The organism is Hymenobacter segetis, assembly GCF_038448715.1.
Taxonomy (GTDB): Bacteria; Bacteroidota; Bacteroidia; order Cytophagales; family Hymenobacteraceae; genus Hymenobacter; species Hymenobacter segetis.
This window is the reverse complement of the sequence record NZ_JBCEVZ010000003.1, coordinates 57672-162359: the sequence shown is the minus strand read 5'-3', so window position 1 is coordinate 162359 and position 104688 is coordinate 57672. Positions and strand designations below refer to the sequence as shown.

Sequence of the window (104688 nt, the reverse complement as noted above, 5' to 3'; positions counted from 1 at the left end):
CCACCAGCCCCCTCGCCCCTGCCGAACGCACGGCGTTTATTCAGCAGTTGGCCGAGCTGCCGGCTCAGCTCACGGCCATGGCCCGCCAGGTGGGCGGCGAGGGCCTGCAACGCCCCTACCGTCCTGGCGGCTGGACCGGCCGCCAGGTAATCCACCACGTCGCCGATTCGCACATCAACAGCTACGTCCGCTTCCGCCTGGCCCTGACGGAGGACAACCCCACCATCTGCCCCTACGACGAGCAGGCCTGGGCCGAACTGCCCGATGTGGCTGCCACGCCCATAACGGTGTCGCTGACGCTGCTGGAGGCGCTGCATTCGCGCTGGGTGACGCTGCTGCACCACCTCACCGAGGAGCAGTGGCAGCGCACGTTCTACCACCCCGGCAACCAGCGCAAGTCGACCCTCGACCAAGCCCTGGCGCTGTATGCCTGGCACGGACTGCACCATTTGGGCCACTTGAAACTACTGCTGCCAACAGAATAACCCGTGCTTTACGCTATGCAAAAAGCCCCGTCTCTTAGCAGAGACGGGGCTTTTTTTGTGAAATATGACGGGATTAGATACCGCCGCCAGATTCGCTTTCCTCAGCGAAAGCGGCCATGCCGCCTTCGGTTTCTTCATCGACGCGCTTGGCGGCGCGCACGAGGCTGCTGCTGAAGATGAAGTCGCGCAGCTCGGGGACTTTGGCGTTCAGAATTTCGTCCTTGGTGCCGTCCCAGAGTTTTTTGCCTTGGTGCAGGAAGATGATGTGCTCGCCAATCTCAATCACCGAGTTCATATCATGGGTCACGATGACGGTGGTGATGTTGTATTCGTGAGTGATTTCGTGAATCAGGTTGTCGATTTTGATGCTGGTAGCGGGGTCGAGGCCGGAGTTGGGCTCGTCGCAAAATAGGTAGGTACACTGCGGCGCAATGGCGCGGGCAATGCCCACGCGCTTCTTCATGCCGCCCGAAATTTCGGCAGGCATCTTGTTGCCGGCATTTTCCAGGCCCACGCGCTTGAGGCAGAATTCGACCCGGTCGCGCCGCTCTTCGGGCGACATTTCGGGCGTCAGCATCTGCAGCGGAAACTCCACGTTCTGGGCCACCGTCATGGAGTCGAACAAGGCCGAGCCCTGAAACAGCATCCCGATTTTGCGGCGGATTTCCTGGCGGATATCGATTTTGCTATTGGTGTACACCGTGCCATCAAAGGTGATGGAGCCGATGTCGGGCTTCATCAGACCCACAATACATTGCAGGAGCACACTTTTGCCGGTGCCTGAGCCGCCGAGCAGCAGGTTGCATTTGCCAGTTTCGAACACACACGAAATGCCTTTCAGAACGGGCGTGCCGTCGAAGGATTTTTCGATATTAGATACTTCAATCATGGTAGTTATCAGTTGTTCGTTGTCAGTTTGATGGTGTCCGCCTGTCGTTTATCAATAACAAGCAGCTGACAACAAAATCACAGCAGCAGGGCCGCCAGGGCGAAGTCGGCAATGAGAATGGCGATGATGGAATTGGTCACGGCACCGGTGCTGGCTGCCCCTACTTCGAGGGCACCGCCGGTGGTGTAGTAGCCTTTAAAGGCCGAAATACCCGATACTAGGAAGGCAAATACCACGGCCTTGATGAGGGCGAAGACGATGTTGTAAGGAATGAAATCGGTGCGGATGCCTTCGATGTAGTCCTGGGCCGTCATGACGCCGGTGAGGGTGCCGGCCAGGTAGCCGCCCAGAATGGACAACAGCATTGCTAGAATTACCAGCAGCGGGAACATGAGCAGCGCCGCCAGAATTCGCGGCAGCACCAAGTAAGACGTGGAATTGATGCCCATTACTTCCAGTGCCGACACCTGCTCAGTGATGCGCATGGTGCCCAGGCCGCCGGCAATGCTGGACCCCACTTTGCCCGCCAGCACGATGCTGGTGATGGTGGGGGCCAGCTCCAGAATGGTCATTTCGCGCACCATGTAGCCGATGGTGGACTGCGGAATGAGCGGATTGGTCAGGTTATAGGCAATCTGGACGCAGGTAACGGCCCCGATGAAGGCCGACACGATGGACACGATGACAATGGAATCGACCCCGATGAGGATGGCTTCGTCGATGGTGCGGTTCCAGAGGACGCTGAACCGCTCCGTGCGCGTGACCATGCCCCGCAGGAAAAGGACAAACGAGCCGAAAGTTTTAAGCATGAGAGTTTGTTGAAGAATAAAAACCGAAGTTTGGGCGCGGCGGTTGCTGCAAGCAGAACTTTGGGGGCTTCGCCACCTTACGTAAAACAGATGAACAGAGCCCAAACGAGCGAAAAATTAATTGTCGTCACCGGCGGCAGCAAAGGTATTGGTCGCGCCGTGGTGGCGCGCTTTCTGCAGGCCGGCTATCCGGTGGCCACCTGCGCCCGCTCAGCTGCCGACCTGGCCGCGCTTACAACCGAGTTGCGGGCCGAAGTTCCCGGGGCCGTGCTGCACACCCTGCCCGCCGACCTTAGCCAGCAGGGCGACTGCGCCCGTTTCACGGCTTTTGTGCTGGGCCTGGGGCTACCCGTTGAGGTATTAGTGAACAACGCCGGGGCCTTCATCCCCGGCCGCTTGCAGGATGAGCCCGCCGACGGCTCCCAGCTGCGCCAGATGCTGGCCGTTAATTTATTGAGTGCTTATGACGTGACGCTGCCGCTGCTGCCAGGCCTGATTGCGCAGGGCCACGGGCACATTTTCACGGTTTGCTCTACGGCCAGCATCACGGCTTACCCGAATGGCGGCTCCTACGGCATTTCCAAGCACGCACTGCTGGGCTTCACCAAAAACCTACGCGAGGAGCTGAAAGCCAGCGGCGTGCGCGTTACGGCCGTGTTACCTGGCCCTACCCTCACGGCTAGCTGGGCCGGTGTGGAGCTGCCCAAGGAGCGGTTTGTGCAGGCCGAAGACGTTGCGGAGGCCTTGTTTTCAGCTTTTTCCCTATCCCCCTACGCCGTGGTGGAGGAGCTGCTGATTCGGCCGCAGCTGGGCGATTTATAAGTTGAGCCGTTAGACTACTCGGCTTTCTTGCTGCCGTTGCCGGTTATTTTAATGTCCGTGACCGTTGGGGAACCGCCATAGTACAGCGTGCCGTTGCCGGCTATGGTACCGCCCAGGTTCTCAGAGGCTCGGACATGGGCGTCGCCATCGCTGTCGCGCGTCAGGGTAAAATAGCAACGCTTGGGCGTAATGCCCTGAGCAAAAAGCCGGCCCGAGCCACCCAAGTCGAAACGCAAGCCCTCAGTGGAGCCCCGCACCGTGATATCGCCCAGCTCGTACTGGTCGAGGAACAGCTGGCGGGCCTTTACGTTGAGGTCCATGTCGCCGGCCCCGATGAGGTGAAAAAAGATGGTATCCTGCTCAAACTGGCCCACGGTGCTGGTGTTGCCCTGGCCGCGCAAAAACACGTTGAGGATGCGCGGCACGTGCAGCGTCACTTCGCGGGGCGTGTCGTAGCTGCGGGCCCAGTTGCAGGTGCTGGTGTTGGTAATTTCGAGCGCGTTGCCTTTGCGGGTGAGCACAATGTCGCTGATGAGGTTTTCGCCGGCCCGCACTTCGGCGTAGGTCTGCGAGTCCTGCACGAGGCGCAGGTCCACGTTGTCGAAGGCCGTGACGGTGACCAGGTCGGCATCTACCTCACGGCGCTGGGTGACGATGGTGCCGGTGCTTTTCAGGCAATCGGTGCCGTGGCCGGGGCCGCAGGTAGTCAATCCTGCCATTAAGACCAGGCCTAATCCAAACCGGCCCAGCCCGCGCGGTACCCCAAACCCTCCCAGGCCGCTAACTTGCGGCCGCAAACTCGTATTGCGCATATTCAGCCTTACTTTTCCCAAAGATAAATGGACCTCACCGGTAAAGTTGCCATCGTCACGGGCGCAAGCAAAGGAATTGGCCGCGCCACCGTGGAAGCCCTGCTGGCGCGCGGCGCGGCCGTGGCCGGCTGGGCGCGCTCAGCTCCCGAAGGCCTGGCGCACGACCGGTTCCAGTTTTTTGAGTGCGATGTGCAGGATGAGCATTCCATCACCGAAGCCTTCACCAACACCCAGCGCGAGTTGGGCCCCGAAATCCATGTGCTGGTGAACAACGCCGGCCTAGGCATCATGGGCGAGGTCGATGGCTTCAAGACCGAGGATTGGAAAACGATGTTCGACACCAACGTGCTGGGCACTTTTCTCTGCACCCGCGCCGTGCTACCGCAAATGAAGCGTCAGCACACGGGCCACATCGTGAACGTGGCTTCGCTGGCCGGTACGGCGGGCACGGCCGGCATGTCGGGCTACTGCGCCACCAAATTTGCGGTGCGCGGCTTCTCGGATGCGTTGTTTAAGGAGGTGCGGCCGGATGGCATTCGCGTTACCTGCGTCATGCCCGGCTCAGTCGAAACCAACTTCAACGGCAAAGCGCCCGGTGCCACTCCCGACCCATACAAGATGCAGCCCGAAGACATTGCGGCCGCCATTGTACATGCCATCGAAGCGCCAGACACCACGATGATTTCCGAGATTCAACTGCGCCCGGCGCAGGTCAAATAACATGGTAGAAATCGAGCACCTGACCAAAACCTACGGCACCCAGAATGCCGTGGACAACATCAGCTTCACGGCGGGCAAGGGCGAAATTGTGGGCTTCCTCGGGCCGAATGGCGCGGGCAAAAGCACGACCATGAAAATTGCCACCGGCTACCTCCCCCCCACCGCCGGCACCGTACGCGTGGCTGGCTACGACGTGCTCACCGACAGCCTGGAAGTGCGCCGCCACGTGGGCTACCTGCCCGAGCACAACCCGCTCTACCTGGACATGTACGTCCACGAGTACCTCGAATTCATCGGCTCGGTGCACGGACTGCGCGGCTCTAACTTGCGCAACCGAGTGAGCGAGCTGGTGCGCCGCGTGGGACTGAGCCGCGAGCAGAACAAGCAAATCGGAGCGCTCAGCAAAGGCTACCGGCAGCGCGTGGGCCTGGCCCAAGCCCTCATCCACGACCCCGACGTGCTCATCCTCGACGAGCCCACCACCGGGCTCGACCCCAACCAGATTCTGGAAATTCGCCAACTCATCCGTGAGGTGGGCGAGGATAAAACCGTCATTTTCAGCACCCACATTCTGCCCGAAGTCACGGCGCTGTGCTCGCGCGTGCTTATCATCAGCCGGGGCAAGCTGGTGGCCGACAGCCCGGTGGCCGAGCTGGCTGCCCGCGCCGCCGGCGAAACCGTAGTCCGCGCCGAATTCGAGGGCGCAGTTGATTCCGCCAAGCTAGCCAAGCTGCCCAATGTACGCCATGTCGAGTTAGCGCCCGATGGCGCGGTACTGCTGCGCACCGCGCCGGGCACCGACGTGCGCGCCGCCGTGTCGCGCCTGGCTGGGCAGGAAGGCTGGATTCTGCTGGGGCTGCGGCAGGAGCAGCAGAGTCTGGAGGAAGTGTTTGGGGAACTGACGAAGTAACTATTTTAGTCGCCTGTCATCCTGAGCGTAGTGAAGGACCTAATGATGAGCGAACAGCAAGCAGTAAATCATTTGATTTATTTGACATCAAACTGACAAAGCGGACGCGATAAGGTCCTTCGCTGTGCTCAGGATGACAAACGGCAAAAAATGCTAACAATCCTCCAAAAAGAATTCAACGCCTTCCTGAACTCCCCCGTGGCCTACGTGGTGCTGGGGGTTTTCCTGATTGCGACCGGCCTGTTCGTCTGGGTTTTCCCCGATAGTAGCGTGCTCGACTACGGCTACGCCGACCTGCAAACGCTGTTCAATCTGGCCCCATGGATTTTCCTGTTCCTGATTCCGGCCCTCACCATGCGCACGTTTGCCGAGGAGAAGAAGGCCGGCACCATCGAACTGCTGCTGACGCGGCCATTAACCGACGGGCAGATTATTGGCGGTAAGTACCTGGCCTGCCTGCTGCTGGCGCTGCTGGCGCTGGTGCCCACGCTGCTCTACTACTACTCGGTATACAAACTGGGTAGCCCCGAGGGCAACATCGACTCGGCCGCCACGGTGGGTTCCTACTTGGGGCTGGCGTTGCTGGCAGCCGTGTTCGCCGCCATTGGCATTCTGGCTTCGGCCCTCACGCGCGACCAGATTATTGCGTTTCTGGTGGCCGTGGTGGGCTGCTTTCTGGTGTATTCGGGCTTCGATTCGCTGGCCTCAGTGCTGCAAGGCAGCTCGGCTTATTATGTTAGCCAACTGGGCATTGCAGCCCACTACCGCGACCTGAGCAAGGGCTTGATTGACTCGCGGGACTTGGTTTATTTCTTCAGCGTGGTGGCGGTGGCGTTGCAGGCCACGCGCCTGGCTTTACGGAGTCGTAACTGGTAATGGAAAATACGTTGACAAATTCGCCGATGGCCGCTCCGGTGCCGGCTTCCCGCAAGCAGCGCGACCTGCTACAGTTTGCTGCGGTAGTGGGTTTGCTGCTGCTGTTCAATTTCACGGCCCAGCGCTTCTTTTTCCGGCTCGATTTGACCGAGGAAAAGCGCTACACCATGTCGGACGCGACCAAGAAGCTGCTGCGCGACCTCAAGCAGCCGGTCACCATCACGGTGTACCTCACCGGCGATTTCCCGCCCGCCTTCCGCCGCCTGGAGCAGGGCGTGCGCGAAACCCTGACCGAGTTCCAGGTCTACGGCGGGGCCAATCTGAACTACATTTTCATCGACCCCAGCGCCGGCAGCACCGAAGCCGCCCGCAACGCCTTCTACCAAACCCTCTTCAAAAAAGGCCTGAAACCCACCAACCTCGGGGCCACCGAAAACGGCAAGCGCGTCGAAAAAATCATTTTCCCTTACGCCGTGGTGAGCGTGGGCGGACACGATAAATCAGTGCTCCTGCTACGCGGCAACCAAGCCGCACCAGCCGAGGTGCGCCTCAACCAAAGCATCGAAGGGCTGGAATATGAACTGGCCAGCACCATCCGCACGCTGGTTCCGGCCCTGCGCAAGCGCATAGGTGTAGTGGAAGGCCACGGCGAGCTCGACAACGTGCAGGCCGGCGACATGCTCGGCAGTTGGCAGCAGCAGTACGACGTGCTTCGCGTGACGCTGAGCAAGGTGAAGGACAATGACCTGAGTACGCTCGATGCCATCGTGGTGGCCCAGCCAAAAACGCCCTACTCGGAAGACGACAAGTTCAAGCTCGACCAGTTCATCACCCAGGGCGGCCGGGCCATGTTCTTCGTCGATGCCCTGCGCGTGGACCTCGACAGCGTGGCCCGCAACGGCGTGGCGCTGGCCACGCCCTACAACCTCAACCTCGACGACCTGTTCTTCAAATACGGCCTGCGCCTGAACCAGAACCTGCTCCTCGACCTCAACAGCGGCCAAATTCCGCTCGTGACCGGCATGGACGGCAACAAGCCCAAAATAGAGCCCATGCCCTGGCAGCTCTACCCGCTCATCAACAAGTTCAGCCCCCACCCCATCACCCGCAACCTCGACGCGGTGTACCTGAAATTCACGGGCAGCCTCGATACAGTGAAGGCCACCGGCATCCGCAAAACTCCGTTGATGACCACCTCGCGCTACACCCGCGTGCTGCCCGCCCCGGTGCCCATCAACTTCAACGACGCCCGCCTCGAACCCAACCCCAAGCTCTACCAGAAGGGTTTCCAGCCGGTGGCCTACCTGCTCGAAGGCCAGTTCACCTCGCTCTTCGCCAACCGCGCCCGGCCCGGCACCCTGCAGTTTCAGCCCGAAAAGCCGGCCAATGCCAAGCCCAGCAAAATCCTCGTCCTCTCCGATGGCGACTTCATCCGCTCCGAAGTTGACCCCAAAACCGGCAATCCCTACCGCCTGGGCTTTGACCGCCTCGCCAACACCGAATTCGCCAACCGCGAGCTAGTCCTGAACGCCACCGACTACCTGCTCGACGAAACCGGCCTCATCGCCGTGCGCGGCAAGCAAATCACCCTCCGCCCCCTCGACAAAGTGAAGCTGGCCGAACAGCGCCGCCGCTGGCAGTTGCTGAACCTCGGTGCGCCGCTAGTGCTGCTGGGGGTCTTCGGGGCCGTGCGGGCCTGGCGGCGCAAGCGACGCTATGCGGGGTTTGCCGGGTAGCAACAAATCTTTAGATGCTCACTGTGTCAAATTGAATCGAAAAAGAATCAGAGCTTTTTGATGCCTGATACACCTTTGTCAAAGGATATTTTCTTCTGACAATGTCTTTTATCTTTTCACTTGTTACTTCTTCACACTTGACACCAAGGTAAACGGCCTTCATTGTTGAAGCATCAAAATGCTTTTTCCTATCATTCTGGCTGACAAGGCCGTCAGCAATACACCTCATTTCTTGTTCGTATTTCCAGTCCAATGATTTTGTGAAAATCATATTAGCAATGGCATCATCTGCCTGATTGTGAAAGTTCAGCTTGACTAGCATTTCTGAATAGCATACATCTAATGGATGGATGCCATAAGGATTCTCGCTATCAGAACTGAATTCCAAACAGAAACCACGGTGGCTATTCGCATAATGTGCCCACATCAATATAGAGTCATTGATTCTGGAGAAACAGCATACTCCAATGTCCTTGACTCGCTGTTTAAATCGTTCGACAGCTCTTTTATTGAAGTCCGTATTAGTACGGCTGGAAAAATCTACTAAGTCAAGTGAGCAATCGAATGGGTCATTGAAATAGGAAGGTGGAGACAGGTAAATGTACCCATCTTCTAAGCTAGAAAAATGATGGTCTTGTGTCCCGAAATACTTGAAAAAGGTTTTGGGGTGGCCAATTTTCCTCCTAATGTATTCGAGCTTTTGAAACGTTGTTGCATCTCGGCTACTTACTTCAAGAGTTGATGAAGAAGCTCTTTTACCACCGTTCAGAATTCCGTCTACAATATCTAGTTGCTCTACGGAGAGTTTAGTTGTCGGCTTGTTTTCGACGTAATGTCCCCTACCAGCTAATGCGTCTGTGATTTCCTGCATCGACACATTCAAATCCTTCGCGGCCTGTTGGAGTCTTTTCGGGTATTGCATTGGTAGAAAATGTTACTTCGTCTTGAAAAGTTAAGTCGAAGTTCAGAATGAGCTACCGATTATTCTGACATCAGTTTGTCTGTCCTGCTCATTCCATTCTCCCTGACCGCGCCCCTTCCAAACCCCAACCGCACCCCCTATCTTTGCCCTCCCTAATTCCTAGCCCTAGCCTCGCACCATGAAATTCATCGTATCATCCTCCGCGCTGCTCAAGCAGCTGCAAAGCATCAACGGCGTGGTTACGAACAACCCCGTGGTGCCCATTTTGGAGAACTTTCTCTTTGAAATTGAGGCCGGTAAGCTCACCATCACCGCCTCCGACCTGGAGACGAGCATGATTACCGAGCTGCCCGTGGAGGCCCGCGACACCGGCCGCATCGCCGCGCCCGCCCGCATCCTGCTCGATACCCTCAAGAACCTGCCCGACCAGCCCGTCACCTTCACGCTGGACGAGGAAACCTATACCATCGAAATCAGCTCCTCGAACGGCCGCTACAAGCTGGCCGGCGAGAATGCCGCCGACTTCCCCCGCGTGCCGGTGGTGAAGGGCTCGGCCCCGATTGAGATGCCCTCCTCGTCGCTGGCCCGCGCCATCAACAAAACCATCTTCGCGGTAAGCACCGACGAGCTGCGCCCGGCCATGACCGGCATCCTCGTGCAGCTGGCCGACTCGCAGGTGACCTTCGTGGCCACCGACGGCCACCGCCTGCTGCGCTACCGCCGCCAGGACGTGGGCGCGGGCCAAACCGCCAACCTCATCATCCCGCGCAAAGCCTTCAACCTGCTGAAAGGCACGCTGCCCTCGGAGGCCACGCCGGTGAAAATCGAGTTCAACCAGAGCAACGCCTTCTTCTCCTTCAACCAGATGCGCCTCGTGTGCCGCCTGATTGACGAGCGGTACCCGGACTACGAAAACGTGATTCCGGTGAGCAACCCCAACAAGCTCATCATCAACCGGTCGGAGCTGTTGAATTCGGTGCGCCGCATCAGCATCTACTCCAACAAAACCACTCATCAGGTGCGCCTGCGCCTAGCCGGCTCCGAGCTGGTGGTTTCGGCCGAAGACCTCGATTTTAGCAACGAAGCCAAGGAAACCCTCACCTGCCAGTACGACGGCGAGGACATGGAAATTGGCTTCAACGCCCGCTTCCTGCTCGAAATGCTCTCGAACATCGACTCCGAGGAAATCACCCTGGAGCTGAGCACACCCAACCGCGCCGGCCTGCTCATGCCCACCACGCCGGATGACAACGAAAGCATCCTGATGCTGGTGATGCCGGTGATGCTGAACAACTACGTCTAACTTTTTGCCTCCAAAACTGTCATCCTGAGCGTAGCGAAGGACCTTATCACCACCGAACGACAGCCGTTCTGATTTGGTAAGGTCCTTCGCTACGCTCAGGATGACACATTTTTACCCTCTATGAAAAAATCAGAAATACGCTTCAGCATCGCCCTCGACGACAACAAAGTACCTGAGGCCATCAGCTGGTCGGCCACCGATGCGGGGCCGGATATTCACTTCGCCAAAGCCATCAACATCGCGCTGTGGGACCGGGAGCAAGCTGGTACCATGAAAATTGACCTCTGGACCAAGGACATGCCCGTGGACGAGATGAAGCGCTTCGTGGTCGACAACATTGGCTCGATGGCCGAGAACATCGTGACGGCTACCGACGACAAGGAAATGGCCAACAAGATGCGCGCGCTTTGCAAAGAGCTGTCGGAATACCTGGATAAGCAGGAACAAACGCAGGAGCGCCTGTAACACAGGCTCTAGCTTGTGCATGCTAGAACAGAAGTCCCATAAAAAAGCCCTGCCGGATATATCCGGCAGGGCTTTTCATATTTAGGCGCAAGCCAAAGCGTGCGCTACAATTTATCGGGCATTGCGGCCAAGGTTGCCAGCGGGGCGGTTGGTAGGCCGGGTACTAGTTGGGGCAATAGAAGCGTCGTTAGCACGGGCCGGCGACGGGTTCTGTATCGAATTGGTAAGCAAAATGCTGGCCGACTGGCTGGCGAAATCCCGGTCAGTCTTATTGTAGACACCACGGGAGCCGAAGTAGCTGCTGTATTGGTCATTGCTAAGGAAGGCCTGGAATTCCTGGTCCCGCTCTTTGCAGACACCGTTGCACTGCTCATCAATCAGCCGTTGGTTACCAGCGTTTTTGCGCTCGATGGCCGCCATTTTGGCAATTTTATCGGCATTCACGGCGCGGAGCTTGGTGGCCTGGTAGTTATTGAGGTGCAGGTCGCGCACCATCTGCTCGCTGAGGCGGTCGGCACGGGCTTGCACGGGGTTGAGGCGGGGGCTGGACTGGGTTTTGTCCTGCACGGCCACGGTGCTATTGGGCCCCTGCTGGGCGGCAGCAGAACCGGCCAGAAGCGCCAGCAAAAGAGAAGCAAAAGCAGTTTTCGTCGTCATCGTCGTAGGGGTTTCAGTTGCACACTTACGCAAGGACCGGGCCAGCCCTGAGCGGCGCAGTCACCGATTTCAACGCAAAAAAGCGCGGCACGGTTCGGAATTATCGTCCCTGAATTACCTCAACGCTATATTCTACCACTTATTTTTCCACATCATCGACTCTACCGGCTTATCGGTTTTGTCGTTGTATTTGGCGTTTTCCTTGCGATTGTAGAAGGTGTTTACATCGCCCTGCACCGTGAAGTAAATCAGTTGGCCGATGGGCATATTTCGGTACACCCGCACGGGCATCGACACGCTGATTTCCAGCGTCCAATGGTTGCAAAAGCCCACGTCGCCCTTTCCGGCCGTGGCGTGAATATCGATGCCAAGGCGGCCCACGCTGCTCTTGCCTTCGAGGAAGGGCACAGTGGCGTGGGTTTCGGTGTATTCCTGCGTCACGCCGAGGTAAAGGCGGCCGGGCTGGAGCACGTACCCTTCATCCTCAGGGATTTCAAAAGTATCAATCTCGTTGTGCTTGCGGGCGTCCAGCACCTCATCGCGGTAGGTGGCGAGGTACTTGCCGAGGTGCACATCGTAAGAGTTGGTGCCCAGGCAGCTGCGGTCGTAGGGCTCGATAACGATGGTGCCTTTTTCGATTTCCGCGAGGATTTGCTGGTCGGTAAGAATCATTGGGGATTGTTAATTCCGGTTAAAAAGAACGTCATGCTGAGCGCAGTCGAAGCATCTCTATTGCGCAAGTAATTCGTTTACTGCTGCGGTAGAGATACTTCGACTGCGCTCAGCATGACCGAATTATTGGCGCATGTGATAAAAGTCGCCACACGATTTTAGTCGTCGTCGTGGCGGTACGGGCCGGCGGGCTCGCCTTCGGTTTCCTCGTCTTCGTCGTCCTCGTACCGGTCTTCGCGCAGGCCGCCAGGGTTGCGGTTGGGCCGCAGGCGACTGGCGAAGCTGCGGGGCTCTGGTTCAGGCTCCGGCTCGGCGCTGAGGTTATTGATGCGGCGATTCAGCCCGGGCAGCACGTTGGTAATGAGGTGGAAGAGCATCCCAGCACTGGCTAGGCTCAGCAGCAGGGTGAGGTAGTCGAGCCAGTCGTGGTGCGGGGCGGGGCCGGACGGCATCACGGGGGCGCTGGTGAGCGGGGCCTCGTCGTCGGCTGTAGCGGCGGGCGTGGTTTCCGGCTGGGGGCCGTCGGTGTCGTTGGTGGTGAGCGGGGCGGTGACGGGGGCTTCGGGCTGAGCGCCGTTATCGGCAACGGGCACGGTGGGGCCAGCGGCCGCGCCGGAGTCGTTGAACTGGGCGCTGGCCTGCTGAATGAGGCGCTGCTCGGCCCGGATGAGCGACACCCGCTCATCGCGCGGCAGGTTGTGAATGAAGAACTCGAAGTTCTTATCCAGCAGTACCGATTTCAGCTGTTTATCAAACTCCGCCAGCGTGAGGGGGCCGTTGCCGAAACGGTTTTTATACCGCTCGGCAATGCCGTTATAGTTCAGAAACAGCTGCTTGAGCGCCTTGTTGTCGCCGAAGCCATCGAAGGCGCGGCGGGCGGCGGCGGTGCGTAGCGTGAGCGGAAACTTGCCCCGGGTGAACGACTTATCGTACACCGTTTCCATGGTGCGGAAATTCAACTCATCGACGGTTTTATCGAAGAGGCGCTTGTTGGCCTGAGCGGGCGTTTCGGCGTGGGCAAACGCCGCAAATAACAAAAGCAGGCTTAGCAGACGGAATTTTAGCATTGGGCAAAGGTCGCAGATTTAACGTGCGTTACAAGCTGTGAGCTTCTTTCAACGATTCGCGGCAGGCGGTCAGGTATTTTTCCACCATCTCATCGGTGATGGCCGTGGACACAAACAGCGCTTCGAACTGCGAGGGCGCGAGGTAGATGCCCCGGTTCAGCATAGCGTGGAAATAGCGGCCGAACGCGGCGGTATCGCAGTGTTTGGCATCGTCCAGATTATTCACCGGCTTATCAGTGAAGAATAAGCTGAACATGGAGCCCACGCGATTCACGGTGTAGTTCAGGCCAAGCTCGGCGGCAATCTGGCGGGTACCGTCAGCGAGGCGGGCGCTGCTGGCTTCAAGGGCAGTGTAGAGCTCGGGGTGCTCGTGCAGATAGCGGAGCTGGGCCATACCGGCGGCAGTAGCCATGGGGTTGCCGGAGAGGGTGCCGGCCTGGTACACTTTGCCGGCCGGGGCTACGCAGTTCATGATGTCTTCGCGGCCGCCGTAAGCGCCTACGGGCAGGCCGCCGCCGATGATTTTGCCCAGCGTCGTCATGTCAGCTTTGATGCCGTAGAGCTGCTGCGCGCCGCCCGGCGCGAGACGGAAGCCGGTCATCACCTCATCGAAAATGAGCACGATGCCGTGCTGGGTGCACAGGTCGCGCAGGCCTTGCAGGAAACCTTCGGCGGGAATTACCAGGCCCATATTGCCCACCACGGGCTCCAGGATGAGGGCCGCCACCTGGCCGGGATTGGCGGCGATGAGGGCTTCGACGGCGGGCAGGTCGTTGTAGGGCGCGGTGAGGGTATCCTGGGCCACGCCCTGGGTTACGCCGGCCGAGTCGGGCTCGCCGGCGGTGAGGGCACCGCTGCCGGCGGCAATCAGGAAGGCGTCGCCGTGGCCGTGGTAGCAGCCTTCAAACTTGATGATTTTGGCGCGGCCGGTATAGCCCCGCGCGGCGCGGATGGCCGACATGCAGGCCTCCGTACCGGAGTTCACGAGGCGCACTTTTTCAATGCTGGGCACCATTTCGCGAATCAGCTCGGCCATTTCGACCTCGCGGTGCGTGGGCGCGCCGAAGCTGAGCGAGTTGGGCAGGGCGGCGCGAACGGCATCAAGCACCACCTCCGGCGCGTGGCCGAGAATCATCGGCCCCCAGGAGTTGATGAAGTCAACGTATTGGTTGCCGTCCACGTCGGTGAGCCAGGCCCCGTGGGCGCTCTGCATGAAAACGGGCGAGCCGCCTACCGAGCGAAAGGCACGCACCGGCGAGTTTACGCCGCCAGGAATGAGGGTTTTGGCACGTTCGAAAAGGGCAGCGGAAGTGGTGAGGTTGAGCATGAAAGTGATTTTGTTGAGTCGGTTCAGAACGTCATGCTGAGCGCAGCCGAAGCATCTCGCTCGCTTCGTTGCACTCGTAAATTGATTACTGCTGCACGCGAGATACTTCGGCTGCGCTCAGCATGACGTTTTATCAATTGTAAAATGGTCTAGCGCATCACCTGATACTCCAGGCCGCTGAGCTTGACGATGGGCACCACCTGGTTGTCGTGCGCGCCGCCGGGATAGCTTTCGCCTTCAAAGATGGCCCCCGTGGCCTGCGGCGCGGTGGACAAACCAGTTTGAAACGCCGGGCCATACTGAAACAGCACGTTGCCGAAATACAGCAGCATTTCAAAGCCCTGACTGGCGAAAAGCGACGGCGGCAGGTGCTGGCGCTGCAAATACAGCTGCCGGAATCGGCGGAAGCCCAGCCCCTGCTCGTCGTAGTATTTGGGCTGGATGAAGTAGGTGGCGGGGCCGTTGAGCTGGCTCACGTCGAGGCGCGGGTTATCGAGCCAGGAGCCGGGGGCCAGCACGCCAGGGCGCGTGGCAGCGGGCTGCTGTTGCACCAGCCGCAGCGCGTAGGGGCCAATGCGGCGGTTATCGGACACGACCACAACGTGGCTGGCGGCGGCCAATTCCGGCCCGGCGAAGGCGGCGGCGAGGCTCTCGTCCACATCGGGGTTGAAGCGGCGCAGGGCGCTGATTTTGCCACCCTGCTCCTCAAACGTGGCTTTGTAGGCGGTGGCGAAGTCGGCGTCGTCCTTGCTGTCTTCGTACAGCACGAGGCCCGGTCGGCCGGCTCCGAAGGCATTGAGCGCGAACTGCGCCGCCACCCGCCCCTGCGTGGCCGAGCTGGGCGCAAACAGGTAGTGCCAGGGGTTATCGAGCACCAAATCGCCATCCTGCGAGAGCGGATTGACGCAGATAATCTGGTGCTCGCGGGCGTAGCGGCCCAGCAGCTTGGCCCCCGATTTATAGACCGGACCGATGAGCATGTCCATACCGGCCAGCTCGGGAAGGGCCAGGGTTTGCTTCAGGGTGAGGGTGTCGGCCCCGGTGTCGTAGGCGAAAAGCTGGATGGGTCGGCCGGCCCGCTGAAGGCTGTCCTGGGCCAGGCGCAGGCCGGCGTACAGGTCGGTTACGAACTGGTTTTTGCGCTGGGTCTGCCAGCTGGGGTCGTTCAGTTCGAAGGGCAGCAGCACGGCCACGTTGTAGCTGGTTTTCTTCACCGAGACAGGCCGGGGGCGCGGCGTGTAATAGGCGCGGTCGAAGCTGAACTTGGCAATCAGCTCGTCGAGCTGGGGGCGGTCGGCATCGGTGAAGGCCCCGCCGGCGATGAGGTGGTCGGCGTAGGCGCGGGCCAAGGTGATGTCGTCAGGGTAGCGGCGCAGGTTGCGCTGCCAAGTGTTGCGCTCCTTTATGCGCGGCAGATAGGCAGCCTTCATGGCCTCGCGCTCGGCCACCAGCTTATCGGGTGGCAGCTGGGTTAGGGTTTTGAGCGCCGTATCGAAATCCTCCTGCTCAAAGGAAACCTGCGCTTGCAGAAACAGCGCATCGGGCATATTCGGGTAAGCCGGGTACTCGGTGCGGAGCAGGTTGAGGAGCTGCTCAGCCTCGGGCCACTGCTTGAGGCGGGCGTTGGCCACGGCGGCCAGGTAGGCGGCATCGGCGGCGCGGGCGAAGCGGGCGGTGGGCTGCGCGAGGGGCTCCAACTGCGCGAGGGCGGCGGCGTAGTTGCCCTGATCGAGCTGGGTTTTGCCGCTGCGGTAGCGCACGCCGGCTTCGGCGGGCGGCACGGCGGTGGGCTTGGGTTTAGTGGGTTGGGGCTTAGCAGGCTGCGGCTTGGCCGGCTGAGTGGTAGCCGGCGCTGGCTTGGCTTGCGGAGCGGTGGCCGGCTTAGCAACTGGCGGCCTGGCAGCTGGCGCAGGGCTGGCCGGCTGGGGCTTACCCGGCGTTTGGGCCAGCGCGGGGCTGGTGAGCAGCAGGCCGGCTGCCAGCCACCGAAGCGACCGCCGCAGCGAAGGAATAAACGTCATTGAACCAGAAAACACGCTTGCCCCTGTGGTAAGCAGTGCAAAATTAGCCATAAATGCCGGGGGCGGGCACGCAGCCCGCCGGGCGGCGCGTTGTCGTTTGGCCGGAATTGAAATAACCATTGCCCGGCGCTTCGGCATTAACTTTAACCTTATGCAAGCAACCACCCTTTCCAGCCAGCCCTTCACCCGCGCCCGGCTCACGCTGGTGTTCGTCCTGGCCGCGTCCGTGGCCCTGAGTGTCCTGCTGGTGGCGGGCCGGGTGCTGATGACGGGCCGCCTCACGTTCCTCTTTCTGCTCTGGAACCTGTTTCTGGCCGTGGTGCCGTTTGCGCTCAGCACCATGCTGGGCACGGCTAAGGGGCCGTTGCGGGCGCGGATGCTGGTGCCGGTGGGCGCGGCGTGGCTGCTGTTTTTCCCCAACGCGCCCTACATCCTCACCGATTTATTCCACCTCGATACCCGCCCCGGCGTGCCGCTCTGGTACGATTTGGCCCTGATACTGAGCTGCGCCTGGAACGGCCTGATGCTGGCCTACGCCTCCCTCTCCGACATGCAGCGGCTGGTGCAGCAGCGCCTGGGCTTCGGGGCCGGGTGGGGCTTTGCCACGGTGGCGCTGCTGCTCAGCAGCTTCGGCATCTACCTGGGCCGCTACCTGCGCTTCAACTCGTGGGACGTCCTCACCAACCCGCTCACGCTGTTTTTTGATATTGTGAACCGGATTCTGCACCCCTTTTCCTTCCCCGGCACGTGGGGCGTGACGCTGGTTTTCGGGTTGTTTTTGATGGTGGGCTACGGCACGGTGCGGCTCATGGGACGCACGCACGAGCAATAGTCGTCGTCGGTGGCTTAATGTAGAGACGCATAGTTGTGTCTCGTCGGCCGCGCCATTTCCACGTCATCGTTCAGCGACGAGACGCAATAATTCGTCTCCACATTACTTGTGTGCGCTGGCTACGGTAATCCAATAGCACAGGCCCGGCAGCCCCACCAGCAACCCCAGCGTGACAGGCAGCGTCCACGCCCCCAGGGAATCGGCCCGGCCGGTGGCAGTTTGGGCGGTTTGAAACACGAGCAGCAGAAACATCAGCACCATTCCGATTCTCAAGCCCCGGGCCATCCGGATGGCGGCGCGGTACTGACCCAGCGCATTGGCGGGCGTGATGGTGACAGGGTAATTCAGGGCGTGGGGGAATTTGCTGAAGGCCGTTACAATGGCCGTCATCGCCGCAAAAAGCCCCGTGGCCACCAGCGGCAGCATCAGGATGCTGTCTTTTTTGCCGTAGTGGTCGGGCACGCCGGCCGCGTCGAAATGAATGGGAATCGTATTGGGCAGGTGGAAAAAACTCCAGACGGTGAAGCCCCAAAGCAGGGCCAGCGCCCCCCAAGCGAGCAACTCTGCAGCCTTATCTGCCGGAGTTGGGGGCACGTCAATTTTCGGTCTTGCTTCCATTCTTTGGCTATAAACTGACCTGCCTTTTCTTCCTGAAGCATTTATCGCGGCAGTCAGCTTTTCATTACCAAAGGTGTTCAGGAATTGGCCGATGCGGCCAGGATACGCAGCGTTTTTTCATCCTGAACCCCGCCATAAAACTTATCCAGCACCTGCTGAAAAACCGGGCTGGCACCCAACGACGCAAACAGCGTCATCGAAGACTTCAGCTTCAGGTCATCCGGGCTGCCGAAAATAGCGTGGGCATCACTGGATGCCAGCCCAAGTAGCACCTGGCATATTTCCAGCAGCCGGGCACCCAAAACGGGATGCGACAAGTAATCCCTCGCTTCCTGAGCATCGACTAGAGCGTAGAACTGCGCCCATTCGCTGTTACCCAGCCCTTGGATTTGGGGAAAAACGTACCACATCCAGTGAGTCCGTTTGTGGCCGTTGCGTATTTCGGCCAGTGCATCACGGTAGTTGCGGTCCTGCGCGTCGGTGAATCGGTCCAAGTTGTCTTTCATAGGAAGCTAATTGGCTGTGCCCAGGATAAATATGGTTTGAGCAGCGGGGTGGCCACTTCGCTTGGCCGCGCCATAGGTTACTTCTACGATACATGCGCTCGCATCAGCCAAGCAGCGACTTGCAAACCGGCTGGCGCGGTCAGTCAGCAGCCGCGCCGTAGCTTCGTCCCAAGGGCACAACGCTACTCCCAAGCCCTCATTGAAGCATGACCAAACGCATACTCGTCGGCCTGCTGGCCCTGCTGCCCGGCCTGGCCCTGGCCCAGCGCCACACACCCAAGCCCACGCCGTCCAAAGTGGCCGGCCCTTATTTCCAGCAGGAAGTCAATTATTCCATCGATGTAACGCTCGATGACAAGACCAACTTCCTCACCGGGCGCGAGGAACTGACTTATATCAACCACTCGCCACAGGCCCTCACCTTCATCTGGTTTCACCTGTGGCCGAATGCTTACAAGGACAACTCCACGGCTTTTGCGAAGCAGCAATTGCGCGACGGCAAGCGCACGTATCAATTTGCGCCAGCTGAGGGGCGGGGCTTTATCGACGGGCTCGATTTCAAGGTGAATGGCCAAGCGGCCAAGCTCGAATTCGACCCCAAAAACGCCGACATTGCCAAGCTGGTGCTGCCGCAGCCGCTGGCGGTGGGGGCCAGCGCAACCATTAGCACGCCGTTTCGGGTGAAGATTCCGGCGTCGTTTTCGCGGTTTGGGCACGTGGGGCAGAGCTACCAGATTACGCAGTGGTACCCCAAGCCGGCGGTGCTGGACCGGCGCGGTTGGCACCCCATCCCCTACCTCGACCAGGGCGAATTCTACTCCGAATTCGGCTCGTTCGACGTCACCATTACCCTGCCCACCAACTACACCGTGGGGGCCACCGGCGAGCTGCAAAACCCCGACGAGCGCGCCCGCATGGACGCCCTGGCCGCCACCGCCGCCGCCAAGAAAACCGCCCAGGATTTCGGCACCGACCTGAAATTCCCGGCTTCCGACGCCACCACCAAAACCCTGCGCTACAAGCAGGACCGCATCCACGACTTTGCCTGGTTTGCCGATAAGCGCTTCAACGTGCTGAAAAGCGGCGTGATGCTACCCTCGGGTCGCACCGTCACCTCGTGGGTTCTCTTCACCAACAAAGAGGCCACGAAGTGGATAAAGGGCCTCCAGGACGTGAACGACGCCCTCACCTATTACTCGAAATGGGTGGGAGAGTACCCCTACTCGGCCGCCACGGCCGTGGATGGTGCTCTGAGTGCCGGCAGCGGCATGGAGTACCCGATGGTGACCGTAACCATGCCCAGCGCCATTGTGCACGAGGTGGGCCACAACTGGTTTTATGGCATTTTGGGCTCGAATGAGCGGGATTTCCCGTGGATGGACGAGGGCGTGAACACCTACGTGGAAGGCCGCGTGAGCGAGCTCGACACGGTGAAGCCCGGCGGCTTCATGGGCTTTGCCCAGAGCCCGCGCATCGCCCGCACCTTCGGCCTTGAGAAGCTGCCCCGGTCGGCTTTCGACCAAGTGCCCTACCAAGCCCTGGCCAGCCGGGGGCTCGACCAGCCGGTGCAGGGCCCCTCCTCGGCCGATTATACCACGCTGAACTACGGCATTGTGGTGTACCAGAAAACGGGCTCGCTCCTGAAGTACCTGGCGGGCTACCTGGGCCAGGAGAAGTTCGATGCCGCCATGCACCTCTACTACGAGCGGTGGCAGTTCAAGCACCCCTACCCCGAGGATATGCAGATGGTGTTTGAGGAAAGCACGGGCCAGAAGCTGGGCTGGTTTTTCCAGGGAATGATGACCAATACCCAGCACTACGATGCGGATTTGCAGACCCTGGCCAGCTTCAACGACTTGGTGAAGGTGCTGGTTCGCACCGATTCGCCCACGCCTTGGGCCGTGCCGGTATCGTCCGTCGATGCCAATGGCAAGGTGCTCGAAACGCTCTGGACCACGCCCTTCGGCAACACCGACCCCAACGCCGAGGAGGAAGCCACCAGCCAGCTCAACTTCAAGCGCGCCAACGTGGCCGCCCTCGTGGTGGATGCCAACTACGTCACGCCCGAACTCAACCGCCGCAACGACCGCCTCACTGTGGCCGACCATCCTTCGCGCTTCACCCCCATTCGCCTGCGGCCGCTGGCCAGCGTGGAGCGCTGGGACAAGGCCACCATCAGCTGGCTGCCAGTGTTAGGGGCCAATACCTCCGATAAATTCATGCTTGGCGCGGCGTTCTATAATAGCCCGCTGGCCCCCAAGCGCCTGCAATACCTGGCCATGCCCATGTACAGCTTCAGCCGGAATGAGCTGAATGGCATCGGTCAAATCCAGCTCAACGTGCTGCCGCAGCACTTCTCGCGGCAGGCAACTATTGCCATGAGCGTGCAGCGTTTCGAGCGCTACGTTAAATATGAGCCGAGTGTGAGCTTTGCGTGGCCCCACGCGCCGGGCGCGGCCCCGCAGCAGCGCCTCACCGTGGCCAACACCATTGTGGCCGATGAAGACCGCAACCGGACCGGTGTGTTTCAGGCCGTGGACTACCGCGTGAGCCACGCCAACGGCCTGCAAGGCTGGAGCGCCGCCGTGGATTTGAACCGCATGATTGCCAGCAGCGCCGACGATGCCAACAACCGCCAGGCCTTGCTGCTACGGGCCAGCACCAGCTATTTCCGTTTCTACTCACCCAGCCGCAAAGTGCAGGTGCGCCTGTTCGGCGGCCGGTTTCTACAGCAGCCCAGCAGCCCCGAGTTCGTGCTCGGCCTGAGCGGCAGCCCCGACTACCGCCGTCAAACCGCCTTCCTCGACCGCCAGCAGATATCGCACGGCGTCACGGCCCAGCTCCACCAGACCGACGACCGCGACGGCGCCTTCAAAGGCTTCCTGCCCGTGGCCGATACCAAGTGGCTCAGCACCCTCAACCTGCAAGCCGATTTGCCGGTCACGCGCCTCGCCGTCTTCGCCGATTTCGGGGCCACCCACGACTATTTCCGCACCAGCGAATCGACCACCCGCACCGCCCAGCGCCTCTATTATGATGCCGGCCTGGTGGTGCCCGTGGTGCGCGATATCTTCAGCTTCTACCTGCCCGTGGCCGGCTCGCAGTACGCCAACGGCTTCCCCGCCAGCCGCCAGGATTTCACCGACCGCATCCGGTTTGTCCTGAATCTGAACACGCTCAACCCCTTCCGGCAGCTCGATGAGCAGCTGGCGCGGTAATTATTATTGTCATCCTGAGCGCAGCGAAGGACCTTGTCACGTTTGAGCGGCTTGTTCTGGCGTGATAAGGTCCTTCGCTGCGCTCAGGATGACAGAATAACATTCTTTTCCCTACGCACTCCATGCCCGCTTCTATGCTTTGGCCCCGCCTGCTCTCGCAGCGCCGCTTCCCCGACCAGCAGCTGCCGCCCGCCAGCGCCGCCCCCGTACGCGGGGCCTTCGTGCAGGACTACGACCGCGTGGTGTTCAGTTCCGCGTTCCGGCGCTTGCAGCGCAAAACCCAGGTGATGCCCCTGCCCGAAACCGATTTCGTGCACACCCGCCTCACCCACTCGCTCGAAACCGCCGTGGTGGGCCGCTCGCTGGGCCGCCTCGCCGCCCGCCACTTAATGGAAGCTGATGCCGAACTAGCGGCCCAATTGCCCAACCTCGACCAGGACTGCGGCGACATCGTGGCCGCCGCCTGCCTGGCCCACGACATCGGCAACCCGCCCTTCGGCCACTCCGGCGAGGACGCCATCAGCAGCTACTTCCTCAGCTCCGCCGCCGCGCCGTATCTGGCGCAGCTCAGCGCCGCCGAAATCGCCGACTTGCAGCATTTTGAGGGCAACGCGGCCGGTTTTCGCATCCTCACGCACACCTACGCGGCGCACAGCACCGGCACCGCCGGCCTGGGCCTCACCTACGCCACGCTGGGCGCGTTCACCAAATATCCCAAGCCCAGCCTGGTGTCCGAGGCCGCCAAAGTGGGCGGGGCTTCCGAAAAGAAATACGGCCATTTCCAGACCGAAGGCGCCCGCTTTCAGCACGTCGCCGCCGAACTGGGCCTGCTGCCCAAAGATGCCGCCGCTGGTTTCTACCACCGCCACCCGCTGGCCTTCCTCGTCGAAGCTGCCGACGACCTCTGCTACCGCATCATCGACTTCGAGGACGGCCTCAAGCTCGGCCTCATCGCGCCCGAAACCGGCCTGCCGCTGCTCAAACGCATGCTCAACGACCCCGCCGGCCGCGTCGGCAGCGTGCAGTGGCACGACTGGCGCGAGGAGCTGGGCTACGTCCGTGCCCGCCTCATCGGCAAGCTGGTGAACGAGCTGGCCGCCCTCTTCGCCCACCACGCCCCCGCCATCCTGCGCGGCGAGTACGACCAGTCCCTCATCAAAGAACTCAGCTGCTGGGCCGATTTGCAGGAAGTGCAGCGCCTGAGCATCAACCAGCTCTACCGCAGTCGCCCGGTCCTCGAAATTGAAGCCGCTGGCTTCGAAGTCCTCGGCGGCCTGCTCGATGCCTTCCTCTGCGCCGTATTTGATAAAAGCCAAGGCCACCGCAGCCGTAAGCTGCTCCTGCTACTCCCCGAGCAATTCCGCGCCGAAGGCCACCAGGCCCACGTCTCACCCTACGAGAAAATACTCCTGCTCACCGATTTCGTGGCCGGCATGACCGACCAGAACGCGCTGAGTTTATACAAGACGATTAAGGGGATTGAGCTGCCGAAGGGGTTTTAGTAGGTGGCGTCGTAAGGATATTGAATCAAGTGCATCACAAAGAGGAGCATCAATAAAATGATGCATATCAGCGTGAGCATAAACCAACCCCATTTTAAGGCAAATTTCCAGCGCATCTGCCCGGGAGCAGGTTTGTGCCCCGGCCAAGTCAACCAAGCACAGAAGGCCAGAAAGAGAATAAGCCCGCCCAAAAGCAAGAAATGAGAGTTCATTTTTACCGGCTTTCTGGGTTATGAATTTATTTCCCCCTCATGCAGCGCCACCAGATTCTCCAGCAGCGACTCCAGCAGCTTGCGCCCTTTCCACACTGATTTCAGTTTGGCCCGAATCTGCTCCGCCGTTTGCACAAATTCCTGCTCCTCGGCCTGCTCGTGGTCTTCATCAGCCATAAGCTGCTCCACCATCGGCACCGTCATCTCAGGGTGAAACTGCAGGCCAATCACCCCATCGCCCCACACAAAGCCCTGCGTAGCCGTAGCCGCCGACATCCCCACCCGCAAGGCCCCCGGCGGCACCGTAAACGTATCCACATGCCAGTGCAGCATGGCTGCCTTTTCGGGCCACCCGCGCAGCAGCGGGTGCTCCAGTGACTTCGCCGAAAACCGCACCGTCCAGAATCCGATTTCCGGCGCGTGGTTGGGCCGCACCTCGCCGCCCAGCGCCTCGGCCACCAGTTGCGCCCCCAGGCAAATAGCCAGCGTAATCTTCCCCGCCCGCAGCGCTTCACGGATAAACGCCTTCTCCGCGCGCAACCACGGCAGCTTGTCCTCATCGTGCACGCTCATGGCCCCGCCCAGAATTAGCAGCCCATCGAAATCAGCCAGCGCCGGGAATGCCGGGTTGGGCTCGAATAGCTTGGTGAACGTGAGTGAGTGGCCGTGCGCCGCCAGCCAGTCGGCCGCGTGGCCGGGGCCCTCGGCAGGCATGTGTTGGAGGCAGTGGAAGCGCATAATTTCTGTCGATTTTGGGTAATAAATCAGAACGTCATGCTGAGCGCAGCTGAAGCATCTCTACCGCGCAAGCAATCCAATCGAAAGGATTTGCTATTGCGGGAGAGATGCTTCGACTGCGCTCAGCATGACGTTCTTTTAAATTCAGGAAGAGCGTTTACTCCCACTCAATCGTCGCCGGCGGCTTGCTCGAAATGTCATACACCACGCGGTTAATCCCCCGCACTTGGTTGATGATTTTATTGCTCACCTCGGCCAGAAACTCATAAGGCAAGTGCGCCCAGTCGGCCGTCATGCCGTCCACGCTGGTCACGGCGCGCAGGGCCACCACTTGCTCGTAGGTACGCTCGTCGCCCATCACGCCCACGCTCTGGATTGGCAGCAGCATGGCACCTGCCTGCCACACATGGCTGTAGAGGTCGTGCTTTTTGAGCAGGCTGATGAATACGTCATCGGCGCGCTGGAGCAGCTGCACCCGCTCGGGCGTGATGTCGCCGAGGATGCGGATGCCCAGGCCGGGACCGGGGAAGGGGTGGCGGTTGAGAATGTCGGCGGGTAGGCCCAGAGCGGCACCTACCTCCCGCACCTCATCCTTGAAGAGCATGCGCAGCGGCTCCACAATTTTCAGGTTCATGTCATCGGGCAGGCCGCCCACGTTGTGGTGGCTTTTGATGGTCACCGACGAGCCGTGTACCGACACCGACTCAATTACATCGGGATAAATCGTGCCCTGGGCCAGCCACGCGGCTCCCTGCACCTTGTGCGCCTCGCGGTCAAACACCTCAATAAACGTGCGGCCAATGGCTTTTCGCTTGCCCTCCGGGTCGCTGATGCCCGCCAGCGCGGCGTAGAATTCCGGCGCGGCGTTCACGCCGGTCACGTTCAGCCCGAGGCCTTCGTAGGCTTTGAGCACGTTGGCAAACTCATCCTTCCGCAGCAGGCCGTTGTCCACGAAAATGCCGTGCAAACGCGGGCCGATAGCACGGTGCAGCAGCAGCGCCGCCACGCTGCTATCCACCCCGCCCGAAAGGCCGAGAATCACTTGGTCATCCGGACCGATGGTGTTTTGCAGGGCCGTCACGGCCGAATCCACGAAGTGGTCGGGCGTCCAGGTCTGGGCGCACTGGCAGATGTCGACTACGAAGTTGCGCAGCAGCAGCTTGCCCTCCGTCGAGTGCGTCACCTCGGGGTGAAACTGGATGCCATACGTGTCCTGGCCTTCAATTTTGAAGGCGGCCACCGCCACTTCCGGCGTGCTGGCGATGATGTTGTAACCGGCCGGCAGGCGCTCAATGGTGTCGCCGTGCGACATCCAGACCTGCGATTCCAGGTGCATTTCGGCCAATAGCGGCGATGCGACATCCAGCGACGACAGCCGCGCCCGGCCATACTCGCGGATGGTGGCGGGCGTCACCTCGCCCCCGCCCTGCTGGGCCAGCAGCTGCGCGCCGTAGCACACGCCCAGCACCGGCACCCGGCCCAGGATGTGGCTCAGGTCGGGGTTGGGCGAATCCGCATCGCGTACCGAGCACGGCGAGCCGGAAAGAATAACGCCCCGAATATCATCACTGAGGACGAGGTTCGGGGCGTGGGTGTAGGGGTGAATTTCGCAGAACACATGCAATTCGCGAATGCGTCGGGCTATCAATTGCGTGTACTGCGAGCCGAAATCAAGGATGATAAGTCGTTCCATGGTGCAAAGGTAGGGAGCAGATAGAACGATAAAACTCCCCTCCTTAAAAAAGGAGGGGACGCTGCCGCATTGCGGCAGCTGGGGTGGTTGTGTCCGTTGAACGATGGTTGAACGATGGCAGAAAGCCAGCCGCAGTAGTTTTTTCAATAATTTTTCACGGCTCATACATCAGTCGTTCAACGAGTACAACCACCCCAGCTGCCGCAGGGCGGCAGCGTCCCCTCCTTTTTTAAGGAGGGGAGTTGTCGTTCGGGCGCTTTCCTGCCTATCTTTGCATCGGCAAGTCAGAACGACCAGCTCCCGCTGAACTCCCCCAGGACCGGAAGGTAGCAAGGGTAGGTGGTTGTAGCGGTGCGATTTTGGCTTGCTTTTTTTTGCCCTTTCTGGTCGGCCCCGGCGCTGCTCTGTTCCGCAATTTTGGCGGGCGAATGAGTAGCTTTGGGGCCGACTTTTTTACTCCCCAACCGCATGAAATTCTTCATCGACACCGCCAATCTGGCCGAAATCCGCGAAGCCGTGGAGCTGGGCGTCCTCGACGGCGTGACTACCAACCCTTCGCTCATGGCCAAGGAAGGCATCCGCGGCATCGACAACGTGATGGCCCACTACCGCCAAATCTGCGAGTTGGTGGACGGCGACGTGTCGGCCGAAGTCATTGCCACCGATTTCGACGGCATCATCCGCGAAGGCGAGGAGTTAGCCGAGTTGCACCCCAACATCGTGGTGAAAGTGCCCATGATTAAGGACGGAGTAAAAGCCATCAAGTACTTCTCCGACAAAGGCATCAAGACCAACTGCACGCTGATTTTCACCGCCGGCCAGGCCCTGCTGGCCGCCAAAGCCGGCGCAACTTACGTCTCCCCTTTTGTGGGTCGTTTGGACGATATTGGCCACGATGGCCTGCAGCTGGTGGAGCAGATTGTGCAGATTTTCAGCAACTACGGCTACCCCACGGAGGTGCTGGCCGCGTCAGTGCGTCACGTGCCGCACCTCATTCAGTGCGCCGAAATCGGGGCCGATGTGGTGACCTGCCCGCTCAACGTTATTATGGCGCTGCTGAACCACCCGCTCACGGACAAGGGTTTGGCAACGTTCCTGGCCGACCACAAGAAGGTAAATTCGTAGTGTTGTAGCGCATGCTTTAGCTTGCGCCCGGTTGAAGATTATCGGCCATCCAAACGCGCAAGCTAAAGCATGCGCTACACACCATGTACATCATCAAAGTAAAAGGCAAGGCCAAAATTCCCGACTACATTCAATTGCGGGACGAAGCCTTTGTGCTCATTGCCTATTTCCGGGCCGACCGGCCGCTGAAGGACCTGCACCGCTACGGCCTCGAAGGCAAGGAAACGGAGTTGGCCGCCGTGATTTCGGGGCTGGAGTTTGGCAAATTGCGTCCGTTGAGTTTGTAACTGTATGACCGAGAACGTTATTGAGCTGCACGACGCCACGATAATGCAGGAGCAACAGGCCGTATTACAGGGCGTGAGTTTTGCTCTCGAAAAAGGCGAATTCTGCTACCTCGTGGGCCGCACCGGCTCGGGCAAATCATCCCTGCTGAAAACGCTGTATGCCGACCTGCCGCTGCAAAGCGGCATGGGCACGGTGGCGGGCTTTTCGCTGCCGAAACTACCCGCCAGCAAAGTGCCGTATCTGCGCCGCAAGCTGGGCATCGTGTTTCAGGATTTCCAGCTATTGAGCGACCGTACGGTGGCCGAAAACCTCATGTTCGTGCTCAACGCCACGGGCTGGAAGGGCAAGTCGCAGAAGCAGCAGCGCATCTCGGACGTGCTGGTGCGCGTGGGCCTGAGCGGCGCGGCCAACCGGATGCCGCACCGCCTCTCGGGCGGCGAGCAGCAGCGCGTAGTAATAGCCCGCGCAATGCTGAACGAGCCCGTGCTGCTCCTGGCCGATGAGCCCACCGGCAACCTCGACCCAGACGTTTCGGCTAGCATCATGCAGCTGTTCGGCGAGATTAATAATGCGGGCACGGCTATTCTGATGGCTACGCACAACTTCCAGTTAATTGAGCAATACCCGCACCGTGTGCTGACGTGCAAAGACGGCGAATTGCTGGATTCGGCCCGCCGTTTTAGCGCTTAGTTTTTAGCCACCAAGCTGAATTATTTTACCGATGGCAGCAGCCGGCTTATCCGTTTTAATTCCGGTTTTTAATCGCGCCGTCAGGGAATTAATTCATTCGCTGCTCACCCAGATTTCCGACTGGCCCGGCCCGGTAGAAATTCTGCTGCTGGATGATTTTTCCAGTGAGGAATTCCGCCGGCTTAACCGGCCATTGGGCAACCTGCCCGGCGTGAACTACCGCGAACTGCCGCAGAATGTGGGCCGCGCCGCCATCCGCAACCAGCTGGCCGCCGTCGCGCAGCACGAGTGGCTACTGCTGCTGGACAACGACAGCCTGCTGCCCGACAATCAGTTCCTGGCCCGCTACACCATTGCGCTGGGGCGCGCCGCCGTGCTTATCGGCGGCACCGGCTACGAAAGCGCGCCACCCGCCGACCCCACCTTATACCTGCGCTGGCACTACGGCCAGGCCCGCGAAGCCCGGCCCGCTGCCGTGCGCCAGGCCGCGCCCTACGGCCAGCTTACCATTAATAATGCGTTGATTCGGGCCGATATTTTCCGGCGGTTTCCGCTCGATGAGCGCCTGACCGGCTACGGCCACGAGGATACCAAATTCGGCGTGGAGTTGGCGGCGGCTCGGGTCGCCATTCTACATCTCGATAACCCCGTGCTGCACGATGGGCTGGAGCCGGCCGCCGTGTTCCTAAAAAAAAGTGAGCAGGCCGTGCGCAACTTGGCCCAGGTGTACCGCCAGGATGGTTTGGGCACCGATTCGCGCCTGCTGCAAATGGCCCTGCGCCTGCGCCGGCTGGGGCTGGCCCCGGCGGCCCGGGCCACGCTGGGCGCGGCGGTGCCGGGGTTGCGCCGCCAGCTGCTCTCGGCCGCGCCGCGCCTGCCACTTCTCGATTTGCTGAAACTCTACTGGCTGCTGCGGGAGTTGGCCTGAGTTTGGTCGGTATCTTTGGCGACCCTCTTTTTCTGGCTCTGTTTTGATTCTTCCCGCCCCGCCCTCTCCTATTCAGTTACTCGATTTGGCGACCGAACACGCGGCCCTGCAACCGGCTTTGAACGAGGCCATGCGGGAGGTGCTGGATACGGCGGCTTTCATCCAGGGGCCGGCCGTGGGCCAGTTCGCGGCCGAGCTGGGCGAGTACCTGGGTGGTGCGCACATCATCCCCTGCGCCAACGGCACCGATGCCCTCACCCTGGCCCTAATGAGCCTGGAACTGCCGGCCGGGGCCGAAATCATCATCCCCGCCTTCACCTACGTGGCCACGCTGGAAGCCGCCGCTTTACTGGGCTTGAAACCAGTGCTGGTTGATTCGCTGCCTGATACGTTCAACATTGACCCGACTGCGGTGGAAGCGGCCATTACGCCACGCACCGGCGCTATCGTGGCCGTTCATCTATTCGGCCAATGTGCTGACTTGGAGGCCTTGCGCACGATATCCACCCGCCACGGCGTGGCCCTGATTGAAGATAATGCCCAAGCCATTGGCGCAACGTTTCAGTTCCAAAACGACGAAACGGCTTTTGCCGGCGCGGTGGGTGAAATCGGTACCACGTCCTTTTTCCCCTCCAAAAACCTGGGCGGCCTGGGCGACGGCGGCGCGCTCCTCACCCGCGATGCGGCCCGCGCGGCCCTGCTCCACCAGCTCGCCAACCACGGCCAGAGCCGCAAATACCACCACCAGCACATCGGCCTCAACTCCCGCCTCGACACCCTGCAAGCTGCCCTGCTGCGGGTGAAGCTGCGGCAACTGCCCGCCAACACGGCCGCCCGCCAGGCCGTAGCCGCCCGCTACGATGCGGCGCTGGCCGCTGTGCCCGGCATCATCATCCCGACCCGCGACCAGCGCAGCAGTCACGTTTTCCATCAGTACACCATTCAGGTGGAGGAAGCTGGCCGGCGCGATGAGCTGCAATTGTTTCTCCAGAAGTGCGGGGTGCCGACCATGATTTACTACCCGCTGCCGGTGCATGCGCAGGCGGCGTATGCCTACCTAGGCTACCGGGCGGGGCAGTTTCCGGTGGCGGAGCGGCTGTGCGAGGCGGTGCTATCGCTGCCCATTCATCCGCTGCTGACGGTGGAGCAGCAGGAATACGTCATCGGGCGCGTTGGGGCTTTCTTTGGGAATTAATTCGGTTTCGTGAGCAACTCTACCCCTGAAGTTCGTTTTGCCATTTGCGGCGTGGGCCACATCGGCCGCCGCCACGCGGCGCTGGTTTCACGCCACGAGGGTGCTGCGCTGGCGGCCCTGATTGATGTGCGCGCCGCCCTCCAGCCCGACCTTGCAGCCGAGTTTCCGGACGTGCCGTTCTTCGCTTCGCTGGACGAATACCTGCAAACCGGCCCCGCCGCCGACGTGCTTACCGTGGCCACGCCCAACGGCCTGCACGCCCCGCAGGCGGTGGCCGGCCTGCGCCACGGCCTGCACGTCGTCATCGAAAAGCCCATTGCCCTGCACAAGGCCGATGCCGAAACCATCGTGCACACGGCCTTGCAAACGGGCAAGCTGGTATTTGGCGTGATGCAAAACCGGTACTCGCCCCCGGCGGCCTGGCTGAAACAGGTGTACGACGAAGGCCGCCTGGGCCAGGTGTTTCTGGTGCAGCTGAACTGCTTCTGGAACCGTGATGCGCGCTACTACAAGCCCGGTGGCTGGAAGGGCACGCAGGCGCTGGACGGCGGCACGCTGTTCACCCAATTCAGTCATTTCGTTGATTTACTGTACTGGGTGTTTGGCGATATCACCAACATTTCGGCCCGGTTCCGCGACTTCACCCACGAAGGACTGACGGATTTTGAGGACAGCGGCCTCGTCACCTTTGACCTGCTGCGCGGCGGCAGCGGCACCCTCAGCTACAGCACCGCCGTGTGGGACCGCAATCTCGAAAGCTCCCTTACCGTTGTGGCCGAGCGCGGCAGCCTGCGCATCGCGGGCCAGTACATGGACAAGGTGGAGTATTGCCACCTCGAAAACTACCAGCTGCCCACGCTGCCCCCCACCAGCCCCGCCAACGACTACGGCCCTTTCCAGGGCTCGGCCGCCAACCACGTCCAGGTCATCGAAAACGTGGTGGATACCGTGCAGCGCCGCAGCTTCGCCACCACCAATGCGCTGGAAGGCCTGAAAGTGGTGGAGATAATTGAGCGGATTTACGCGCTGCGGCCAGCCGGCCCCGGTAGTATTTCCCGCGCTCACTAAGCACTTATGCCTTCCGCCCGCTACTCCGATTATACCATCAGCCCAAGGATGCGAGCGGGCCTGCGCTGGCTACTGGCCCACAAGCCGGCAGTGGTGTTTCTGACCTTGGCGGTACTCCTGCTGCCGTATCTGGCGCTGTGCGGGTACAACCAGCCGTTTTGGGACGACTATGGCAATGCGGCCTTGGCCCGCGACCGGGGCGCGCTGCCCGCCCTGCGCCACCTCTACACCACCTGGACCGGCCGCTACACCGCCGGGCTGTGGCTCACCGCCCTCAATCCGCTCACCTATGGCTGGGAAGCGGGCGTGCGCTGGTTTGCGCTGGCGTTGTTTGGGGCCACAGCGGGGGTGCAGGCGCTGGCCTTGCGCACTCTCACGGCCGCGCGCCTGGGCTGGGGCGCGGCGCTGGCGTGGTCGGGCGCGTGGCTGCAGGGGCAGCTGTACACCATGCCCAGCGTGAATTCCGGGTTTTATTGGTTTGCCAGTACCGTCACGTATCAGGTGGCTACGCTGCTGTTTGTATTGGTGCCGGTGGCGGTGCTGCGGGCAGGGCGGGCCCCCACTGCCCTGGGACGGGCGGCGTGGTATGGTGTGGCAGGCATGGCGGCGGTGGGCGTGGCGGGCTCTAATGAGCTGGCGCTGCTGCTGCTGCTGTGGCTGCTGGCCGTGCTCACGGCCGCAACCTGGCGGCGCGGCACGACCGGCAGCCGGCGGGCCTGGCTGGCCCTCCTGCTCCTCACGGCCGGGGCCGGCGCGGTAGCCGTGCTGGCCCCCGGCAACTTCGCCCGCATGGCCTACGAGACCAAGTCCGCGTCGCCGGGCATCGTGCACGTCATCGGGCGGGCCGTGGCGGTCACGGTCATGTTCCTGACCGAGCCCCGGCAACTCACGGCGCTGGTGGTGGCCCCTCTGCTGCTGGCGCGGCTGGGCTACCGCACCCGGCACTGGCGGCCCGCCGCGCTACGCCTGCCGCTGGCCTGGAGTTTGGGGATAGTGCTGGCCGGCTTGTTTGCCGCCTTGCTGCTGCTGAGCCGGACCTGGCAGGGCTACCCGGCCGTGCGCTCGCTCAATTTCCTGTGGTTTTGGCTGCTGAGCGGCTGGCTGGTGGCCTTGTGGGCCGCGCTGCCCGACCAGCTGAGCCCGGCGCAGGCCCGGCGGCGGCACTGGCTGGCTTCGCTCCGGTTACCCGCGCTGCTGTACGTGGTGCTGCTGGCCAGCGGCGGCACCGAGCGCAACGCGTGGCGGGAGTGGCTGGAAAACGCGGCCTCCTGGAAAGCCCAAAACGAGGCCCGCGCCGCCACCATCCGGGCGGCGCGGGCCCGGGGGCAGCGCACGGTGGTGGTCGAAGGTTTCCAGAACCTGCTGCCACACCACATCCTGGTGCTGGGCGAGCCGCTGGGAACCAATCCCGCTTCCCACCTCAACCGCGCCGTGGCCGACTGGTACCAGGTGGATTCGCTGCGCGTGAGCACGCCCTACCTGGATGGCTTTGATGTGAACGTTCATTAACCCACAACAGGAGTTATAGTGCCGCAACGCAGCTTCCCTGTGAGTCCTGAAAGTGGTGAGGATAATTGAGCAGATTTACGACCTGCGGTAACTCTCTAAAATAAATATCTTATGAAATGGAAATTCGCATTTCTGTTCTCGCTTATTTCATTTATAACTTTTGACAAATGGTGGTATGCGTTGGTAGTTGATGGAACTGACGAATTTTTATACGGATTTCCATTGCCTTATACTTGCAGAGGATTCCACACTTCAATGTCTGAGCAATTTTTCTTGATTGAATTTCTAATTGACTTTGCATTATGCTTTTTATTCTGGGTGACAGTAGTTCTTGCAATCACCCGATTAAATCTGAACTGCACTGAAAGGATTCAGAAAATCGCGCTTACGGTCATTTCAATACCAACAATTATTGTGGCAGGAATATCTATGCTTTATTTACTAAACCCTGACAATTTATTTTATTTTAAAAGACCGTTTAATATAGAAATTATGGAAACGGGATATAAGTTTGTTTGGAATACGATGGCTCGTCCAGATTATTTCAAATACCATCCTGAACAGAAGCCTCGGAAGTAATTATGCTGATGGGGTTTTTCAATGCGCACTAGACTAGGCCCCCACCAAAAAGCGCCGGAACCTCCCGGTCCCGGCGCTTCTTAAGTAGCGAAAGTTTCACCATAGCTACTTCTTCGCGTCCACGAAGTTCTGGAAGGCGTAGGCCACCCCGATGGTGAGGCCCTGCGAGTACTGAATGCTGTGGTCCTGGTCGTAGTCGTAGAGGGCGATGCCGTTGAGGGCCACGTTCACGTATTTGCCCACTTTGGCCGTGAAGGCCACGTCGAGGCGGTGGTCGATTTCCTTAAAATTGAGGTGCTCGTAGTTGGCGAACAGCACGTAGCGGGCCTTGAAGTTGACGTTGGGGCTGATGTTGCGGTCGTATTCGGCCAGCACCTGCGCGGCCAATACTTCGAAGCGGGTGCTGTGGCCGGGGTTCACGCCGTAGGGCCTGTCGCCGAGGGCGGCCACGAAACGGTCGACGCGGTTGACCACCGTGAGGCGCGGGGCAAAGGGCGAAAGGCGCACGTGGAAGTAGGTGGTGGGGTGGTATTCAAAGCCATAGGCCGCCGTGATGAAGGCCGGCGCGAAGGAATCGGAGGTGAGCTGGGCGCGGGCATTGCCGGCGGCATCGGTGTCGTACTTGTAGCCGGGGGCGAACTGCGAGAGCAGGTTCAGCGACAGAAACATGTCCCAGCGCTCATTGATGGCGCGGCCGTATTTGGTGTCGAGGTAGAGGCGGTCCTGGCCCTTGCGGTAACCCAGGCCCGTGGTTTGGGAGAAGGCAAAGAGCATATCGGCCTCGTTGTCGAAGCTGTGGATGCCGCTTTTGCGGTTGGCCTTGGCGTTGAACAGGGCGTTGAATCCGACGGTGTTGGCCCCGCCGCCGCGCCAGTTGCTGCTGAGGACGGCTTCGTTGAGGCCGAGGCCGGTTTTGATGGACTTATGCCAGAGCGGGTCGGGCGTGGCCGGCGGCGCGGGGGCCGGAATGACGGCGGGCGTGGTCTGGGCCACGGCGGCGGGGGTGGCCAGGGCCAGCGCCAGGGCGGCCAGGGGCAGGAGGACAAGCTGTTTCATGGCAGGAGAAGGTTGGTTGAGTAAGTAAATAACGGCGTTTTGGCGGGTTAATAATTACTCCATTAGCAAGCTCATCATTACATAAACTCTTCTATTTACCTATATTTCTGACCTAAGAGCAGATTGCCGTTGTTCCATGACATTGGAGAGTCATTTTTTCACCCTTCAGTCGAAGCGCATGAGCCTGTACCAACTCATTTATCAAAGCCAGTCGCTGGTGCCCTTCGACACGCCGGAGCTCGTCGCCCTGCTCACGCAATGCCGCACCAACAACCTGCGCGACGGCATCACCGGCCTGCTGCTCTACACCCCCGACGGCCGGTTTCTGCAAGTGCTGGAAGGCTCGTCCGAGGCCGTGCGGCGGCTCTATTACCAACACATTGCCGTCGACCCACGCCATTTCAGCTGCCGGGTGCTCAGCGAAGGCCCCTGCCAGCACCGCGCCTTTGCCGAGTGGAGCATGGGGTTCCGCGTGGCCCAGCCGCAGCACCTGCGCACCCTGCTGGGCTACGTGGCCCCCGATTCGCCGGGCCTGCTGGTACCGCGCCCCCACACCCGCCCCGAGCTGCTGGCCCTGCTGCGCGATTTCGTGTCCCAGTGCCAGGAGGAGTCCTGGGTGGAGCACCCGCGCCTCTAGCCCGGCGGCGGGCCGGGGCCGGCATTCGCGCTCCGGCTGGGGCTGGTATCTTTACCCCGATGCCTGTTCCGCCCGCCCCCTACCCCCTTGCTGCCCCGGCCATACCGGGCACGGCCCCCATTTCCTTTCTGGCCGCCACCGCCCGCGAGCTGCTGGACCGCTACGGCTCCGGCCCCACCGATGAACTGTCCGACATCGTGGTGATAGTGCCCACGCGCCGCGCCGTGGTATATTTGAAGAATGAATTGGCGCTGGCCCTGCCCGGCGGCGAGCCGCTATGGGCACCCCGCGTGGCCGCCATGGAAGACTACATGGTGGAGCTGGCCGGCGTGCAGGTGGAGGAGCCCATTGCCCTGCAATTGCTGCTGTATGACATCCTGAAAGGCATCGACACCGGGCTTGATTTCGACAAATTCGTGGGCTGGGCCAGCATGCTGCTCAGCGACTTCTCCAACCTCGACCAGAACCTGGCCGACACCCACAAGGTCTTCGAATACCTGAGCGAAGCCAAGGCCCTGGAGCGCTGGGACCTGGCCGAGCTGCCGCCCAAAAGCCAGGCCGCCGCGCACTCCTTCAGCTTCTGGAACCAGCTGGAGCGGGTGTACCACGAGCTGCTGCGCCGCATGAAGGCCAACCACCTCGCCTACCCCGGCCTGGCCTACCGCCTGGCCGTGCAGAAGCTCGAAAAGTCCCTGAAAGACCCGGCCAAACCTGCGCCGGCCATGCACGTTTTTGTGGGTTTGGGCAATTTGTCGAAGTCGGAAGAGAAGCTGATACGCCTGCTGATGAATGCCGGCCGGGCCGAAATCCGCTTCGATGCCGACCCGTTTTATTTGGAAGCCCGCTCGCCCAACCGGGCCGGCCAGCACCTGCGCCGCTACTTCGAGCAGTGGAAACTGCCGCTGGATAATTTCGGCGGGGGTGTGGAATGGCTGCGCGGTATGCCCCACCACATCCGCTACCTCGGCGTGGCCAACCCCAGCATGCAGGGCAAGCTGGCCGGCCAGCTCCTGGCCGAAGCCCGCCAACGCTACCCCGACGCCACCGTGGCCGTGGTGCTGCCCGACGAAACCCTGCTCCTGCCCGTGCTCCACGGCCTGCCGCCCGACGAGGTGCCCGACTACAACGTGACCATGGGCCTGAGCTTCCAAGCCACGCCGCTGTTCAACCTGGTCGATTTGCTGTTTGAAGTCCACCTCACCGGCATCCGCGAAGGCAGCCAGGAAACCGGTTACGGCGTGCCGCGCTACCACCATCTGGCCGTGACCAAGCTGCTGAGCCACCCCTTCCTGCGCCGCTACCAACACTGGCAGGACCAGCAGGCCGACCAGCCCCAGTACCACGGCATTCTGGACCAGATTTGCCGCGAAATCGTGCGCCTCAACGCCGTGCTCCTGCCCGCCGAGGAGCTGCTGAAGCTCGGGGCGCACCACCCGCTCATCGAGGCCCTGTTCAAAACCTGGGACAACTGCGACGACATCATCGCCGCCTGCTACACCGTCATCGACCTGCTGCGCCAGGTCTACGCTGCCGAAGTGGCCGACACCGACCGCGAAGCCAGCCTCGGGGCCGAGTACCTGTACCTGTTCTACACCCTCGTCAAGCAGCTCGATTCGGCTTTCGACTGCCGCGAGCAGCGCCTGTCGGTGCGCTCGTTCCGCCGCTTCCTGTATGAGCAGATGGGCCGCACCCGCCTCCCCTTCTCCGGCGAGCCCCTGGCCGACGTGCAGGTAATGGGCCTGCTCGAAACCCGCGCCCTGGATTTCGACCACCTCATCATTCTCAGCTGCAACGAGGGCGTGCTGCCCGCGCCCAAGCGCCAGCAGTCGCTGTTCCCATACGACGTCCTCACGGCGGCCAACCTCCCAACTTACGCCGATGCGGAGGCCATCACGGCCTACAACTTCTGGCGCCTGCTGCAACGGGCGCAGCGCGTGGATTTGGTGCACGTCCTGCCCGGGGCCGAGGGCATGAAAAGCGGCGAGCGCAGCCGCTTCCTGCTGCAATTACAGAACGATTTATTGCCCCAAAACCCGCAGCTTACGCTGGAAGATTTGACCGTTTCGGTAGCCGGGCCGGAGGTCGAAGTCGGTGTTAATCCCTACGAAGGCGACCTGGTTCTGGAGAAAGACCCCGAAATGCTGGCCGCCCTGCGCGGCGTGCTGGAGCGCAACATCTCCCCCTCGCGCCTCAACGATTTCATGGCCTGCTCGCTACGTTTCTACTTCTCCAAAGTGGCCCGCTTCCACGAAAACGACGCCGTGGAGGAGACACTGGAAGCCAGCAGCTTTGGCACCATGATACACGAGGCGCTGGAAAACCTGATGCTGCCCTTCCATCAGGATGCCCGCCAGATTACGGCCGATGACATTCCCGAGCTCATCAAGCAAGCGCCAGCCGAAGTTCAAAAAGCCCTGCGCCAGGAAGCCACCGAAAAGCATGCCCGCGCCGACGAAGGGTTGAACCACGTCTACGGCCAGGTAGCAACCCGCCTGGTGGTGCGCCTGCTGGAAAGCATGACCGAACAGCCCGGCCTACTTCCCATCCGCCTGTTCGGGCTGGAAAAGGAGCTGGCCGCCACCGTTTTCGTGGATGTACCGGGCCAGTCGGAGCCGCTAGCCGTGCGCCTCTTCGGCTTCGCCGACCGCGTGGACGAGTTGCCCGACGGCCGCCTGCGCGTGGTAGATTACAAGTCCGGCCTCGTGAAAAAGAGCGACCTCCAGCTGCGCGGCTACCGCGACAAGCTCAGCCCCGCCGAAGCCATCGACCGCCTCCTGCACGAGCCCAGCAGCAGCGCCGACAAAGTGCGCCAGCTCTGGCTCTACCGCCTCATGCTGGCCCACACGGTGCAGCGCGAAACCGCCGAAACCGCCATCCTCTCGCTCCGCAACATCGACGAAGGCCTGCTCTCCGCCGACCTCAGCTTCCTCACCGAAGGCGGCGAAGACTTCGTAGCCGTTTCCGAGGACTTAGTGCGTAAAATTGCCCTGCGCATCCTCGACCCCGCCGAGCCCATCCGCAAAACCGACGACTTCACCAAGTGCGAATACTGCCCTTACAAAGGCATCTGCGCACGCTAACCTCCCACCCATGCAAGACCAGAAAACCAAAGACGAATTCATGCAAGCTGCCATCGACGAAGCCCGCCTGGGCCGCTCGCAGGGCGGCATTCCCATCGGCTCCGTGCTCGTGCGCGATGGCAAAATCATCGGCCAGGGCCACAACAAGCGCGTGCAGGAAGACAGCGCCATCAAACATGGCGAGATGGACTGCCTGACCAACGCCGGCCGCCAGCGCAGCTACCGCGACACCGTCATCTACACCACCCTGATGCCTTGCTACATGTGTGCCGGCACCATCGTGCAGTTCAAAATCCCCAAGGTGATGGTGGGCGAGTCGCGCACCTTCGGCGAGTCGCGGGCCTTTCTCGAAAGCCACGGCGTAGAAGTGGTCGACTGCGATTTGCAGGAGTGCGTGGATATGATGAACGAGTTCATCGAAGCCGAGCCCACGCTCTGGAACGAGGATATTATGGAGCTGTAAGGCTCCTTCAAAGCCAAACAGAGAATGGTCATGCTGAGCGCAGCCGAAGCATCTCTACCGTGTAACTATTTCTTTTAGATTGAATTAGTATTGCGGTAGAGATGCTTCGGCTACGCTCAGCATGACCGTTCTTCTTTCGTTCGGTTTCCGTTCAACGGCGCTACTTCCGCAGCACCCGCCGCGTGAAATCCGACAACACCAGCGTCCCGCTGATGCCGGCGCGCTCAGTCAGCAGCGTGTCCCAATGCTCGGTGCCCTGCCAGAAAACCTGCTTCATCGCCTGGGTAGCATCCGGCGCATAAGCCGCCATTTTAGCCGCAAAAGCAGCTACCGCAGCATCTAAGGCGGCCACATCCTCCACCACTTCGGCGTATAAACCTTTCTCCTTAGCCCAAGCGGCGGAGCGGAATTCGCCCGCATCCAGCGCCAGCTGCTGAAACGCTGACGTGCCAATCTTGCGCTCCACGGCCGGCCCCACCACAAATGGACCGATGCCCACGGCCAGCTCGCTCAGCTTCACGGCCGCGTGCTGGGTGGCGAAGCAGTAGTCCGTAGCGGCAGCCACGCCCACGCCGCCGCCCACGGCCTTGCCCTGCACCCGGCCGATAATGATTTTTGGCGCGGTGCGGCAGGCATTAATAACCCGCGCAAAGCCGGAGAAAAATTCCAGCCCCTGCTCTTTGGTTTCAATCGTCAGCAGCTCATCGAAGCTGGCCCCGGCGCAGAAGGTGCGGTCACCCTCGCTTTTCAAAACAATGACTTTCGTAGCCTCATCCTGCCCGGCGCGATTAATTGCCTGAGCCAAATCGTTCAGCACGCGGCTGGGCAGGGAATTGTGCGAAGGGTGAAAAAAGGTGATGGTGGTGATGCCAGCGGCATCGGTTTCGGCCGCAACGTGGCCGGCGGTGAGGGTGCTCATATTATTCCTGATTCTTCTTTTTTACCATCGTCAAAATCGTCGCTACGGCCACCGTTTCGCTGGTTTCGTCGGTCACTGTTACCAGCCAGCGCACGATGCCTTTGGCGATGTCATTTTCGTCGCGCTTTTCCTGGCCGACTTTCTCCTTCACCGTCAGCTTCACTCCGATGGTGGTGCCGGGGTACACCGGCTTGGTGAAGCGGCACTCATCGAGGCCGTAGTTCAGCAGCACGGGGCCTTTGCGCGGGTCCACGAACATGCCGGCGGCTTTCGACAGCACGTAGTAGCCGTGGGCCACGCGGCCGGTGAAGAGCGTGCCTTCCAGTGAAGTAGCATCGACGTGGGCGTAGAAATTATCACCCGAAATTCCGGCGAAGGCGCTGATATCGGCCTCCGTCACGGTGTGTTTATGGGTGGTGTAGGTTTCCCCGATTTCCAGTTCCTCGAAGTATTTCTGGAACGGATGCTTGTCGTATTCCACCTGCTTCGCGCCGGTCTGGTACACCTCCGTGATGGCCGTAATCATGCTCGGCGAACCTTGCAAAGCCACGCGCTGCATGAAGTGTTCCACGCCTCGGATGCCGCCCATTTCCTGCCCGCCGCCGGCCCGGCCCGGTCCGCCGTGGATGAGCTGCGGCAGCGGCGAGCCGTGGCCGGTGCTTTCCTTCGCCATCTCGTTATTCAGCACCAAGATGCGGCCGTGGTGTGTAGCAGCGCCCAGCACGAACTCCTGCGCCGTGCGCGGGTCATTCGTCGCCAGCGAGCACACCAGCGAGCCTTTGCCCATGTTGGCCAGCGTCACGGCCTCGGCCACGTCGTGGTAGGGCATCAGCGTGACAACCGGGCCGAAGGCTTCGATTTCGTGGCTGTCGAGGTACTTGAATGGCTCCTTATTCAGCAGCACGATGGGTGAGGTGAACGCGCCTTTGGTATAATCAGCGCCGCGTTCCTTGCCCAGCAATTCCACGTTATCGAGGTTGCCGTACACGATGGGCGTGTTTTGGGCCAGGTGCCGCACCCGCTCGCGGAATATGTCGGCCTGGGCCCGGCCGGCCAGTGCGCCCATCCGCACGCCCTCGGCCTGCGGGTGGCCTACTGTCGTCTGCCCCAACAGCTTGCCCAAGGCAATTTGCACATCCTCCAGCAGGTTTTCGGGCACGATGGCGCGGCGGATGGCGGTGCATTTCTGCCCGCACTTGGCCGTCATCTCCTTGCGGATTTCCTTCACGAACAAGTCAAATTCCGGCGTGCCGGGTTTCGCATCGGGTCCCAGCACGGCGGCGTTCAGCGAGTCGGCCTCCATCGTGAATGGCACGGCTTCCTCGATGATGCGCGGATGGGCCCGCAGCTTGCGACCCGTTGCGGCCGAGCCAGTGAATGTCACCACATCCTGATACGTAACGTGGTCGAGCAGGCCCTGGCCCGAACCCACCACTAACTGCAATGCACCCTCGGGAAGAATGCCGGAGGCGATGATTTCGCGCACCACAGCCTCCGTGAGGTAGGCCGAAGGCACGGCGGGCTTCACCACGGCGGGCATGCCGGCCAGCAGGTTCACCGCAATTTTCTCCAGCATGCCCCAGATGGGGAAGTTATAGGCGTTGATGTGCACGGCTACGCCCTCGCGGGGCACCAGCAGATGTTGGGCCATGAAAGTGCCGCCCTTGCTCAGACCAACTGGCTCGCCTTCTACATAGAAAGGCTTGTCGGGAAACTTGCGCCGCAGCGAGGCATTAGCAAACAGATTGCCGATACCACCCTCAATGTCAATCCAAGAATCGGCCCGCGTTGCGCCCGAGCGGTAGCTCAGCTCGTAAAAAATCTCCTTCTTTTCCTGCAAGTGAAAAGCCAGTGCCTTCAGCATCCGGCCCCGCTCGTGGAAAGTCATTTTACGCAGCTTGGGGTTGCCCACGCGACGGCCGTAGTCCAGAATTTTCTCGAAGTCGAAGCCTTCCGTATTGGCCAGGGCGATGACTTCGCCGGTGCTGGCATCGAGCAGCTCCTGGGGCGAATTGCCGCCGGTGGTCCAGCGGCCGAGGGTGTAGTTTTCGAGGGTGGGAGTCATAGCAGGTAGCGCGTGCTTTAGCTTGCGCCGGTAAAGAGTTTAAGATGAACAAGCTAAAGCATGTTCTACAGAAATAACTGCCCTTCGCGCACCTTGCGGCGTAGCAGCGGGCTGGCGCGGTACCGGTCTTCGTGGTACTCGGCGTAGAGGTCGTCGAGGGTGGCCAGCACGGTGGCAGGGCCCAGCTCGTCGGCCCAGGCCAGCAGGCCTTTTGGGTAGTTTACGCCCTTGGTCATGGCCAACTCCAGGTCGGCGGCCGAGGCCACGTTCAGGGCCAGCGCGTCCACGGCTTCGTTGATGAGCATGGCCACAATGCGGCTCACTATCTGGCGGCCCAAAGTTTTGTCGCGGGTGGGCTCAGGTTGCGCGGCATCAGCAGCGTAACTGTAGAAGCCGCGGCCCGATTTCCGACCATAATACCCTGCCTCAAAAAGCCGCTTTTGCGAGAATGAAGGCTTGAAGCGCGGGTCGTAGAAAAAGGCGGTAAACACGGATTCCGTCACGCGGTAGTTCACGTCGTGGCCGATGAAATCCATCAGCGCAAACGGGCCCATGCGGAAGCCACCCAGCTCGGTCATGGCCCAGTCGATGGTCGCCATGTCGGCAATGCCTTCCTCCATGATGCGGATGGCCTCGCCATAAAACGGCCGCGCCACCCGGTTCACGATGAAGCCCGGCGTGTCCTGCGTCAGCACCGGCAGCTTGTTCCAGCTAGCTACCAGTCCTTTGATTTCTTCGGCCAAACCCGCCCGCGTCTGCACGGCCGGAATCACCTCCACCAGTTGCATAATCGGGGCCGGGTTGAAAAAATGGATGCCCACAAACCGCTCCGGCCGCTGGCAGGCCGCCGCAATCGAAGTCAGCGACAGCGACGACGTATTGCTGGCCAGCACACAATCAGTCGAAACCACGCCTTCGAGCTTGCGGAAAAGCTGCTGCTTTACTCCCAAATCCTCCACAATGGCTTCGATAACGAGGTCGCAATCTGCGAAATCCTGCATGTCGGAGGTGGCGTGAAGGCGACCGCCGGCCGCTTCCGCCGCCTCGCTGGTCAGCTTGCCTTTCGCGGCCAGCTTATTCAGATTATCCTGAATGCCGGAAACGGCCCGCTCAAGCGCGCCAGAGTGCTGGTCGAGCAAACGCACGGTATGCCCAGCCGTGGCCACTACCTGGGCAATGCCCGCGCCCATGGCCCCGCAACCGATAATGCCGACAGTTTTCATTGGCCAGTGAACGTGGGTTGGCGTTTTCCGAGGAAGGCGGCGACGCCTTCGCGGTAGTCGGTGGTGTTGCCGGCGCGGAGCTGGTAGTCACCCTCGGCGCGCAGCTGCTGGGCCACATCGTTGGCAAACGTGCTGTTCAATAGCTGCTTGGTATAAGCCAAGCCCTTGGTGGGCATGGCGGCCAGTTTGCGCACCAGTGCCGCCACGTCCTGGTCGAAGGTTTCGTCGGCGAAGGCTTTGTAAATCATACCCATCTGCACGGCTTCGGCGGCGCTCACTTTGTCGCCGGTCATCATCAGCGCACTAGCCCGCTGCATGCCAATGAGGCGCGGCAGGAAATACGTCCCGCCGCTGTCTGGAATCAACCCAATCTTGCTGAACGCCTGAATGAACGAAGCTGATTCTTTGGCTACTACAATGTCGCAAGCTAGGGCAATGTTGGCACCCGCGCCGGCCGCCACGCCGTTCACGGCCGCCACCACCGGCTTGTCCAACTCCCGAATCAACAGGATAATCGGGTTATAATGCTTCTCCACGATTTCCGCCACTTCCGGGCTATCCGGCCCGGTGATTTCGGCCAAATCCTGCCCCGCGCAAAAAGCCCGTCCGGTGCCCGTGATGAGCACGGCCCGCACGGAAGCATCAGCCTGGCAGTCGCGCAAATGCTGCTGAAACGCCAACGCCAGTGGCTTATTCACGCTATTAAACACCTCGGGCCGGTTGAGGCGGATGGTGGCAACGCCGTTTTCCAGCGAAAAAATCAGGGGGTCGTTTTCGGGCATAAGGAGGAGGGTGGAAATTGAACGATGTAGAGACGCGACCCTTCGCGTCTCCTCGTTGCTGATGTTGTTAGGGCTGCGCAGTTCTGCACGGTTCCAGTCGTTCAACGCCGAGACGCGAAGGGTCGCGTCTCTACATTTTCGAATATCAAATCAGCTGTGGCATTTGAAGTAGTCGAACGGCTCGCGGCAGTCATCGCACTGGTACAGCGCCTTGCACGCCGTGGAGCCAAACTGGCTGACCAGATGCGTGTGCTCCGACTTGCACAGCGGGCAGCGCACCGCCGTTTCTTTCCCGAACAGGTTGAGAACATGGCCGCTGGCCGTGCCATCAATTGGTGGAGCAATGCCGTAGGCTTCCAGCTTCTCGCGGCCGGCTTTCGTCATCCAATCAGTAGTCCAGGCCGGGCTTAGTTGATTGTTGATTGTCAGCTTGGTATAGCCCTCCGCCAGCAGCCGCAGCCGGATGTCGGTGGCGATGGTATTCATGGCCGGGCAGCCCGAGTAGGTGGGCGTAATGGTCACGGTAATCTGCTCGCCCTCCACGCGCACGGCCCTCACGATGCCCAGGTCCAGGATGCTGAGCACCGGGACTTCGGGGTCGGTCACTTCTTCCAGCAGCTGCCAGATGTGGGCTTCGGTGGGGGGCGCGGGCACTACCATGTCAGGCCGGGAAAGGTGCGCTGCATGTATTGCAGCTCGGTCAGGATGTAGCCCAGGTGCTCGGTGTGACGGCCGTCCTTGCCGCCCGTCAGCATGAACACCTGCTGCGGCAGAGCCAGCGTAGCTTCGGTCAGCACACGCTCGGCATGGGCTACCATGTTGGCCTGAATATCAGCATAATCCGGAATAAGACCCGCCGTTTGCAGCGAATTTTCCAGTGTCGTTGGCGTAGTCAGTTCGCCCGAAAAACGCCACAGCTCCGCAATGGATTTCTCCACGCGGCGGCGGCTTTCCTCCGTGCCGTCGCCCAGCCGGATTATCCATTCCGAGCTCCACTTCAAATGGTAAGTGGCTTCCTTCAAAGACTTTTCGGCAATGGCCGCCAGCCGCTCGTCGGCATTGGTCAGCAGTTGCTTCAGAAAATGATAGTGGAAATTATCGAACAGAAACTGCCGCACCACAGTATCGGCAAAGTCGCCGTTGGGCTGCTCTACCAGCAGCGGGTTGCGGTATTCAGTGGCGCTGCGCAGGTAGGCCAGGTCGTCTTCGGTGCGCCCCTGCCCTTCCAGTTCGGCAGCGTACTGGTAAAGGCTGCGGGTTTCACCCAGCAAGTCCAGCGCGATGTTGGCCATGGCCAAATCCTGCTCCAGAATAGGCCCATGCCCGCACCACTCGCTCAGCCGGTGGCCCAGAACCAGACTGGTATCGGCCAACTGCAGCACAAACTGAAACAACTGCTGCCGCACCGCTGGCGTGTACGTGGCCAGGGCCGGGTTTTCCGAAGAAGCAAATTGCATATCACCCTGCATTACATGTGTTTAATTGAATTCGGCACCTGATAAAAGGTCGGATGACGGTACACTTTGTCGTTGGCCGGGTCGAAAAAAGCCTCCGCATCATCGGGGTTGGAAGCGTGGACGTGCTTCGACTCCACCACCCAGATGCTGATGCCTTCCTGCCGGCGCGTATACACGTCGCGGGCATTTTGGATAGCCATTTGGGCGTCGGCCGCGTGCAGGCTACCTACGTGCTTGTGGTCAAGCCCCTGCTTGCTGCGGATAAAAACCTCCCACAGAGGCCATTCGGATTGGTTCATGTTACCTGTATTTGTATCAGAACGTCATGCAGTGCGCAGCGAAGCATCTTGCCCGCAGTCACTAATCCTTCCGATTGGATTGCACTGCGCGGTAAAGATGCTTCGCTGTGCTCTGCATGACGGTCTAAATAATTGTTGCTTGAAATACTACGCCGCTACCGCCTCACGCTCAGCGCGCTTGGCCGCATGCGCCATCGCCGCCTCCCGTACCCAGGCACCTTCCTCATGCGCCTTCACGCGCGCGCCGAGACGGTCACGGTTGCACAAGCCATTGCCCTTCACCACGGCCCAGAACTCGTCCCAGTTCACCTCGCCGAAGTCGTAGGCCTGGCGGGCTTCGTTCCATTTCACCTTTTCATCCGGCACGGTCAGGCCAAGGAATTCGGCCTGGGGCACCATCATGTCCACGAATTTCTGGCGCAGTTCATCGTTGGTGAAGCGCTTAATGCGCCAGTTCATGCTCTGCGCCGTGTTGGGCGAGTCCTCGTCTTTGGGGCCGAACATCATCAGCGTGGGCCACCACCAGCGGTTCAGGGCTTCCTGAGCCATGGCTTTTTGCTCGGGCGCTCCTTCACACAGCGTCTGCATTATCTCAAATCCCTGGCGCTGGTGGAAGCTCTCTTCCTTGCACACGCGCACCATGGCGCGGGCATACGGGCCATACGAGGTGCGGCACAGCGGCACCTGGTTCAGGATGGCCGCGCCATCCACCAGCCAGCCCACGCAGCCCATGTCGGCCCAGCTCAGCGTTGGGTAGTTGAAGATGCTGGAATACTTGGCCTTACCCGAATGTAGGTCGGCCAGCATCTGGTCGCGGGTAGTGCCCAGCGTTTCGGCGGCGCTGTAGAGGTAGAGGCCGTGGCCCGCCTCATCCTGCACCTTGGAAAGCAGAATGGACTTGCGCTTGAGCGAAGGAGCCCGCGTAATCCAGTTGCCCTCCGGCAGCATTCCAACCAGCTCCGAATGAGCATGTTGCGAAATCTGCCGAATCAGCGTTTTGCGGTAGGCATCGGGCATCCAGTCCTTGGGCTCGATACGCACATCGGCATCAATGCGGGCCTGAAACTGCTCTTCCTGGGTCATTTCTAACGTTTCCATGCGCTTTCAACAAAGCTTAACTAACAATCGTTAGTTAAAAGTAAGAAATATTATCGGCTGCTATTGGTCAAAATCCACGGCCACCGTTTCGGTTATGGGGCGGGCTTGGCAAGTCAGCACATAGCCTTTCGCCACTTCGGTATCCGACAGCGAGTAGTTTACGTCCATTTCTACCTGCCCGGCCGTCACGCGGGCCCGGCAGGTGCTGCACATGCCGTTTTTGCAGGAATACGGCGCATCCACGCCCGTTTCCAGCAGCGCATCCAGGATGGTATTGCCGTAATATGACATCTCCAGCACGCGGGTGTTGCCGTCGAGCTGGACCGTCACGCGGCTGTGTTTGTCGTCCTCGCCCACGGGCGTCAGCTTGGCTTTGGCCGCGCCGCCCACCCCGGCATTGGCCGAGCCAAACATCTCAAAATGAATCTTCTCCGGCGACACCCCGGCATCGGTTAGCGCGGCACGCACACCATTTATCATGTCCTCCGGCCCGCAGATGAAGCACTCATCGACCTGACTGGCCGGCACAATCTTCGCCAGAAACTCGGCGGCCTTCGCCCGGTCGATGCGCCCGAACAGCAGGTCCGATTCTCCCCGCTCGCGGCTCAGCACATGGTACACACTCAGCCGGTTGAGAAAGCGGTTTTTCAGGCCTTCGATGCCTTCCTTGAAGATGATGGAATTGCGCCCCCGGTTGCCATATATTAGCGTAACCTGGCTGCCCGGCTCGGTCAGCAGCACGGTTTTGATGATGCTGAATACCGGCGTAATACCGCTGCCGGCCGCGAAAAACAGGTAATGCTTCGCATGCTCCGGGTGCAGCGGCGTGTGGAAGTGCCCAGCGGGCGGCATCACGTCCAACTCCTCGCCCACGCGCAAAGCATCCACGGCCAGCGACGAAAACCGCCCTTCCGGCACCTTCTTAATAGCTACCTGCCACTCGCCTTCCAGCGGGCTGCTACAAATGGAATACGACCGCCGCAGTTCCTCACCGTTGTGCTCGCGCCGAAACGTCAGGTACTGGCCCTGCGTGAACGCAAACGTCTCGCGCAGCTCCGCCGGCACGTCCAGCGATACCACGACGCTGTCGGGGGTTTCCCGTTGAATGCGCTTGATTTTGACTTTATGGAAACGACTCATTACTAGTTTTTTGCCAAACCATTCAGCAGAATGGCCATGATATCCTCCTCCAGCTCCTGCGCCGTGACGCCCCGGCCCGGCCGGTACCACAGCTCCACCCACCGCACCGCCGACAGAATGGTGAACAGCGCCACCGAGGCATTCACAGGCCGAAACTCGCCGGCCGCGATGCCGTTTTCAATCAGCGCCGCAAAACCCTTCTCATACTGCTTACGGGCGGCCTTGAACTGCTCCAGCTTGCTATCCGTCAGGTATTTCCAGTCATTATTGGCCACCGATACGGCCGCGCCGTCTTCCAGCATCAGGTTGATGTGCCAGCGCAGCAGCTCCTTCAGCTTATCGCCGTTCGAGCCAGGCATCTGCTCCACCTCAGCCAGTTGCGCGATGTAGGTATTGGAAACGTGAAAGCAGAGGTGCTCCAGAATCTCATCCTTCGACTTGATATGGTTGTACATGCTGGCGGCTTCCATGCCCACCTCGCCCGCTAGGTCGCGCATCGACGTACCGCCGAAACCTTTCAGCTTGAACAGCTTAGCTGCTTCATCCAGAATAATCTGGCGTTTGTTCAGTTTCTTATTCATGCGTTGAGCCGGCAGGTGCCACTGATGCCCACGAACATGACAGCTCCGCTGCGATGCAGCATGAAGTGCTCAATATCAGAATTGAGAAGCATGAGACGTATCAAGGAGAAGGTGGGAATTGGGTAACTCAAAGGTACAGCAGCCTATCAAACTAACAAATGTTCGTTGTTGATTAGAACCCATTCTGCCCGCTTCTGAATGCGTTGCGGACCACAGCTGTGTCGAAATCGTATCCACATTTCAGAATTCTGGTCAATGCTTACCGCCTCAATCCGGCTATCCGCTCATTTCCACCCATTTTATCAATCTAATTATCAACCTAGTGAGTAAACACTTACAGATAGTGAGCTAACACTCATTTTACAATAAAAAATCTTCTCTACCTTTGTCTCGCTGTCGAACAACATCTCACCCGTTTGCCAGGCAGCCAAATTCCCACGTTCTGTTTAACCAGATGAACTCCCACCCCGTCTGGCAACATTTGCTGAAAATGACGTTGCCTTCGCGCTAGAAGGTTCCAACAACGAGTTTATCAGCCTATTACAGCCGGCTAAGTCGAACTATTTCGATTTAGCCGGCTGTACCTTTTGGGGGTAATCCGAGCCGTGGGCGTTTCAAGCCGCCTAACCGGTGTTACTTTACCTAAAACACGTATTTTCCCTGGTTCGAAGCAGTTTTGGTTCGGGCTTTCAACTTCTTCATCCGGTCTGGCCAATGACCAGTCATTCTAAAATCGAACAAACGGCCCTGCAGCTCTTCGGTGAGCGCGGGTACGACAATACCTCCACCCTGCTCATTGCGAAGACGGCTGGGGTTTCCGAAGCCTTGTTATTCAAGTATTTCCTGAGCAAAGAGAAGCTTTTTGAATACCTGATTAAGCAGGGCTTTCAGCGCATTGTGGAAGCCAACCGCGGAATTCTGGCGGAGAAAGACCCGCGGGCGCTGATTGAGAAAACCATCGACCTGCCCTACAAGCTGGTGCACGACGAGCCTGACTTCTGGAAAGTGCAGGACAAGGAATTCAGCAAGCCACTGGTGCAGAAATACTTTCAGCGCTTCATGAGCCCTATTGATAGTCTGCTCAAGCAGGCGTTTGAGCAGCTCGGCACCGATGACCCGGAGATGATGACGTTGCGACTGCTATTACTTATCCAAAGCCTGTGGCGCAACCTGCTATATGAACACGACGAAAGCCTGCTGCGCGTGGGCGAGCACCTCAAGAAAACCTATGTGCAAGGACTGCCGCTACCCGGATAATGGGTGGCTGCTAAAAAAACGCGCCTTGTGTCCTCCATCCATCAATTAATTGATTGACAGAGCATCTGGCATCGGCTACTTCTCATTGAACGGGTACTTACCGGGGCCGGCGCGTGACGGCTTCAGGTTGTTTACATCTACGGGCCCCAATTTTGCGTTGGTAAAAGTGCCGTCCACTTTTTTTGCCCATGCCCCATCACGCCGTCCACCGCTTGTTGCGCCCGCTGTTGGTTTGGCGGGCACGCCACATCAGCGAACGGATGTATATGCTCATTCTGAGCGTGTTGGTGGGGGCAGCGGCGGGCTTGGCGGCGGTATTGCTCAAGAATTCGGTGCATTGGGGGCAGGAAATGCTGCGCATGGGCATTTCGGAGCCCAACCGGGTGTTTGCGCTTTCGGTGTACCCGGTTATCGGCATTACGCTCACGGTGCTGTTTACCAAGTGGTTTCTGGGCGGGCAGCTGGGGCGTGGCATTGCCCCGATTATCTATAACACAGCCCGCGAGGGCAGCGTGGTGCCGCGCTCGAAACTGTATTCGCAGCTCATCACGGCTTTTTTCACGGTCACGTTTGGCGGCTCGGCTGGTACTGAGGCCCCGATTTCGGTGACCGGCGCGGCCATTGGCTCCAATGCCGGGCGGGTGCTGCACCTGGACCGGCGGCGGCGGCGCCTGCTCACGGGTTGCGGGGCGGCGGCGGGCGTGGCGGCCATCTTCAACTCGCCCATCGCGGGGGTGCTATTTGCCGTCGAAACCATTCTGCTGGAGCTGCCGGCGCAGTATTTCATCCCGCTGCTGATTTCTTCGGCCACTGCCACGGTGATATCGAAAGCGCTTTACGCGGGCCAGCCGTTCGTGCTCATCACCACCAGCTGGCCGGTTGATGCGGTGCCATTTTACGTGCTGCTGGGGCTTTTTACGGCCTTCTTCTCGGTTTACATGATTCGGACCTACCATTGGTTCGACCACTTTTTTGAGCGCTGGCCGGGGCTGGACTGGCGCAAGGTGCTCATCGCGGGCGCGGCGCTGGGTGGGCTCATCTTCCTGTTTCCGACGCTGTATGGTGAGGGCTACAACACGGTGGAGTTGCTGCTGCGCGGCCACGCCGACCACATCACGGACGGCAGTATATTCTCTGTTTATCAAGATAATAATCCCTGGCTGCTGCTGGTGCTGGTACTGTTCAGCATGATGCTGAAGGTGGTGGCCACAAGCATTACGGTGGGCGGCGGCGGCAATGGCGGCATGTTCGGCTCGTCGCTGTTTGCGGGGGCGATGGCGGGATTTTTCTTCGCCCGGCTTATCAATCTGAGCGGGCTGGTGCACATTCCGGAGGTGCATTTTGTGGTGCTGGGCATGGCGGGCACACTGGCGGGCGTGATTCACGCTCCGCTTACGGCCATTTTCCTCATTGCTGAGATTACGGGCGGCTACGCACTTTTTGTGCCGTTGATGGTGGTTACGAGCAGCTCTTATCTGATTACCAAGTACTTTGAACCCTACTCGGTGTACACCCGCAAGCTTACGCTGAAAGGCGTGGACGTGTATGCCAACCGCGACCGCGGCCTGCTGGCCCAATTGGACCCGCGCAAGCTGCTCGAAACCGATTTCATTCCCGTGCGGCCCAAAACCACGCTGGGCGAATTGGTGGAAATTTTCCGTCACTCCTCGCGCAATCTGTTTCCAGTGGTAGCGGCGGGGGGGCGGCTGCTGGGCGTGGTCAGCCTCGATTCAGTGCGCGATGCGCTTTTTGATGATGCTCACTACGGCACCACGAGCGTGCGTGAGCTGATGAAGCCAGCCCCGGCCGTGGTAGGTCCCAATGATAATCTGGAGCACACCTTAAGCTTGCTGGACCGTCACAATGCCTGGGCGCTGCCAGTGTGTGAGGAGGATGGTCGCTACCTGGGCTTCATCCTGAAATCGGCCATTCTGGCGCGTTATCGCAAGCAGCTTATTCAGGAGAGCGAGGCGTGAGTATGAAAAGTGTAGCCATTGTGGGAGGTGGACCAGCGGGCCTAATGGCGGCCCAGCGGCTGGCTGAGCGCGGCTGGCAAGTGCAGCTTTTTGAAGCTCAGGCCACTGTGGGGCGCAAGTTTCTGGTGGCCGGGCACGGCGGCTTCAATTTGAGCAACGCGGAGGATGCTACGCTCTTTGCCGGCCGCTACGGCGCGGAACGCGCCCGCTTCGGGGCTTTACTGGAACACTTCTCGGCTGCTGACCTGCGGGCCTGGGCGGCCGATTTGGGCATCGAAACCTTTGTGGGAACAAGCGGCCGCATCTTCCCGGTAGCGGAGCACAAGCCGGCCGATTTACTACGCGCCTGGCTGGGGCGGCTGCGCGAGTTGGGAGTAGAAATCAACACCCGCCACCGCTGGCTGGGCTTTGCGGGTAACATGGGCCTGCACCTGCGTGACGAAAACGCCGGCACTGGCATGGGCCGCACGTTCATCATCGAGCCCACCGCCACGGTGCTGGCGCTGGGCGGCGCGAGCTGGGCCAAAACCGGCTCCGATGGCGCGTGGGTGCCGCTGCTCCAGGAAATCGGGGTGCCGGTAGTGCCCTTTGCCCCGGCCAACTGCGGCGCGGAAGTCGCATGGTCAGCCTTCTTCCAGGAGAAAGTGGGCCGGACACCGCTCAAAAACATTGCCCTGCGCGTGAACGAAGGGCCTGCTGTGCGCGGTGAGCTCATGCTCACGGACTACGGCGTGGAAGGAACACCGGTATACGCCCTCACCCCGCAGGTGCGGGCGGCGCTGGTAGCAGGCGGCCCAGCCGTGCTGCACCTAAACCTTAAACCCGACTTGCCCCCTGCCACGCTCCTGCAGAAACTTCGGCAGCCGCGCGGCAAAGCCTCTTTCCCCGAGTTTCTGAAAAAAGCCCTCCACTTGGGGCCACCCATTCCCACGCTGCTGCGAGAGGTAGCGCCCGAGGCAGCAACCTTAGAACCGGAAGCCTTGGCGGCGCTACTCACGGCCTTGCCATTACCCGTCACGGGCCTGCGGCCACTGGATGAAGCTATTTCCACGGCGGGCGGCATTGCTTTCTCCGCGGTGGATGATAAGCTGATGTTGCGGCAACGGCCGGGGACCTTCGTGGCCGGCGAGATGCTGGACTGGGAAGCGCCGACTGGTGGCTACCTGTTGCAAGGCTGCTTCAGCACCGGAGCGTGGGTGGCGCGGGCCATCAGCGAAGACTGGCGTTTGGGAAACCGTTAACCGTTAAGGCTTACCGATTCGCGCGAATTTCTTCTTATAGCTTCGTTTTCGTCCTAGCTTTTTCCTCCGCTTCGCGCAGGATTTCGCGGGCTTCGCCGAGCAGGCGGCGGCCGGGGCTCAGCTCGTCGCGGGCAATGAGGGCGAAGAGCAGGAAGAACGACACCAGCGGCAGCAACCAGCCCAGCGCAAACCACAGCCAGAACGACCGGCCCCGACTGTGAGCGCAGTACCCGGTCAGAATCGGGATAAAAGAAATGGCCACCGCCATCACAAAAAGCATGTCGACGAAGAGCATAAGCTTGCGAGGGATGGGGAGGTGAGGGAGAGGCGGCTACGGCCGGCGGCGTGGTACCGAAGATACGACTTGTGCAGCCTTTAAGAGAAATGCTGGAAGCACTTAGGCAGGAAATTTGTTTCGGCGCACCACTATCCATCTTTTTTTTGCGTAGTTCGGGGCGAAGCCGGGTCCGCGACGGGTCCCGACCGTTCTGTATTTGCCCATGTGGGAACACCAAAGCCTGTTTCGCGTTTCTGCCCAACTCTTTGCTGAGGGGGTTTTTAATCTCCTCGACCGCAGCCTGCGGCCCGAGGTTTTCTTATTAGGATTTGCTTCCGCGAAGGAAGGCGACGAGCCCGATGCCGTGGTGCTGGAACCTACTTCCGTGCGCTATTCGCCCGCCGATTTCCGGGACGTAAAAGTCAAGGCCACCGCCCTCGAAGCCGACAAAGGACCTCAGGGCTCCGTGTACCACCTGCACCCCAACGACCACGACCGGTTCGAGAAGCAGCACTGGTACGAGCTCATGTGCCAGGCCACCGAAACCACCCTGCAAGGCCTCACCGCCAGCCGCCACGAAAGCCGCCGCTCGTTCTGCTCCACCCCGGTGAGTTTGCAGGGCTACCTCGTGACGGTGGTGCTCCAGCTCTCGGCCGAGTGCTACGATAATTATTACGCCCTGCCCAAGCCCGGCTCGGGCCGCCCCGCCAACCTGCCCCACGCGGCCGTGCTGGAGTTCATGCACGACTGCACCCGCGCCCTGCGCGAAGCCGACACCGCCGACAACGACCAGCCCGTCCTCGACCGCGACTACAACGAAGTCCTCCGCTCGGCCGGCCGCCGGCTGATGCTGCGCGTGGCCCCCGCCGGCACCCACGGCCTCTACGACGCCTGCAACGGCGTAGCCGCCCTGCGCCACGAGGGTGACGAAGGCATCGGCACGATGCTGGTGAGCCGCCGCCAGCACCCGGCCGTGGTGCCCGTGCTCACCCTGGAAACGCCCGTTCCCATGCGCGACCACCGCTCCATCCGCAAGCTGCTGGAGCTGAGTGAAGGCCACACCGCCCTGATTTCGGACGCCTCGCACGTCTTCGGCCTGGGCCAGCTCGTGCCCGAGTCCGACTCGCAGTTTGAGCCGCTGGTCACGGTCCATTTCACCAACCACTACAGCTGGGAGGTGAGCCACGCCGGCCACGTTCTCATGCGCGTGGTGAGCAACACGCCCCGCCTGCCCCAGGGCCAGGTCGCGGCCGATAACTTCGCCCGCATCGTCCGCATCGTGTTTCCGGCGCTGGACCGCGACAGCATCGGCTACCTCTGGGACCTCGCCCAACAGGCTACCACCCAGCCCAACGGCACCATCCTGGTCATCACCACCGGGGCCGCCAACGAGGCCAAGCGACTCACCCGCCAAAGCTTCCGCGTAGTCCCGCGCATCATGACGCCCTCCGTGCTGCGCCTAGTCACCAACATCGACGGGGCCGTGCTCATCGAACCCAACGCCATGTGCCACGCCATCGGCGTCATCCTTGACGGTCTGGCCACCGAAAAAGGCGACTCCTCCCGTGGCTCCCGCTACAACGGTGCCCTGCGCTACGTGAATAGCAGCAAGTACCCCGTGTTGGCCGTAGTAGTGAGCGAGGATGGCTGGATTGACTTGCTGCCGAGCTAGCGTCTGTCATTGCGAGGCGGAGCCGAAGCAATCCGTCCTGTCAAAACCAGACCCTTTCTTTTACCACAAAACCCCGATACTTCGCAGTACCGGGGCTTTTTGTGTTTAAAAAAACTTTATCACATCTCAGGGTTGGTCGCATTCAGAGGACGGATTGCCGCGTTCCGCTGCGCTCCACTCGCAATGATAGTCGTTACCCGTTCACCGAGCCCATCATCGCCGCCGGGTACCGCAGCCCCGCCGCCGCCTTGCCCTTCGGTGCAATCTCATCCAGCTGCGCCAGCTCGTCCTTCGTCAATTCCACTTCCAGCGCCCCCAGATTCTCCTCCAGATATTTCACGCGCTTGGTGCCCGGAATGGGCACCACGTCCTCGCCCTGCGCCAGCACCCAGGCCAAGGCCAACTGACTGGCGGTGCAACGCTTCTGCTTCGCCAAGTCATTGATGCGGGTCACCAAATCCAGATTTTTCTGAAAGTTCTCGCCTTGGAAGCGGGGCGTGTGGCGGCGGTAGTCGTCCTCGGCCAGGTCCTCGAAGCGCTTAATCTGGCCCGTGAGGAAGCCCCGGCCCAGCGGCGAATACGGCACGAAGCCCACTCCCAGCTCGCGCACGGTGGGTAAAATCTCGTCCTCCGGCTCGCGGCTCCAGAGCGAATACTCGGTTTGCAGCGCAGCGATGGGGTGTACCGCCACGGCCCGGCGCACGGTGGCCGGCGCGGCCTCGCTCAGGCCCAGAAAGCGCACTTTGCCCTCCTCCACCAGCCGGCTCATGGCCCCCACGGTTTCCTCGATGGGCGTGCTGGGGTCCACGCGGTGCTGGTAATATAGGTCGATATAATCGGTGCCGAGGCGCTTGAGGCTGGCTTCGCAGGCCGATTTCACGTACTCGGGCCGGCCGTTGATGCCGCGCCGGGTGGGGTCGTTGGGGTCGCGCTGAATGCCGAATTTGGTGGCCAGAATCACGCTGTCGCGCTTGCCTTTGAAGGCGCGGCCCACCAGCTCCTCGTTTTTGTAGGGGCCATACATATCGGCCGTATCGAAGAACGTCACGCCCAGCTCCAGGGCGCGGTGCAGGGTGCGGGTACTTTCGGCATCGTCCTGGCCGCCGTAGAAATCGGACATGCCCATGCAGCCCAGGCCCAGGGTCGATACAGTGAGGCCGGAGCGGCCCAGTTGACGGGTTTTCATATGGTGGTGGTTTGGTGGATGAGTGGAATGGTGGATGAAAATTTGTCATCCTGAGCGTAGCGAAGGACCTTATCGCCGCTGAGCTGTTTGCAGTAATTCGACCAGCGCAATCATGATAAGGTCCTTCGCTACGCTCAGGATGACAAACCGGTTGACTCCGGTTTTTGATTTCGCACTTTTTTCCTCGGTCCCGCCACGACTCTCCTCGGTCCCGCCACAGCCTTCCTCCCTGCCGCCACGACTCTCCTCGCTCCCGCCTCACCGTCCCTCGGTCCCACCCCGATGTTCCTCGGTCCCGCCCCACCCATCCTCGGTCCCGCCACGGCTTCCCTCCCTGCCGCCCCAACCTTCCTCGGTACCGCCACGGGCTTTCCCGGTCCCGCCACAGTCTTCCTCCCTCCCGCCTCACCGTTCCCTCACGGCCGCCGGCCGTACCTTTGCCTCGTGAAAAGCCCCTTTAAAAATGCGCTCCGCGCCGCCGTAGTGGCCTCGGTGCCGGTATTGGCCGCCTGCTCCTCTCCCAACAAGCCCATCGCCGAAAACGGCGCGGCCTCGCCCGTCAGCGCCGCCGAAATGGCCCTCATGAATCAGCACGACTCCCTGATGGCCCAAACCAGCCAGCTCTACGAGCTCAAGGCCAAGCTCTCCGGTTACCATTCCGAGGCCCCCGCGCCCTACATCCACGGCCTGCTGGCCGCCGATAAGGCCATGATGAGCTGGATGCACCAGTACAAAGCCCCCGATACCACGGCCACGGCCGCCACCCGCCTCGCCTATTTCCAGCAGCAGAAGCTGATTCTCGACGCCGTGCAGCGCCAGTACAAGGCCACTATCGACTCGGCCACCCGCTTCCACAATGAGCACCCCGCCGCCGGCGAAGTGCTGCCCCCCGCTTCCAAATAACCCCGCCCATGTTCAATCGCCTGCTGTTGCTGCCCGCGCTGGCCGCCACCCTGCTCACCACCGCCTGCACCGAGCCGCCCAAGGAAGCCGCCAAACTGCCCATCATGGGCGAGCGTGACGTGCAGCCCCGCGCCGACGGCGGCCCCGCCGATACCGTCTTCGCCACCGTGCCCCGGTTCCGCCTCGTCGACCAGGCCGGCCAGACGCTCACTAACCAAACCTTCGCCGGCCGGGCCTACATCGCCGATTTCTTCTTCGCCACCTGCCCCGGCATCTGCCCCAAAATGCAGGCCGAGCTGTTGAAAGTGTACGCCAAATACGGCCAGGACCCGCGCCTGACCATCCTCTCGCACACCATCGACCCGGCCCACGACACCATCCCCGTCCTCAAAGACTACGCCCAGCGCCTCGGCATCACCGATGCCAACCGCTGGCACTTCGCCACCACCGGTGCCCACGGCGAGCCCACCGCCAAAGACACCGTTTTCCAGCTGGCCAAAGCCTACTTCACCGCCGCTATGCCCGACCAGCAGGCCCCCGGCGGCTTCGCCCACAACGGCACCTTCGCCCTCGTGGACGACCAGGGCCACATTCGCGGCCTCTACGACAGCCTCAACCCCAAGGAAGTGGCTAGGTTAATGGCCGAAATCCCGGTGCTATTGGCCGAAATCGACAGCCGCAAAAAGGGCGTGGCCGGGAAGTAGTAGACGATGTAGGGGCGGGGTCGTACCCGGTAGGGCCTGCCCCCGCCCGCCGTTGAACGGCACCGTTGTAATGATGCGAACGTCCGGGCGGGGGCAGGCCCTACCGGGTACGACCCCGCCCCTACATCGCTAACCGTGCTCTAACCTGAGTTCCCTGCTATTTCAATGCCCTTCCGCCCCTGCTTTCTGCTCGCAGCCCTCCTCCTGCTCCTCCCCGGCTGCTTCAGCAACAACCGCCACCAAGGCGAAAAGCTCTACGCCCAGCACTGCGCCAGCTGCCACGGCGACCAGGGCCAGGGCCTCGCCCGCCTCATCCCGCCCCTGGCCGAATCCGATTACTTAGTAGACCACCGCGCCGAGCTGGCCTGCCTGCTTCGCAACGGCCAGAATGAGGTCATTGTAGTCAACGGCGTCGGCTACCACAACATCATGCCCAGCAACAAGGGCCTGAGCCCCGCCCAGCTCACCAACCTGCTCAACTACATCGAGAGCCACTGGGGCAATGAAGGCGCTCCCCGCACCATTAATGACGTGCAGGCCCAGATTGATAAGTGCCATTGAGGGGGCAAAATGCTTGATAAAAGCACGTCATGCTGAGCGTATTCGAAGCATCTCTACCGCGCAACTAATTCCAATCGAAAGGAATAGCATTGCGGTAGAGATGCTTCGAATACGCTCAGCATGACGTGCTTTTTTCCGCGTTGTCATCGTCCTTAATCCCCATTCCACCCTCCCAAAACCCATTTTTCGCCGTAGATTGCACCTCAATCCACCAGCAAAACTGAATTCCCCATGGGCCTGCTCGACTTCCTCAAAAACAAACCCGCCGACGAAAAGCCGGCCGCTCCTGCCACCCCCGCCACCCCTTCGGCCCCGGCCGAAAAGCCCGCCGGCGGCCCCCGTTACCAGGGCGCCAAATTCACGGCCCCGGTAGAGCCCGAGCCCGCCGTGCCCACCTTCCAGATGCCCGAGCCGGAGCCCTTCCCCTTCGAGCCCCAGAACGTGCTGGAGCAGCTCCTGCTGCTGGCCGCCACCGATGAAAACGCCCGCCCCGCCTTCTACCAGGCCCTGCTGCAGGAAGAAATCCTGATGATTCTGGCCCCCATGGAAGGCATCGGCACCGGCGAAGTTGTCCTCGCCGAAGGCCAGGAAATCCAGCTCCAGATTCTCAACGACGGCAAGCTGCCCATCTTCTCCTCGCCCCCCCGCCTCACCGACGGCGGCGTGGACAACGGCGCCGTGAGTTACGTGCGCATCCCCGGCCACGCCTTCTTCAACATGGTGCAGGGCCAGGACTGCGTGCTGAACCCCTTCTCGCCCGCCGGCAAGCTCCTGCCCAAAGACGAATTAGCCGCCCTGCTCAATGGCCAGCTCACCGGCCCGCTCTCGCCCGCCGGCGGCGATGCCCAGGTGATGCTCAGCCAGCCCGCCGAAGCCCCCACCGCCGTCACCGACGCCATTGCTGCCTGGGCCGCCACCCAGCCCCACATCGAAGCCGCCTACGTGGCCCAGATGCAGCTGGCCAACAACCCTGACGTGCCCCGCCTGCTCCTCGCCTTCATCAGCTCCAACCCCGACCCCAGCTTCATGCAGGAGCTCGGCCCCGTGCTCGAAGGCAAAACCAACGTGTACCAGTTCGTCGATTTGATGCTGCTGGATGTGACTTCGGAAGAGGGTGTGAACCCGTATTTCAAAACGATTGAGCCGTTTTATAAAAAGTAAGTAGAACATCAAACTCCCCTCCTTACCAAGGAGGGGATGTTTTCGCGCCAGCGAAAACGGGGGTGGTTGTGGCGTGTGCGCCGGTCGGAACGTATTCCCTCCAGACGTGCAAACGCCCACAACCACCCCCGTTTGGCTTTCAGCCAAACATCCCCTCCCTGGTAAGGAGGGGAGTTGCGTTCACTCCCGTAAGTTTACCTCCATGAAACTCGCCGCCCTCCTCCTGCTCGCGCCCTTCGCCGCCCTCGCCCAAAAGCCCGCCCCGCTCCTGCCGCCCGCCGACCCTACCATTCAAAAACTGGTCGATGAAATCTCAGCCAAAAACCTCGAAGCCGATATCCGCAAGCTGGTTTCCTTCGGCACGCGCCACACGCTGAGCGACACCCAGAGCCCCACGCGCGGCATCGGCGCGGCCCGCAACTGGGTCAAAAGCGAGTTCGAGAAATACAGCAAAGCCGGCGGCGGAAGAATGACCGTCGAGATGGACACCTTCACCGTGAAGCCCGACGGCCGCCGCATCAACAAGCCCGTGCTCATGGCCAACGTGCTGGCCACCCTGCCCGGCACCGACCCCACCGATACCCGCGTCATCCTCGTCAGCGGCCACATCGACTCCCGCGTTTCGGACGTGATGAACGCCACCGCTGACGCACCCGGGGCCAACGACGACGGCTCCGGCACCGTGCTGGTGATGGAGCTGGCCCGCGTGCTGGCCGGCCAGACGTTTCCCTGCACCCTCAAATTTGTGGCCGTGCAGGGCGAAGAGCAGGGACTCTACGGCTCCGGCCACCTCGCCGAGCGCGCCAAAAAGGAAGGCTGGAATCTGATTGCGATGCTGAACAATGACATCGTGGGCAACTCCCACGGTTTCGACCCCGAAATCAGCGACGACAAACACTTGCGCGTGTTCAGCGAAGGCGTGCCGGCCAATGAAACGCCCGAGCAGGCCAAAATCCGCCGCCAGCTCAGCTCCGAAAACGACGCACCCAGCCGCCAGCTGGCCCGCTACGCTGCCCGCATGGCCCAGCTCTACGGCCACGGCCACCAGGTCGCCATTGAGTACCGGCCCGACCGCTTCCTGCGCGGCGGCGACCACACACCCTTCAACCAGCAGGGCTTCGCCGCCGTCCGCTTCACCGAGATGAACGAGGATTTCACCCACCAGCACCAGGACCTGCGCACCGAAAAGGGCCGCGCCTACGGCGACGTAACCGAAGGCGTGGACTTCGCCTACCTGCGCCGCAACGCCGGCGTGAACCTCGCCACCATGGCCGGCCTGGCCCTGGCCCCCGCCGCCCCCGCCAAGGTCGAAGTCCTCACCGCCAACCTCACCAACCGCACCGAGCTGCGCTGGCAGGCCCCCGCCACCGGCCCCAAACCCAGCAGTTACGTGGTGCTGGTGCGCGAAACCAGCGCCCCCCAGTGGCAGCAGCGCTTCCCCGTTTCCGATACCAAAGCCGACCTGCCCATCAGCAAGGATAATTTCATTTTTGGCGTGGTGAGTATTGATGCCGCCGGACACGAAAGTGTGGCGGTGTTGCCGGTAGTGGGGCGGTAAGTTTCAAGCTTAATCCAGCAAAAAGCTCATGCCTGTAAAAAAGGAATATGACGTTGAATCTTCAAGACTTGCAAAGGCAATTGATTTGGCAATTGATGCATTTAAAACCTTCCCACCCACAGCCTTTTCAAAAGAGAATATCGAGCACTTCGCAAATACTTATACTGAGTGGAAAATTTCCATTTTAAATCCAGCACCTGCATACAGAAATATTCGGTCTCTTGATTACAGAGCAGCAGACGTCTTTACTTTCTTTCAGGAATCAACTGGTGAAGCGGTTGAATACTTCTGGGGGAAAGTTCACGCAGAAGAGTTGGGCTATTTGCGTGAGGACAAACTGCGCAAAATTCTAAATCGTGGGAAAATTAAAGGGCTGATTGAGTATGACTACGCGGTTGATTTAATTAATGCTACCGAACAAGAAGGCCGTATTTCAACAGCGGAATCCGCAAAATTGAATGGTATGATTGGGACATTCGCCAACCGAAAACGCAAGTAGCTATTCTCCCTATTCGTTTACCATATTCTCCGGTTGTAATGCTCGCATCCCAACAGCGATACATCTCCCAAAACCTCACTAACCCCTTTTGGTCATGTCGCTGTCCGTTATTCTCCTCATCATTGTGGCGCTCCTCCTCTCCGGTATTCGCATTGCGCAGGAATACGAGCGGGCAATTGTATTTCGATTGGGCCGGTTTGTGGGCGGGCGCGGGCCGGGATTGTACTGGATAATCCCGTTTATCGAGCGCCAGCAGACCATTGATATCCGCACCAAAACCGTGGATTTGGAGCAGCAGGAAACCATCACCAAGGATAGCGTGACCATTAAGGTGAACGCCGTGCTGTGGTTTCGGGTGGTGAATCCGGCCGATGCCATTATTAAGGTGGCCAATTTTAACCAGGCGGTTTATCAATTGTCGGTTACGGCGCTGCGCAATATCATCGGCCAGCACCAACTGGATGAGGTGTTGCGGGAGCGTGCCGCCATCAACGCTTCGCTGATGCAGATTGTGGACGCGGCCACCGAAAACTGGGGCGTAAAGATTGAGCTGGTCGAAATCAAGGACGTGGAAATCCCGGAATCCATGCAGCGGGCCATGGCGCGTGAGGCGGAAGCTATTCGGGAGAAGCGCGCCCGCATCATCAAAGCTGAGGCAGAGCTGGAAGCCTCGATAAAACTCACGCAGGGCGCATTGGAAATGGAGAAAAGCCCCATCGCGCTGGAGCTGCGCCGGATGCAGATGCTGTCGGAAATCGGTATTGATAATAATACCACGACGGTGGTGCTTATTCCGTCTGAATTTACCAACGCGGCCAAAAGCTTCACGCAAATGGTCAGCCAACAGGAAAAATAATTGCGCCGCCGGGCAACCAACGGCCTAATTTGGCAATCTACCGAGACGAAATCACCCTTTTTTCTTCCTTTTATTTATGAACAAACATTTCCTTTCCTGCCTCGGCTTTTGCTTGCTGGGTTTTACGGCCCAGGCTCAGTGGGTTGGCCAATCCGTCGGCTTTGCGCCCAATATAGCGCCCTTCTACATTGATGCGGTGGATGCAAACACGGCCTGGACCGTGGGCACGGGCACTTCGAGTACCTACTCGATACCTCAGGTGGCCCGCACCGTGAACGCCGGCCAGAACTGGACGGTCACCAACCTGCCCATCCAAACCGGTGCGGATGAGGACTTCACGGCCCTCTCGGCCATTAGTGCTTCCACGGCCTGGATTACTACGTTTCTGAACAACAATACGGGCGGCCGCATCCTCCGCACCACCGACGGCGGCCAGACGTGGACCATTCAGAACAGCGCCACCGTGTATGCCAGCGCCAGCAGCTACCCGGACCTGATTCACTTTTTCTCGGCCACCGATGGCCTGACCGTGGGCGACCCGCTGCCCGGGACCAACCAGATGGAGATGTATACCACGGCCGACGGTGGCCTCACCTGGGCCCCGGTGGCCGCCCCGCCCGCTGCCCCGCTGGGGGAATATCCGGTGAATACTGCGCCCGCAGCGGTGGGCAACCACATCTGGTTCGTCACCACGGAGGGACGCGTATTTCACTCGCCGGACAAGGGCCTGACCTGGACCGTAGCCACCGCCGCCCCCAGTCTGGGTGGTCCGGCTACCCTCTCCTTCCGCGATGCCCAGAATGGGCTACTCTGCACGCTGGATGCCCTGGGGGGCCTCAACCACGGCCTATACCGCACCACCGACGGCGGTGCTACCTGGACTGCCGTTACCTACTCCGGCCCCTTGCACGGCGCGGGCCTGAGCATGGTGCCCGGCACCAGCCAGTACGTTTCGACCGGCATCGACTTTGGCAACGGCGACCAGGGCTCCTCCTACTCGCGCGACAACGGCCAGACCTGGGTGGCGCTCGAAAACACCTTCAACCACATCGGGGCCGAGTTTGTGAGCCCCACCGTGGGCTGGTCGGCGGGCATCCAGATTAAGTCTACGGGCATCACGGGAGTTGTGAACCGCTACAGCGGCACGGCCCTGGCCACCCGCACCGATGCCGGCCTGCAAGCCAGCCTCACGGTATCGCCCAACCCGGCCCTGGGCGGACGCTTCACCCTGCAAGCCGCCCGCACCACGGCCAACCCCGCCACCGTGCGCGTGCTGGACGTGGCCGGCCGCCTCGTGCAAACGCAAGCCTGGACCAGCGCCACGCCCCTCGCCCTCGACCTGAGCCGCGAGCCCGCCGGCATCTACGTGCTGGAGGTGCAGGCCGCCAGCGGCACTGCCCGCCAGAAAGTGGTGGTGCAGTAATTCTTGTTTGGCTCTTACAAAAAAACGCCCCGCAAATAATGCGGGGCGTTTTTTTGTGCCGCAATAAATAGGGCAACGGGTTGCAGAAGAGCTATTTCTTCGCGCCGGCCGCCGTCAGCACTTCCTGATTCAGGCGCGTGTATTCGGCTTTCGATACTTCGTTTTTATCATCCTTCACGAACTCCATTGACTTGTTGGCGGCGGCGATGGCCTCTTGATTTTTGCCCTGTTTTTGGAGCAGCTTGGCTTTCCAGTAGTAGGCGTAGTAGCTGTTGGGGTTGGCTTTGATGGATTCATCGAGCCAGCCGATGGCGGTAGTGAGGTCTTTGCCGGTATTGTAATAATACTGCGCGGCCGAGACGTAGGGCTTCTTTTCGCCCTTCATGGCCTGCTCAATCTGGCCCATCACTACGCGGTCAGGGTCGGCCACGATTGGCAGCGCCACCTGGGTGCGGTCCCAAGTCATAACGAGGTCGGCGGAGGCGGGCTTGAGGTTTTCCACGGTCAGGCTCATGGTTTCGACGGGGGCGGCCAGCTTGGTGGGTTTGGCTTTCACGCGCAGCACGTCGAGCGCCTGCTTGTACTCGTAGGAGCCCCACTGGGCGGTGTCGCGGTTCAGGATGAAGGTCCACTCCTTCGCATCGGGGATGGTGAGCAGGGCGTAGGCCCCGGCCGGCACCACCTGGCCGTTGATTTTCACCTCCTCGCCAAAGCGCACTTTGGTGATGGTGTTGGCCCCCGTGCGCCACACCGTGCCATACGGAGTCACCCCGCCGAAGGCCGTGCGGCCCCGCAGCGAGGGCCGCGAGTACGTCAGGTCGATGTAGGATGTGGAGAAGTTCTGGTGGATGTGGGTGGTCGGGCTCAGCGGTGGGATGCTGAACTTGGTTTGGGCCTGCGCCACGGTGGTGGTGAGCAGCAGGCTGGCGGCGAGCAGGTGTAAGGCGTGTTTCATAGGCGCAAAGATGCTGATTCAGCGTCAGGGTTGCGGGCACGCGTGCGGCAGTAGCCAAACAAGCGCGCCACCAGGCCGTTACACCAAAGTGGGAGCGCCGCCACACGTTCCACGCCCCCGCCGCGACCTTATGAAAATCCTGCTCACCGGGGCCACCGGCTACATTGGCCAGCGCCTGCTGCCGCTGCTGGCCGAGGCCGGCCACGACATCATCTGCCTGGTGCGCGACCCGCGCCGCTTTGCCCTGCCCGAAACACTGCCCGAAGCCTTGCACCCGCATGTGAGCGTGGTGAAGGGCGACCTGCTCCGGCCCAAGACTCTGGCCGCCGTACCCACCGATATTGATGTGGCCTACTACCTCGTGCACTCCATGAGCGGCGGCAACGAGGACTTTTTCCAGCAGGAGCAGCAGTCGGCGCAGCATTTCACCGACTACCTCAATACCACCACGGCCCGGCAGGTCATCTATCTCTCCGGCATTGCCAACGACCACGACCTGAGTGTGCACCTGCGCTCGCGCCGCGCCGTGGAAAACGTGCTGAGCGCAGCTACCACGGCCCGGCTCACTGTGCTGCGGGCCAGCATCATCATTGGCTCAGGGTCGGCTTCGTTTGAAATCATTCGGGATTTAGTGGAGAAGCTGCCGGTGATGGTGACGCCGCGCTGGCTGAACTCGCGCTGCCAACCCATTGGCATTCGGGATATCATGTTCTACCTCACCAATGTGCTGGATAATCCGGCCTGCTTCGGACGGGCCTTTGATGTGGGCGGGCCGGATGTGCTCACCTACCGCGAAATGCTGCTGGGCCTGGCAGCCGAGCGCGGCTACAAGCGCTGGATTGTGACAGTGCCCGTGCTCACGCCCCGGCTGTCGTCGTGGTGGCTTTATCTGGTCACGAGCACCACCTTTTCCCTGGCCCAAAGCCTGGTCGAAAGCCTGAAAAACGACACCATCTGCGACCCCAAAAACAGCATCAGCGCCGTGATTCCGCATACCTGCATGGACTACCGCGCGGCCCTGGCCCTGGCCTTCCAGCGTATCGAGCAAAACGAGGTGGTGAGCAGCTGGAGCGACGCGCTGAGCTCCGGCGTGATGCGCCAGAATTACATGGACGCCATCCAGATTCCCAAAAACGGCATGTTCTTCGACCGCCAGCTCATGCCCTTCACTCGGCCGGTGGCGGAGGTGCTGGACAATATCTGGCGCATCGGCGGCGAGCGGGGCTGGTACAAAACCGACTGGCTCTGGCGCATCAGGGGGCTCATGGACAAGGCTGTGGGCGGCGTGGGCTTGCGCCGGGGCCGGCGCTCGCCCAGCCGCCTGCGCGCCGGCGACCCGCTCGATTTCTGGCGCGTGTTGGTAGCCGATAAAGCCGGCCGTCGCCTCCTGCTCTACGCCGAAATGAAGCTCCCCGGCGAGGCCTGGCTCCAGTTCCGCATCCTCGACCAGCCCGATGGCTCGCACGCCGTGGAGCAGCTGGCCGCCTACCGCCCGCGCGGCCTGGCCGGGCGGCTGTACTGGTACTCGGTGCTGCCATTTCACGGCATTATTTTCAAAGGCATGGTGAAGAATCTGGTGGAATACCGGGAGAGCGCGGCACCGCCGACACATCAGCCGGAGCTGGCTCAGTCATGAAGTTTTCAGCACGGTATAAAGTCTAAATAATCCCATATTATCCATTGTATTACAGTTATTTAATTTTTTATTATAACTGATTCAAGAGTCTGATACTTGCACAAATTGGGTTGCAATATCTTTAGGTAGAAAGGTAAGTTTAGGGGCTGCTATCCACAGAGCCTCTTAACTGACCCTAACCATGACGCTACCTTACACGCCGGGCCACGACTACTACACGCCGTTTTACCTACTGGCCACGCTCACCAATGTGTTGCTGCTGCTCTGGGAAGGCTGGCGGCGCGGCTTCCCGCTCCGCCCTTGGCTGACGCTGGTGGCGGCCAGCAGCCTGGCCCTCATCCTGGGAACCAAGCTCATCACCCACCCGGTGGGCGACTGGAGCAGCCTGCTGTTCAGCAACGCGCCAACCGACACGGCGCGCTCCATTCTGGGCGGTAGCCTGGCGGCGGCGCTGACGGTAGTAGCCCTGCGCCGCTGGCTGGGCCTGGGCTGGGCCGTGCTCGATGCGCTGGCCCTGCCGCTGTGCGCAGCGCTGGTGGTGCAGTGCGTGGGCTGCGTGCTCACGGGCTGCTGCTTTGGGGAGCCTACTACCGGAGTCTGGGGACTTACCTATGCAGCCGGCACATTGCCGTGGTATTGCCAGGTGCAGGCGGGCCTACTGCCAACTACGGCCTTACACAGCCTGCCGGTGGCCCCCACGCAACTGCTGGCCCTGCTGCTGTGCGCGGCGGTGGGCGGCGTGCTACTGGCCACCCGCAAGCGGCGCTGGCCGGTGGGCTCGTGGCTGTTGCTGCAAACGGGGCTGCTGCTGCTGGGGCGCTTTGCGCAGGCTTTCTGGCGCGATGCGGCCAGCGAGCCGGTGGCGGGCGATGTTCATTCGGTGCTGGGTGCCCGGTGGCTGGAGCTGCAGATGTGGCTGCTGCCGCTGGGGTTGCTGGCGCTGGGGCTTTGGGTGTGGCGCGTGCGGCGGCCGTCTGCCTCGCCTATTTATAAGTTCGAAGCTGCCCAGCCGGTGCCAGCTAGCCGCTATCTATTGGTGCTGGTGGGCCTGCTGGGTCTCACGGCGGCACTGTCGGCTACTGCGCTCACACAACCCGAAACCACGGTGGTGAGGGGGTTGCTATTGATGGTGCTAGCCGTGGAGGCGAGTCAGCTTTTGGCTAGCGGTTCGACCCGGCTGGTTAACCAATCCACTATTTGGTCGTTGGACTTTCTGCATTCTCTGCCATTGCCGCGCTTGCTGCCGGTAGGGTTGGCCGCCACGGTATTTGTGCTCACCAGCCAAAGCCCGGCCCCAGACTCGGTGCGGACGGTTGATATCGCAGTGGGAGGCCTGACTGGCGGCTTCACGCAGGATTCTTTCTATGATGTCAGCAGTAGCGGCAGTGGCTGCGACAGTTCCCCGGGCTCTCAAATTCCAGCATCGCGCGATGGGTATAAGCACCGCTACCGCGCCGCCGGTGGGCAGGTGGCCTACCAAGTGCACCCAGGTGGCCGCGCCACGCTGGGCACGGTCGGCATGGGCGTGTGGGCAGGTACCGACGTGGTGAGCTATGCTCCACAAGCTCTACGAGGCGCAATTACTATTCCCGACGCGGCCCCAACGCGCACCTATCAACTGCTCGATATCAATCCTTTCGTAGAGGGTCACTTCCGTTTCAATCCCGCCAAAGACTTCAGTATTGGGTATCACGCGGGCCTTCATATCGGCAAGCTGGCTTTTGGCTCGCCCAAGCGTGCGGAGCCAGAATTGCGCCCTACCTACAATGTGATGCCCGATGTGCAGCTCTGGTTGGGCAGTCGGCGCTGGTTCTACGGCCAGTTTGATGGGGGCTACGGCGCGGGTAGCATCGGCAATTATTATTCCCGGTTGGGCTTGGGTTCTGGCTTTGGCTCGAAGCGCGGCGGCACGCTCCTGGCGGGCCTTGCATTTCCCTCGCTTGGTTCGGTACCGTTGAATCCGAACATGGCCGCAACGCTCAGTTCGGCCAGCGAACTGCCCACCATGGGCTTCCTAAGTGCCAACATCCGCCTGCCTGCGGGTACTGGCTTCAGCGCCTTCAGCCTTGAACCGTATTTTGCGACTGACTTCGACCAGCAGCGCCTACTCAGCCTGCGCCTGCATTACCAATTTCAGGTTGGCCATTAAGTACCAAAGCCAGCCCTACCCAAACACCGGCACCACGCGCCCCTCCTCCACCTTCAGTGCGGCATCGTACTTGTTGCCGGTTTTGGCTGAGAGGAAGCCTCGGATAACGCTGGTTTCGCCCTTGCGCAGTAGCTGCTTGAGCTGGGTTTCGGTGAGTTGCTTGCCGCCCCATTCAAATGCCACGCGGAACTGGCAGTCTTCGCGGAAGCGCGAGCAGCCGTAGGCCGTTTTGCCCTTGAGCATGGTGCCGAGCTTGCACACCGGGCACGGAATCAGGCCCGAATCGGGCGCGGCCCCGGGCTTGCTGTCGGCCACTTGCAGCAGGATGGGCTGGAAGCTGGTATCGAGCCCAATAGCGGCGTCGAACTTCTGTCCCTCGGCCCCGACGAAGCCTTTCATCACGGGCGTGCGGCCTTTGGCGAGCAGGGCTTTCACCTGCGGGTCGCTCAGCTTTTTGCCGTGCACTTCGGCGGGCAGCCGGAACGTGCACCCTTCGCGGAAGCGCACGCAGCCGAAAGCCGTTTTGCCGCGCACGACGTGGCCGGTTTTGCAGGCCGGGCAGTAGCCGAGGCCATTGGCCCCGGGCAGCGTGGCCGCGCCGGGCGCTTTCGCAGTTTTGGCCCCGGTCATGCCGGCGGGCACTTTGCTGCTGCCGGCCTGCGCCTGCTGCACCGCCAACTCAGCGCTGCCGGACGTGACCATGCGGCCGCGCCCGTCGTTCTTCACCTCGGCCACCATCTCGCGCACCAAGGCCGAGAGCTCGCCCAAAAAGCCTTCCGACGACAGCTCACCGCGCTCAATCTGGCGCAGCTTGTGCTCCCACTGGCCCGTCAGCTCGGCCGATTTCAGGGTGGGGTTTCGGATTAAGCCAATCAACTCTACTCCCGTCGGGGTGGGAATGATGCGCTTCTTCTCGCGCTTGATGTAGTTGCGCTTAAACAGCGTTTCGATGATGGCGGCGCGGGTGCTGGGGCGGCCGATGCCGTTTTCCTTCATGGCCTGGCGCAGCTCTTCGTCGTCGATGTTGCGGCCAGCCGTTTCCATGCCGCGCAGCAGCGTGGCTTCGGTGTAGTCCTTGGGCGGCTGGGTCATCTTGCTTTCTAGGCGCGGGTCGTGGGGGCCGCTTTCGCCCTTCACGAAGTTGGGCAGGACCGTGGAAACGGCATCATCATCAGCTTCGGCAGCGGCTCCGGCCGCACCCGGGGCGGCCGCTGGTTTGGGGGCGGCCTGCTGGGTGGGGTCGCCGTAGACCACGCGCCAGCCGGGGTTCAGGATTTGACGGCCGCGCACGCGGAAGGGGCGCTCGGCGGCTTCGGCCAGCACCGTCGTGTTGCTCACTTCGCAATCGGGGTAGAAGGCGGCGATGAAACGGCGCGCGATGATGTCGTACACGCTGGTTTCCATGCCACCGCCGGGGCCGGCCGCGCCTGTCGGGATGATGGCGTGGTGGTCAGTGACTTTGTTGTTATTGAAAACCTTGGGCGTCTTCGGGATTTTCGTAGCCAGCAGCGGGCCGGTGAGCGCATCGTAGCCAATGCCGCGCAGGATGCCGGGGATTTTCGGGTACTGGTCGTCGGGCAGAAACGTGGTGTCGACACGCGGGTAGCTCACGGCTTTCTTCTCGTACAGGCCCTGCACGATTTTCAGCGTGTCTTCAGCAGATAAACCCAGCTGGTTGTTGCACTGCACTTGCAGCGAGGTCAAATCGAAGAGACGCGGCGGGGACTCACGACCTTTCTTGATTTCCACATCGGTGACGCGCAGCGGGGCGGGGCGCACGGCTTCCAGGGCTTCTTTCGCTTCTTCTTCGGTCACGAAATAGCCCAGGGCGCGCAGCCGCGACTTCGTATCGGGTGCGGCGTCGGCGTCTTTGGCCTTGTCCGGTGATGCCATGTGGCTGAAGAGCGTACCCCGGTATTCGGTCTTCAGTACCCAGTATGGCTCCGGTTTGAAGTTCTGGATTTCGTGCCAGCGCTCTACCAGCAGGGCCAGCGTGGGGGTTTGCACGCGGCCGATGCTTAGGAGTTGCTTGTCCTGGTAGGTTGTGTATTTGAGGGTGAAGAGGCGCGTGGCGTTCAGGCCCAGCAGCCAGTCGCCTACGGCGCGGCTCTTGCCGGCTTGGTATAAGGAGTCGAATTCCTTGGCCTCGCGCAGGTTCTGGAAGCCCTGGCGGATGGCTTCTTCGGTGAGCGACGAAATCCACAGCCGCTTCACGGGCTTGCGGCACTTGGCCTCCATCAATACCCAACGCTGAATCACCTCTCCTTCCTGCCCGGCGTCACCGCAGTTTATTACTTCGGTGGCCTCGTCTACCAGCTTTTTGATGGTGTGGAACTGCTTTACCACGCCCTCGTCGCGGCGCATGAGCTTGATGCCGAACGAATCGGGAATCATGGGCAGGTTGTGCAGGCTCCAGCGCTTCCACTCGGGCTGGTAGTCGTCGGGCTCCTTGAGCTGGCAGAAGTGGCCGAAGGTCCAGGTGACCTGGTAGCCGTTGCCTTCCATGTAGCCGTCCATGCGGCGGGTGGCACCCAGCACGGTGGCGATTTCACGGGCCACGCTGGGCTTTTCGGCAATGCAAACTATCACGGAATTCGGGTTGATTGGAGGGCTGCGCCGAAGGGTTTTCGACGCAGGGAATCAACAAAGGTAACCGCGAAAAAGGTCGATTGGGACAGCTGAAGGCGGGTGTTACTTCCCCACCCCGGCCAGCACCGTTTGCAGTTCGCGGTACAGCGTCTGGGCCAGGTAGCGGGCTTCGTCGAGGCGCGACTCGGCGTATTGGCGGGCTTCCTCGGTGTCGGCGGCTTCCCACTGGTTCAGCTCGGCCAGGGTGGCGAGGCGGGTGAGCGACTGCTGCACAGTGGCATCGAGGCGGGTGGGCAAAGCATCGGGCACGGTGAAGCCGGTAGCCAGGGCGGCTTGCAGGCGCAGCAGCTCCTGGGCTACCTGGGCCAGGTCCTTTAGCAGGCGGCCTTCGGAGGGGGTGAGCTGGCGGGGGCGGCGGTCCATAACGCAAAGGCTGCCCACGGCCAGGCCTTTGGGGGTGCGCAGGGCCTGGCCGGCGTAGAAGCCGAGCTTCATTTCCTGGGCCACGAAGGGGTTGACGAGGGCGCAGGGCTCGGCCGCAATGTCGCGGAACTCGGTGAGGTCGTCGTGGAGGATGGCCACCGAGCACATGCTGTCTTCGCGGTTCACGACCAGGGCTTCGGGCAGGCCCTCGTTGCCGATGAACACCACGTCGTCGGACCGCACCAGGCTCACCAGGGCGATGGGCATATCGAAAAGCTTGGCCACGATGCTCACAAAATCATTGAACACTTCCTGCCCCGGCGTGCCCAGCACCTGGTAGGGCTGCAGCGCCGCGAGGCGCTCGTGTTCGTGCGAAGGTATCAGGCCAGGGTATTGGGTCTTGTTCATCGATAAGCTCAGGGATTCAGCCGCCAACTGCCTGAATGGGGTAAAAGTTCGGCGGCGGGTGCAATGCGTAAAGGTATTGCGCTACGCATAATGGTTGGCTGAAATTCTGCCACCGGCGGCGGCCGCCCGGTAAGTGGACGCCATTTGCGGGCGTGCGGCAACGCATTGCCCGCCGGGCCTCCGGAGGACCGGAACCCCCTTCGCCAAGCGAAAATGGCCGCTCCGGAGGTCCGGAGTGAGCTTCACCGTCCGGAAATGCGCCCTCCGGACCTCCGGAGGGGGCGTTTCCGCTCAGAAATGGCTGCTCCGGAGGTCCGGAGGAGGCGTTTCCGGTCAGAAATGGCCGCTCCGGACCTCCGGAGCGCCTCAACCGCACAGAAAAGCCCGTTCCGGAGGTCCGGAACGGGCTTTTTATTTACAAAGCACATTTAACTAGCTTTTCGGCATGGTGGGCACGGGCAGTTTGGCTTTTTTGCCCCCGCCCATTTCGGCTTTGCTGAAATCGAAAAACGGGGCCGCCCGCTCCGGCTGCGCCGCGAATTCGAGCAGCAGCGTGAGGTAGACGTGGTACAGGGCCAGGCAGGAGGCTTCGCGGCCATCGTGCAGGTCGATGCGCTGGGTGCCGGCGGTGCTGGCCATTACATCGGCGCGGCCCAGCGCCTCCGAGAGGGATTTGAGCACCTTGCGGCCCTCCGTACGCTGGGGCGAGGTGAAGACCGTGGGGCGGGCATCGAGGGCATCGAGAAAGGCCGTGAAGGCGTCCTCCACCTCGGTCTGGGCGCTTTTGGTGAGGGCGGCGCGGCCCTTGGGGAAGATGGCCAGCAGGTCGGCGCTGCTCTCGTCGTAGGCGGGGTTGATGACCTTGCGCTCCATGCGCTTCACGTAGTCCTTGAAGTCGACCAGGGCCTGGGCCAGGGTGCTGGTGCTGGCCTGGCCCTCGCCGGAGAGCTGGCCGGCGTGGGTGGCGCGGTAGTCGGTGAGGGCCACGTCGAGGGCCTCGGCCCCGGCGCTGTACTTGCCGCCGGCGGCCTGCCGGATGGTTTGCAGGGTGAAGGCGGCCATGTCGGCAAACTGGTCGCGGTTGAGGCGCAGATTCAGAAAGAAATTCTCGAACCGGGCGGCGTATTTGGCTTTTTTAGCGTTGGCCATGGGGCACTGAAGAGGTAGGGAGTGAAAAGATGGGCAAAAGGTAGGAAGTATTTGGACATTGCCGTCGCCGCCGCGCCACAACCGGCCGCCGGGGCCGCCGTAGAACCGGCACACCCTCCCCCTATTATTATATGCCCCGCATCATCGTCGGTTTATTCACCAGTGCTTCCGAAGCTGAGTTTGCCGCCACCCAGGCGCAGGCCGCCGGCCTCGCCCCCGGCAGCATCAACATTGCCACCCAGGAAACCCTGCAAGCCCAGCACCTGCCCGATGCCGGCGCGCCGGCCGAGCCCTTCCGCGAAAGCGTGACGCGGTTTTTCACCGACCTCTTCAGCGGCAGCCAGCTCGATGATACCCAAGCCCACATCGCCGCCACCGGCCCCGAGCACGCCGTGGTCACCATCGCTACCACCACCCCCGCCGAAGCCGAGCAGGCCCGCGCCGTCCTCGACCGCTGCGGGGCCGTGGATGTGTACAAGCAGCGCCCCCTCACTCCCACTGCTGCGGAGGGAGAGATTGACCTCGAAGGCGACCTGAGCCGGGTGCGGGACGATGAAGAGTTGGACGCGAATGGGCTGACCACGCATTGAGGGCCAGCGGGTCGACATATCGGTAGTAAGGCCGAATCCGAAAAACGGCAAAGCCCCGTAGGGGCGACACTCGTTGAACGAGTGTCGCCCCTACGGGGCTTTTGCTACCACATTGGGTCGGTTCTACTACCGCTATGCCGCCCCGCTGGGGCTAAACCTGTGGGCTGCCAGCCGCTTCCTGCGCCAGCCGCAGCTTGCTGTTCCGCTTGCCGTAGCCGAAGTAAATAATCATGCCCAGCGCCAGCCACACCACCAGGCGCAGCCACGTTTCCCAGGGCAGCGAGGCCATCATCACGAGGCACACGATGATGCCCAGAATGGGCACCACCGGCACCCACGGCGTGCGGAACGGCCGGGGCGCGTCGGGGTTAGTCCTCCGCATGATGAGCACGCCGAGGCACACCATCACAAAGGCCAGCAGTGTGCCGATGCTCGTCATCTCGCCCACTACGGCGATGGGCACGAAGCCCGCAAACAGCGCAATGAACGAGCCCAGCAGCAGGCTGGACTGCGCCGGCGTGTTGAATTTGGGGTGCAACCGCGAGAACACCGGCGGCAGCAGCCCATCCTTCGACATCGAGAAAAACACCCGCGACTGCCCCAGCAAATCCACTAATATCACTGAAGTGTAGCCGATGAGAATGGCCAGAATCACGGCTGAGGACAGCCAGGCATAGGGCGTTTTTTCGATGGCAATGGCCACCGGGGCGGCGCTGTTTTTGAACTCGGTGTAATTAGCCAAACCGGTCAGAACGTGCCCGAACAGCACGAACAGCACCGTACAAACCGCCAGCGAGCCGAGGATGCCAATGGGCATGTTGCGCTGCGGGTTCTTGGTTTCCTGCGCCATGGTGGCCACGATATCGAAGCCGATGAAGACGAAGAAAATCACGCCCGCCCCGCGCAGAATCCCGCTCAGGCCGAACTCACCGAAGGTGCCCGTATTGGCCGGGATGTAGGGTTGGTAATTGGCGGGGTCGATGTACTGCCAGCCCAGCGCGATGAACACCAGCACCACGGCCACCTTCAGGGCCACCACCAGCGCATTGAACCACGCCGACCCTTTCGTGCCCCGCGTGACGATGGCCGTAATGGCCAGCACGATGAGCATGGCCGGCACGTTCACGAAGCCGCTCACGGTGGAGCCATCCGCCAGCTTCGCACTTTCAAACGGCGACATCACCAGCTGCGCCGGGATGTGCAGCCCGTATTTCCCCAGAAACTTGATGAGGTACTGCGACCAGCTGATGGCCACCGTGGCCGCCCCCACCGAGTATTCGAGCACCAAATCCCAGCCAATAATCCAGGCAAACAACTCCCCCATCGTGGCATAAGAATAGGTATAAGCCGAGCCCGAAACGGGCACCATGGCCGCAAACTCGGCGTAGCACAGCGCCGAGAAGGCGCAGCCCACGGCCGCCACGATGAAGGAGATGGTAACGGCCGGCCCCGCGTTATTGGCCGCCGCAATGCCGGTGAGCGAGAACAGGCCCGCCCCAATAATTACCCCGATGCCAATGGCAATCAGGCTCACGCCATTCAGGCTGCGTTTGAGGGTGTTCGCCCCCGTTTCGGCTGCTTCCGCGCGGAGCAGCTCCAGTGATTTTTTCAACATAAAGAGATAGAAACGCGCCACGCTACCGCTCCACCCGGAGCAGCCGTGCCGCAAAGCAAAAAACCCGTAAAAAGGAATGAAACCGCACCGACCGTAGCCTCAGCTACGCGGCGCTAGTGCCTGGAATCAACAGTAACAACAGCCCGCGAACATGCGGCCCGTCGTCAACAAACGGGCACGAAAAAGACCAGGAAAAGCAAGCGAGGCAGCGGAAACGGCAGGCACGGCAGTTGTTTTTATATGGTCAGGAATTGGCACCGGGCCGCGGTTGCGGGTGGTTGCCGGCGCGTCGTTGAGCCTGTCTCTCAGCGCCTCTGTATAAAAACAATCCTTCCGGAGAAAGAATTGATGGCACAAAGGTAGTGCCGGATGGCTGCCCCGCCCACCCGGTGCCGCCCCAGACAACCCCACCGCACCGGCCCGCGTATGGGCGAGGCATTTGGCTGGCGCGTATTTCCGCTTCCCACCACCTGCCCGATACCGCTAGTTCATGTCCGATACCGTTGTGCACGCTGAGCCCTATGGCAGCATGCTCTATTCCCCCGAAGTGCCCTGTTTCATCATCTCCTGGCACGGCTTCGCCAACAGCGAGCAGTTCCGCTTTCTCATGAACCGGGGCTTGGAGCTTTACGAAGCCGAAGCCGCCCGCACGCAGCCGCTGGGCTGGCTAGCCGACACTCGCAACGTGCAAGCCGTGAAGCCCGCCGACCAGGAATGGATGCGTACCGACTGGAATATCCGCGCCCACCGCGCCGGCATCCGCCACGTCAGCTTCGTCGTGCCGGAAACGGTATTTGGCCAGATTTCGGTACAGAGCTACACCCACAACGTAGCCGAAACCAACGACTACGAAATTGAAACCTCCCAGCACCGCACGCTGCAAGAGGCGAAGGATTGGCTGCGGGCGGCGATTGGGTAGCCTCGACGACCTGACAATCCAGACAAAAAAGAAGGTCATGCTGAGCGCAGTCGAAGCATCTCTACCGCAATAGCAAACCCATTCGATTGGATTACTTGTACGGTAGAGATGCTTCGACTGCGCTCAGCATGACCTTCTTTTTATCCGGCCGTTCTGGCCTTCCCTACCGCCGCAGCGCCAGCCGCACGCCGGCCATCAGCCAGCGACCGGGCATTTGCGCTCCCAGCAGGTCGGAATATTTGGCGTCGAACAGGTTCTGGGCCTGGCCCACCACCCACAGGCGCTCGGGCAGCAGCGCCACATCGAGCCGGCCGTTGATGACCACGTAATCGGGCGTGAGCTGGGCATCGTTGACGGTGGCGGTGGCCACAGTCTGCTGGCTGGCGCGCTGCTTATACACCCCGCCCAGGCTGGCCGTGAAGCGGCGGTGCACTAGGCTCACGTTGCCGCTCACGAGTTGCTTCGCCACGTTGCTCAGGTACTGCGACACAATGCTGCCGTCTACGTTCAGGTGGGTGTAGGTGTAGCCCACGCTGCCTTCGAGGCGCAACGCTTTGCTTAGTTGGGCGCGGGTGCTGGCTTCAAACTCCAGCCCCTGTGTGCTCACGGCAAACAGGTTTTGGGCGTAGCGGTAGGTACTGGCCGGGCTCAGATTGGTGAAGCCGGTGCCGGCCTGCACGACATTGCCGGGCGTGCTCACGTAGTCAATCAGGTTGCGGCCGTAGCGGTTGAAATAGGTGCCGCGCAGCGTGAAAGCCGGCAGCGGGTGGAAATCGAGGCCTCCTTCGTAGCTCCAAGTGCGCTCGGCTTCGAGGCCGGGGTTGCCCACGTTGAAGCCTGTGGGCACGATGCCGGGCCGGATGGCCGAGTTGTACTGCTCGGTAAAATTGGCCGCCCGGATGGCGCGGCCCACAGCTGCGCGCACCGTCAGCTTCTCGCCCAACAGCTGGCTGGCGGTGAGCTGGGGCAGCACTTCGGTGCCGTAGGCTTGGTCGTGGTCGAGACGCAGGGCGGCGGTCAGGTTCAGGCCAGGGGTGGGCATCAGGCCGGCCACGGCAAACGCGCCCTGGTGCCACACGGCGTGGTCGCCGCGGTCGTTGCTGCGCACGCTGCGGCGGTCGGCCTGGCCGCCCAGGGTCAGCTGCACCTTATCGGAGAAACGCAGCTGGTGCTGGGCCTGCACGTTGAGGTAGTGCATCAGGTGGTCGCTGGCCGCCGAGGTGGGCGTGTACACGTAGTAATCGGTGCTGGAGGTGCCCACTAACTGCAATTCGGTGCGGGCGCGGGTACTCCAGTCATAGCGCAATTGCCCTTGGTACCAGTCGCGCGAGGTGGTTTCGCGGGCGCGGTCGCCGGCGTTGGTGGTGTAGAAATTCTGGGCGTTATAGTCGCGCCGGTCGAAACTGGCGCGGGCGGCGGCGCTGAATTTTGGGCTGATTTGGTATGCGCCCGAGAGCGAGTAGGTATTCAGCTTGAAATCATTGCGCAGGCCGCCGGGCAGGTTTAGCAACTGGCCGCTGGCGGTGTTGTTGAGAATGCCGCCGGCCAGTCGCAGGCTCTTATCCTGGCCATAAAAGCCGGCGTTGGTGGTTTTTAAATCATACTCACCGGCCATAAACGTACCGCCAATTTCCACGCCATCGGGCCGATGGGTGGCGGCGAAGGTTTTAGTAACGATGTTGACGAAGCCGCCCACGGCATCGGGGCCGTAGAGGGCGGCACCGGGACCACGCACCACCTCAATCTGCTCAATCTCGGCCGGGGTGATGGGCAAATAGCCCGCGAAGTGGCCCGTGAGCGGGTCGTTCAGCCGCATCCCATCCAGCAGAATCAGTACCTGGTTGAAAGTGGAGCCGCGCAATGTGATGTCGGCTTGGGTGCCGAAATTACCCCGGCTCTGCATCTCAATGGCGGGCAGCAGGCGTAGCAGGTCATCAAGTGAAGCCACCGGGTACTGGCTGAGCGTGCGGCCGGGTATTACGGTCACGTAGCGGCCCGTCTGGCCAGCCACCTGGTCGAGGCGGGTGCCGTACACGGTCACTTCGTTGAGGGCGCGGGTGCTGTCGGCCGGGGTGCTTTGGGCTAGAGATTTAAAGGTGAAAAGAGTGCAGAAAAATGGGGCGGTGTAACGCGTAAGTCGCATTCCTTGGTGGGTTGGTGGGGGTGCAAAGTTACCGTAGCGTGGACTCTGCGAGTCCGCGTCTCGCTGCGACGCAGCGAATAACCATTGCCCGTCACCGCTTGGGCATTTCGCATTTCCGCATTCGCCGCACAGCGGCGAGACGTGGACTCGCAGAGTCAGCGCTACTTTCGTCCTTGCGTCAGGCAACGTCAACCTCACGTCCGCGTCCTTCGCGCGAAATCGATTTTCACTCACCCGAAGTTTTTCCATGAAGCATCTTTTCGCGCTGGGCCTGCTGGGCCTGGCGGCCACCACGCCGGCTTTCGCGCAGGCCCCTACCCCGCCCGCTACCAAGCCCGAATCCCCCTATCGCGCCTCGGCCACCAAGGTCAACGACTTGGTGCACACCAAGCTCGACGTGCGTTTCGACTACGCCAAGCGCCATCTACTGGGCAAGGAGTGGGTCACGCTCAAGCCCCACGCCTACCCCACCGACACGCTCCGCCTCGACGCCAAAGGCATGGACATCAACGCCGTGGCGCTGATGAATGGCGGCCAGCAAACTCCGCTGAAATACGACTACGCCGATGGCATGAACCTGCGCATTAACCTCGGCCGCGTTTTCAAGCCGGGCGAGGAATACACGATATACATCGACTACGTCTCGAAGCCCGACGAGCTTAAAGTGAAAGGTTCGGCCGCTATTACTGATGCCAAGGGCCTGTATTTCATCAACCCCGATTCGACCGTGAAGGGCAAGCCGGTGCAAATCTGGACGCAGGGCGAGACCGAAGGCTCGTCGGCCTGGTTCCCGACCATCGACCGCCCCAACCAGAAAACCACCGAGGAAATCTCGATGACCGTGCCGGCTAAGTACGTCACGCTCAGCAACGGCCGTATGGTGAGCAGCACGCCCGCCGGCCCCGGCCTGCGCACCGATGTGTGGAAAATGGAGCTGCCGCACGCGCCCTACCTGTTCATGATGGCAGTGGGTGACTTCAAAATCTACAAGGACACCTGGCGCGGCAAGGAGGTTAATTATTACCTCGAACCCAAGTACGCGCCCTTCGCCAAGCAGATTTTCGGCAACACGCCCGACATGATGGAGTTCTACTCCAACCGCCTCGGTGTGGAGTATCCGTGGAATAAATACAGCCAGATTGTGGCCCGCGACTACGTGAGCGGTGCCATGGAAAACACCACCGCCACCCTGCACGGCGAGCAGGTGCAAATGACCGACCGCGAGCTGATTGACCGCGAATACGGCTCCGAATCAGTGATTGCGCACGAGCTGTTCCACCAGTGGTTTGGCGACTACGTGACGGCCGAAAGCTGGTCCAACATCACCGTGAACGAGACGATGGCCGACTTCTCGGAAGGCCTCTACGCCGAGCACAAATACGGCAAAGACGCCGCCGATGCTCACTACTACCGCTACCTGCGCCGCTACCTGAGTTCGCCCCGCGACGCGGCCAAAACCTTGGTGCGCTTCCACTACGACGAGCAGGAGGAAGTATTTGACCTGGTGAGCTACCAGAAAGGCGGGGCCATCATGGACATGCTGCGCACCTACCTGGGCGATGACGTATTCTTCGCCGGCCTGCAGAAATACCTGAAGGATAACGCCCTCGGCAACGGCGAGGCGCACCAGATGCGCCTCGCTTTTGAAGCCGTGTCGGGCCAGGACTTGAACTGGTTCTGGAACCAGTGGTATTTCGCGCCGGGCCATCCCATCGTCACGATTGACTACACCTGGGACACGGCCAAGAAGGCCGAAACTGTCACCATCAAGCAGACCCAGACTGGCCAGACTTTCCGCCTGCCCTTCACCATCGATTACTATGTGGGCGGCAAGGTGATGCACCAGCCCGTGACCATGACGGAGGCCACCCAGACCTTCACCATGCCCCTTTCGGCCAAGCCCGACCTGGTGAACGTGGACGCCAACAAGAAGACGCTCTGGCTGAAAACCGATAACAAGACGGCCGCCGAATACGCCTTCCAGTACGCCCACGCGCCCCTGTTCGTCGACCGCCGCGAGGCCATCGACGCCGCAGCCAAGGACCAGACCATCGCTGCCAACCGCGCCACGCTGCTGGCCGGCATTAACGACAAGTTCTACAACAACCGCCTGGCCGCCGTGGAGGCGCTGAAGCTGGATAACAAGGACGTGGCCAAAGTAGCCGCGCCCGCCCTGCGCAAGTTGGCAGCCACCGAAAAAGAGCCCTGGGTGCAGGCCTCGCTGCTCGGCGCACTGGCCAAGCTGAAGGATAAAAAGGACGAGAAGTACTTCACCAAGCAGCTGAACAGCCAGTCGTACAATGTGCAGGGTGCCGCCCTGCGCGCCCTGTCTGTGGTGCAACCCGCCCAGGCCTTGGTCCGTGCCAAAGCGTTGGAAAATGACAGCCAAAGTGCCCTCGCGCAAGCCGTAGTGGCCACCTACGCCCAAGCTGGCGGCCCCGCCGAATGGGCTTACGTGCGCGATAAATTCGATGCTGCCCGCCCGCAGGCCAAGTTTGGCTTGGCCGAGCCCATGGCCGGCATGATGGGCCGCCTCGAAGACCCGGCTGCCTTTGCCGAAGGCGTGACCCGCCTGCGCGACCTCGGCGTGAAATACAAAGCCTACGGAGCCGACCGCATGGTGCTGGGCCTGCTCCAGACCGCCAACAAGGCCCAGGCCAGCCGCGGCCACGCCGCCGAAGCCCAGGCCGCCGTCGACAAAGCCACCCAGGAACTACAGGCCGCCAAGTAACCCGGCCCTGCTTGCCTGAATAGTAAAAAAGGCCTGCCGCAATGCGCGGCAGGCCTTTTTTGTGGGTGGTTGGTAGGTATTCGGGGAAAACGAAAGGTTCGGGTGCGCTTATTTCTTCTCGACTGCGCCTTTCTTTTCGACTACTACTTCCTTGGCCGGGTCGTGCTTGGGGCCTTCATAGGAGTTGACGTCTTTGTCTTTTTCGGGTTCATGATTCACGGCCTCGGTGGCGTAGATGTGCTCCATTTCGGTCATCATGTCGTCGCCGTCCACGTTCAGGTCTTTGAGCACACCGTCGGCAATGTCGTACACAAGGCCGTGCAGGCGGGGCGGATTGTCGCCGCGCACGGCGTTCTGGATGATGTTGGTTTTGGCTAGGTTACGTACCTGCTCTATCACGTTCAGCTCCACCAGGCGGCGGGCACGCTGGCCATCATCCTTGATGCGCAGGTACTCAGCCTCGTGCAGCCGAATTACGTCGCGGATATTCACCAACCAGTTGTCAATCAGGCCGTATTGTTTGTTGGCTGCTGCCGCAGCCACGCCGCCGCAGCCGTAGTGGCCCACCACCAGGATGTCCTGCACGCCCAGCACTTCCACGGCGTATTGCAGCACGCTCAGCAGGTTCATGTCGCTGTGCACCACCAGATTGGCAATGTTGCGGTGCACGAACATCTCGCCCGGGCCCGTACCGGTGATGCCCGAAGCCGGCACCCGCGAATCGGAGCAGCCAATGAACAGGTATTTCGGCTTCTGACCATTGGCCAGGTTCTTAAAAAAGTTGGGGTCCGCCGCGTTGCGGTCTGACACCCATTTCTTATTATTTTCGAGAATTTTGCTGATTCCAGCCATGGCAAAAGGAGAAAGTTTTATCGCCTAACTGCTGCCGAAACAGCTGTCTGGCGTATTGAGCCCGGCAACCCGGTCGGGCTGCAAAGCGGTGAGGCGCTGACCAAGGTAGCACCTATTAGTGGTTGAAAATTAGTTACTGTGGAGTTCTACGGCGGGAGCATCGGCACCGTTCAGGCACTGCGGCGGCGGTAGTCATGCTGGCCGCCGTTGGCCGGGCGGCGGGTGCTGAGCGGCCGCGTGCCGCGCGAAAACGTGAGCGTAACCACGGCGGCCGCCACCGGCCGCACGGCACCAGGGGCCGGAATATCAGCGGGCGTTGGCTGGAGCGGACTGGTGGTTTGGTGGGCTGTATTCAAGGTAAGAAGGAAAGCAGGTCGTACAGAAATTGAACGTCATGTTTCGTTGCGCTCTGCATGACGGGCGGGCGAATGACGGTCTGAAGAGCCGTGCATGCCGTGCAGATTCAGCCCCTAATGCGCCCCCAGCGCCACCTGCCGGATGCCCCGCAATTCCAGCTCGATGCCCCGGGCGGGCGCGGCCTGCCGGAAGGCCTCGATGGCTTCGAGCACGTCGTGGTCAATCACATCGGAGCGGGTGCCGTCGAGGATGACGCGGCTATCGGCGGGCAGCTGGTCCAGCGTGGTCACGATGCTGGCTTTGTTGAGGAAAGAAACGTGCTCGGGTAGGCGCAGGTGCAGGGGGGCATTGGGGCTTTCGGCGTTGTCCTCGGAGTCGTCGCGCCGCAGGTAGGAGCCGGCCTTGGCGTTGTCGCGCAGGATGAAGAAGAAGCCCAGCACTAGCCCAATGCTCACGCCCTTCAGCAAATCGGTAAAGAGCACCGCCACGATGGTGATGATAAAGGGGATGAACTGCTCGCGGCCCAGCTGCCACTGCTTGCGGTAGAGCGCCGGTGTGGTCAGCTTAAAGCCCACCAGCAGCAGCACCGCCGCCAGCGCCGAAAGCGGAATCAGGTTCAGCACCGCGCCCAGAAACAGCAGGCTCGTGAGCAGCAGCAGGCCGTGAATGAAAGCCGACAGCTTGCTCTGCGCGCCAGCCGCGATGTTGGCCGATGAGCGCACGATAACCGCCGTGAGCGGCAGGCCACCCAGCAGGCCGCTCACCAGGTTGCCCGCGCCTTGGGCCAGCAGCTCGCGGTTGGTGGGCGTGTGGCGTTTCTGGGGGTCGAGGTTGTCCACGGCCTCCACGCTAAGCAGCGTTTCGAGCGAGGCCACGATGGCAATGGTGAAGGCCACGCCGTAGGTAGCGGGGTTGCGCAGGGCGTTGAAATCGGGGAAAGTCATTTCGCGGGCCAGTTGGCCCAGCGACGACAGCACCGGCAGCTTCACGAGGTGCTCGGGGCGCACCTGCATATCGGGGGCCACGGCTTTTAGCAATTGGTTGATGCCCACGGCGGCCAGCACGGCCACCAGCGCGCCCGGCACCAGCCGCGACCACGGCTGCCGTTTCACGGGGGCCGTATTCCAAAGCAGCAGGATAGTCAGTGACACCACGCCCACCAGCACCGAGCCGGGGCTCAGCGCCTTCATAGCTGCGCCAATGGCTGAGAACGTGTTCATACCATTGAACTGCAGGAAATTCATGTCCTCGAAATAGTCGGCATCGGCCCCAAAAAAGTGCGGCAGCTGCTTCAAAATCAATATAATACCGATAGCCGCCAGCATACCGCGAATCACGGCCGCCGGGAAGTATAGGGCAATAATGCCCGCCCGGGCCAGCCCCAGAATAATCTGAATAACGCCGGCCACGGCCGTGGCCGCCAGCACCGCCGGCCACGAGCCCAGCGTGGAAATAGCCGACAGCACCACCACCGTGAGGCCAGCCGCCGGCCCGCTCACGCTCACCGCCGAGCCGCTGAGCACGCTCACCAGCACGCCGCCCACGATGCCCGCAATCACGCCCGCCAGCAGGGGTGCGCCCGAGGCCAGCGAGATACCCAGACACAGCGGCAGCGCCACCAGAAATACGACCAGCCCCGCCGGCGCATCCTGCCCGATGGTGCTGAACAGCGACACCTTGGGCCGGGGATTGACGGGGGCAGCAGGCGGCGCGATGGGAGTACCGGTTTGGGCCGGCGAAGAAATTACCTGGGTCATGGTCTTGTGAGTGCAGCCTAAGCCGAAAATCTGGCTTGGGGGGAATTCTGAATACAAGGTTACCGAGGCGTTATTAAGGTCGAATTAAAGGGAAATTAAAAGGAAATTAAAACCGGGGATTATTCGAAAATCCGATAAAATGAACGTCATGCAGAGCGTAGCGAAGCATCTTGCCCGCCACCACTAATCCCATCAATCGGATTGCATTGCGCGGTAAAGATGCTTCGCTACGCTCTGCATGACCGTCCCATCCAACATTACCAGCTCAGACAGGCACCGGCCATTCCAGCCACACCTGCGTGCCCTGGCCGGGCTCGCTTTCCACGCGCACCGTGCCGCCGTGCAGCGCCATGATGCGCGCCGCCAGCGGCAGCCCAATGCCGTGCCCCGGCACCGCCCGCGCCGAGGCTGCCCGGAAAAACGGCACGAATACCTGCTGCAAATCGGCAGCTGAGAGGCCCGGCCCTTCGTCGCTCACCAGCAGTGAGAGGTGCTTGCGGCGGCGGGCCAGCGTGGCCGTCACGGTGCCGCCCGTGGCCTTCGAGAACTTGCAGGCATTGTCCAGCACGTTGAGCACAGCCGAGAGCAGCAGCGCCTCGTTGCCGCGCACGATGAAGGATTCGGCCTCCCCAAAATCGAGGTCGACGCGGCAGGTGGGGTGGCGGCGCAGCAGCTGCTCGTGGGCCTGGAGCAGCAAATCGTCGAGGCTGACGGCAGCCATGGGCACCTGCGAGGGGTCGTCGGAAGCGCGGGCAATTTGCAGCAGGCCGTTGGTGAGGCTGTTGAGCTGCCGGGCCGAGTCGAGGGTGCTTTGCAGCACGCGGCGGTACTCGGCGGGCGGGCGCTCGGCCTGCAGCAGCGACACTTCCAGCTCGCCGATGAGGGCCGTGAGCGGCGTGCGCAGCTCGTGCGAGGCATCGCGCACGAAGGTGCGCTGACCCACGAAGGCCGCTTCCAGACGGTCGAGCAGGCGATTGAAGCGCTGGGTAAGCAGGCCGATTTCATCGGTGGTTTCGCCGGTGCGGGTCAGGCGCTGGCTCAGGTCGGTGGCGGTGATGCCGTCGACTTCGCGCACCATGCGGCGCAGCGGGCGTAGCGCCCGCCCGGCAAAGAACCAGCTGCCCGCGCCCGCCGCCGCCACGGCCACCAGAAAGCCCAGCGCCAGCAGTCGCCGCAGCTCGTCCAGCTGCTGGCGGCTGTCCTCATCCACCGACGAGGCCACCACTACCAGCGGCCCCATGCGGGCATCGCGGTAGAGTAGGCCCACGGTTTCGTGGTAGTTGGTTTCGGGTTCCAGCACGGCCTGGCCGGTGCGGCGTACCTCGGCCAGCCACGCGGGCGGCGCGGGCCGGGCCGCCCCCTGCCCTTCCCGAAAAACCAGGTGGTTATTTGCGTCATACACCCGGCCCTGCTCGGCGGGCAGCGTGCGGTAGAGCTGGCGCAGGTAGCGGCGGTAGGAGGCTTCTTCGCCGGCATCGGCGCGGCCTTCCTGGCCGGCCACGTAGGCGTGTCCCACCACCAGCGTGCGTTTGAACAAACTCTGAGTGAACTCATTGCGCCGCGACTGCTGCGTAGCGAAGTAGATAACCAGCGCAAACAGCAGCAGCGTCACGGCCAGAATAGACCCGAACTGCAAAGCAAGGCGGAGGCGAATGGACATTAGTCAGAAGCAGGATGAAGGGACGGATTAAAAGAACGTCATGCTGAGAGCAGCCGAAGCATCTCGCTCGCTTCGTTGCAACGATTAGGTTAGTGGTGGCACGCAAGATGCTTCGGCTGCGCGAGCATGACTTCAATATTTTCACTCCTGCCCCACTAGTTTACCCCTCATTCTTCATCACATACCCCATCCCTACCAGCGTGTGAATCAGCTTCGGCTCAAAGCCCTTATCCACCTTTTTCCGCAGGAAATTGATGTACACGTCAATCACATTCGAGCCGGTATCGAAGCTCAAATCCCAGACGTGTTCCAACAAATCAGCGCGCGAAACCACGCGGTTTTGATTACGGAGTAAATACTCCAGCAACGCAAACTCGCGGGCGGTGAGCTGAATAGCCTGGCCGGCGCGCTCCACCCGCTTGGCGCCAGGGTCGAGGCTGAGGTCGGCCAGATGGAGGACGGCTTTGGGCGCGGGGGCTTCGGTACGGCGGCGCACGAGGGCGCGCAGGCGGGCCAGCAGTTCATCGAAGGCGAAGGGCTTGACGAGGTAGTCATCAGCGCCGGCGTCGAGGCCGCGGATTTTGTCGTCGGTTTCGCCCAGCGCGGTGAGCATGAGGATGGGCACGCCGGGGTCATGGGCGCGCACTTGCCGGCACACTTCGAGGCCGCTGAGGCCGGGCAGCATCTGGTCCAGAATTAGGCAATCGTAGCGGTTTTCCTGGGCGCGGCGCAGGCCCAGCAGGCCGTCGGCGGCGAGGTCGACGGTGTAGTCCTGCTCCGTCAGGCCCTGGTGCAGAAAGGCGGCTACCGAGGGTTCGTCTTCAACTAAAAGGATTTTCATGGGGCCGGAAGGTAGCGCCGTTTCGGAAAACGGGCCGCGTGGGCGGCCGTTGGCGGGCCACTTGGTTAGGAATACGGGTATGCGCTAAAGCAGTGTTAACACGTTGTATTTCCGACAATACATCCCTTTTACGGATGTGATATTGGCAAAGGCAGGAGTTTCTCTGAATTGCCAGAATTTTCATCTAGTCTTCATTATGACTGATTTTCAACCTTTCGACATTGTCTGGTTGTGCTTACTTGAAAGCATCCGGCAATGAACAGCATCACTTGGCAAAACACGAAGGAAAAAGCGGCCGTAGGCAATACCAGTACCTGCCATCTCCTAGCTATTCTTTCATTATGAGTCAAGTTACCCAAGCCCCACTGGCCCCGCCGCCGGTGGCCCTGGCCCCAACCCAAGCCGTCAGCCTCAACATCAACGGCCAGGCCCACACCCTCCAGATTGCCCCCTGGACCACCCTGCTCGACGCCCTGCGCGAGTACCTCGACCTCACCGGCACCAAGAAAGGCTGCGACCACGGCCAGTGTGGCGCCTGCACGGTGCTGGTCGATGGCAAGCGCATCAACTCCTGCCTCACGCTGGCCGTGATGCATGATGAGTCAAAAATCACGACCATCGAAGGACTCGGAACGGAGGACAAGCTCAGCCCGCTGCAACAAGCCTTCATCGACCACGACGCCTTCCAGTGCGGCTACTGCACGCCGGGCCAGATTTGCTCGGCCCAGGGCCTCATCAACGAAGGCAAGGCCAAAACCGAAGCCCAGGTGCGCGAGCTGATGAGCGGCAACGTGTGCCGCTGCGGCGCTTACACCAATATTTTGAGCGCGGTAATGGAAGTACTTAACAACGAAGGATTAATCATCGAGGATAAGGCGTGGTCGGCGGGTGCCGCCAAGCCGGACATGGCCCCGGTTGAACCACCGAAGAAATAATCCTTCATTCCTCATTCCAGTAAGATGAACAGCTTCACTTTCACCCAAGCCACCGCCGTGGCGGGCGCCGTGCAGGATAAAGCCGCGCACGACGACGCGGCTTACATCGGCGGCGGCACCAACCTGATTGACCTGATGAAGGAGAACGTGGCCCGCCCCACGCACCTCATCGGCCTCAAAAAGCTGGGCCTAGATACCATCGAGAACCTGCCCGACGGCGGCCTGCGCCTCGGTGCTCTCGCCACCAACGCCGACACCGCCTGGCACCCCGAGGTAGAAAAACGCTACCCGCTGCTGAACCAAGCCATTCTGGCGGGGGCCAGCCCGCAGCTGCGCAACATGGCCACCGACGGCGGCAACCTGATGCAGCGCACCCGCTGCTACTACTTCTACGACTTGGCCACGCCCTGCAACAAGCGCGAGCCCGGCTCCGGCTGCTCGGCCATCGGCGGCTACAACCGGGTGTGCGGCATCCTGGGCACCAGCGACCAGTGCATTGCCACCCACCCTTCCGATATGTGCGTGGCCCTGGCCGCCCTCGATACCACCGTGCGCGTGAGCGGCCCGAACGGCGAGCGCACCATCAAATTTGAGGATTTCCACCGCCTACCCGGCGACCATCCCGAGCGCGACAACACCCTGGAGCCCGGCGAGCTCATCACCGGCCTCGACTTGCCCGCAAAGGGCTTCGAGAAAAACTTCAGCTACTTGAAGCTGCGCGACCGCACCAGCTACGCCTTTGCCCTGGTGAGCGTGGCGGCGGCGTTGGAGTTGGAAGGCACACTCATCAAGGATGCCCGCTTGGCGCTGGGCGGCGTTGCCCACAAGCCCTGGCGCGATAAAGAGGCTGAGGCAATGCTCGTTGGCCAGCGCGCCACGGCCGACACCTTCCGCCGCGTGGCGGCCAAGGTGCTCGAAAATGCCAAAGGCCACGGTGCCAATACGTTTAAGATTGAGCTGGCTAAGCGCGCCATCGTGCGCGCCCTTAAGCAAGCCACCGAAATGAATCAGGTGCTCGACACCAACGCCTTTCAAAACTCCAACCCATGAGCCACACCACCGACTACATCGGCAAACCCACCAACCGCGTCGATGGCCCGGCAAAAGTCCTCGGCACCGCCAAGTACGCCGCCGAATTCAACGTGCCCAATCTGCTCTACGGCTATGTGGTAAGCAGCCCGATTGCCAAGGGCAAAATCACGAAAATCGACGCCGCGCCGGTTTTGGCTCTGCCCGGCGTGCAGGAGATTTTCACGCACGAAAACGTGCCCGGTTTCGCATTTCTTGACCGCAGCTACAAGGACGATGTGGCCCCCGGCGGCTCACCTTTCCGGCCGCTGCACGACGCCGAAATCAAGTACAGCCTGCAACCCGTGGCGCTAGTTGTGGCCGACACATTTGAGCTGGCCCGCTACGCCGCGTCCATCCTGCACATTGAGTACGAGGAAGTAGCGCACGAAACCGAGCTGGTGAAGCACATCGACGAGGCCTACGAGCCCGGCCGCGGCAAAACTGGCTACAAGCCGCCGAAGTCGCGCGGCAATTTCGGCAAGGGCTGGAAAGAAGGCGTGGCCCACATGGAGGCGCAGTACTCGCACCACGCCCAGCACCATAACCCGATGGAGATGTTTGCCACTACGGTAGAGTGGCTGGGCGATAAGAAGCTGAATATCTATGATAAGACGCAGGGTGTTTTCAACAGCCAGCAGTACGTAAATAAGATTTTCGGCCTGAGCAAGGACCAGGCACGGGTGATTTCGAAATACACCGGCGGCGGCTTCGGCTCCGGCTTGCGGCCCCAGTATCAGTTGTTTCTGGCCGTCATGGCTTCGCTGCAGCTGGAACGTTCGGTGCGCGTGTCGCTCACCCGCGAGCAGATGTTCAGCTTCGGCCACCGGCCCGAAACCTTGCAGCACGTGGCCCTGGCCACGGCGGCCGACGGCTCGCTCACTGGCATCAACCACTTTGCCGTAGCCGAAACCTCGCAGTTTGAGGATTTCACCGAAAACGTGGTGGGCTGGTCCGGCACGCTCTACGACTGCAAAAACGTGGAGTTGGGCTACCGCTTGGCTAAAGTCGACGTGTTTTCGCCGCTCGATATGCGCGCACCCGGCGCGGCCTCGGGCTCCATCGCGCTGGAAATTGCGATGGACGAAATGGCCTACGCCGCCGGCCTCGACCCGCTCGAATTCCGCATCCGCAACTACTCCGATTTCGACCAGGCCCAGAACCTGCCCTACTCCAGCAAGGCCCTGCGCAAGTGCTACGCCGAGGGCGCAGCCAAATTCGGCTGGGAGAAGCGCACCGCCAAACCCGGCTCGATGCGCGACGGCAAAATGCTGGTGGGCTGGGGCATGGGCGGTGGCATCTGGGACGCATCCAAGATGCCTGCCACCGTGAAAGCCAGCCTCGACGCCGATGGCCACCTCACGGTGAGCAGCGGCACCAATGAAATCGGCACCGGCACCTACACCATCATGACGCAGATTGCGGCCGAAAGCATGGGCCTGCCTATCGAAGCCGTCACCTTCGTGCTGGGCGATACCACGCTGCCCGAGTCGCCCCTGCAAGGCGGCTCCTGGACGGCCGCTTCCGTCGGCAACTCCGTAGTTGAAGCCTGCACTAAGCTCGGCGAAGCCCTGCTGAAACAGGCCCAGAAAATGGACCACCCGGCTTTCAAAGACGCCAAAATTGACGATGTGCAGTTTGCCAACGGCCAGCTGCGCCTGCGCTCGGATGAGACGCAGGCCGTCGTACTACGCGACCTCGTGCAAGCCAGCGGCGAGCCTAAAATCGAAGCCGAAAACTCCACGGCACTGGCCAAGCTGGAAATGCTGAAGCCGCCGAAATATTCCATGCACGCCCACAACGCGGTGTTTGTGGAAGTGAAAGTGGACCCCGACCTGATGACCGTGCACGTCACCCGCGTGGTGAATGCCGTGGCTGCCGGCCGCATCATCAACCCCAAAACGGCCCGCAGCCAGGTCCTCGGTTCGGTCGTCTGGGGCATCAGCTCGGCCCTGATGGAAGAATCGGTGATGGACCACCGCTTCGGCCGCTACATGAACCACAATTACGCCGAATACCACGTCCCCGTGAATGCCGACATCCACGACATTGACGTGATTTTCGTGAGCGAGGAAGACGACAAAGTCAACCCGCTCGGCATCAAAGGCCTGGGCGAAGTTGGCCTGCTGGGCGTAGCCGCCGCCGTGACCAACGCCATCTACCACGCCACTGGCAAGCGCGTGCGCGACCTGCCGGTGACGATTGACAAGCTGCTGTAGAAACTCCAGCGGCTAGTGCCGCTGAAGTGACATGGAAACGCCCCGCAACTGGTTGGTTGCGGGGCGTTTTTGTTTTTCTATTCGCTATGCCCGTCACCCCAAATTAAAAGCCCACCAATATTATCAATATTCAGGTTTTCAACTTTGTCTATTTGATTAAGTCGCTTTTCAAAAAATTGAAGTTCCACCTTAGCTTTTTCAACAGCACATTTAAGTTCATTTCTGTCAACTAATAGATTCTGTTCTACCGGCGTTGGTTGAAATTGCTCATCAAATTCATCAACAGAGAAGTCGAGTAAGACATTCGTACCTTCAAACTTAATATATGGGCCTGGATGTCCGTTATAATAAGAAGTTTGGCCGTCAGCAAGTCTTTCCCAATAATTTATATCGCTTAAATCTCCGCAGCATTGGGGGAAATATGCATCGTGACCATCTATTCGCAGAACATATCCACCGAAAAAGGCAGATGCCTGTTCCCGCTCAAATTTTCCATCTCGCAATTCCTGCGTATGGTCAATTGTCAGTTTTGTTAAATTATTATCTGAAATATCCGTGAGTTTATAAATCGATGAGCCGCCTACATATGATTTCAATTTATCTTTAAATCCCGCTCGCTGATAACTCTGCTCGTTATAGGTATCCCAAATATTGGGGTATTGCCAATATGGATATTTTTCAGGTTCCGTTACGCCCTGATTATTATACCCGATTTCAATTACTGGTATAAGTTCAATTTTCATCATTCTTATTTTGGCAATAACATTAGCACATGATAAGGACTAATTAATGATTTTCGCATTGGAATCCGCTCTTAGCTTCGCCAGCTTCTCGCGCCACACTTGAAGTTCTTCGGGCGTTATTCTCACCCAATCGGTTACTTCGCCAACAATTTTCAAGGGCGCCTGACTACGATACGAACGAGTCGGATTGCCGGGAAATTTCTTATCCGTGACGTTCGGGTCGTTCTCAAAGCTGTCCGTCAGCTCAACGATGTAAACTCGTTCGTGCCCGTCACCTTTGGCTAGCGCTGCGGCAAGTCCTGCTCCGTTGGGTAAGGCGGTGAAATATATGTGATTCATCACGACTTCGGGGTGATAATTTGAGTTGAACCCCGGTGTTAGCAATTCCCCAACCTGCAAATTCGCTCTAGTCCCGTGATAAAAGGGGCCGTTATCCGGAACGTCAAACACATTAGATTCGATGGTTTCGTTTTCCATGTGATGCAGTGTTTTGAGATTTTGTCACTGAATATTTTTTGATTCACTACCGCCAACGAACCTTCTCACCAGCCTTCCCCGCGCGCAACCGGGTGGGCACGCTAGCCAGAATCAATTCCCGCAAAGCGGTGAGCAGTGTCGTACGCACAAAGCCGTGGTGCACAACTAGGCTCACCTCGCGTACCGGGGTGGGGGCCACGAAACGCTTGAGCAGCGGGTTGCGGTCGACTTCGTCCAGCACGGCCAGTTCGGGAACCAGCGTGTAGCCGTGGTGGTGGCGCACCAGCTCTTTCAGCGTTTCGATGGAGCCGCTTTCGTAGGCCACCGCTCCGGTGGAAGCCGTTCGGCCGCACAGGTTCAGGACTTGGTTGCGGAAGCAGTGGCCCTCCTGCATTAGCCACAGGCCGGGGCTGGCCAGGTCGGCCGGGCTCACGGTGGCGCGGGCGGCCAGCGGGTGGTCCTCGGAGGCGAGCAGCAGGAACGGCTCGTCCAGCAGAGGCAGCTCGTGCAGCAGCCGGTCATCGAGCGGTGTGACCAGCAGTCCCACGTCCAGCCGGTAGTCCTTGAGGCGCAGCATGATTTCCTCCGAGCGCAACTCCTCAATGTGGACGCGCAAATTGGGGTAGGCCTTACTGAGGCCCACCAGGAAGCGCGGCACCAGGTACGGAGCCAGCGTGGAGATGACGCCTAGGCGCAGCTCGCCCACCACCTCGCCTTTGGCCACCTGCACCAGCTCACGCAGTTGCTGGGCTTCGTGCAGCACGCGCCGGGCCTGGGTAATCACCTGGGCCCCGACGGCCGTGGGCTCGGCCCCGCGCTGGGTGCGGTCGAACAGCAATACGCCAAGCTCCTCTTCTAGCTTTTGCACCTGCACGCTTAGCGCGGGCTGGCTCACGAAGCTTTTTTCGGCGGCCAGGCCGAACTGGCGGTGCGTATCTAAGGCCACGAGGTAGCCAAGTTGTTGGAGATTCATGACAGACGAGCAGCGCGCTACTTATAGGTTTTGGTTATAAAGTTATAAACAAAATCGATTTTGATTATGCATTTGCACCCAGTAGCTTTGTGCAAAGCTGCTACCCACTGCCCTGCTTCGGCCGCCTAATAACGGCTTTCCAGGCAAGTCCGCAAACTTTTTAATTCACCCGGCCATTTACAAGGCCGACCACCAAAACCACTTTCAAGATGAGCGCCAACCTGCACGACCTCCCCGCAGACAACTCCATCCTCCACGACCTGAACGCGGACGCCGCCCAGTGCCCCTTCCTCAACGGCGCGGTGAAGCAGACGGCCGGTGGCGGCCGCACCAACCGCGAGTGGTGGCCCAATATGCTGAAGCTTAGCATCCTGCGCCAGCAGTCTGCCCTGTCCGACCCGATGGACAAGGATTTCAACTACGCCGAAGAATTCAAGAAGCTGGACCTGAACGCCGTGAAGCAGGACCTGTTCGAGCTGATGACCAACTCGCAGGACTGGTGGCCGGCCGACTACGGCCACTACGGCCCCTTCTTCATCCGGATGGCCTGGCACAGCGCCGGCACCTACCGCATTGCCGACGGCCGCGGCGGCGCGGGCATGGGCATGCAACGCTTCGCCCCCCTCAACAGCTGGCCCGATAACGCCAACCTCGACAAAGCCCGCCTCCTGCTCTGGCCCATCAAGCAGAAATACGGCAAGCAGATTTCCTGGGCCGACCTCATCATCCTCACCGGCAACTGCGCCCTGGAGTCGATGGGTCTGAAGCCGTTCGGCTTCGCCGGCGGCCGCCCCGATGGCTGGGAGCCGCAGGAAGACGTGTACTGGGGCCCCGAAACCGAGTGGCTCGGCGACAAGCGCTACGTGGACGACCGGCAGCTGGAAAACCCGCTGGCCGCCGTACAAATGGGCCTCATCTACGTGAACCCCGAAGGCCCGGACGGCGAGCCCATCCCTGAGCGCTCGGCCCGCGACATCCGCGAAACCTTCGGCCGCATGGCCATGAACGACGAAGAAACCGTGGCCCTGATTGCCGGCGGCCACACCTTCGGCAAAACCCACGGCGCCGCTGCCCCCGCCAAATTCGTGGCCCGCGAGCCCGCCGGCGCGCCTATTGAAGAGTTGGGCCAGGGCTGGCGCAACAGCTTCGGCAAAGGCCACTCCGAGCACACCATCACCAGCGGCCTCGAAGGCGCCTGGACCCGCACGCCCGCGAAGTGGAGCAACGACTACTTCGACAACCTCTTCGGTTTCGAGTGGGAGCTGACCAAGAGCCCCGCCGGCGCGCACCAGTGGCGCCCCGTGAACGGCGGCGGCGCCGGCACCATCCCCGATGCCCACGACCCGGCCGTGAAGCACGCCCCCTTCATGCTGACCTCGGACATCGCCCTGCGCGCCGACCCGGCCTATGAGAAGATTTCGCGCCGCTTCCACGAAAACCCCGACCAGTTTGCCGATGCCTTCGCCCGCGCCTGGTTCAAGCTGACGCACCGCGACATGGGCCCCAAGGAGCGCTACCTCGGCCCCGAAGTTCCCACCGAAGAGCTGCTCTGGCAAGACCCGATTCCCGCTGTTACTTACCAGGTAATTGACGACCAGGACGTGGCCGCGCTGAAAGGCAAAATTGCCGAATCCGGCCTCACCGTGCAGCAATTGGTATCCACGGCCTGGGCTTCGGCCTCCACCTACCGCGGCTCCGACAAGCGCGGCGGCACCAACGGCGGCCGCCTCCGCTTGGCCCCGCAGCGCTACTGGGAAGTGAACAACCCCGCCCAGCTCTCCACCGTGCTCAACAAGCTCGGCGGCATTCAGCAGGAGTTCAACGCGGCCCAGACCGGCGGCAAACAGGTTTCGATGGCCGACCTCATCGTGCTGGCCGGCGTGGTCGGCATCGAGCAGGCCGCCAAAAACGCTGGCCACGACGTGACCGTGCCCTTCACCCCCGGCCGCGCCGATGCCTCGCAGGAGCAAACCGACGTGGTATCGTTCCAGGCCCTGGAGCCGGCCGCCGATGGCTTCCGCAACTACCTCAAAACGCACCACCGCGCCGCCGCCGAGGAGCTGCTGATTGACAAAGCCCAGCTGCTGACCCTGACTGCCCCCGAATTGACCGTCCTGTTCGGTGGCCTGCGCGCCATCAACATCAACTTCGACGGCTCGAACAACGGCGTGTTCACCACCCAGGCCGGCGCGCTCACCAACGACTACTTCCTGAACCTGCTCGACCTGAACACCACCTGGGCCAGCACCTCGGACGCCCAAAACCTCTTCAACGGCCGCGACCGCAAAACCGGCCAGACGAAGTGGACCGGCACCCGCGTCGACCTGATTTTCGGCTCGAACTCCGAGCTGCGCGCCCTGGCCGAAGTGTACGCCTTCGGCGATTCGCAGGAGAAGTTCGTGAAGGACTTCGTGGCCGTGTGGGCCAAGGTGATGAACCTCGGCCGCTTCGACCTGGCCAAGTCGTAAGGCCACCCGCCAGCGCTTCCGCCCCGCAAGGTGCGGCAGTAGCTGAAGCCTCAAAAGAAACGCCCCGCAACGAATTCGTTGCGGGGCGTTTCTTTTTGAGAAAAAAAATAGCGTTGTAAAAGAGACGGATAAAAAGAATTTGTAAGCTGTGAGACTAACTCTAGCAGACTCACAAGATGTTTATATACCATCTGCTCCATACTCTACTTATTTCATCCTTGTTCATATTTTCTTTCTATTTCTCCATTAAGTGTCTCTGCACTCCTTCCCTTAACTCCCATCAATGCCTTAATGAACGGGTCAAGGAAAACATAGCATTCGAATAATTTCTTACGCTTTTCCTTGACTAATACAAGTGCATTCTCTCTTCCATTTATTGTTAGCAAATTTTCACCTTGTTCATGGAAAAACTTATGAATTAAATAATTACGGGCATCTAAAGCTGATTCCAGCTTTTCTTTAAATCCTTCACTAACTGTAACAATTTCTTGCAGTTGTTTTGTAAGATTCCCTAAAGTCTTTTTCGATAGACTTTGCATGTAATTATCAATCTTTTCGTCATGTTCATTATTGGAAAGGTTTAGCTCGTTATTCAGCATAAGCATCATAAACGCTAAGGAGTATTCCAGTTTTTGTGAGTCCAATACAGCATAGCCTAGTACGTCTGTTATTGGTTTTATTTCTTTTAAATCGAGAGTCATAATTTTTTTTGATTTATTAAGATTAATCCACCGTCAGCTTCAAATGCTTGCCAAACCCCTCCCACACAATCCGCATGAGAGTGGAGAGGCGAATGTCGCTGGCGTTGTTTTCGATGCGGGAGATGTACGTTTTCGTCGTGCCGCATTTGGCAGCCAGTTGCTCCTGCGTCATGTTGTTTTCCTTGCGCATTTCTTGGAGCATCGCGCCTAGCTTGAAAGCTTCGTAACCTTCTTCGAAAGTTTCGCGGGCGGCGGTGCCACGGGCACCATATTGGTTGTCGATGAAATCATCGAGGTCAACCAGCTTGCTTTGCTTTGTCTTCATAGTATTGTTTTCTAAGTCGTTCGGCACGTTCGATTTCATTAGGAGGCGTTTTTTGGGTTTTCTTTTGGAAACCATTCAGCACGATAACTAGCCGGCCCTCATCGAAAAAGCAGAAAATGCGGAAGATGTCGCTGCCGGCGCTGACGCGGATTTCATAGAGGCCAACGGTGCCGGTGAGATGCTTGAGATACTTCTCGGGCACCACCGGAATTTCGCGAATCAGGCGAAAGGTCCACAGAATACGGTCCTGAATTTTCTGGTTTTGCTTGTTGTAAAAAGTCCGGAATTCATCCCCGTAAATTTCGAGACTGCGGATTTGGCCCTTGAAATCACTCACCTCACGAAGTTACCTAATTGGATAACACCAAGCAAGCCGCTGGCGTTTCAGCAGCTTCATAAAGCAGCTGCCCGCTTCACCAACCCGCCCTGCTCCCAACCTCAAAAGTGCCTCTGGATGCGGTAGGTGCGGTCCGGAAAATTAGAAGCATTCCGGGAAACCTTCATTTCCGCTTCATGCCAGCGGGGGCAAGTTTGTACTGTCAACCCACGACACAGGCTGCGCTGCATCGCCCCTCCCACCCTTCGATGTGCGCTTTCGGCTTGTTTGGCTCCGGCAGGTTTGCTGGTGACCAAGGGCTTTCTGCTGTTTGAGCGAAGCCTTCCGCGAAGTATGAATAACCCCAATCAGCCCACCCCGGCCCCGATGGATTTTGTGTTGTGGCCCCGAATTCCCTTCGGCCAGCCCACGGGCCGCTGGCCGGCACCACCGCCTGATTCGCCGCCCGGCACAGGCGCGTTCCCCAATGCATCGCGGGTCAGGCCAGCCGTTCGGTGCCGTTCTCTGAATTACCATTTTCTATGCAATACCCCCCGCTTGTCACGTTACCCAAGGTTCCTATGAAAAAAATGTTCATGCTGCTGAGCTGCGGTGCTTTGTTCTATACCACCGGCTGCAAGGAAGAAAAAAAGGAAGTCGAAGAGCAGATTAAACTGGTGGCCACTAGCCCCTTGCAGAAGGACACCACCATCACCAAGGAGTATGTGGCCCAGATTCACTCCTTCCAGCGCATTGAGCTGCGGGCCCTGGAGAAAGGCTATCTGGAGAAGATTTTCGTGGACGAGGGCCAGCACGTTTCGCAGGGCCAAACCATGTTTCAGATTAAGCCCACGATATACCAGGCCGAGCTGAAAAAGTCGCAGGCCGAGGCGCACTACGTGCAGATGGAATATCAGAACACCCGGAAGCTGGCCGACAAGAACATCGTGTCGGGCAGCGAGTTGGCGCTGGCGCAGGCCAAGTACGACAAGGCCAACGCCGACGTATCATTGGCCCAGACGCACCTGCAATTCACGACGGTGAAGGCCCCGTTCAGCGGCATCATGGACCACTTCCAAGGCCGACTGGGCAGCCTCGTGGATGAGGGCGACCTGCTGACAACCCTCTCCGACAACAGCAAAATGTGGGTGTACTACAACGTGCCCGAAGCCGAGTATCTGGCTTATAAGCAGCACGCCAAGACCAACGACAAGGCTGCGCACGTGAAGCTGCGCATGGCCAACAACGAGGTATTCGACCAGACCGGCGTGGTGCAAACCATTGAGGCTGATTTCAATAACGAAACTGGCAACATCGCCTTCCGCGCCACATTCCCCAACCCCGACGCACTGCTGCGCAACGGCGAAACCGGCAGCGTGCTCATGACCGTGCCGTTGAAAAACGCCCTCATCATCCCGCAAAAAGCCACCTTCGAAATCCTCGAAAAGAAGTACGTTTTCGTGGTGGATAAGAACAACGTGGTACACCAGCGCGAAGTCGGCATTGCTTCGGAAATGCCTGACCTGTACATTATTGGCTCCGGCATCACGCCCAACGACCGCATCCTGCTGGAAGGCCTGCGCAAGGTGAAAGACGGTGACAAAGTGGCTTACGACTATAAGGCGCCGCAGGGGGTTCTCTCGAATTTGAAGGTGACGGCCGAGTAGGCGGCCCATCTCCTCAAGCTAGTGAATCCGGCAGTTTGTAGCGTGGACTCTGCGAGTCCGCGCCCGGGCGAACAGCCCGCTCATGCGCGGACTCGCAGAGTCCACGCTACAAATCCCAGTCGGCATCCTTCCTAATAATATCCACACAGCCAGAAGAATATGTTTAGTAAATTCATTCGCAGGCCCGTATTTGCCATTGTTATTTCGATTTCCATCCTGCTTATGGGCGGGCTGGCGATTATGCAGCTGCCGACGTCGCAGTTTCCGGAGATTTCGCCGCCCCTCGTGATGGTGAGCGCCTCCTACCCCGGCGCCAGCGCCAAGGTGCTGACCGAGTCGGTGCTGATTCCGCTGGAACAGGCGGTGAACGGGGTGCCGGGCATGAAGTACATGACCTCCGATGCCGTATCGGCCGGTGAGGCCAACATTCAAATTGTGTTCAACCTGGGCACCAACCCCGACCAGGCGGTGGTGAACGTGAACACCCGCATTGCGCAGGTACTCAACCGCCTGCCGCTGATTGTGCAGCGCGAGGGCGTGATTGTGAACCGCGTGGTGCCTAACATGCTGATGTACGTGAACTTGTACTCGAAAGACAAGAACACGGACATGAAGTACCTGTTCAACTTCGCCGGTGTGAACATGATACCCGAGCTGCAGCGCCTCGGCGGCATTGGCCGGGCCAGCATTCTGGGTAGCCGGCAGTACGCCATGCGCGTGTGGCTGAAACCCGACCGCATGCGGGCCTACAACATCTCGGTGGACGACGTGATGAAGGCGCTGGACGAGCAGAGCGTGATTGGCTCGCCGGGTCGTATCGGCCGGGCCGATGGCAAGAATGCGCAGTCGCTGGAATACGTGCTGAGCTACCAGGGCCGCTTCAACGACGTGGAGCAGTATAAGAACGTGATTCTGAGGGCCAACCCGAACGGGGAAAGCCTGCACCTGAAGGACGTGGCCAACGTGGAGCTGGGTTCGGAATACTACGACATCTACTCCAACCTGAACCAGTACCCTTCGGCGGCCATCGTGCTGAAGCAGACTTACGGCTCGAACGCTTCGGACGTAATTAAAGAGGTGAAGGCTAAGCTGGAAGAGCTGAAAAAGAGCAGCTTCCCGCCCGGCATGGACTACAAAATCACCTACGACGTGTCGAACTTTCTCGACGCATCGATTGAGAACGTGATTCACACCCTGCGCGATGCCTTCATTCTGGTGGCGCTGGTGGTATTCATCTTCCTCGGCGACTGGCGCTCGACGCTGATTCCGGCGCTGGCCGTGCCGGTGTCGCTGGTGGGCTCGTTCATTGCGATGCAGGCGTTCGGCCTCACCATCAACATGATTACGCTGTTTGCGCTCGTGCTTTCGATTGGTATTGTGGTCGATAACGCCATTGTGGTGATTGAGGCGGTGCACGCCAAGATGGACGAGCAGCATCTATCGCCTTATAATGCAGTCCGACAAGTGGTTGGGGAAATCAGCGGCGCCATTATTGGTATCACCATCATGATGACGGCCGTGTTCATTCCGGTGTCGTTCATGAGCGGCCCGGTGGGCATTTTCTACCGCCAGTTCTCCATTACCATGGCCACGGCCATCGTGATTTCGGGCCTCGTGGCTCTGACCCTGACGCCGGTGCTCTGCGCCATGATTCTGAAAAACCACCACGGCCAACCCAAGAAGCAGACGCCGCTGCAGCGCTTCTTCGACTGGTTCAACCGCGGATTTGAGAAGCTGACGAATGCGTATGTGGGCCTGCTGCAGCGCATTGTGGCCAACCGCATTGTGACGTTCGTGATGCTGGTGGCCTTCGGGCTGGGCATCTGGGCCATCTCGGCGGGGCTGCCGGCCGGCTTTATTCCGAGCGAAGACCAGGGCCTGATTTACGCCATTGTGCAGACGCCGCCCGGCACCACGCTGGAGCAAACCAACGCCGTATCGAAGCGCCTGCGCGACCTAGCCAAGGACGTGCCCGGCATCGCCAACATCTCGACGCTGGCCGGTTACGAAGTACTGACCGAAGGCCGTGGCTCGAACGCTGGTACCTGTCTGATTGACTTGAAGCCGTGGAGCGAGCGTAAGGAATCCATTGCTGACATCGTGGAGAACCTGGAGAAGAAGGCCAAGCAGATTCCCGGCGCGACCATCGAATTCTTCGAGCCGCCGGCAGTACCGGGCTACGGCGCGGCGGGTGGTTTCCAGCTGCAGATGCTCGACAAAACCAGCACAGGCGACTACAAGGCCCTGGAACGGGTGAACAACGAGTTCATTGCCAAGCTAAAAAAGCGCAAGGAGCTGGCGGGTGTCTTCACCTTCTTCTCGGCCAACTACCCCCAGTACGAGCTCAAAATTGATAACGAGTTGGCCATGCAAAAAGGCGTGAGCATCGGCAACGCCATGAACACGCTGAGCATCCTGGTGGGCTCGACTTACGAGCTGGGCTTCATCAAGTACCAGCGCTTCTTCAAGGTGTTCGTGCAGGCCTCGCCAGAGTACCGCAAGCTGCCCGAGGACATCCTGAATATGTGGGCCAAAAACGATAAGGGCGAAATGGTGCCGTTCTCGGCCTTCATGAAAATCGTGAAGTCGCAGGGTGCCAACGAAATCAACCGCTACAACATGTACCCCACGGGCTCCATCCGGGGCGGCGCGGCGGCCGGCTATAGCTCGGGCGAGGCCATCAAGGCCGTGCAGGAAGTGGCCGAAACCCTGCCCCACGGCTACGGCATCGACTGGGGCGGCCTGTCGAAAGACGAAGTGAGCCGCGGCAATGAGTCGACCGTGATTTTCCTCATCGTGCTGGTGTTCGTGTACCTGGTGCTGGCCGCGCAGTACGAAAGCTTCCTGCTGCCGCTGGCCGTTATTCTCTCGCTGGTGGCGGGTGTGTTTGGCTCGTTCCTGTTCATCAAGATGTTTGGCCTGGCCAATGACATCTACGCTCAGGTAGGTCTGGTAATGCTCGTCGGCCTGCTGGGTAAAAACGCGGTACTGATTGTGGAATTCGCGGCCCTGAAACACGAAGAAGGCATGAGTGTCCGCGACGCGGCCATCGAAGGTGCCAAGACCCGTTTCCGTCCGATTCTGATGACCTCCTTCGCCTTCATCGCCGGCCTGATTCCGCTAGTAGTGGCCACGGGTGCCGGCGCTATCGGCAACCGTACCATTGGTAGCTCGGCGCTGGGCGGTATGCTGTTCGGCACCGTGTTCGGGGTAATCATCATCCCCGGCCTGTACTACTTCTTCGGCACTCTGGCCGGCAATAGCAAACTGATTAAGGATGAGAACGAAGCCCCCATCCTCGAAGGCGTAGAGCCCCGCGTTACACTAGAAGAAATGGAGCCTTATGCTTAAGCAACGAATTTATAAAGTCCTCGGCGCGGCCAGCCTGGCCCTCGCCGTGGGGGCCTGCAAAACGCCCGAGCTGGTGGTGAAGAACGAAAGCCGCAACGTGCCGGCCAGCTATTCTACCGCCACTTCCTCGGTCGCTTCCCTCGACAGCGCCACCACCGCCCGCGTGCAGTGGAAGCAGTTTTTCACCGACCCCAACCTGCAAGGCCTGATTGAAACCGCCCTGCAAAACAACCAGGAGCTGAACATCACGCTCCAGGAAATCGAAATTGCCCGCAACGAAATCCGCGTCCGCCAGGGCGAGTACCTGCCCTTCGTGCGCCTCGGTGCCCGGGCCGATGTGGAGAAGGTTGGTAAGTACACGCTGCAAGGCGCGACAGAAGAGCAGGTTGATATTAAGGAGGGCCGCCGCACGCCCGACCCACTCACCAATTTCCAGCTGGGCGCGTTTGCCACTTGGGAGGTCGATATCTGGCACAAGCTGCGCAATGCCAAGAAGGCCGCGGCCATCCGCTATCTGGCCACCGTGGAGGGCAAAAACTTCATGGTGACCAACCTGATTGCCGAAATCGCCAACTCCTACTACGAGCTTCTGGCCTACGATAATCAGCTGGCCATCGTGCAGCAGAACATCGGCATCCAGAGCAACGCGCTGGAGCTGGTGAAGCTGCAGAAGGAGTCGGCCCGCGCCACCGAGCTGGCCGTGAAACGCTTCGAGGCCCAATTGCAGCACACCAAAGCCCTGCAGTTCAAGCTCCAGCAAAGCATCGTCGAAACCGAGAACAAGCTGAACTACCTGGCCGGCCGCTACCCGCAGCCGGTTGCTCGCAACGCACAGTCGTTCAATGCCCTGCTGCCGTTCACCATCCAGGCCGGCTCGCCCGCACAATTGCTGGCCAACCGCCCCGATATCCGGCAGGCCGAGCAGCAGCTGGCCGCCGCCAAAATCGACGTGCAGGTAGCCCGCGCCAACTTCTACCCCTCGCTGGGCCTGTCCGGCGGCGTCGGGCTGGCGGCCTTCACGCCCGGCCTGCTGGTGTCAACGCCCCAGTCCCTGCTCTACGCGCTGGGGGCCGACTTAGCCGGCCCGCTGTTCAACCGCAACGGCATCAAGGCGGCCTATTACAATGCCAATGCCCTGCAAACGCAGGCCGTGTACAAGTACGAAAAAACGGTCCTGAACGCCTACGTCGAGGTTTCTAACCAGGTATCGAGCATCAGCAACCTGGCCCAGAGCTACGATGCGAAAGCCAAGGAAGTGGCAGCCCTCAACCAGTCGGTTGAGATTTCCAACAGCCTCTTCCGCTACGCCCGCGCCGACTACACGGAAGTCCTCTTCACCCAGCGCGACGCTCTGGAATCGAAGTTCGACCTCATCGAAACCCGTATGCAGCAGCTCAACGCCTCGGTGAACGTGTACCGCGCCCTAGGCGGCGGCTGGAAGTAATCAGGCCCCGCGAGTAGCTCAAGCAGCTATTGCCGCGAAACAAACGCCCCGCAACGAGTTCGTTGCGGGGCGTTTTTGGGTTTACAGTGTACCTAACGAATCTGTTTCTGAATCAGATTATATCGAAATCATATTTGATGGCTAACGCAAGTTAAACTTTCCAAATTCTCGTTTAGCTGATAAACCCTGTCTAAATAAGTATGTACATCCGAATCGAGCAAGTCATTCTTTTCAAGAATTGTTTCATCGACCAAGTCGATAAATAATGCGTAGATATTATGAGTAATATAATTTCTCTGTTTAGAAATTTACTTAAGAGCAGTAACCAGATTATCATTCAGCAGATTATTCTTTTCAGCTATGCCTATTAATGCTCCAAGAGTTTTTCCACTGAAATTTTCTTTAGCGTTACTCCGCAATAAGAGAAGAATCAATTCCGCTTCCAGTTTACCGGAATGTAATGCCACCCTACCCAGTGCAGAGGTAAACTCATCAGATTCGACAAGTAGATTATAAAAATCCACACCTTTCGTGGGCTCACCCTTGTACATCATTATTCTAAAATTAAAGCGCTGAATTATCTGTATTCGTAACTTCTTTACTTGGTGTATGAATTCGCCACATCATGTTTACTACACACTTCCTTTCATTCCAGCTTTTTCAATCCTCAATCGTCTCAATCCTAATTTACTTCAGTCGCTTAAGATGCTCCTTCATGGCGTTTGGCTGTTCCGGGGATTGGGCGCTGCCACCCGGTGACCTCGCCGGTGCCACGCAGCGCATGGCGGGGACGGTACGACTTGGTGAGGTTGACAAAGAATCTAAGGCTGCTTTTCAGTCCGAAAGCTTGTAGATATACTCTTCAACCTCTGTTTGCCGAGCATTAGCAAATCCTTTATCCTTTCCAGTCGTTACAAACCCGCATTTCTCTAAAACCTTTTGTGAGCCATAATTATCGAAGGCTACACGGCCATAAATTGGTCTGGCCTGCTCAATCTTCAAAAAGTCTCTAAGCGCGGTTGTGGCAATTCCTTGTCCCCAAAACTTTCTATCAATCCAATAGGTGATTCCAACTTCACCGTGCATAACGAATTTTGCTATACTACCCACAATTTCACCATCGACTTTTATTGTCCGCATAGTTATTGTTGGGTCAGTTAAAAACGGTGTGTATTTTTTAATGTACGCAGCTTTGTCGTTCGGGTCTTTAGATGCGAACGCAGCTAAACGATTTGCTTCTTCGTCGACCTGAAACAGAAACAACGTATTTAAATCGTCATTGTCTGTTTTGGTCAATGTGATAATGTGGTCTGTCATCACGCTGAAATTCAATATGGCTTTGCAGGTTCTAGGCAGGTTGAAGGTGTCAATTTAATCAATATTAGCAGCATAGCCGCCGGGTTTATTCATCGAAACTCAATCACTTGCCCAAAAAGAAATGCCCCGCAGCGAAACCGTTGCGGGGCGTTTCTTTTTGCTTCTCTCTTATTTTCTGAAATAATCACCTTCCTCCAAATCAGCCAGTAGGCCGGGCTGGGTGGGATGCCAGCCCAACCGCTGCTGCGTGAGCGCGCTGGAGGCCGACGCGTCCATGCCGACGAAGCGGCCCATCCAGCCGAAATGGGCAGCGGCCTCCTCGGGGGTTTTGGATACGACTGTCAGGTTCAGGTGGCGGCCGATTATGGCCGCGATGTCGCGCATCGGAATGCCTTCATCGGCCGCGCCATGGTAGCGCGCGCCGGCAGTGCCCTGCTCCAGCGCCAGCCGGAAGAGGCGGGCGGCATCGAGCCGGTGCACGGCGGGCCAGCGGTTGAGGCCCTCCCCTACGTAGGCCGCCACGCCCGTTTGGCGGGCAATATTGATGAGCGTGGGCACGAAACCCTGGTCGCCCCGGTCGTGGACCGAGGGTGCCAGGCGGATGACCGATGCCCGAATGCCCTGCGCCGCTAGGGCCAGCGC

92 protein-coding genes, 1 other RNA gene and 1 riboswitch (1 of these 94 cut by a window edge) are annotated in these 104688 nt (G+C 60.4%); of the genes, 47 read left to right on the top strand and 46 right to left on the bottom strand.

Features of this window, described 5'->3' with window-relative positions; genetic code table 11:
• The coding region (locus tag AAFH49_RS02755) for a YfiT family bacillithiol transferase (RefSeq protein WP_342295836.1) at positions 1 to 485 on the top strand (485 nt) is incomplete at its 5' end.
• A gap of 73 nt (positions 486 to 558) precedes the next feature.
• Here the strand turns inward: AAFH49_RS02755 and AAFH49_RS02750 are convergent.
• Together AAFH49_RS02750 and AAFH49_RS02745 are read right to left on the bottom strand one after the other, a co-directional pair.
• Positions 559 to 1374 (bottom strand): ABC transporter ATP-binding protein, encoded by an 816-nt coding sequence (locus tag AAFH49_RS02750; RefSeq protein ID WP_342295834.1) that lies wholly within the window; start codon positions 1372 to 1374, stop codon positions 559 to 561.
• A gap of 77 nt (positions 1375 to 1451) precedes the next feature.
• Positions 1452 to 2183 (bottom strand): MlaE family ABC transporter permease, encoded by a 732-nt coding sequence (locus tag AAFH49_RS02745; RefSeq protein WP_168674183.1) that lies wholly within the window; start codon positions 2181 to 2183, stop codon positions 1452 to 1454.
• A 90-nt stretch (positions 2184 to 2273) separates the two neighbouring features.
• On the opposite strand from AAFH49_RS02745, the gene AAFH49_RS02740 reads away from it, so the two are divergent.
• A complete protein-coding gene (locus AAFH49_RS02740; protein ID WP_342295831.1) occupies positions 2274 to 3005 on the top strand; it encodes an SDR family oxidoreductase in 732 nt (243 codons plus the stop codon).
• A 14-nt stretch (positions 3006 to 3019) separates the two neighbouring features.
• Here AAFH49_RS02740 and AAFH49_RS02735 read toward each other — a convergent pair whose 3' ends face one another.
• Entirely contained in the window at positions 3020 to 3724 is a 705-nt protein-coding gene (locus AAFH49_RS02735; RefSeq protein WP_342295830.1) for a GIN domain-containing protein, read from the bottom strand.
• Between the two features lie 120 nt (positions 3725 to 3844).
• On the opposite strand from AAFH49_RS02735, the gene AAFH49_RS02730 reads away from it, so the two are divergent.
• The 4 genes from AAFH49_RS02730 to gldG all read left to right on the top strand — a co-directional run bounded on the left by AAFH49_RS02730 (position 3845) and on the right by gldG (position 8059).
• Entirely contained in the window at positions 3845 to 4537 is a 693-nt protein-coding gene (locus tag AAFH49_RS02730; RefSeq protein ID WP_342295829.1) for an SDR family oxidoreductase, read from the top strand.
• A 1-nt stretch (position 4538) separates the two neighbouring features.
• Positions 4539 to 5447, top strand: a complete 909-nt coding sequence (gene gldA, locus AAFH49_RS02725) for a gliding motility-associated ABC transporter ATP-binding subunit GldA (RefSeq protein ID WP_342295828.1) — start codon at positions 4539 to 4541, stop codon at positions 5445 to 5447.
• Between the two features lie 150 nt (positions 5448 to 5597).
• Positions 5598 to 6323 carry a gliding motility-associated ABC transporter permease subunit GldF gene (gene gldF, locus AAFH49_RS02720; RefSeq protein WP_342295827.1) on the top strand — a complete coding sequence of 242 codons (726 nt, stop codon included), beginning with the start codon at positions 5598 to 5600 and terminating at the stop codon, positions 6321 to 6323.
• Entirely contained in the window at positions 6323 to 8059 is a 1737-nt protein-coding gene (gene gldG / locus AAFH49_RS02715) for a gliding motility-associated ABC transporter substrate-binding protein GldG (RefSeq protein ID WP_342295825.1), read from the top strand. Before gldF ends, gldG begins: the two co-directional genes overlap by 1 nt.
• Before the next feature lie 10 nt (positions 8060 to 8069).
• Here gldG and AAFH49_RS02710 read toward each other — a convergent pair whose 3' ends face one another.
• Entirely contained in the window at positions 8070 to 8981 is a 912-nt protein-coding gene (locus AAFH49_RS02710; protein ID WP_342295823.1) for a DUF2971 domain-containing protein, read from the bottom strand.
• Positions 8982 to 9159: 178 nt separating this feature from the next.
• Here AAFH49_RS02710 and dnaN point away from each other — a divergent pair, with 178 nt between their 5' ends.
• Positions 9160 to 10284, top strand: a complete 1125-nt coding sequence (gene dnaN / locus AAFH49_RS02705; RefSeq protein WP_342295821.1) for a DNA polymerase III subunit beta — start codon at positions 9160 to 9162, stop codon at positions 10282 to 10284.
• A 120-nt stretch (positions 10285 to 10404) separates the two neighbouring features.
• Complete coding sequence (gene gldC, locus AAFH49_RS02700; RefSeq protein ID WP_342295819.1) at positions 10405 to 10749, top strand: gliding motility protein GldC; 345 nt, start codon at positions 10405 to 10407, stop codon at positions 10747 to 10749.
• Positions 10750 to 10860: 111 nt separating this feature from the next.
• Here the strand turns inward: gldC and AAFH49_RS02695 are convergent, their stop codons facing one another.
• The 5 genes from AAFH49_RS02695 to AAFH49_RS02675 form a co-directional block, all read right to left on the bottom strand.
• Positions 10861 to 11406 (bottom strand): hypothetical protein, encoded by a 546-nt coding sequence (locus AAFH49_RS02695; protein ID WP_342295818.1) that lies wholly within the window; start codon positions 11404 to 11406, stop codon positions 10861 to 10863.
• A 132-nt stretch (positions 11407 to 11538) separates the two neighbouring features.
• Complete coding sequence (dcd, locus tag AAFH49_RS02690) at positions 11539 to 12078, bottom strand: dCTP deaminase (protein WP_342295817.1); 540 nt, start codon at positions 12076 to 12078, stop codon at positions 11539 to 11541.
• Between the two features lie 158 nt (positions 12079 to 12236).
• Positions 12237 to 13145 (bottom strand): hypothetical protein, encoded by a 909-nt coding sequence (locus tag AAFH49_RS02685; RefSeq protein WP_342295816.1) that lies wholly within the window; start codon positions 13143 to 13145, stop codon positions 12237 to 12239.
• A gap of 28 nt (positions 13146 to 13173) precedes the next feature.
• Positions 13174 to 14472, bottom strand: coding sequence for a glutamate-1-semialdehyde 2,1-aminomutase (gene hemL / locus AAFH49_RS02680; protein ID WP_342295815.1), 1299 nt, complete (start codon positions 14470 to 14472; stop codon positions 13174 to 13176).
• Between the two features lie 149 nt (positions 14473 to 14621).
• A complete protein-coding gene (locus AAFH49_RS02675; RefSeq protein ID WP_342295813.1) occupies positions 14622 to 16493 on the bottom strand; it encodes an ABC transporter substrate-binding protein in 1872 nt (623 codons plus the stop codon).
• Positions 16494 to 16644: 151 nt separating this feature from the next.
• Here AAFH49_RS02675 and AAFH49_RS02670 point away from each other — a divergent pair, with 151 nt between their 5' ends.
• Positions 16645 to 17325: a DUF1361 domain-containing protein gene (locus AAFH49_RS02670; protein ID WP_342295811.1), complete on the top strand. Its 681-nt coding sequence runs from the start codon at positions 16645 to 16647 to the stop codon at positions 17323 to 17325.
• Positions 17326 to 17427: 102 nt separating this feature from the next.
• On the opposite strand, the gene AAFH49_RS02665 is transcribed toward AAFH49_RS02670, so the two are convergent.
• Both AAFH49_RS02665 and AAFH49_RS02660 read right to left on the bottom strand, forming a co-directional pair.
• Entirely contained in the window at positions 17428 to 17943 is a 516-nt protein-coding gene (locus tag AAFH49_RS02665; protein ID WP_342295809.1) for an SdpI family protein, read from the bottom strand.
• Positions 17944 to 18020: 77 nt separating this feature from the next.
• Entirely contained in the window at positions 18021 to 18449 is a 429-nt protein-coding gene (locus AAFH49_RS02660) for a DUF1810 domain-containing protein (RefSeq protein ID WP_342295807.1), read from the bottom strand.
• A 206-nt stretch (positions 18450 to 18655) separates the two neighbouring features.
• Here AAFH49_RS02660 and AAFH49_RS02655 point away from each other — a divergent pair, with 206 nt between their 5' ends.
• Positions 18656 to 21667: a M1 family metallopeptidase gene (locus AAFH49_RS02655; RefSeq protein ID WP_342295805.1), complete on the top strand. Its 3012-nt coding sequence runs from the start codon at positions 18656 to 18658 to the stop codon at positions 21665 to 21667.
• A gap of 122 nt (positions 21668 to 21789) precedes the next feature.
• Positions 21790 to 23169: a dGTP triphosphohydrolase gene (dgt, locus tag AAFH49_RS02650; RefSeq protein WP_342295803.1), complete on the top strand. Its 1380-nt coding sequence runs from the start codon at positions 21790 to 21792 to the stop codon at positions 23167 to 23169.
• 230 nt (positions 23170 to 23399) lie between these two features.
• On the opposite strand, the gene AAFH49_RS02645 is transcribed toward dgt, so the two are convergent.
• Positions 23400 to 24095, bottom strand: coding sequence for a type 1 glutamine amidotransferase (locus tag AAFH49_RS02645; protein WP_342295802.1), 696 nt, complete (start codon positions 24093 to 24095; stop codon positions 23400 to 23402).
• A 181-nt stretch (positions 24096 to 24276) separates the two neighbouring features.
• Positions 24277 to 25812, bottom strand: coding sequence for a glutamine-hydrolyzing GMP synthase (gene guaA, locus AAFH49_RS02640; protein WP_342295801.1), 1536 nt, complete (start codon positions 25810 to 25812; stop codon positions 24277 to 24279).
• A gap of 276 nt (positions 25813 to 26088) precedes the next feature.
• On the opposite strand from guaA, the gene ffs reads away from it, so the two are divergent.
• The 9 genes from ffs (at position 26089) to AAFH49_RS02595 (ending at position 33194) form a co-directional block, all read left to right on the top strand.
• An RNA gene (ffs, locus tag AAFH49_RS02635) (signal recognition particle sRNA small type) lies at positions 26089 to 26186 on the top strand.
• Positions 26187 to 26280: 94 nt separating this feature from the next.
• Positions 26281 to 26937 (top strand): fructose-6-phosphate aldolase, encoded by a 657-nt coding sequence (gene fsa, locus AAFH49_RS02630; RefSeq protein ID WP_342295800.1) that lies wholly within the window; start codon positions 26281 to 26283, stop codon positions 26935 to 26937.
• A gap of 83 nt (positions 26938 to 27020) precedes the next feature.
• Positions 27021 to 27224 carry a fructose-6-phosphate aldolase gene (locus AAFH49_RS02625; RefSeq protein WP_208174678.1) on the top strand — a complete coding sequence of 68 codons (204 nt, stop codon included), beginning with the start codon at positions 27021 to 27023 and terminating at the stop codon, positions 27222 to 27224.
• 4 nt (positions 27225 to 27228) lie between these two features.
• On the top strand, positions 27229 to 27915 hold the full coding sequence (locus AAFH49_RS02620) for a cell division ATP-binding protein FtsE (protein WP_342295797.1): 687 nt from the start codon (positions 27229 to 27231) through the stop codon (positions 27913 to 27915).
• A 31-nt stretch (positions 27916 to 27946) separates the two neighbouring features.
• Positions 27947 to 28843 carry a glycosyltransferase gene (locus tag AAFH49_RS02615; protein ID WP_342295796.1) on the top strand — a complete coding sequence of 299 codons (897 nt, stop codon included), beginning with the start codon at positions 27947 to 27949 and terminating at the stop codon, positions 28841 to 28843.
• A gap of 85 nt (positions 28844 to 28928) precedes the next feature.
• Entirely contained in the window at positions 28929 to 30038 is a 1110-nt protein-coding gene (locus tag AAFH49_RS02610) for a DegT/DnrJ/EryC1/StrS family aminotransferase (RefSeq protein WP_342295794.1), read from the top strand.
• 9 nt (positions 30039 to 30047) lie between these two features.
• The gene (locus AAFH49_RS02605; protein ID WP_342295792.1) at positions 30048 to 31106 is read left to right on the top strand and encodes a Gfo/Idh/MocA family protein; all 1059 of its coding nucleotides are present in this window, start codon (positions 30048 to 30050) and stop codon (positions 31104 to 31106) included.
• Positions 31107 to 31112: 6 nt separating this feature from the next.
• A complete protein-coding gene (locus AAFH49_RS02600; RefSeq protein ID WP_342295790.1) occupies positions 31113 to 32615 on the top strand; it encodes a DUF6056 family protein in 1503 nt (500 codons plus the stop codon).
• 111 nt (positions 32616 to 32726) lie between these two features.
• Positions 32727 to 33194, top strand: a complete 468-nt coding sequence (locus AAFH49_RS02595) for a hypothetical protein (RefSeq protein WP_342295788.1) — start codon at positions 32727 to 32729, stop codon at positions 33192 to 33194.
• Positions 33195 to 33299: 105 nt separating this feature from the next.
• Here the strand turns inward: AAFH49_RS02595 and AAFH49_RS02590 are convergent, their stop codons facing one another.
• On the bottom strand, positions 33300 to 34250 hold the full coding sequence (locus AAFH49_RS02590) for a DUF3078 domain-containing protein (protein ID WP_342295786.1): 951 nt from the start codon (positions 34248 to 34250) through the stop codon (positions 33300 to 33302).
• Positions 34251 to 34428: 178 nt separating this feature from the next.
• On the opposite strand from AAFH49_RS02590, the gene AAFH49_RS02585 reads away from it, so the two are divergent.
• From AAFH49_RS02585 to AAFH49_RS02575, 3 genes are read left to right on the top strand one after another with little or no spacing between them, the layout of a single operon-like run.
• Complete coding sequence (locus AAFH49_RS02585) at positions 34429 to 34887, top strand: BLUF domain-containing protein (protein ID WP_342295785.1); 459 nt, start codon at positions 34429 to 34431, stop codon at positions 34885 to 34887.
• 59 nt (positions 34888 to 34946) lie between these two features.
• Positions 34947 to 37967 (top strand): PD-(D/E)XK nuclease family protein, encoded by a 3021-nt coding sequence (locus AAFH49_RS02580; RefSeq protein WP_342295783.1) that lies wholly within the window; start codon positions 34947 to 34949, stop codon positions 37965 to 37967.
• Positions 37968 to 37977: 10 nt separating this feature from the next.
• Positions 37978 to 38430 carry a nucleoside deaminase gene (locus AAFH49_RS02575; protein ID WP_342295781.1) on the top strand — a complete coding sequence of 151 codons (453 nt, stop codon included), beginning with the start codon at positions 37978 to 37980 and terminating at the stop codon, positions 38428 to 38430.
• A 160-nt stretch (positions 38431 to 38590) separates the two neighbouring features.
• Here AAFH49_RS02575 and AAFH49_RS02570 read toward each other — a convergent pair whose 3' ends face one another.
• From AAFH49_RS02570 to AAFH49_RS02525, 10 genes are all read right to left on the bottom strand, one after another.
• A complete protein-coding gene (locus tag AAFH49_RS02570; protein WP_342295779.1) occupies positions 38591 to 39349 on the bottom strand; it encodes an enoyl-CoA hydratase/isomerase family protein in 759 nt (252 codons plus the stop codon).
• A gap of 1 nt (position 39350) precedes the next feature.
• The gene (paaZ, locus tag AAFH49_RS02565; RefSeq protein WP_342295777.1) at positions 39351 to 41414 is read right to left on the bottom strand and encodes a phenylacetic acid degradation bifunctional protein PaaZ; all 2064 of its coding nucleotides are present in this window, start codon (positions 41412 to 41414) and stop codon (positions 39351 to 39353) included.
• Between the two features lie 65 nt (positions 41415 to 41479).
• On the bottom strand, positions 41480 to 42637 hold the full coding sequence (locus tag AAFH49_RS02560; protein ID WP_342295775.1) for a 3-hydroxyacyl-CoA dehydrogenase NAD-binding domain-containing protein: 1158 nt from the start codon (positions 42635 to 42637) through the stop codon (positions 41480 to 41482).
• The gene (locus tag AAFH49_RS02555) at positions 42634 to 43419 is read right to left on the bottom strand and encodes an enoyl-CoA hydratase-related protein (RefSeq protein ID WP_342295774.1); all 786 of its coding nucleotides are present in this window, start codon (positions 43417 to 43419) and stop codon (positions 42634 to 42636) included. The genes AAFH49_RS02560 and AAFH49_RS02555 overlap by 4 nt, the downstream gene beginning before the upstream one ends.
• A 150-nt stretch (positions 43420 to 43569) precedes the next feature.
• On the bottom strand, positions 43570 to 44079 hold the full coding sequence (gene paaD / locus AAFH49_RS02550) for a 1,2-phenylacetyl-CoA epoxidase subunit PaaD (protein WP_342295772.1): 510 nt from the start codon (positions 44077 to 44079) through the stop codon (positions 43570 to 43572).
• Positions 44073 to 44876 carry a 1,2-phenylacetyl-CoA epoxidase subunit PaaC gene (gene paaC, locus AAFH49_RS02545; RefSeq protein WP_342295770.1) on the bottom strand — a complete coding sequence of 268 codons (804 nt, stop codon included), beginning with the start codon at positions 44874 to 44876 and terminating at the stop codon, positions 44073 to 44075. Before paaC ends, paaD begins: the two co-directional genes overlap by 7 nt.
• A gap of 11 nt (positions 44877 to 44887) precedes the next feature.
• Positions 44888 to 45175: a 1,2-phenylacetyl-CoA epoxidase subunit PaaB gene (gene paaB, locus AAFH49_RS02540; RefSeq protein ID WP_342295768.1), complete on the bottom strand. Its 288-nt coding sequence runs from the start codon at positions 45173 to 45175 to the stop codon at positions 44888 to 44890.
• A 147-nt stretch (positions 45176 to 45322) separates the two neighbouring features.
• Positions 45323 to 46273: a 1,2-phenylacetyl-CoA epoxidase subunit PaaA gene (gene paaA, locus AAFH49_RS02535; RefSeq protein WP_342295767.1), complete on the bottom strand. Its 951-nt coding sequence runs from the start codon at positions 46271 to 46273 to the stop codon at positions 45323 to 45325.
• Between the two features lie 60 nt (positions 46274 to 46333).
• The gene (gene paaE, locus AAFH49_RS02530) at positions 46334 to 47413 is read right to left on the bottom strand and encodes a 1,2-phenylacetyl-CoA epoxidase subunit PaaE (protein WP_342295766.1); all 1080 of its coding nucleotides are present in this window, start codon (positions 47411 to 47413) and stop codon (positions 46334 to 46336) included.
• Positions 47414 to 47415: 2 nt separating this feature from the next.
• Positions 47416 to 47994, bottom strand: coding sequence for a TetR/AcrR family transcriptional regulator (locus AAFH49_RS02525; RefSeq protein ID WP_342295764.1), 579 nt, complete (start codon positions 47992 to 47994; stop codon positions 47416 to 47418).
• A 714-nt stretch (positions 47995 to 48708) separates the two neighbouring features.
• On the opposite strand from AAFH49_RS02525, the gene AAFH49_RS02520 reads away from it, so the two are divergent.
• The 3 genes from AAFH49_RS02520 to AAFH49_RS02510 all read left to right on the top strand — a co-directional run bounded on the left by AAFH49_RS02520 (position 48709) and on the right by AAFH49_RS02510 (position 52468).
• The gene (locus tag AAFH49_RS02520) at positions 48709 to 49251 is read left to right on the top strand and encodes a TetR/AcrR family transcriptional regulator (RefSeq protein ID WP_342295763.1); all 543 of its coding nucleotides are present in this window, start codon (positions 48709 to 48711) and stop codon (positions 49249 to 49251) included.
• Positions 49252 to 49439: 188 nt separating this feature from the next.
• On the top strand, positions 49440 to 51227 hold the full coding sequence (locus tag AAFH49_RS02515; RefSeq protein WP_342295761.1) for a chloride channel protein: 1788 nt from the start codon (positions 49440 to 49442) through the stop codon (positions 51225 to 51227).
• A gap of 2 nt (positions 51228 to 51229) precedes the next feature.
• Complete coding sequence (locus AAFH49_RS02510) at positions 51230 to 52468, top strand: BaiN/RdsA family NAD(P)/FAD-dependent oxidoreductase (protein WP_342295840.1); 1239 nt, start codon at positions 51230 to 51232, stop codon at positions 52466 to 52468.
• A gap of 34 nt (positions 52469 to 52502) precedes the next feature.
• Here AAFH49_RS02510 and AAFH49_RS02505 read toward each other — a convergent pair whose 3' ends face one another.
• Complete coding sequence (locus tag AAFH49_RS02505; protein ID WP_342295759.1) at positions 52503 to 52763, bottom strand: hypothetical protein; 261 nt, start codon at positions 52761 to 52763, stop codon at positions 52503 to 52505.
• Positions 52764 to 52968: 205 nt separating this feature from the next.
• Between AAFH49_RS02505 and AAFH49_RS02500 the strand changes: the two genes are divergently transcribed.
• Positions 52969 to 54417: a diadenylate cyclase gene (locus AAFH49_RS02500; RefSeq protein WP_342295757.1), complete on the top strand. Its 1449-nt coding sequence runs from the start codon at positions 52969 to 52971 to the stop codon at positions 54415 to 54417.
• A gap of 193 nt (positions 54418 to 54610) precedes the next feature.
• On the opposite strand, the gene AAFH49_RS02495 is transcribed toward AAFH49_RS02500, so the two are convergent.
• Positions 54611 to 55603, bottom strand: a complete 993-nt coding sequence (locus tag AAFH49_RS02495; RefSeq protein WP_342295756.1) for an aldo/keto reductase — start codon at positions 55601 to 55603, stop codon at positions 54611 to 54613.
• A gap of 444 nt (positions 55604 to 56047) precedes the next feature.
• On the opposite strand from AAFH49_RS02495, the gene AAFH49_RS02490 reads away from it, so the two are divergent.
• The 8 genes from AAFH49_RS02490 (at position 56048) to AAFH49_RS02455 (ending at position 63268) form a co-directional block, all read left to right on the top strand.
• Entirely contained in the window at positions 56048 to 56506 is a 459-nt protein-coding gene (locus AAFH49_RS02490) for a hypothetical protein (RefSeq protein WP_342295755.1), read from the top strand.
• Positions 56507 to 56514: 8 nt separating this feature from the next.
• Entirely contained in the window at positions 56515 to 57210 is a 696-nt protein-coding gene (locus AAFH49_RS02485; RefSeq protein WP_342295754.1) for an SCO family protein, read from the top strand.
• 165 nt (positions 57211 to 57375) lie between these two features.
• Positions 57376 to 57771 carry a c-type cytochrome gene (locus AAFH49_RS02480; protein WP_342295752.1) on the top strand — a complete coding sequence of 132 codons (396 nt, stop codon included), beginning with the start codon at positions 57376 to 57378 and terminating at the stop codon, positions 57769 to 57771.
• Positions 57772 to 58002: 231 nt separating this feature from the next.
• Positions 58003 to 58932, top strand: a complete 930-nt coding sequence (locus AAFH49_RS02475; RefSeq protein WP_342295750.1) for an enhanced serine sensitivity protein SseB C-terminal domain-containing protein — start codon at positions 58003 to 58005, stop codon at positions 58930 to 58932.
• Positions 58933 to 59134: 202 nt separating this feature from the next.
• Positions 59135 to 60490: a M28 family peptidase gene (locus AAFH49_RS02470; protein ID WP_342295749.1), complete on the top strand. Its 1356-nt coding sequence runs from the start codon at positions 59135 to 59137 to the stop codon at positions 60488 to 60490.
• 28 nt (positions 60491 to 60518) lie between these two features.
• Entirely contained in the window at positions 60519 to 60989 is a 471-nt protein-coding gene (locus AAFH49_RS02465) for a hypothetical protein (RefSeq protein ID WP_342295747.1), read from the top strand.
• 94 nt (positions 60990 to 61083) lie between these two features.
• A complete protein-coding gene (locus AAFH49_RS02460; protein ID WP_342295746.1) occupies positions 61084 to 61845 on the top strand; it encodes a slipin family protein in 762 nt (253 codons plus the stop codon).
• 76 nt (positions 61846 to 61921) lie between these two features.
• The gene (locus AAFH49_RS02455; protein WP_342295744.1) at positions 61922 to 63268 is read left to right on the top strand and encodes a T9SS type A sorting domain-containing protein; all 1347 of its coding nucleotides are present in this window, start codon (positions 61922 to 61924) and stop codon (positions 63266 to 63268) included.
• Between the two features lie 91 nt (positions 63269 to 63359).
• Here the strand turns inward: AAFH49_RS02455 and AAFH49_RS02450 are convergent, their stop codons facing one another.
• Positions 63360 to 64223 carry a DUF2911 domain-containing protein gene (locus AAFH49_RS02450; RefSeq protein WP_342295742.1) on the bottom strand — a complete coding sequence of 288 codons (864 nt, stop codon included), beginning with the start codon at positions 64221 to 64223 and terminating at the stop codon, positions 63360 to 63362.
• A 130-nt stretch (positions 64224 to 64353) separates the two neighbouring features.
• Between AAFH49_RS02450 and AAFH49_RS02445 the strand changes: the two genes are divergently transcribed.
• Together AAFH49_RS02445 and AAFH49_RS02440 are read left to right on the top strand one after the other, a co-directional pair.
• A complete protein-coding gene (locus AAFH49_RS02445; RefSeq protein ID WP_342295740.1) occupies positions 64354 to 65859 on the top strand; it encodes an SDR family oxidoreductase in 1506 nt (501 codons plus the stop codon).
• A 181-nt stretch (positions 65860 to 66040) separates the two neighbouring features.
• Positions 66041 to 68008: a prolipoprotein diacylglyceryl transferase family protein gene (locus tag AAFH49_RS02440; protein WP_342295738.1), complete on the top strand. Its 1968-nt coding sequence runs from the start codon at positions 66041 to 66043 to the stop codon at positions 68006 to 68008.
• A gap of 15 nt (positions 68009 to 68023) precedes the next feature.
• On the opposite strand, the gene AAFH49_RS02435 is transcribed toward AAFH49_RS02440, so the two are convergent.
• From AAFH49_RS02435 to AAFH49_RS02425, 3 genes are all read right to left on the bottom strand, one after another.
• Positions 68024 to 70597 carry a type IA DNA topoisomerase gene (locus AAFH49_RS02435; RefSeq protein WP_342295736.1) on the bottom strand — a complete coding sequence of 858 codons (2574 nt, stop codon included), beginning with the start codon at positions 70595 to 70597 and terminating at the stop codon, positions 68024 to 68026.
• 102 nt (positions 70598 to 70699) lie between these two features.
• Positions 70700 to 71428, bottom strand: a complete 729-nt coding sequence (locus tag AAFH49_RS02430) for a GAF domain-containing protein (protein WP_342295735.1) — start codon at positions 71426 to 71428, stop codon at positions 70700 to 70702.
• Between the two features lie 432 nt (positions 71429 to 71860).
• The gene (locus AAFH49_RS02425; RefSeq protein ID WP_342295733.1) at positions 71861 to 72577 is read right to left on the bottom strand and encodes a hypothetical protein; all 717 of its coding nucleotides are present in this window, start codon (positions 72575 to 72577) and stop codon (positions 71861 to 71863) included.
• A 131-nt stretch (positions 72578 to 72708) separates the two neighbouring features.
• On the opposite strand from AAFH49_RS02425, the gene AAFH49_RS02420 reads away from it, so the two are divergent.
• Positions 72709 to 73167, top strand: coding sequence for a hypothetical protein (locus tag AAFH49_RS02420; RefSeq protein WP_342295732.1), 459 nt, complete (start codon positions 72709 to 72711; stop codon positions 73165 to 73167).
• A gap of 151 nt (positions 73168 to 73318) precedes the next feature.
• On the opposite strand, the gene AAFH49_RS02415 is transcribed toward AAFH49_RS02420, so the two are convergent.
• Positions 73319 to 74782: an amino acid permease gene (locus AAFH49_RS02415; protein WP_342295731.1), complete on the bottom strand. Its 1464-nt coding sequence runs from the start codon at positions 74780 to 74782 to the stop codon at positions 73319 to 73321.
• Between the two features lie 233 nt (positions 74783 to 75015).
• A riboswitch (SAM riboswitch) is annotated at positions 75016 to 75107 on the bottom strand.
• 165 nt (positions 75108 to 75272) lie between these two features.
• Here AAFH49_RS02415 and AAFH49_RS02410 point away from each other — a divergent pair.
• Positions 75273 to 75701 carry a hypothetical protein gene (locus tag AAFH49_RS02410; protein WP_342295730.1) on the top strand — a complete coding sequence of 143 codons (429 nt, stop codon included), beginning with the start codon at positions 75273 to 75275 and terminating at the stop codon, positions 75699 to 75701.
• 163 nt (positions 75702 to 75864) lie between these two features.
• Here the strand turns inward: AAFH49_RS02410 and AAFH49_RS02405 are convergent, their stop codons facing one another.
• Positions 75865 to 77844, bottom strand: coding sequence for a TonB-dependent receptor plug domain-containing protein (locus AAFH49_RS02405; protein WP_342295729.1), 1980 nt, complete (start codon positions 77842 to 77844; stop codon positions 75865 to 75867).
• A gap of 247 nt (positions 77845 to 78091) precedes the next feature.
• On the opposite strand from AAFH49_RS02405, the gene AAFH49_RS02400 reads away from it, so the two are divergent.
• Positions 78092 to 80575: a M1 family aminopeptidase gene (locus tag AAFH49_RS02400; RefSeq protein ID WP_342295727.1), complete on the top strand. Its 2484-nt coding sequence runs from the start codon at positions 78092 to 78094 to the stop codon at positions 80573 to 80575.
• A gap of 108 nt (positions 80576 to 80683) precedes the next feature.
• Here AAFH49_RS02400 and AAFH49_RS02395 read toward each other — a convergent pair whose 3' ends face one another.
• The 5 genes from AAFH49_RS02395 to AAFH49_RS02375 form a co-directional block, all read right to left on the bottom strand.
• The gene (locus AAFH49_RS02395) at positions 80684 to 81427 is read right to left on the bottom strand and encodes a carbonic anhydrase (RefSeq protein WP_342295725.1); all 744 of its coding nucleotides are present in this window, start codon (positions 81425 to 81427) and stop codon (positions 80684 to 80686) included.
• 170 nt (positions 81428 to 81597) lie between these two features.
• Positions 81598 to 81783: a hypothetical protein gene (locus AAFH49_RS02390; RefSeq protein WP_342295724.1), complete on the bottom strand. Its 186-nt coding sequence runs from the start codon at positions 81781 to 81783 to the stop codon at positions 81598 to 81600.
• 114 nt (positions 81784 to 81897) lie between these two features.
• Entirely contained in the window at positions 81898 to 83541 is a 1644-nt protein-coding gene (locus tag AAFH49_RS02385) for a SulP family inorganic anion transporter (RefSeq protein WP_342295722.1), read from the bottom strand.
• A gap of 265 nt (positions 83542 to 83806) precedes the next feature.
• Positions 83807 to 85201, bottom strand: a complete 1395-nt coding sequence (locus tag AAFH49_RS02380) for a sensor histidine kinase (protein ID WP_342295720.1) — start codon at positions 85199 to 85201, stop codon at positions 83807 to 83809.
• A gap of 160 nt (positions 85202 to 85361) precedes the next feature.
• The gene (locus tag AAFH49_RS02375) at positions 85362 to 86042 is read right to left on the bottom strand and encodes a response regulator transcription factor (protein WP_342295718.1); all 681 of its coding nucleotides are present in this window, start codon (positions 86040 to 86042) and stop codon (positions 85362 to 85364) included.
• A 341-nt stretch (positions 86043 to 86383) separates the two neighbouring features.
• Between AAFH49_RS02375 and AAFH49_RS02370 the strand changes: the two genes are divergently transcribed.
• Genes AAFH49_RS02370 through AAFH49_RS02360 form a run of 3 tightly spaced genes read left to right on the top strand, consistent with a single transcriptional unit; the run spans position 86384 to position 90264 of the window.
• The gene (locus AAFH49_RS02370; RefSeq protein WP_342295716.1) at positions 86384 to 86977 is read left to right on the top strand and encodes a (2Fe-2S)-binding protein; all 594 of its coding nucleotides are present in this window, start codon (positions 86384 to 86386) and stop codon (positions 86975 to 86977) included.
• A gap of 24 nt (positions 86978 to 87001) precedes the next feature.
• Entirely contained in the window at positions 87002 to 88027 is a 1026-nt protein-coding gene (locus AAFH49_RS02365) for an FAD binding domain-containing protein (protein WP_342295714.1), read from the top strand.
• Positions 88024 to 90264 carry a xanthine dehydrogenase family protein molybdopterin-binding subunit gene (locus AAFH49_RS02360; protein ID WP_342295713.1) on the top strand — a complete coding sequence of 747 codons (2241 nt, stop codon included), beginning with the start codon at positions 88024 to 88026 and terminating at the stop codon, positions 90262 to 90264. Before AAFH49_RS02365 ends, AAFH49_RS02360 begins: the two co-directional genes overlap by 4 nt.
• A 77-nt stretch (positions 90265 to 90341) precedes the next feature.
• Here AAFH49_RS02360 and AAFH49_RS02355 read toward each other — a convergent pair whose 3' ends face one another.
• From AAFH49_RS02355 to AAFH49_RS02345, 3 genes are read right to left on the bottom strand one after another with little or no spacing between them, the layout of a single operon-like run.
• Complete coding sequence (locus AAFH49_RS02355) at positions 90342 to 91010, bottom strand: hypothetical protein (protein ID WP_342295711.1); 669 nt, start codon at positions 91008 to 91010, stop codon at positions 90342 to 90344.
• Positions 91011 to 91046: 36 nt separating this feature from the next.
• Positions 91047 to 91484, bottom strand: coding sequence for an NAD(+)--rifampin ADP-ribosyltransferase (gene arr / locus AAFH49_RS02350; RefSeq protein ID WP_342295709.1), 438 nt, complete (start codon positions 91482 to 91484; stop codon positions 91047 to 91049).
• 46 nt (positions 91485 to 91530) lie between these two features.
• A complete protein-coding gene (locus AAFH49_RS02345) occupies positions 91531 to 92457 on the bottom strand; it encodes a hydrogen peroxide-inducible genes activator (protein WP_342295707.1) in 927 nt (308 codons plus the stop codon).
• A 209-nt stretch (positions 92458 to 92666) separates the two neighbouring features.
• Between AAFH49_RS02345 and katG the strand changes: the two genes are divergently transcribed.
• A complete protein-coding gene (gene katG, locus AAFH49_RS02340; RefSeq protein WP_342295706.1) occupies positions 92667 to 94925 on the top strand; it encodes a catalase/peroxidase HPI in 2259 nt (752 codons plus the stop codon).
• 212 nt (positions 94926 to 95137) lie between these two features.
• Here katG and AAFH49_RS02335 read toward each other — a convergent pair whose 3' ends face one another.
• The 3 genes from AAFH49_RS02335 to AAFH49_RS02325 are packed head-to-tail and all read right to left on the bottom strand — an operon-like array spanning position 95138 to position 96288.
• Positions 95138 to 95626 (bottom strand): hypothetical protein, encoded by a 489-nt coding sequence (locus AAFH49_RS02335; RefSeq protein WP_342295704.1) that lies wholly within the window; start codon positions 95624 to 95626, stop codon positions 95138 to 95140.
• Positions 95627 to 95648: 22 nt separating this feature from the next.
• Positions 95649 to 95951, bottom strand: coding sequence for a helix-turn-helix domain-containing protein (locus AAFH49_RS02330; protein ID WP_342295703.1), 303 nt, complete (start codon positions 95949 to 95951; stop codon positions 95649 to 95651).
• Complete coding sequence (locus AAFH49_RS02325; RefSeq protein ID WP_342295702.1) at positions 95923 to 96288, bottom strand: type II toxin-antitoxin system RelE/ParE family toxin; 366 nt, start codon at positions 96286 to 96288, stop codon at positions 95923 to 95925. The genes AAFH49_RS02330 and AAFH49_RS02325 overlap by 29 nt, the downstream gene beginning before the upstream one ends.
• Before the next feature lie 560 nt (positions 96289 to 96848).
• On the opposite strand from AAFH49_RS02325, the gene AAFH49_RS02320 reads away from it, so the two are divergent.
• From AAFH49_RS02320 to AAFH49_RS02310, 3 genes are all read left to right on the top strand, one after another.
• Positions 96849 to 97934 (top strand): efflux RND transporter periplasmic adaptor subunit, encoded by a 1086-nt coding sequence (locus AAFH49_RS02320; RefSeq protein WP_342295701.1) that lies wholly within the window; start codon positions 96849 to 96851, stop codon positions 97932 to 97934.
• Positions 97935 to 98093: 159 nt separating this feature from the next.
• Positions 98094 to 101285, top strand: a complete 3192-nt coding sequence (locus tag AAFH49_RS02315) for an efflux RND transporter permease subunit (protein ID WP_342295699.1) — start codon at positions 98094 to 98096, stop codon at positions 101283 to 101285.
• On the top strand, positions 101278 to 102729 hold the full coding sequence (locus AAFH49_RS02310; protein WP_342295697.1) for a TolC family protein: 1452 nt from the start codon (positions 101278 to 101280) through the stop codon (positions 102727 to 102729). The genes AAFH49_RS02315 and AAFH49_RS02310 overlap by 8 nt, the downstream gene beginning before the upstream one ends.
• Before the next feature lie 308 nt (positions 102730 to 103037).
• On the opposite strand, the gene AAFH49_RS02305 is transcribed toward AAFH49_RS02310, so the two are convergent.
• The 3 genes from AAFH49_RS02305 to AAFH49_RS02295 form a co-directional block, all read right to left on the bottom strand.
• Complete coding sequence (locus AAFH49_RS02305; RefSeq protein WP_342295695.1) at positions 103038 to 103283, bottom strand: hypothetical protein; 246 nt, start codon at positions 103281 to 103283, stop codon at positions 103038 to 103040.
• 280 nt (positions 103284 to 103563) lie between these two features.
• A complete protein-coding gene (locus tag AAFH49_RS02300; protein WP_342295838.1) occupies positions 103564 to 104046 on the bottom strand; it encodes a GNAT family N-acetyltransferase in 483 nt (160 codons plus the stop codon).
• A gap of 168 nt (positions 104047 to 104214) precedes the next feature.
• A protein-coding gene (locus tag AAFH49_RS02295) for an SDR family oxidoreductase (protein WP_342295693.1) crosses the window boundary here: on the bottom strand, positions 104215 to 104688 show its 3' portion. 408 nt of this gene lie beyond the right edge of the window; the window shows 474 of its 882 coding nt (coding positions 409-882); its start codon lies beyond the right edge, outside the window — the gene reads right to left on this strand; its stop codon occupies positions 104215 to 104217.

Excerpts from the sequence above, each read along its gene's own strand:
- AAFH49_RS02750 (WP_342295834.1), bottom strand. The coding sequence starts at position 1,374 with ATGATTGAAGTATCTAATATCGAAAAATCCTTCGACGGCACGCCCGTT.
- AAFH49_RS02645 (WP_342295802.1), bottom strand. The coding sequence starts at position 24,095 with ATGCCTGCCGAGGGCCCCGGCCACGCGGCCGACTGGCTGGCGGCGCAC.
- AAFH49_RS02510 (WP_342295840.1), top strand. The coding sequence starts at position 51,230 with ATGAAAAGTGTAGCCATTGTGGGAGGTGGACCAGCGGGCCTAATGGCG.
- AAFH49_RS02745 (WP_168674183.1), bottom strand. The coding sequence starts at position 2,183 with ATGCTTAAAACTTTCGGCTCGTTTGTCCTTTTCCTGCGGGGCATGGTC.
- AAFH49_RS02625 (WP_208174678.1), top strand. The coding sequence starts at position 27,021 with ATGTACATCATCAAAGTAAAAGGCAAGGCCAAAATTCCCGACTACATT.
- AAFH49_RS02335 (WP_342295704.1), bottom strand. The coding sequence starts at position 95,626 with ATGACTCTCGATTTAAAAGAAATAAAACCAATAACAGACGTACTAGGC.
- AAFH49_RS02655 (WP_342295805.1), top strand. The coding sequence starts at position 18,656 with ATGACCAAACGCATACTCGTCGGCCTGCTGGCCCTGCTGCCCGGCCTG.
- AAFH49_RS02520 (WP_342295763.1), top strand. The coding sequence starts at position 48,709 with ATGACCAGTCATTCTAAAATCGAACAAACGGCCCTGCAGCTCTTCGGT.
- AAFH49_RS02515 (WP_342295761.1), top strand. The coding sequence starts at position 49,440 with ATGCCCCATCACGCCGTCCACCGCTTGTTGCGCCCGCTGTTGGTTTGG.
- AAFH49_RS02465 (WP_342295747.1), top strand. The coding sequence starts at position 60,519 with ATGCCTGTAAAAAAGGAATATGACGTTGAATCTTCAAGACTTGCAAAG.
- AAFH49_RS02570 (WP_342295779.1), bottom strand. The coding sequence starts at position 39,349 with ATGAGCACCCTCACCGCCGGCCACGTTGCGGCCGAAACCGATGCCGCT.
- AAFH49_RS02455 (WP_342295744.1), top strand. The coding sequence starts at position 61,922 with ATGAACAAACATTTCCTTTCCTGCCTCGGCTTTTGCTTGCTGGGTTTT.
- AAFH49_RS02415 (WP_342295731.1), bottom strand. The coding sequence starts at position 74,782 with ATGTTGAAAAAATCACTGGAGCTGCTCCGCGCGGAAGCAGCCGAAACG.
- paaA (WP_342295767.1), bottom strand. The coding sequence starts at position 46,273 with ATGGAAACGTTAGAAATGACCCAGGAAGAGCAGTTTCAGGCCCGCATT.
- paaE (WP_342295766.1), bottom strand. The coding sequence starts at position 47,413 with ATGAGTCGTTTCCATAAAGTCAAAATCAAGCGCATTCAACGGGAAACC.
- AAFH49_RS02710 (WP_342295823.1), bottom strand. The coding sequence starts at position 8,981 with ATGCAATACCCGAAAAGACTCCAACAGGCCGCGAAGGATTTGAATGTG.
- dcd (WP_342295817.1), bottom strand. The coding sequence starts at position 12,078 with ATGATTCTTACCGACCAGCAAATCCTCGCGGAAATCGAAAAAGGCACC.
- AAFH49_RS02595 (WP_342295788.1), top strand. The coding sequence starts at position 32,727 with ATGAAATGGAAATTCGCATTTCTGTTCTCGCTTATTTCATTTATAACT.
- AAFH49_RS02665 (WP_342295809.1), bottom strand. The coding sequence starts at position 17,943 with ATGGAAGCAAGACCGAAAATTGACGTGCCCCCAACTCCGGCAGATAAG.
- AAFH49_RS02460 (WP_342295746.1), top strand. The coding sequence starts at position 61,084 with ATGTCGCTGTCCGTTATTCTCCTCATCATTGTGGCGCTCCTCCTCTCC.
- AAFH49_RS02365 (WP_342295714.1), top strand. The coding sequence starts at position 87,002 with ATGAACAGCTTCACTTTCACCCAAGCCACCGCCGTGGCGGGCGCCGTG.
- AAFH49_RS02555 (WP_342295774.1), bottom strand. The coding sequence starts at position 43,419 with ATGCCCGAAAACGACCCCCTGATTTTTTCGCTGGAAAACGGCGTTGCC.
- paaZ (WP_342295777.1), bottom strand. The coding sequence starts at position 41,414 with ATGACTCCCACCCTCGAAAACTACACCCTCGGCCGCTGGACCACCGGC.
- AAFH49_RS02410 (WP_342295730.1), top strand. The coding sequence starts at position 75,273 with ATGTCCGATACCGTTGTGCACGCTGAGCCCTATGGCAGCATGCTCTAT.
- katG (WP_342295706.1), top strand. The coding sequence starts at position 92,667 with ATGAGCGCCAACCTGCACGACCTCCCCGCAGACAACTCCATCCTCCAC.
- AAFH49_RS02425 (WP_342295733.1), bottom strand. The coding sequence starts at position 72,577 with ATGGCCAACGCTAAAAAAGCCAAATACGCCGCCCGGTTCGAGAATTTC.
- AAFH49_RS02310 (WP_342295697.1), top strand. The coding sequence starts at position 101,278 with ATGCTTAAGCAACGAATTTATAAAGTCCTCGGCGCGGCCAGCCTGGCC.
- paaC (WP_342295770.1), bottom strand. The coding sequence starts at position 44,876 with ATGCAATTTGCTTCTTCGGAAAACCCGGCCCTGGCCACGTACACGCCA.
- fsa (WP_342295800.1), top strand. The coding sequence starts at position 26,281 with ATGAAATTCTTCATCGACACCGCCAATCTGGCCGAAATCCGCGAAGCC.
- AAFH49_RS02600 (WP_342295790.1), top strand. The coding sequence starts at position 31,113 with ATGCCTTCCGCCCGCTACTCCGATTATACCATCAGCCCAAGGATGCGA.
- AAFH49_RS02345 (WP_342295707.1), bottom strand. The coding sequence starts at position 92,457 with ATGAATCTCCAACAACTTGGCTACCTCGTGGCCTTAGATACGCACCGC.
- AAFH49_RS02620 (WP_342295797.1), top strand. The coding sequence starts at position 27,229 with ATGACCGAGAACGTTATTGAGCTGCACGACGCCACGATAATGCAGGAG.
- AAFH49_RS02400 (WP_342295727.1), top strand. The coding sequence starts at position 78,092 with ATGAAGCATCTTTTCGCGCTGGGCCTGCTGGGCCTGGCGGCCACCACG.
- AAFH49_RS02320 (WP_342295701.1), top strand. The coding sequence starts at position 96,849 with ATGAAAAAAATGTTCATGCTGCTGAGCTGCGGTGCTTTGTTCTATACC.
- AAFH49_RS02475 (WP_342295750.1), top strand. The coding sequence starts at position 58,003 with ATGGGCCTGCTCGACTTCCTCAAAAACAAACCCGCCGACGAAAAGCCG.
- AAFH49_RS02615 (WP_342295796.1), top strand. The coding sequence starts at position 27,947 with ATGGCAGCAGCCGGCTTATCCGTTTTAATTCCGGTTTTTAATCGCGCC.
- AAFH49_RS02735 (WP_342295830.1), bottom strand. The coding sequence starts at position 3,724 with ATGGCAGGATTGACTACCTGCGGCCCCGGCCACGGCACCGATTGCCTG.
- AAFH49_RS02375 (WP_342295718.1), bottom strand. The coding sequence starts at position 86,042 with ATGAAAATCCTTTTAGTTGAAGACGAACCCTCGGTAGCCGCCTTTCTG.
- AAFH49_RS02590 (WP_342295786.1), bottom strand. The coding sequence starts at position 34,250 with ATGAAACAGCTTGTCCTCCTGCCCCTGGCCGCCCTGGCGCTGGCCCTG.
- AAFH49_RS02670 (WP_342295811.1), top strand. The coding sequence starts at position 16,645 with ATGCAAGCAACCACCCTTTCCAGCCAGCCCTTCACCCGCGCCCGGCTC.
- AAFH49_RS02575 (WP_342295781.1), top strand. The coding sequence starts at position 37,978 with ATGCAAGACCAGAAAACCAAAGACGAATTCATGCAAGCTGCCATCGAC.
- AAFH49_RS02500 (WP_342295757.1), top strand. The coding sequence starts at position 52,969 with ATGTGGGAACACCAAAGCCTGTTTCGCGTTTCTGCCCAACTCTTTGCT.
- gldG (WP_342295825.1), top strand. The coding sequence starts at position 6,323 with ATGGAAAATACGTTGACAAATTCGCCGATGGCCGCTCCGGTGCCGGCT.
- AAFH49_RS02560 (WP_342295775.1), bottom strand. The coding sequence starts at position 42,637 with ATGAAAACTGTCGGCATTATCGGTTGCGGGGCCATGGGCGCGGGCATT.
- AAFH49_RS02380 (WP_342295720.1), bottom strand. The coding sequence starts at position 85,201 with ATGTCCATTCGCCTCCGCCTTGCTTTGCAGTTCGGGTCTATTCTGGCC.
- dnaN (WP_342295821.1), top strand. The coding sequence starts at position 9,160 with ATGAAATTCATCGTATCATCCTCCGCGCTGCTCAAGCAGCTGCAAAGC.
- paaB (WP_342295768.1), bottom strand. The coding sequence starts at position 45,175 with ATGAACCAATCCGAATGGCCTCTGTGGGAGGTTTTTATCCGCAGCAAG.
- AAFH49_RS02675 (WP_342295813.1), bottom strand. The coding sequence starts at position 16,493 with ATGACGTTTATTCCTTCGCTGCGGCGGTCGCTTCGGTGGCTGGCAGCC.
- AAFH49_RS02470 (WP_342295749.1), top strand. The coding sequence starts at position 59,135 with ATGAAACTCGCCGCCCTCCTCCTGCTCGCGCCCTTCGCCGCCCTCGCC.
- AAFH49_RS02370 (WP_342295716.1), top strand. The coding sequence starts at position 86,384 with ATGAGTCAAGTTACCCAAGCCCCACTGGCCCCGCCGCCGGTGGCCCTG.
- AAFH49_RS02420 (WP_342295732.1), top strand. The coding sequence starts at position 72,709 with ATGCCCCGCATCATCGTCGGTTTATTCACCAGTGCTTCCGAAGCTGAG.
- gldA (WP_342295828.1), top strand. The coding sequence starts at position 4,539 with ATGGTAGAAATCGAGCACCTGACCAAAACCTACGGCACCCAGAATGCC.
- AAFH49_RS02740 (WP_342295831.1), top strand. The coding sequence starts at position 2,274 with ATGAACAGAGCCCAAACGAGCGAAAAATTAATTGTCGTCACCGGCGGC.
- AAFH49_RS02305 (WP_342295695.1), bottom strand. The coding sequence starts at position 103,283 with ATGATGTACAAGGGTGAGCCCACGAAAGGTGTGGATTTTTATAATCTA.
- AAFH49_RS02660 (WP_342295807.1), bottom strand. The coding sequence starts at position 18,449 with ATGAAAGACAACTTGGACCGATTCACCGACGCGCAGGACCGCAACTAC.
- AAFH49_RS02405 (WP_342295729.1), bottom strand. The coding sequence starts at position 77,844 with ATGCGACTTACGCGTTACACCGCCCCATTTTTCTGCACTCTTTTCACC.
- AAFH49_RS02580 (WP_342295783.1), top strand. The coding sequence starts at position 34,947 with ATGCCTGTTCCGCCCGCCCCCTACCCCCTTGCTGCCCCGGCCATACCG.
- AAFH49_RS02485 (WP_342295754.1), top strand. The coding sequence starts at position 56,515 with ATGTTCAATCGCCTGCTGTTGCTGCCCGCGCTGGCCGCCACCCTGCTC.
- AAFH49_RS02445 (WP_342295740.1), top strand. The coding sequence starts at position 64,354 with ATGAAAATCCTGCTCACCGGGGCCACCGGCTACATTGGCCAGCGCCTG.
- AAFH49_RS02330 (WP_342295703.1), bottom strand. The coding sequence starts at position 95,951 with ATGAAGACAAAGCAAAGCAAGCTGGTTGACCTCGATGATTTCATCGAC.
- AAFH49_RS02495 (WP_342295756.1), bottom strand. The coding sequence starts at position 55,603 with ATGAAAACCCGTCAACTGGGCCGCTCCGGCCTCACTGTATCGACCCTG.
- AAFH49_RS02395 (WP_342295725.1), bottom strand. The coding sequence starts at position 81,427 with ATGGCTGGAATCAGCAAAATTCTCGAAAATAATAAGAAATGGGTGTCA.
- AAFH49_RS02450 (WP_342295742.1), bottom strand. The coding sequence starts at position 64,223 with ATGAAACACGCCTTACACCTGCTCGCCGCCAGCCTGCTGCTCACCACC.
- arr (WP_342295709.1), bottom strand. The coding sequence starts at position 91,484 with ATGGAAAACGAAACCATCGAATCTAATGTGTTTGACGTTCCGGATAAC.
- AAFH49_RS02360 (WP_342295713.1), top strand. The coding sequence starts at position 88,024 with ATGAGCCACACCACCGACTACATCGGCAAACCCACCAACCGCGTCGAT.
- AAFH49_RS02525 (WP_342295764.1), bottom strand. The coding sequence starts at position 47,994 with ATGAATAAGAAACTGAACAAACGCCAGATTATTCTGGATGAAGCAGCT.
- paaD (WP_342295772.1), bottom strand. The coding sequence starts at position 44,079 with ATGGTAGTGCCCGCGCCCCCCACCGAAGCCCACATCTGGCAGCTGCTG.
- AAFH49_RS02585 (WP_342295785.1), top strand. The coding sequence starts at position 34,429 with ATGAGCCTGTACCAACTCATTTATCAAAGCCAGTCGCTGGTGCCCTTC.
- AAFH49_RS02430 (WP_342295735.1), bottom strand. The coding sequence starts at position 71,428 with ATGAACAAGACCCAATACCCTGGCCTGATACCTTCGCACGAACACGAG.
- hemL (WP_342295815.1), bottom strand. The coding sequence starts at position 14,472 with ATGCTCAACCTCACCACTTCCGCTGCCCTTTTCGAACGTGCCAAAACC.
- AAFH49_RS02315 (WP_342295699.1), top strand. The coding sequence starts at position 98,094 with ATGTTTAGTAAATTCATTCGCAGGCCCGTATTTGCCATTGTTATTTCG.
- gldF (WP_342295827.1), top strand. The coding sequence starts at position 5,598 with ATGCTAACAATCCTCCAAAAAGAATTCAACGCCTTCCTGAACTCCCCC.
- AAFH49_RS02730 (WP_342295829.1), top strand. The coding sequence starts at position 3,845 with ATGGACCTCACCGGTAAAGTTGCCATCGTCACGGGCGCAAGCAAAGGA.
- AAFH49_RS02685 (WP_342295816.1), bottom strand. The coding sequence starts at position 13,145 with ATGCTAAAATTCCGTCTGCTAAGCCTGCTTTTGTTATTTGCGGCGTTT.
- AAFH49_RS02505 (WP_342295759.1), bottom strand. The coding sequence starts at position 52,763 with ATGCTCTTCGTCGACATGCTTTTTGTGATGGCGGTGGCCATTTCTTTT.
- gldC (WP_342295819.1), top strand. The coding sequence starts at position 10,405 with ATGAAAAAATCAGAAATACGCTTCAGCATCGCCCTCGACGACAACAAA.
- AAFH49_RS02480 (WP_342295752.1), top strand. The coding sequence starts at position 57,376 with ATGCCCTTCCGCCCCTGCTTTCTGCTCGCAGCCCTCCTCCTGCTCCTC.
- guaA (WP_342295801.1), bottom strand. The coding sequence starts at position 25,812 with ATGGAACGACTTATCATCCTTGATTTCGGCTCGCAGTACACGCAATTG.
- AAFH49_RS02385 (WP_342295722.1), bottom strand. The coding sequence starts at position 83,541 with ATGACCCAGGTAATTTCTTCGCCGGCCCAAACCGGTACTCCCATCGCG.
- AAFH49_RS02300 (WP_342295838.1), bottom strand. The coding sequence starts at position 104,046 with ATGACAGACCACATTATCACATTGACCAAAACAGACAATGACGATTTA.
- AAFH49_RS02695 (WP_342295818.1), bottom strand. The coding sequence starts at position 11,406 with ATGACGACGAAAACTGCTTTTGCTTCTCTTTTGCTGGCGCTTCTGGCC.
- dgt (WP_342295803.1), top strand. The coding sequence starts at position 21,790 with ATGCCCGCTTCTATGCTTTGGCCCCGCCTGCTCTCGCAGCGCCGCTTC.
- AAFH49_RS02440 (WP_342295738.1), top strand. The coding sequence starts at position 66,041 with ATGACGCTACCTTACACGCCGGGCCACGACTACTACACGCCGTTTTAC.
- AAFH49_RS02355 (WP_342295711.1), bottom strand. The coding sequence starts at position 91,010 with ATGATGAAAATTGAACTTATACCAGTAATTGAAATCGGGTATAATAAT.